The sequence below is a fragment of the Amycolatopsis sp. NPDC051373 genome (genome assembly GCF_040689465.1).
Lineage (GTDB): Bacteria > Actinomycetota > Actinomycetes > Mycobacteriales > Pseudonocardiaceae > Amycolatopsis.
Window position 1 is genome coordinate 1 of sequence record NZ_JBFBAE010000027.1, and the last position, 115343, is coordinate 115343.

A 115343-nucleotide genomic window follows, 5' to 3' on the forward strand; every position below is an offset into this window, starting at 1 on the left:
GTCCGCCGCGGGACCGGCCGATGGCATGATCATCTGGCTCGCTGTGTTCGCCGCACGAGCCTGCTTCCCCCCGTGTGGCACGCGGTCATGCGGCGAGCGCCGGCAGCGTGCTGATGCGCACGAACGATGCTGGAGTCGACCGAAACCTCCCGGTCGAGTTCGTCGATCGCCTCGGCGATCACGCGGACCGTCGCCACCAGCGTGGACAGGGTGCCGGTGCGCGACCACCGCCAGAACCTGTTGTAGACCGTCTTCCATGGCCCGTACCGTTCCGGCAGGTCACGCCACGCGACACCGGTCTTGGCCTTGAACAGCATCCCGTTGATCACCCGACGGTCATCCACCCGCGGACGCCCCTTCGCCCCCGACACCGGCAGCAACGGCTCGACTACCTGCCACTGCTCATCGGTCAACTCATGCCTGCGCACCACGATCGAAGATCAAAGCAGACCACCACACCCGCTTTGAGGACAGGCCCTAGGGCGCCTGCGGCATCGAGCAGAAGTTGGCGGGGCGTTCGGTGATGGCCGACGGTGGCTACCAAGGCAATCCCGAGGTGATCATGCCCTACCGCAAACCTCGTGACCGCAGCGATCTGGCGGACTGGCAGGAAGACCTCAATGCCGACCATCGCAAGATCCGGGCCCGTGTCGAGCACGCGCTGGCGCGGATGAAGTGCTGGAAGATCCTGCGCGACTATCGCCGCGCAGCCAGCACGCTGAACGACACGGTCTCCGGCATCGCGCACCTGCACAACATCCTCCTCGCAGACTGATCCGCAACACCAGTCCCACCAACCACAAGAGCAGTTACGAGACATCCCTTAGCAGCCGAGCATCAGCTCAAGCGCGCCATTTTCGCGACTTCACCTCGCGCGCACGCCCGAAAACGGGAACGTCCCGCCACCCGAGATCGTCACCGATCCGGTGAACACGTCGCCGTCGACCGTGCCCACCACGCCGATATCGAACCGCGCCGGATCGGTAACCACGGCGGTGAACTCCAGGCGATGGTCGGCGACATTGCCCGACACGATGGGGACCGTCACGCCCAGCTGAGTGTCCACGATGGACCCAGCCACGCCGTCGGCCACGGTTTCGAGGTTCAGTACCAGCTCCTTGCTCCCCGCCGGGTGCGTGAAGGTGATGTGCCACGTCCCGTCGACGCCGGTTTCGCCACTGAACGGCAACGCGCCGGCCACGACCGCCTCCGCGACGACCGCCGGCGCCACACGCTCGCCCAGCACCGGCTGCCCCGGCTTCACCTCGACCCCCGCGGAGTTCAGGAACCCCGCCCATCATCCGGTAGTAGCCGACGAGGAACAGCACCTCGAGGATCGTCGCCTCATCAAACATCGACGCGAGCGCCGCCCATGTTTCGTCCGAGACGAATGCCGCGGCGCACAACTCGTCGGCCGCCCGCAGCACCGCGTCGTCCTCCGGCGACCACGACGCGGCCGGGTCCGACAATGCGTTGATCTCGTCCGCCGTCGCGCCGGCGCCGAGCGCGGGGGGCACATGGTTCGCCCACTCGTACGGCGCTTCACACCGCAGCGCGACCCGCAAGATCGCCAATTCCCTGACACGCGGGTGCAGCTTGCCTTGAGACAGCAGGTGTTCGCCGAGACCCGACGAAGCCTTCATCAACGACGGGTTCCGCGCGAGCACCCGGATCACCTCGTCGGCACCGAGTTTCGCGAGCTTCTGCTCCTCCGGCGCCATTTCCTCCAACGGAAGCGGCGCGATCCGGGGATGGGTCGCATGAGGCATGACAGGTTCCTCCCAAAGTCACCGATGCTGCTCGATCCCGTCGAGCGCCTTCCGCGCGTCCTCGGCGCTGAGCATCGGGTGTGAATAGAGGTCGATCAGGGCGCGTGCGAGCAGCACGTCGCCCTCAGGGCTGAACACGTCGACGCCCATCGCGCGCGACACGTGCTCGTGCAGCACCGTGATCGACAGCGCCATCGCGGTGCTCACCGCCGCTCTCACTTCGGGCGCGACGTCCGGCGCGTCCGGCCGCGTCCGATCGACGTCGGCGAGCCACTGCGCCCCCAGCCGCACCATCTCGTCGAACAACGGCGCGGCGCCGCCGTCCACCAACGCCCGCGCGAGGTACCCCTGGTACGGCCCGACGGCGATTCGCGCGGCCGCCACGTGATTGCCGCCGACACCCGCGAGCGCCTGGTCGTTGAGGCGGTGGATCAGCTTCACCAGGTGCGCGTCGCACGCCTCGCGCAGCGCCTGCTTGGACCCGAAGTGGTGCCGCACCAGGCCCGACGACACTCCCGCCGCCTCCGCGATGCCACGGATCGTGGTGCCCTCGAACCTTCGCTCGCCGAACAGTTGCATCGCCGCGTCGCGGATCCGGGCGCGCGCCGTCAGGTCGTCGGGTTCAGCCACGGCATCCTCCTCACTATACAAGCGTACAGCTGACTATACGCGCGTGTAGTCGGAGCGGATGATCGAACGGTGCGAGACTGCGCACATGGCTGAGACAGCACCAGGCCGGTCGGGCCGCCTCGCGCGCTGGTCGCGTTCCACGGCTACCCCGACACGTTCGCCGAGCTCTCCGGCGGCAAACCCGCCCGGCACCTCGAGGCTCAGCCGCTGACCACCGACGGCCTGGGCACGCCCGACGAGCTCCTGTGGCCCCCGCCGTACGGCGCGGCCGTGGTCACCAACGACGAATTCTTCGAGCACCGCATGTTCGCCGGCGCACGCCGCCCTTCGACCTGATGCAGCGGCGGGTCGCTGCGGGGGAGGTCGCGCTCGGTGCGGGCCTCGTCGTCGGCCTGCTGCGCGGCTGCCGCGCCGCCGGCGTGGAGCTGGCCCGCGGCTGCCGCGTACGACGGCTGATCCGGACCGACGGGCGGATTACCGGCGTCGAAGCCGAACGGGACGGCACCCCGTGGCGGCTGCACGCGCGCCGCGTCGTGCTCGCGACCGGCGGGTTCGAGCACGACCCCGACCTGCGGTCACAGCTGCTCGCCGGCCCGCTCAGCCACCCCGTCACCCCGCCCGTCCAGCACGGCGACGGCCTTCGCCTGGCCGCCGACGCCGGCGCGCAGTTGTCCCGCACCGGCGAATACTGGTCCTGGCCCGCGTTCCAGGCACCCGACCGGCGCTGGCCCGACGACGCCGGCACCCCGCAGGCCCAGCTCGTGATGGCCGAGCGCTACCTGCCACACGTGATCTGGGTGAACGCCGCCGGCCGGCGATTCGTCAACGAGGCCAGCCACAACTGTGCCGTCTCCTTCGCCGGGCTCGACGCCAACACCCACCGCCCGCGCAACCTCCCCGCGTGGGCGATCGGCGACGCGCAGTTCCGCGCCCGCTACCCCGTCGGAGGCGCGCCGCCCCACCAGCCGTTGCCGGATTGGCTTCCTGGCGCCGACAGCCTCGACAAGCTCGCCGCCCTGGTCGGCATCGACGCCGCTGCGCTGCAGCACACCGTCACCCGCTTCAACGCCGCCGTCGACGCCGGCCGCGACGACGACTTCCACCGCGGCGAAACGGCCTACGAACGCGCCTTCGGCGACGCCACCGCGCCACACCCCAACCTCGGCACGATTTCCGAACCGCCGTTCTTCGCGCTCCTCGTGCACGCGAGCGCCGTCGGCACCAAGGGCGGCGCCCGGACCGACCACCGCGCCCGCGTGCTCGACTGGACCGGTCAGCCCATTCCCGGGCTGTACGCGGCAGGCAACGACGCCGCGGCCGTTTCGGGCCGGGCACCATCGACGGCGGCATCACCATCGCGTCCGCACTGACCTGGGGTTGGATCGCGGGGTCCGACGCGCCGTGACCGTCAGGCCGTCGGTCGCCCCGCGCCCGCGTAGTCGTCGCCTGGTTTGCGGTACGGGTGCACCTGCACGGCCTGGCCCGTCTGCGGGGCGTCGATCATCTGCTGGTTGCCGATGTAGAGGCCGACGTGGTGGATCTTCGTGGTGGGTTCACCGTAGAAGATCAGGTCGCCCAGCTGGGGTTCACTCACGTGGGCGACGCTGTGGAACTGCGTGTCCGCCGTGCGCATGAGCTTCACGCCCGCGCTGCCGTACGCGGCCGTCGTCAGGCCGGAGCAGTCGAAGCCCGGATCGGGGTCGCCGCTGCCGTTGCCGCCCCACACGTAGGGGAGACCGATCTGGTCGATCGCGAAGTCGACCGCGCTCAGCACCGCGGGGTTCGGCGCCTGGCTACTCTGCCCGACGGTGCCGTACACGTTCACCGTCGCCAGGATCCGATGCAGCGAAACGGGCGCGCCCTGGAGCGACGAAACGGCGTTCCACCAGTCCGTCGCCAAATCGCGGCCACCCGCGCACAGCGCGCGACCCGCCGTGAGGGCGGCGTCGTCGACGTTCTGCGGATCGGGCTTGCCGCCCGACTCGCTGCGCTGCCACTTCGACCACACCGCCGGCGCCAGCTGCATCGGCCCGGACGCGTTGGCCGTCGACACGACGCGGCCGTAGAAGTCGCGGACCTCGACGGTGCCCAGCGGCTTGGCCAGCACGCCGTCGGTGCCGACGCGGTCGCCCTGCGCGCGCCCGTGGTCGCTCGCGACCTTGCCGATGGCCGCGAGCGTCACCCACGACAGGTGGCACGCGGGTTGTTCCTTGGTGAGTGTGACGGTCGCCTGCGCGTACCCCGTCATCGCCCGCAGCGGGATGTCCAGCCACTGGCTCGTCTTCGACGCCCACGCGTCGAACTCACTGGGCTGCGGCACGTTCGGCTGCGTCGTCGGCACCGCCGCACTCGACGCGGCCACCGACGGCACCGGCGCCTGGGCTGACGACGACGGCTCGGCGGCCGTGGTCGCGACCTGCTCCGACCCCGGCGCGAACTGCACGGCCACCACCAGCGCCGCGACAGCCACGACGACCGCCGCGACCACCACCGCCCGCCCTCGCCGCGGCTTCCGCCTCCCGACCTGGGGCTTCTCGCCGTCGCCACTCAGCGGCGACAGGTGCTCCGTCATCGCCGCGGAGAACGGCGGCAGCGGCTCGACCGGAGCGGAAAACTCGGGCCCGACCTGGCCGTCGCCCCTGATCGGCGACGTTTCCCAACCGGCGTTTTCGCCAGCGAACGGCGACGCGCCGGCGCTCTCGTCGCCATCCAGAGACGACGGTCTGGCGGAATCCGTGCTGTTGCCCTTCAGCGGCGACGCCGAGACGGTCTGGTCGTCGCCATCCAACGACACGTCAGCCTGGGCGTCGCCATCGAGTGGCGAAAGCGCGGTGTGGTCATCGAGCGGCGACACCGCAGTGCTCGCCGTGCCGTCGCCGCTGACCGGCGACAGCTCAGTGGTCTGGTCGTCGCCATTGATCGGCGACTCGGCGCCGGCCGAGTTGTCGCCTTCAACCGGCGAAGGCCCGCTGACCTGGCCGTCGCCTCTGATCGGCGACACCGCGTTCTCGCCGTCGCCACCCAGCGGCGACGACTGCGAACCGCCCGACGACCCCGCCATCACCGGCCCCCGGCAAGTCTCGACAGCACGAACTCCCGCAGCCCGTCGAGGTCGGTGTCGACCGCGACCTCGATCGGCCGTCCCGTCGGATCGATCGGCACCGCGCGGCGATCGACGAGCGTCATGCCGCGCGCCGGCCCCGCGGTCACGTCGATGTCCACCGGGTAGCTGTCCGTCTGGAGAATCCCGGGGCTGATCGCCTCCGCGACGGCCACCGCGTCGTGCATCACGATGCCGTCGAAGCCCAGGACCTGCCGGTAGTGGGCGAGGTAGTCGGGCGTCAGCCCTTCCAGCGTCTGGCCCAGCGGCCCCGACGCGGCGAGCTTCGCCAGCCACGCGCTGTCCACGGCGCAGCGGTGCGTGAGGTCGAGGGGGACCATCACGCACGGCACGTCGTCCTCGGCGATCACGCGGCGCGCGGCCTCCGGGTCGGCCCAGACGTTGAACTCGGCGACGGCCGTGCTGTTGCCGCGCGCGACACCGCCGCCCATCAGCACGATGCGCGAGATCTTCGACTTGACGCCGGGGTGTGCGGCGAGCAGCGCAGCGATGTTGGTGAGCGGTCCGATCGGCGCGATCGTCACCGGTTCGTCGGACGCTTCCAGCAGCGAGACCATCAGCCCCACGGCGTCCAGCGACTCCAACGGCCGCTTTGCCTCGGGCAGCGTCGCGGCGTGGCCCGAGAGCCCGTCATTGCCGTGGACGTGGCTCGAACCGCGTTTGTTCAGGTGCACCAACGGCCGCGAAGCCCCGGCGGCGACCGGCACGTCGGGGCGGTCGCACAGCTGGAGCAGGCGCCGCGCATTGGCGGTGGTGCTGGTCAGCGGAACGTTGCCGAAGACCGTGGTCACCCCCAGCAGCTCGACGTCGGCGGAAACCGCCGCCAGCGCGATCGCGAAAGCGTCGTCGACACCGGGGTCGGTGTCGATGATCAGCTTGCTCCCCATCCGTGCTCCCCTTGCCTGTGGCGGGCGTCCCCGCACAGGTTACGGTCAACGGCATGACGTCGATGTGGGGTGCGCCCGCGTTGTCCCGCGTGCGTGCCTGGCGGCGGGCCCGGCGCGACCCGCACCAGGCGAAGTTCCTGACACGCGACTCGCTGCGCTGGGTCTGGCGCAATCGGGCGTACACGCCGTGGTACCTCGTGCGGTACTTCCGCCTCCTCAAGTTCCGGCTCGCCAACCCGCACATCATCCTGCGCGGCATGGTGTTCCTCGGCAAGGACGTGGAGATCCACTGCCGCCCCGGCTACGGCCGGCTCGAGATCGGCCGCTGGGTCCACATCGGTGACGGAAACGCGATCCGCTGCCACGAGGGGTCCCTTCGCATCGGCGACAAGTCAGTGTTCGGGCGGCAGAACGTGATCAACTGCTACCTCGACATCGAGCTCGGCGCCGCCACCCTCGTCGCCGACTGGGTGTACATCTGCGACTTCGACCACGTGACGGCCGACATCCACGTGCCCATCAAGGACCAGGGCATCGTGAAGTCGCCGGTGCGCATCGGCCCGGACACGTGGCTCGGCACGAAGGTCAGTGTCCTCAAGGGAACACGCGTCGGCCGCGGCTGCGTGCTCGGCGCGCACGCCGTGGTCCGCGGCGACATCCCGGACTACTCCATCGCGGTGGGCTCGCCCGCGCGCGTGGTGCGCAACCGCCAAGACGACTACGCCGCCGCCGCCGCCCGCCGCGAAGCCGTTGCCGACATGGCGCGCAAGGCGAACAAGGCCCTGCAGAAGACGCTCGGCGAGGGCTGAAGTTTTGCCACTCAGCGGCGACGACCTGGTTGTCGCCGCTGAACGGCACTTTGCCCATCCAGCGGCGAACACCCGTCACTCCTCGAACGACATCTCCGGCGGTGGCCGGCGGAACCCACGCGTCAGCACGACCAGGTAGACGATCCCGATCCCCAGCCACACCAGGCCGAAGGTCAGGGCGAGCCCGTCCAGGTTCACCAGCAGCCACAGGTCCACCGCTGCGCCGATCACGGGAGCGACCAGCCACGTCAGCACGTTGCGCGAGGTCGTGTGCCGCGTGCGGATCCAGGTCGCGATCACGCTCACGTTGACCATCGTGAAGGCCGTGAACGCGCCGAAGTTGATGAACGACGTCGACGTGGTCACGTCCAGCGCCAGCGCGATCAGCCCGACGATGCCCGTCAGCCCGATCGCGAACGCCGGCGTGTTCAGCTTCGGCTGCAACCGGCCGAAGATCCGCGGCAGCACCCCGTCGCGGCCCATCGCGAACATCAGTCGCGACGCGCTGGCCTGCGCGGCGATGCCCGACGCGAACTGCGCCACCACCAGCCCCGCCAGGAAGAACGCCCCGAACAGCGAGCCACCGATGTGGCGCGCGATCTCGAACGCGGCCGACGACTCGTCGTCGAACAAGAAACCCGGGTGCACGAGCTGGGTGACGTACGCGAGCACGATGAACACGCCGCCGCCGATGAGGGCCGTCAGCAGGATCGCGCGCGGGATCGTCCGCTTGGGCTCCACGGCTTCCTCGGTCAACGTCGTCACGGCGTCGAAGCCCAGGAACGAGTAGGTCGCCACCGCGGCGCCGCCCGAGATCGTGCCGAACGTGCTGCCCGGGTGGAAGAACGGGTCACCGCTTGCCACTGAGTGACCATCGGCGAGCACCTGCTTGAGCGAAAGGATGATGAAGAACACGATCACCAGCACCTGGAAGGCCATGAGGACGAAGTTGGCCTTCTCGGCGATCTTGATGCCCAGCACGTTCAGGAACGTCGTCAGCACGATGAACGCGATCAGCCACAGCCAGCTCGGCACTTCCGGGAACTGCGCCGACAGGTACGCGCCGCCGATCAGCCAGATCACCATCGGCAGGAAGAAGTAGTCGAGCAGCACCGCCCAGCCGACGAGGAAGCCGAGCCGGGAGTCGATGGCCTTGCGCACGTACGTGTAGGCGGAGCCGGCGACGGGGTGCGTCGCGGCCATCTTGCCGTAGCTCGCGGCCGTGAACAGCATCGCCACCAGCGCCACGATGTATGCCGATGGCACCGTGCCCGCGGTCGTCGTCGCCACGACGCCGAACGTGCCCAGCACGATCAGCGGCGCCATGTACGCGAGTCCGAAAAGGACGACGCCGGGCAGCCCGAGCCGTCGTTCGAGCTTGGCTCCAGGGGTCACCTTCGTGGTGCTCATCGGGCTCCTTCTCCTCGCGGACGCCACCGGTCCGGCTCGATGCGGCCCCCGTACAGGGGGAGTTCCAGCGGTTTGTCACCCGGTGTGAACTGGTCCCACATCCGGTTGACGCCGGCGGTCCCTTCGCGACGGACGCGGGCGACCTCGTCCAGGTCGACCGTGCTCGCGAGCACGCCGGACGCGGCGCCCGGCAGCTCGCCGAGCACGGTGCCCTCGGGGTCGACCAGGATGCTGTCTCCTACCCCGACGGGTCCGGCCGTATTCACGCTCGCCACGAAAACCTGGTTGGTGATCGCGTTGGCGCGCGCGAGCACGAGTTCTTGCGCCCGGTCGGGAGTGGTGGTCTGCACCGGGTTGAGTACGAGCTCCGCGCCGAGCCACGCAAGGTGGCGCGTGACCTCGGGGAACCAGGCGTCGTAGCAGATCGAGAAGCCGATTCGCCCTTCATCGGCGAGATCGGCGACCACGAAACGGTCACCGGGGTCATAAGGCTCATACGGCCGCCACGGGAACACCTTGCGGTAGCTGCCGGCCAGCTCGCCTTCGGGCGAGAAGACGAGGGCGGTGTTGAACAGCTCGCCGTGCTCGCCGCGTTCGCAGACGCTGCCCGGCGAAAGCCACACGTCGAGGTCGCCGGCCAGCTGGGCCAGGTCGCGGGTTCGCGGACCGTCGAGGGGCTGCGCGGCGGCGTTGAGCTGCTCGGTGCGTTCGTCAGCGGTCCCTTCGACCCCGCAGAGGTGCAGCTCGGGAAAGGCGACGAGGCGGGTTCCGGAGTACTCGGCCAGCACGGTCCCGACCTGGTCCGCGAACGCCGCGACGGAGTCGGTGTACGGCCGCAGTGGCAGTTGCGCCAGCGCGATCGGCAGGGGGCGGGGCATGCGCCGAAAAATAGTCCATCTTGCTCACTTAAACAATAGTGTTCACTTTGAGATGTTTTGTTGGGTATGGTCTCCGCATGGCTGCCGACCTGGGTTCGCCGGCGCTGACGGGCATCCGGCGCCTGTCCGCGCTCGAGACCGTGCGGGCCCGCATCGCCCTCGCGATCGAGCTGGGCCTGCTGGGCCCGGGGGAGCGGTTGCCGCCCAACGGCGAAATCGCGCGTGCGCTGGGTGTCGGCGACATCACCGTGCGCCGGGCGCTGGTGTCATTGTGCGAAGACGGCGTGCTGGTGCGCCGCCGCGGCCGCAACGGCGGCACGAGCGTCGCCCCCGACGCGCCGGCTGGCCGGGTCGGGGCGGTGAACGCGTACCGCGAGTCGGCGGACGAGGTCCACGACCTGATCGACCACCGGCTGGTGATCGAGGCAGGGCTCGTCCAGCTCGTCGCCACGCGGCGAACCGAAGAGGACGTCGAGCGGCTGCGCGACCTCGTCCGCCGCATGGACGACGCCGCCGGGTGGGCCGAGTTCCACGAGCTCGACGCCGAGTTCCACCTCGCCGTGGCCGCCTCGGGCGCGCCGGCGGCGGCGGTGAGGCACTACGAACTAGTGCTGCGGGAGCTGTACCGCTTCTACCTGCCGTACCGGATGTCGGCGCTGCGCGCGTCCAACCGGGAGCACGAGGTGATCGTCCGCGCGATCGCCACGCGCAATCCCGACGAGGCGGCGATCATGACCCGCGCTCACGTCGGGGATCTGCACCGGACGATGTTCGTCGGCCTGCCGGACGTGTCAGGTTCCTGACGCGCGACAGTCCACTACGGACTGATCTCGACCCATCGGTGACGCACATCAGCCGATCGGCTGATCCGGGTCTTCGCGCACGAGCCCGATGATCATCAACATGCCGAAGTTCCGTTTACTCGTCCCGGTTGTCGCGGCCGTCGCGATGGTCCCCCTGGTGCCGGCGCTCGCGTCCGCGCAGGGGCTGGATTGGAAACCCTGCGTGTCCATCGCGAAGGGCTGGGATGCCGACGACCAGCGCACCGAGTGCGCGATGGTGACCGTGCCGCTCGACTACTCCGACCCCAGCGGCCGCACGATCGACATCGCCGTCAGCCGAATCCGCGCGACGGGCACGCGCACAGGCGCGATCGTGTTCAACCCCGGCGGCCCCGGCCAGTCCGGGATGAAGATGCCGCTCACCATGTCGGAGAGCAAAGCGTCCGGCCTGCTGGAGCACCACGACCTCATCGGCTTCGACCCGCGCGGCGTCGACTACAGCGCGAGCCTCCAGTGCGAGGAGGACGACGCCCAGCCCGACCCGTCGTTGTCCGAAAAGGACCAGGCGCGGTTCCTCGCCGAACACAAGGCCGCGGCCAACGCGGCGTGCTTCGCGAAGGACCCCGCCCTCGTGAAGTCGTTCACCACGCCCAACGTCGCCCGCGACGTCGACCGCATCCGCGAAGCGCTGGGCGAACAGAAGATCGGTTACTACGGCGTCTCCTGGGGCACGGCCCTCGGCGCCGAGTACCGGACGCTCTTCGACAACCACGTCGACAAGATGCTGCTCGACTCCGTCATGCCGCCCGAGCTGAGCGTCACGACGATGGACGACGACCAGGCCGCCGCGGGCGAGAACACGTTCCGCGAATTCTCCGCGTGGGTCGCGCGCTACGACTCCGTCTACCACTTCGGCGGCATCGAACCCCAGGTCGAGAAGGCCTTGCTCGACCTGCGCGCCGAGCTCGCCGCGCACCCGCGCACCGGCCCCGACGGTTCGCCACTCAACGGCGAAACCGTCAACCAGTTCTTCGCCTACCCGCGCCGCCAGTGGGTGGAGGCCGCCGGCCAGCTCGCCGCCATCCGCGACGGCGGTGCTTCGACGGCACAGCCTGATGCCACAGCCTCGCCGAAAACCGGCTTCGGCTGGGACACCGAACGGACCGGTGGCAACTTCTTCCAGCAGAACGCCCTGCTCTGCAACGAATCACCCAGCCCCCGCGACTTCGACACGGTCTGGCAGCACCGCACCGACCGGATCAAGGCCAACCCGGTCGCCGGCTCGTTCGGCGTCTACGAGCAGATGTGCGTCGGCTGGCCTGTGCCCGCGACGCAGTGGCAGTTCAGCGCCGGCAAGAGCCCGCTGCAGTTCGTCGGCCACGCCTTCGAACCGGTCACGCCCATCGGCTGGGCCCTCGCCATGCAACGGCAAATCGGCGGCTCCCTCATGACCGTCGAAGACGACGCCCACGGCTCGCTATCGAGCCTGCCCTGCGCCGCCGCGGCCGTGACGTTCTTCGACACCGGCCAGACGACCACCCAGTCCTGCCCCGGCGCGCCGATCCCGGCTCCGAAGGCGTAGCCGCTGACAGGCGAAACCCACGTGACGCCGCGGATAACCTCACCTCGTGAGCGAGATCCTGCGGCGTCACGTGGCCGCGTTCAACGACCGCGACCTCACCACTCTGCTCGGGGGTTTCACCGACGACGCCGTCTGTATCACGGGCACGACGGTTGCCCGTGGCCGCGCCGAGCTGGCCGGCCTTTTCGAGAGCGCCATCACCCAGCTCCTGCCGACCCTGACCATCGACGAGATCCTGATCGACGGCGATCGCATGGCCGCCCAGCTGACCGAGCGACTCACCCACGGCGGAGAGGAGCACAGGTTCTCGATCGCCGGCTTCTACCGCCTTCGCAACGGCCGCATCGCTTCCGCCAAGATCTATCGCGAGGGCAGCGCAGAACTCGACTGAACCCCGTTGCCGTTCAGCGGCGAATGCTTCTGACCAGCGGAAACGTCACAGCAAGAAGTGGAACAGCGGGCTCCCCGGCTCCACCTGCTCGACCTGCAGCGGGCTCGCCTCCAGCCGCTTGAGCAGGCCGGGCAGCTCGGCCGGCCGCGGGATTTCGATGCCGATCAGCGCCGGCCCGAGCTCGCGGTTGTTGCGCTTCACGTACTCGAAGCGCGCGACGTCGTCCTCCGGTCCGAGGATCTCGTCGAGGAAGCGCCGCAGCGCGCCCGGCTCCTGGGGGAAGCTGACGAGGAAGTAGTGCTTCAGTCCTTCGTGCATCAGTGAGCGCTCGAGGATTTCGCTGTAGCGGCTGACGTCGTTGTTGCCGCCCGAGACGATGCACACCACCGTTTGCTCGGGTTCGACCAGGACCGTGGTCCCGAGTGCGGCCGACGCCAGCGCGCCCGCGGGCTCGGCGATCACGCCGTCGGCCTGGTACATGGCCAGCATCTCCGTGCACACGGCGCCCTCGGGCACGGAGGTGAGCTCGGCGCCGCTGTCGCGCACGAGCGGGTACGTCACGCCGCCGGCCTCACGGACCGCGGCGCCGTCCACGAACGAGTCCACCGCGTCGATCCGCACCGGCTTGCCGGCCTCCAGTGCCGCGGCCATGCACATAGCCCCGGCCGGCTCGACGCCGACGACGCGGATCTCCGGGTGCCGCTCGCGCACCCAGGTCGCGATGCCGGCCAGCAGGCCACCGCCGCCGACGGGCACCACGAGCACGTCCGGCACGAAGCCGAGCTGCTCGACGACCTCCAGCGCCACCGTTCCCTGGCCGGCGACGGTGCGAGGGTCGTCGAACGCCGGCACGAGCGTCGCGCCCGTGCGTTGAGCGTCGTCGTTGGCGGCGGCGAACGCGTCTTCGTACGTCTCGCCGACGACGATCACCTCGATGTGCGCACCGCCCAGCGTCGCGATGCGCTCGCGCTTCTGCCGCGGCGTGGTGCCTGGCACGTAAACGCGGCCGTTCGCCCCCAAACGGCGACATGCGTACGCCACACCCTGCGCGTGGTTGCCGGCGCTCGCACACACGACGCCGCGCGAGCGCGTGGCCTCGTCGAGCTGGACGATGAAGTTGTAGGCGCCGCGGATCTTGTACGAGCGGACCGTCTGCTGGTCCTCCCGCTTGAGCCACACCCGCGCGTCGACGCGGGACGAGAGCCGGGCGTTCGGCTCGAGCGGCGTCCGGGTGACCACACCCGTGAGCCGCTCGGCGGCCTGTTCCACCATCTGGGCACTGACGGTATCGATCCGTTGCACGATCGTTGAATCTACTTCCCGCTCACCGCGACGTCCGAGGCGGTGCGGGCGGCAGCTTGCGGTCAGCCGTCACCGGGTGTCGTGGGAACGGCCTGATTTGCGCAGTCATGAACGTTTCGGAGGAGCCTGACCGGCCGGTCTCGGTCGTGCTCGCTGCCGCCTTCTTCATCGGCCAGACCGCGGTGTTGCTGGCCATGGGCGCACTTTCGCCGGCGTCCGGTGGCATCGGATTGCTCGCTGTCCCTTGGTGTCTGGTGCTGGTGTATTCGGTGGTGCGGCTCTGGCTGGGCGGGCGCTGGGGCCGGATCACGCTCACTGTGCTCACTGTTGTCACGCTGGTGCCCGGCTACGCGGCGGTGAGCGCCCTGGTGGACGGCCACGCCCTGCCGACCATCGGTGTCCTCGATCTGATGGTCAGCGTGTTGTCGCTAGTGGGTCTCGTGCTCGCCTACCTGCCGGCGTCCAACACCTACATCCACCTCCGCAGCTCATGAACTCTTCGGTACCGCCGGGTACGGGACGAACGTGCTGGTGTTCTCGTCGACCGTCAGCGGCTTGCCGATCGCCGGGAACGCGCGCTGCGAGCAAGCTGGGCGTTCACAGACTTTGCAGCCCATCCCGATCGGCGTCGCCGCGGCGGGCTCGTCCAGGTCGAGGCCGGTGGAGTAGACGAGCCGTCCCGCGTGACGGAGTTCGCAGCCGAGGCCGACGGTGAACGTCTTGCCCGGGCTGCCGAAGCCGCCGATGTTGCGCGAGACCGTGCGCGCGACCCAGAAGTAGCGTTTGCCGTCGGGCAGGGCCGCGATCTGTGTCAGGATCTTGCCAGGCGAAGCGAACGCCTCGTAGATGTTCCACAACGGACACGCGCCGCCCACACGCGAGAAGTGGAACCCCGCGGCCGACTGGCGTTTCGACATGTTGCCCGCCCGGTCCACGCGCACGAACGAGAACGGGATGCCCCGCTGCTTCGGCCGCTGAAGCGTCGACAGCCGGTGGCACACCGTCTCGAAGCCGACGCCGAAGTGGTCGCACAGCCGCTCGATGTCGTAGCGGAACTTCTCCGCCGTGGTCAGAAAAGGGCCATACGGCAGGATCAGCGCTCCGGCGAAGTAGTTCGCCAGGCCCACGCGCGCGAGCGTCCGCGCGGTCGGCCCCGAGAACGCCCACGAGTCGGCCAGCTCGGTGATCAGATCGTCGTACTCCAGCAACGCGATCTGCGAAGCCATCCGGAACGCCTGTTGCCCCACGCGCAAGCTCGGTGCGAGCCGCAGCACGCGCGTCGCCGGCTCGTAGCGGTGCTGCTGACCTGCGGCTTCGTTCAGCCCTTCGCTCGTCACCTCCACGCCGTAGCGCTGCCAGAGGCGATCCTTCAGCGACGTCAGCGCCGAGCCTCGGCGCAACGGGATCTCCGCGGCCATGCGTTCGGCGCGCTCGTCGAGCTCCGCGACGTAGTTCTCCCGCTCGTAGAAGAAGTCGCGCACCTCTTCGTGCGGCAACGGCGCCGCGGCGCTGCCGTGCAGGCCGAGGCCGTTTTCCGTGGTCAGCGCGACCGTGCTCTCCACGGCGTTGCGGTAGCTGCGGTGCAGCTTCACCAGTGCCTGGGCGATCGAGGGCAGGTTGGAGGCCAGCTCGTTGAGCTCGCTCGTGGTCACCTCGACGCCGACGACCTCGTCGAGCAGCGCCTCCTTCACGTCCGCGACCAGGCGAGACGTGTCGTTGTTGGCGAAGAACTCCGTGTCGACGCCGAACGCCTGCGTGATCCGCAGCAGCACGGGCACCGTCAACGGCCGTGAGTTGTGCTCGATCTGATTCAGGTAGCTGGGTGAGATCTCGAGCACACGAGCGAGGTCGGCCTGGCTCATCGAACGGCTCTCACGGAGATGCCGTAGCCGCGCCCCGGCGAAAGTTTTGTCCATCGCTCCTCCGATCGGCCGGAAGGTTTCCGGCCCTGAACGATTACGTGAACGATCAAGGCCGTGGATTTTCACCCGACTTGCCAACCAGCGATTCGCAAGCTTTGCAAGATGCTACGCATCCTTCACATAAATTGGCAAATTGGAGCTATGGACCGCCTTTTCGTGCTCGTGTCAGGGTCGTAACCAGGCAAGGCGAGCAATCGCAAACTTCGCAACACGGGAGAGTCCGATGACCGAGCAGGCCAAGCAGCTCGACCAGGCGGCGGCCGAGCTGGCCGAGCAGTGGAAGACCGACCCCCGCTGGGCGGGCGTCCAGCGGACCTACTCCGCCGCCGATGTGGTGAAGCTGCGTGGCTCCGTCGTCGAAGAGCACACGCTCGCCCGTCGCGGTGCGGAGCGGCTGTGGGAGCTCCTGCACACCGAGGACTACGTCCACTCGCTGGGCGCCCTCACCGGCAACCAGGCCGTCCAGCAGGTCCGCGCGGGCCTCAAGGCGATCTACCTGTCCGGCTGGCAGGTTGCCGCCGACGCCAACCTGGCCGGCCAGACCTACCCGGACCAGAGCCTCTACCCGGCCAACTCGGTCCCGGCCGTCGTCCGCCGCATCAACAACGCGCTGGGCCGCGCCGACCAGATCAACTGGGCCGAGGGCAACACCGACATCGACTGGTTCGCGCCGATCGTCGCCGACGCCGAGGCCGGCTTCGGTGGCCCGCTGAACGCGTTCGAGCTGATGAAGGGCATGATCGCCGCCGGCGCCGCGGGCGTGCACTGGGAGGACCAGCTCGCGTCCGAGAAGAAGTGCGGCCACCTCGGCGGCAAGGTACTGATCCCGACCAAGCAGCACGAGCGCACCCTCAACGCCGCCCGCCTCGCCGCGGACGTGCTGAACGTGCCGACCCTCGTCGTCGCCCGCACCGACGCGCAGGCCGCGACGCTGCTGACCAGCGACGTCGACGAGCGTGACCAGAAGTACCTGACCGGCGGTCGCACGGCCGAGGGCTTCTACGAGGTCAACAACGGCATCGAGCCCTGCATCGACCGCGGCCTGGCCTACTCGCAGTACGCCGACCTGCTGTGGATGGAGACGTCCACTCCGGATCTCGAGATCGCCCGCAAGTACGCCGAGGCGATCAAGGCCGAGTTCCCGGACCAGATGCTGGCCTACAACTGCTCGCCGTCGTTCAACTGGAAGAAGCACCTCGACGACGACACCATCGCGCGGTTCCAGCGCGAGCTCGGCGCCATGGGCTACAAGTTCCAGTTCATCACGCTCGCCGGCTTCCACGCGCTGAACTACTCGATGTTCGACCTGGCCCACGGCTACGCCCGTGAAGGCATGACCGCCTACGTCGGGCTGCAGGAGCGCGAGTTCGCCTCCGAGGAGCGCGGCTACACCGCGACCAAGCACCAGCGCGAGGTCGGCACCGGTTTCTTCGACCTGGTGTCCACGGCCCTGAACCCGGAGAGCTCGACCACCGCGCTCAAGGGCTCGACCGAAGAAGACCAGTTCCACTGACCTACCCCCGCGGGCCGGCGATTCCGGTCGCCGGCCCGCCCCCCTTCTTTCCCTCGCGGAGGTACGAGATGGCCGACAAGCTGAACTACCGCATCGAAATCACCGGTCCCGCCGGTGACCGGTTCGCCGAGATCCTCACCCCGGCCGCGCTGGAGTTCGTGGCCAAGCTCGACAACGCCTTCGCCGGACGCCGCCGCGAGCTGCTCGACGAGCGCCGCCGCCGTCGCGAGCGCGTGCAGGCAGGGGAGGAGCAGCTGGACTTCCTGCCCGAGACGCGCCGCATCCGCGCCGACGACAGCTGGCGCATCGCGCCGCCGGCGCCCGGTCTCGAGGACCGCCGCGTGGAGATCACCGGCCCGACGGACCGCAAGATGACCGTCAACGCCCTGAACTCCGGCGCGAAGGTCTGGCTCGCCGACTTCGAGGACGCGACTTCGCCGACGTGGCACAACATCGTCGACGGCCAGCTGAACCTGTTCGACGCCATCCGCCGCAACATCGACTTCACCACCGAGTCAGGCAAGCACTACACGATCGGCGACGACCCGGCGACGATCGTCGCCCGCCCGCGCGGCTGGCACCTGGTGGAGAAGCACATCCGCATCGACGGTCGCCCGCTGTCGGCGAGCCTGGTCGACTTCGGGCTGTACTTCTTCCACAACGTGCGCCAGCTGATCGCGCGCGGCAGCGGCCCGTACTTCTACCTGCCGAAGCTCGAGAACCACCTCGAGGCGCGCCTGTGGAACGACGTTTTCCTGTTCGCGCAGCAGGAGCTTGGTATCCCGCGGGGCACCGTCCGCGCGACCGTGCTGATCGAGACGATCACGGCTGCGTTCGAGATGGACGAGATCCTCTTCGAGCTGCGCGAGCACGCCGCCGGCCTGAACGCGGGGCGCTGGGACTACATCTTCAGTGTCATCAAGAACTTCTCCGAGCACGGCGCCGACTTCGTGCTGCCGGACCGCGCACAGGTCACGATGACGGTCCCCTTCATGCGTGCCTACACCGAACTGCTGGTCCGCACGTGCCACCGCCGTGGCGCGCACGCGATCGGCGGGATGGCGGCATTCATCCCGAGTAAGGATCCTGACGCCAACACGACCGCGTTCGCGAAGGTCCGCCAGGACAAGGAACGCGAGGCGGGCGACGGGTTCGACGGCTCGTGGGTCGCGCACCCCGGCCTGGTCCCGGTCTGTCGCGAGGTCTTCGACAGCGTGCTGGGCGGCTGGCCCAACCAGCTCGGCCGGCTGCGTGAGGACGTCGACGTCACCGCCGCCGACCTGCTCGACGTCGCCTCCGCCGGCGGCGAGGTGACCGAGGCCGGCGTTCGCGCCAATATCAACGTCGCCCTGCGCTACATCGACTCCTGGCTGCGCGGCACGGGAGCCGCGGCGATCCACAACCTCATGGAAGACGCCGCGACCGCCGAGATCGCGCGGTGCCAGGTCTGGCAGTGGATCCGCAACGGCACGAAGTTCGCGGACGGCACGGCGTTGACGCGCGGGCTCGCCGTGGAGTTCCTGGACGACGAGTTCGAGTCTGTCCGCGCCCGCCTGCCCGCCGGCCACCGCCTCGACGACGCCCGCGCCATCTTCACCGAGACCGCCTTGGGCGAGAAGCTCTCGGGCTTCCTCACGACGAGCGCCTACGCCCGCCACCTGTGCGACGCGCGGTGACCACGCTCCGGCCGCCCCTGACCTGACCGGGGACGGCCGGTTTCCCGCACCGCTTTGGGACGGTGCGGCGAGACGGGTCCGGTGGCGGAGGCTCCCCGCCACCGGACCCGGGTTTTCGTCTGTTGCCGTCCAGTGGCTAGGCGCTGGTGGGCGGCGCTTTTTGGTCTGTCGGCCGGCCATGGCTCTGTTGCCGCTGATCGGCGACAGGCTCCGGAGCTGCCCTTTTCGACGTGCCGGCGGCGATCGCCGGGGGTCATCCATCGGCCGTGCGGTACAGCTACGGCTCGCCGTTGACTGGCGATTTGTCGACGAACGCGTCGATCGCCGTTCAGCGGCGACGACCTGGCCGGCCGCTCATCGGCGACTCCAAGGCCGCGGGATCAGCGCCGCGCGGCCAACAGCGTCGCCGCGGCTGCGCGAGCCGTGCCGGCCTCGCCGGGGTCACCCTTGATCGCGGCGAGCACCGTGGCCCCCTCCATGAGGGAGAAAAGCTGGTCGGCGAGGTCGTCGTCGGCGACGAGCCGCCGCAGGTACGCGCGCACTTCGTCCTTGTGGTTGTGGATGGCCGTGGCCACGCCGGGCGCGAGCGTCCCGAACTCGCCGAACGAGTTCACGAACGCGCAGCCCCGGAAGTCGGGCTCGCTGAACCAGTTGTGCAGCCAGTCGAAGACGGCCAGCGGGTCGTCGCCCCGCGCGGCGACGAACTCGCGCAGCGACCGGCGCCAGCGTTCGTCGCGCGTGTTCAGGTAGGCGGCCACGAGGTCGTCCTTTGACGGGAACACCTGGTAGAGCCGCTTGAGCGAGACGCCGGAGCGGCTGCGCACGGCGTCCATGCCCACGGACTGCACGCCCTGGGCGTAGAACAGGTCTTCGGCTGCCTCGAGTAGCCGTTCGGTGGCTTCCGCGGTGTTCACGTCATGTCCCTCTGGTGTGGAGAATCAACGTTCTCTATGCTAGCCGAACCAGGGAGAACGCGCGTTCTCCCGCGATCCGCGCAGGAGCCCGCCATGACACCGCGCCCGCCGTTCCCGCCGTTCGACGAGAACACCGCCCGCCAGAAAGTCCAGGCCGCCGAGGACGCCTGGAACACGCGCGACCCCGAGAAGGTCTCCCTCGCCTATACCGAGGACTCCGTGTGGCGAAACCGCGACCAGTACGTCGTCGGCCGTGCGGAGATCGTCAAGTTCCTGACACAGAAGTGGGAGCGCGAGCTCGACTACGCGCTGCGCAAGGAACTGTGGGGCTTCCGCGGCAACCGCATCGGCGTGCGGTTCCAGTACGAGTCGCACAACGCCGAGGGCCAGTGGTTCCGCAGCTACGGCAACGAGCTCTGGGAGTTCAGCGACGAAGGCCTCATGCGTCGCCGCGAGGCGAGCATCAACGACCGCCCGATCGCGGAAAGCGAACGCTGGATTTTCGGCAAGCGCCCGGAAGCCGAGCACGGCAAGGAGTTCCCCATCTTCTGATCCTCGGCCGTGAGCGAACGCGCGTGATTTCGCGCTGAAGTGCAGCCAGGATCCAGTTATGAGCCTGGGATTCAGCGGAGAAGTCACGGAGTTCTACCACCGCTACCGCCGCGGTTACCCGACGGCGGTGTTCGATGCGATCGCCGCCGAGTTCGCCCTGGCCGGGGACGACGTGGTCCTCGACCTCGGGTGTGGCACGGGACAGCTCGCCGTGCCGATGGCCGCGCGGGTCCGCGCGGTCGCGGGCATGGACCCCTCGTCCGACATGCTTTCGCGCGCCCGCCGCGCCGCGGCCGACGCCGGCGTGACCAACGCGTCGTGGCTCCTGGGTGGCGACACCGACGTCACCGCGCTGAATTCCCTGCTCGACGGGCTCGGCGCCGTCACCATCGGGCAGGCGTTGCACTGGATGGACTACGCGACGCTGTTCGCCGCTGTGAAGCCGATGCTCCGGCCGGGCGGCGGCATCGCGGTGGTCACCAACGGTTCACCGCTGTGGCTCCAGGACAGCGACTGGTCGCGAGCACTGCTCGGCGTGCTGTCCGACTGGTTCGGCCGGCCCCTCACCGCGTCCTGCGGAACGGACGACGCCAGCCAGGACCGCTACCGCGCCGCGCTGGTCGGCGCCGGCTACGACGTCGGCCTCCGCACCATCGACTACACCGGCGACCTCACCGCGGACGAGATCATCGGCGGCGTCTACTCGGCCATGGGCGAGGACGAGTTGCCGCCCAGCGGCGAACGGCCGGCCTTCGAGAACCGCATCCGTTCGGCGATCGAGCCCCACGCGCCGTTCCGTGAACCGGTTCGCGTGACGATCCTGACCGGTCGCGTGGCCTGAGTTTCGTCGCCACTGAGTGGCAACAAGAGGTCGGCGGCAGGGTTTGGCTGTTCAGGCGCTGGTTTCGGCCGGACTTCCGAGCTCGGTCAACTCGGTGGTGACGGCGTCGAGGTGGAGAGGGCGAAGGTCGTTGACGTCCATCCCGACGTTCAACTGCCGGCCCCGCTTGCGCCACGCGCTGTGGACGTGACCGTGCAGCAGCCACAGTCCCTCGTCGGGCAGGCGGTACTGCGACCCGCGGTCCTCGCCGATGTGGTCACCTTCGTACGGGAAATGGCTGAGCAACACGTTTGTCCCGGCGATCCGGCGCCGGGCAAACGCTTGCACCGTGGCGAAGTGCTCCAGCCATGCGCGTTGGTGCCGATACGCCTGGCGCAGCCCGGGCCACGGCTCGTCGTGGTTGCCGGTGATGAGGTGGATCTCGCCGTTCAGCTGCCGGAGCGTGTCGGCGAACCGTGCCAGCCGGCCCATGCCGACGTCACCCAGGTGCCACACCTGGTCGCCCGGCCGGACGGCGGCGTTCCACCGCTCGACCACGAACGCGTCGTGCTCGGGCGGCGTCTCGAAGCCGCGCAGGCCGGCCACGAGCTGGTGGTCGAAGTGGGTGTCGGCGGTGAACCAGACGTCCATGATCGGGCTTCTCCTCGTTGTCGACGTCGGCCCATCGCCGGGGAGGCGACGCAGGCATACCTTGCGCCCTGAACCTCCCCTTGCGCCAGGGATTTTCGCCATTCGGCGGCGCTCGTCACTGTCCGTTGTGGATAATGGGATGAAGGTCCCCTTCACCCCTTCCCCAGGAGCCGCATCACGGTCGCGTCCGACACCTGGGTGAAGTCGGCGTACCAGCGGCCCACGGCGCTGAATCGCCTCGGCGCGGCGACGGCGATGAACTGGTCCACCTCGCCCTCGAACTCGGCGATGGCGTCCGGCGCGCACACCGGCACGGCCAGCACCACGCGCCGCGCGTCGCGGAGGTCGCGGACGGCGGCCATCGCGGTCACTCCGGTTGCCAGTCCGTCGTCGATCACGAGCACGTCGTGGCCGGCCACCGCGACTTCCGGGCGCCCGTCGCGATAGGCCGCCAAACGGCGACGCGCCTCGGCCCGCTCGCGCGCACACGCCGGCTCCATCGCTTTCGGCGTGAGCCCGAACGCGCGCAACGCCGGCATCGAGTAGTAAGGCGGCCCCTCCGCAGTCACCGCGCCGACGCCGAACTCTCGCCGCCCAGGCGCCCCGATCTTCCGAGCGACCACGACGTCCAGCGGAGCCCCGAGTGCCTGGGCGACCTCGGCCGCCACCGGCACGCCCCCGCGCGGCAACCCGAGCACGACGGGCTCGACCCACGGCTGCCTGGCCAGGATCCGCCCGAGTTGCCGCCCGGCGTCGATTCGATCGAAGAACAACGTCCTCACCACCGTCGCGCCACCAGCCACGACACGATGCTCGCGGCACGCGGATTGTTGAACAACCCATTGGCCGAAAAACGGCAAAAGCCTGCCGCCCAGCGCATCCCGACGACAGCCGGCACGAGCCCGGCCGCGTGGTCGACGAACGGCAACATCATGCGTTCCAGATTCCCGCGACGAAGCCGGACGAACCGGTCACTCGCCGCGTTCAGGCCGGCCTACCTACTGCTTCCCCTATTGTTTCGCGCGCGGCGCCGGACGGATGCTTCGAACACCCCACCGAAATATCCAGGGAGCCGTCATGACCAGCAGATCCAGAGCCGTCGTCGCTGCCTTGCTCGCCGTTTTCGCCCTTGCTCTCACCGCAGCGCCGGCGGTTTCGGCGCCCGCTCAGGCGCACGCCGCCTGTGTCCGGCCCTGCCACTTCTGACGGCGGGCCCGTTCAGAGTTCGAACGCGTTGCCCGTCGCGATCTTCGGGCGTCCCAGCTCGATCGGCTCTCCCATGCGTGCGCGCCGGTAGACCTCCGCCGTCGCCTCGGCGATGCGTCCCCAGTCGAAGTCCGCCGCGAGGCGTGACTGGGCCGTTCGTGCGCGCCGGGTCGCGGCGGCGGCGTCGCTCAGGACAGTCGTGACCGCCGTGGCCAGACCCGCGACGTCGCCCGGTTCGAACGCCAGGCCCGTTTCCCCGTCGACGACCACCTCGCCGAGGCCGCCCGCCGTCGACGCGACGAGCGGTGCCTTCGCGGCCGCGGCCTCCAGGGCGACGATCCCGAACGGTTCGTACCGGCTCGGCAGCACCACGGCGTCGGCCGCGGCCAGCAGCGCGCGCAGGTCACGGTCGGGCAGGTGGCCGACGAAGTCCACCGCGCGGCGAATCCGCAGCTTGCGCGCCTGGGAGACCAGCTCGTCGTGGTGTCGCCCCTTACCGGCGACGACCACCCGCGTGCCCGGGAACTGGCGACGGATGCGAGGGAGCGCGGCCAGCAGGTCCTGCACGCCCTTTTCCCACTCCAGCCGGCCGAAGAACAGCAGGAACGGTGCGCCGTCGGGGCTGTGCCGTTCGCGCATCTTCGCCACCTCGGCGGCCGAGACGCGCCAGCTGCGTTCTTCGATGCCGTTGTGGATCACGGTGACGTCGGCGGCCTCGATCTCGAACAGGTGCGCCACTTCCTTGCGCATTGCCTGCGAGCAGGTGATCACGGCGTCGGCTCGGTTGGCCAGCCACCACTCGACGGAATGCACCTGCTGGTTGAGCGGGTGCGAAAGCCAGCCCGAGTGCCGGCCCGCTTCGGTCGCGTGGACGGTGCCGACGAGCGGTACGCGCGCGGCCTCGGCGATGGCGATCGCCGGGTGCGTCACGAGCCAGTCGTGCGCGTGGACGACGTTGGGCTGCCACGTGCGCAGCAGGTCCTGCGCGGCGCGGATCATGGCGTGGCCCATGGCGAGCGTCCAGGCGACGAGGTCGCGTTCGAACGTCAAGTGCATCGGGTCCTCGGCCACGCGGATCAGGCGCACGCCCTCGACGTCGCGGTCGCTGCGCGGGTGCGTGGAGGCGTCGGTGCCGGCCTGGTGGCGGCAGAGAACCACCACGTCGTGGCCCTGCTGGGCGAGGTGCCGGGCCAGCGCGTGCACGTGCCGGGCGAGCCCGCCGATGACCACGGGCGGGTACTCCCACGACAGCATCAGCACGCGCATGGGCAGAGGTTACTCGCCAGTCGCTTCCGCCGGGCGGCCCGGCTGTCGCCGCCTTCGATCTCTGTCACCATCGAAGGTGATGACTTCCAGCCAGCCCGAGTGGCAGCGCGCGGACCCGCCCCTGACGACGCCGTGGACCGACCTCGTCAGCCCCTCCGACGTGCTCCCCGAGTACCCCAGACCGCAGCTGAAGCGGCCGCGGTGGCTGAACCTCAACGGCGTCTGGGACTACGCGGGGTGGCCGTCGTCGCCCGGGGAACCGCGGCCTGTCGGCTACGGCGAGCGCATCTTGGTCCCCTTCGCACCGGAATCGGCACTCTCCGGAATCAACCGGCGCGACGAGGTCCTGTGGTATCGGCGGCTGTTCGAGGTCCCGGAGGACTGGCGCGGCGATCGCGTGCTGCTGCACTTCGGCGCGGTCGACCAGACGGCGAAGGTCTGGGTGAACAACCAGCTCGTGGTCACCCACGAGGGTGGCTACGCCGCGTTCAAGGCGGACGTCACCGATGCGTTGCGTGCGTCCGGGCCGCAGGAGCTGACCGTTCGCGCCGAGGATCGCACCGACATCTCGCCGTTCCCGCTCGGCAAGCAGCGCAACGCACTGGGCGGCATCTGCTACACGTCGACGTCCGGGATCTGGCAGACGGTGTGGCTCGAGCCGGTGCCCGTTGAGCGCGTTGAGAACCTGGAGATCACTCCGGACCTGGCGGGCTTCGCGGTATTTCCCCAGGTCAATGGTGGTATTCAAGTCGAGCTGAGCGTTTCGCCACCCAGCGGCGACGAGATCGTCAGCGTTCGTGGGGCCGCCGGCACGAGGTTGCGGGCGGACGTCCCGGAGCCCCACTGGTGGACTCCCGATGATCCGTATCTCTACGACCTCACCGTGCGGCTGCTCGACCACCACGGCGACGTGCTCGACGAGGTCACCAGCTACGGCGGACTGCGCACCGTTGAGCTCGTCCCCGACTCCGCCGGACGCCCTCACGTCGCCCTCAACGGCCGGATCACCTTCCTCCACGGCCCGCTCGACCAGGGCTATTGGCCCGACGGCGGCTACACCGCGCCCACCGACGACGCCCTGCGTTTCGACCTCGAGAAGACGAAAGAGCTCGGCTTCAACTTCGTCCGCAAGCACGTGAAGATCGAGCCCGCGCGCTGGTATCACTGGACCGACCGGCTGGGGCTGCTCGTCTGGCAGGACATGCCGTCGCTGGTGGTGTCGTTCGACGGGCCGCCCGGGCCGGCGCCGGACCCGGTGCCCGAGGGCAAGGACCGCTTCGAGGCCGAGCTGCGGGAAATGGTGCGGCAGCTGCGGAACGTGCCGTCGATCGTCGCGTGGGTGCCGTTCAACGAGGGCTGGGGCGAGTTCGACACGGCGCGGATCGCCGAGCTCGTGAAGGAGCTCGACCCGACTCGCCTCGTCGTGGCCAACAGCGGCGTCAACTGCTGCTTCTCCCGCACAGACACCGGCGCCGGCCACGTCTACGACGACCACACGTACGTCGGGCCCGGCGAGCCGCGCGTGCAGGACCACCGCGCGCTCGTTGACGGCGAGTACGGCGGCCTCGGGCTCGTCCTCGACGACCACCGCTGGCCCGGCCCGCCCAACGCGTACGAGATGACCGCTGACGCCGATCACCTCACCCGCCGTTATACGGAGCTCAGCACCCGGCTGGAGTCCCTGGTCGGCGAACTGGGCCTCTCAGGGGCGATCTACACCCAGACCACGGACGTCGAAAACGAGGTCAACGGCCTCCTCACCTACGACCGCCGCGTGACCAAACTGGACGCGGACGTCGCGGCGGCCCGCAACCGCGCGGTCATCGCCCGCGGCTCGTCCCCGGCCGTCGAAGCCGTCCAGGAGCCACAAAACCCCAGTTAGAGACGTTTCGCCACTGAACGGCGACAAGAAAAGGGCGGGAGCTCCAAGGAGTCCCCGCCCTTCGCCGGCCGTGAAAATCAGGCAGGCAGCACTGCCTCGATCGCCTTCACCACGGTCTCGTCCTCGGGCTCGGTCCGCGGACGGAACCGGCCCACGACCTCACCGTCGGAGTTGATCAGGAACTTCTCGAAGTTCCACTGCACGTCGCCGGCGTCACCCTCGGCGTCGGCGGTCTGGGTGAGCGTGGAGTACAGCGGGTGACGGTCGTCGCCGTTCACCTCGAGCTTCTCGAACAGCGGGAAGGTGACGCCGTAGGTGGTGGAGCAGAACGTCTGGATCTCGTCGGCCGTCCCGGGCTCCTGGCCGGCGAACTGGTTGCACGGGAACCCGACGACGGAGAAACCCTTGTCGCCGTAGCGTTCCTGCAGCTTCTCCAGGCCGGTGTACTGCGGGGTCAGGCCGCACTTCGAGGCGACGTTGACCACCAGCAGCGCCTTGCCGCCGAGCGCGCCCAGGGTGGTGTCCTCACCCGAGAGCGTCTTCAGCGGGATGTCGCGAATGCTCATTCCTCGGTGTCCCTTTCACTTGTGTGGCAGCAGCTGTCGTGCGTCCAGCTGTCCGAACGGTCCATCGGCGCGGCGGTACTCCGCCGCGAGCTCCTGCGCGCGAGCGCGGTCGCCGGTGCGCAGCAGCCCGGCGAGCTCGTCGAAACGCGAGGTGTGCACATGGGCGCGCCGGCGCGCGTAGTCCGCGGCGGAGTCCTTGGTGACCATGAACGCCCAGTCGCTCGACAACGCCAGCATCGCCTCCGCGACGGCCTGGTCGGCCACGGTGTCGTGAGCGGTTCCCCCGTGCTCCCCGAAATGCCCGGAAACGAGGTCCAGCAAGCGTTTCTGCAACGCTGTGTTGTCCTGCACCATGTCGGCCACCTGCTCGCCGTCCCACACGCGCCAGTCCTTGCCCGAACCCCACGACGACGCGGGCAGGTCGATCGGCGCCCCCACGTGGCCGGCCTCCAGCGCGCCCTTCAGTGTCGTCACGCGAACGCCCGCCTCCGGCAGCGCGCGCAGAACCCCCTCGAGCCACGCGGGACCCTCGTGCCACCAGTGCCCGAACAGTTCCGTGTCATACGCCGCCACCACGAGAGACTCACGCCCGTGCTGCGCCCGCAGCGAACGCAGCCGCGCGACGACCGTGTCGACGAAGTCCTTCACGTGCGTACCGAGTACGTCTGCGGCGAGCGCGGGGTCGTACGGCGCCTTCTCGTGCGGCGGCACCTGCTTCCCGGTGACGCGCGACGCCTTCAACCCCACTTCATGCGCCCACGTGTGGAAGTCGCGGTACGCCGCGTGCCCGGGGTAGCCGGCTTTCGGCGACCAGACGCGGTAGGTCACCTCGAGGTCACGCCCGAAACACACCACGTCCGAGGAGCCGACCGTCCGCGCCGCCGACGTGTCGCCGTGCAGCGACGGTCCGTCGACCAGGAACCGCTGCACGCCCGCGGCCGCGTAACCACGCTCCATCCCGGGCTCGTAGCCGCATTCCGGCGCCCAGATGCCCTCCGGCCGCCGCCCGACGCGCAGCTGCGTGTCGGCCAGGCCTTCGCGCAGGGCGAACGCGCGAACGTCCTCGTCCAGCAACGGCTGGAACGGGTGCGCGAGCGGTCCCCCCAGCAGTTCGATCGTGTCACTGTCCACAAGTGACCGCAGGATCGGCGAGAACCCGTGGCGCCAGCGCGTCTCCAGCTCCTCTGTCGCGCGCACGGCCGTCTTGTGCTCCGCCGCGGCCAGGTCGCGCAGCAGCGGGTCGCCGCCCCACAGCGTCGACGCGTGCTGCGCGCGCAGCTGCCAGTGGCCGAGCCAGTCGTGGCACGCTCGGATCGCGTACGGGTCGTCGAGCTGCGCCGCGAGCACGGGTGTCATGCCGAGCGTCAGGACGTCGCGTCGCCCCTCAGCGGCGAAACGCTGCAGAAGGTCGACGACCGGCAGGTACGAATGTGCCCACGCCTGGTAGAGCCACTCCTCGCCGACGGGCCAGCTGCCGTGGTGCGGCAACCAGGGGAGATGGCTGTGCAGGACGAGGCAAAAAGTGCCTTCCGAGGCGGGCGGAGTCACGGGCGCACCGCCACCGCGACCAGATCGAGGCTCGCGTCCAGGTCGTCACCGCGGACGGAGAAGTCCTCCGCCCCGACCGCCGCGACGTCGGCGAGCAACCCCGCCGGCCACACGGCCTGCCCGGGCAACGAGCCCATCACCACCTCGAGCTGCGCGTCGATGATCGAGCCGCCGTACGCGCGTTCGAGCTCCCGCAGGCGTGCCCCGTGATGCAACCCGTGTAGCGATTGGACGACGAACCCGGCCGCACGCAGCAGACCGTCCAATTCGGACGGTGCGAGCTCCCGTGTGTGGTACGGGTTCAGCGGTGTGTCGGAACCCGGCGTGAACGTGAGCCGGTTCGGGGTCGTGACCAGCAGTTTCCCGCCCGGCCGCAGCACGCGGAAACACTCGGCGAGGAACCCGTCCTGGTCCCACAGGTGCTCGATCACCTGGAAGTTCGCGACTACCTCCACGGATTCGCCACTCAACGGCAAAAACGCGAGGTTCGCCCGCGCCACCGCAACATCCGGGTAGCGACGGGCGACGTGCTCCGTGGTGGGCACGTCATAGTCCAGCGCCAGCACGCGCCGCGCCGTTTTCGCGATCAGCCCCGCGCCGTAACCCTCGCCGCAGCCCGCCTCCAGCACCGTCGCGCCGGCGCAGTGGGGGAGCAGGGCGACGTAGGCGGCTTCGTGGCGACGGAACCAGTAATTCTCCTCGGGGATGCCGGGGACGGTCCGTTCGCCGGTGAGGTGCAGTGCCTCGGCCCGGGTGGCTGCGTTGGTCACCTGCGCGACCCTAGCGCGTGTCACGTTCCCGACCGCCGTCTCGTTCCAGCCCCATGCAACGGACCCTCACGCGTGTACTGCTGGTGCTGCTCGGCGTCGTCACGGCGGCGACGGGAGTGTGGCCACTCCTGTCGCCCCTGGGCTTCTACCAGGACTTTCCCGGCTTCCGCCACGGCTGGGTCAGCATGGACGGAGCGTTCGACGAACACCTCATCCGCGACTTCGGCGCCCTCAACCTCGCGCTGGCGGCGACGCTGATCGGCGCTGCCGTGATCGGCACCACAGCCGTCGCGCGGCTGGCGGCCGTGGCGGCGCTGCTGTTCGCCGTGCCGCACTTCGTCTATCACCTCGGGCACGTCGGCCACTTCGCGACCGTCGACCAAGTAATGATCCTGTCAACGCTCGCGCTGGGCGTGCTGGTGCCGCTTGTCGTGCTGTTCGTGCCGGGACGAAAGCCGGTCAGGTCGGCGACACCGTGATGCTCAGCGCGCCCGGGCCGACGTGCGCGCCGATCACCGTGCTCGCGTCGCCGACCACGACGTCCGTGATCCCGGGAATCCGGTCCCTCAGGCGCCGCACGACCTCGGTCTCGTCCGAGCCGAAGCGAGTCACGGCGACGTCCACGCGCTGGTCGCCCGCGGCCTTCACCGCGAGGTCGACGAGCCGGTTCATCGCGCGCTTCGTGCCGGGAACGCGGGCCAGCGGCGAGACCTCACCGTTACGCACGGTGAGCAACGGCTTGATCGAGAACGCCGTACCCACCAGCGACTGGGCGGCTCCGACGCGTCCGGTGCGCCGGAGGTACTCGAGCGTGTCCACGTAGATCAGCTCGGTCGCGGCGCGCACGCGGCGCTCGGCGGCTTCGAGCACGCGCGCGAGCTGACCCCCGGCGCCGGCGACGCGCGCGGCCGACACCGCTGCGTAACCGAGGCTCATGCTGGCCGTTCCACTGTCGATGATGTGCACGGGGATCCGGACCTGTTGCGCCGCCTCGCGGGCCGCCTGAACGGTCTCCGAAAGGCGACCGGAGATGTGCAGGCTGACGATGGCGGACGCGCCGCGGGCGGCGGCGTCCTGGTACGTCCAGAAGAACGCACCCGGGTCGGGCGGCGAAGTGGTGACGCTGTGGCCGGACTTCATGGCGGAGATGAGCTCGTTGCGGTCGAACCGGTGTTCGTCGTCCGTCTGATCCCCGACGTGCAGCTGGACCTGCACCACGCCGATGCCCCAACGGGCGGCGAGTTTGTCGGGCAGGCACGAGGTCGAGTCCGTGACTACGGCGATGTGCGCGGGCATGGTGCGGGAGGTTAACCCCTGTCGGCCTACTGCCAGTAGCCCACCGTTGGTCCGATCGGGCGAGCGGTGTGCTGGACGGGTTAACCGGCGGACTACCGGGACGATGGTCTCAAAAGATTGCTCATCCAGGTGAATGCCGTCACCTCGGCGGGTCTCCCCGCCTGAATGGCCCTAATCTACCGGCCAGTAGAGCACTGTCCCGCGGCCGAGAGCCGGCCCCAACCGGGAGGTCGAAGAAGACCCATGACGAATATCGTTGTCCTGGTCAAGCAGGTACCGGACACCTACTCGGAGCGGAAGCTCTCCGGTGCCGACAACACGCTTGACCGCGAATCCGCAGACGCCGTGCTCGACGAGATCAACGAGAAGGCCGTCGAAGAGGCGCTGAAGATCAAGGAGGCGGGCGAGGGCGAGGTCACCGTGATCTCCGTCGGCCCCGACCGCGCCACCGACGCCATCCGCAAGGCGCTGTCCATGGGCGCCGACAAGGCCATCCACGTCTCCGACGAGGCGCTGCACGGCTCCGACGCCATCGCCACCGCCAAGGTGCTGGCCGCCGCGATCGGCAAGGTCGAGGGCTACGACCTGGTCATCGCCGGCAACGAGGCGTCCGACGGCCGCGGCGCCGCCGTGCCGGCGATCGTCGCCGAGCTGCTCGGCCTGCCGCAGCTGACCTACGTGCGCCAGCTGACCGTCGAGGGCTCCAGCGTGAAGGCCGACCGCGAGACCGAGGACGGCATCACCCACCTCGAGGCGAACCTGCCCGCGCTCGTGAGCGTCGGCGAGAAGATCAACGAGCCGCGCTACCCGTCGTTCAAGGGCATCATGGCCGCGAAGAAGAAGCCGGTCGAGACGTTCACCGTCGCCGACCTCGGCATCGACGCGGGCGAGGTCGGTCTCGCCAACGCGTGGTCCACCGTGCTCGAGTCGTCCCCGAAGCCGCCGCGCACCGCGGGCGAGAAGGTGGAGGACGAGGGCGACGGCGGCACCAAGGTCGCCGAGTACCTGGTCGCGCAGAAGCTCATCTGAGACACGGTTTCGAGGAGGATCACGAAAAATGGCTGAAGTACTCGTCCTCGTCGACCACGTCGACGGTGATGTCAAGAAGGTCACGCTCGAGCTGCTGACCGCCGCCCGCGCGCTGGGTGAGCCCTCGGCCGTCGTCGTGGGCCCCACGGGCACCGCGGCCAAGGCCAAGGAAGCGCTCGCCGGCCACGGTGCCGCGAAGGTCTACGTCGCCGAGGGCGACGACGCCACGAGCTACCTGGTGACCCCGAAGGTCGACGTGCTGACGAAGCTCGCGGAGCAGGCTTCGCCGGCCGCCGTGCTCGTCGCCGCCAGCGCCGAGGGCAAGGAGGTGGCCGCGCGCGTCGCAGTGCGGCTGGGCTCCGGTCTGCTCTACGACGCGGTGGGCGTGAACGCCGACGGTTCGGTGGACCAGTCCATCTTCGGTGGCGCGTTCTCCGTGAAGTCCAAGGCTGCCAAGGGCGCGCCGGTGATCTCGGTGCGTCCGGGTGCCGTCGAGGCCGAGGCCGCCGACGGTGCTGCCGCCGAGGAGATCGTCGAGATCCCGGCGCAGGACGCGGCGAAGTCCGCGAAGATCACCGGCATCGAGCCGATCGTCGGTGGCGACCGTCCGGAGCTCACCGAGGCGTCGATCGTCGTCTCGGGTGGCCGTGGTGTCGGTTCGGCGGAGAAGTTCGACGTCGTCGAGAAGCTGGCCGACTCGCTCGGCGCGGCCGTCGGCGCGTCGCGTGCGGCCGTCGACTCCGGCTATTACCCGGCGCAGTTCCAGGTGGGTCAGACCGGCAAGACGGTGTCGTCGCAGCTGTACATCGCGCTCGGCATCTCCGGCGCGATCCAGCACCGCGCCGGCATGCAGACGTCGAAGACGATCATCGCCGTCAACAAGGACGCCGAGGCTCCCATCTTCGAGATCGCCGACTTCGGCATCGTGGGCGACCTGTTCAATGTCGCGCCGCAGCTGACGGAGGCCGTCGACAAGCGCAAGGGCTGATGTTTCCCGCTCCGAAGGCCGCTGGGCGATGTACCGCTCAGCGGCCTTCGGCGTTTGTCGGACCCTGAGAAAAGCCTGAGAACCTGCAATTAACTCAACGTGCACTAATCGGTCATCGATTGGCACTCTCCGCGGTTTCCAGGTCGCAGGTACACAGTGTTCATGACGTCGTCTCAGCTCCTCGTCAGCACTGATCAGGCGGGTGTCGAGCTCCCGGCCGATGCGCCGAGGTACTCCCTGCTCGTGGCCCACGCGAACGAAGAAGTGCTCGCCGCGCAGAAGCTGCGGCACCAGGTTTTCGCCGAGGAGATGGGGGCCCACCTCAATTCCCTGAAGCCCGGTCTCGACGTCGACTACTTCGACGAGTTCTGCGACCACCTCGTGGTGCGCGACGACAAGACCGGCGACATCGTCGGCTGCTACCGCATGCTTCCGCCAGAGCGCGCCTCCCAGGCCGGCAGCCTGTACTCTGACAGTGAATTCGACCTGACGGCCCTCTCCGGCCTGCGCTCGACGCTCGTGGAGACCGGCCGCTCCTGCGTGCACCCGGACCACCGCAGCGGCGCCGTCGTGAGCCTGGTGTGGGCGGGGATCGCGCGGTACATGCTGCTTTCCGGCCACCGCTACCTCGCCGGCTGCGCGTCCGTGCCGCTGAGCGACGGCGGCAGCTACGCCGCGGGCGTCTGGGATGTGTTGCGCGCCAAGCACTACGCCGAGGAGTCGCGCCGCGTTTCGCCGCTGCACCCGTGGGATTCCGACTCCGTCGCCCGTCCCGACCGCGCCGTGCTGCCGCCGCTGATCAAGGGCTACGTGCGGCTCGGCGCCGAGGTCTGCGGCCCGCCGGCGCTCGACGAGGACTTCGGCGTCGCCGACTTCTTCGTCCTGCTCGACTTGCACAAGATCGACGAGCGCTACCTCAAGTTCTTCCTCGGAGTGCAGGTATGAGCCACGCCTGGATGCCGACGTCCCCCTGCGGCGACGGCTGCCTCACCGAAGGTGCCGCCACGGTCTCGTTCCCGCGTCGCGTGCTGCGCTTCGCGTCGGCCATCGGGGTGGTCCTGGCGGCCCTGCTGACGGCGCCGCTGCTGCTCGTGCTGCGCGGCCGGGGCCGGGAACGCCTGGTCCGGACCATTTTCCGCTCGGTGCTGCGCGCGTTCGGCGTGAAGCTGGTCGTCCGGGGCGGCGCCGACTTCCTCGCCGCCCCCGCCGGCCGTGGCGCGCTGGTGGTGAACAACCACATCTCGTGGCTGGACATCGTCGCCATCAACGCCCTGCGCCCCATGCGCGCCCTCGCGAAGGTCGAGATCGGCTCTTGGCCCGTCCTCGGCACCCTCGTCCGCCGCGGCGGCAGCATCTTCCTGGACCGCGAACGACTCCGCACGCTGCCCCACACCATGACCGAGCTCGCCGACGCTCTGCGCTCCGGCTCGCTCGTCAACGTCACCCCTGAAGGCACCACGTGGTGCGGCCTCGCCTCCGGCCGCTTCACCACGGCCACCTTCCAGGCCGCCATCGACGGTGGCGTGCCCGTCCGCCCCATCGCCCTGCGCTACCGCCTCGCCGACGGCCGCGAGACCAGCATGCCCGCGTTCATCGGACCGGAGTCCCTCATCGCCTCCCTGCGGCGAGTGGCCTCCCTGCGCGGCCTGGTCCTCGAAGCGCACGTCTGCCCGGAGATCGCCCCCGGTCGTGCGGAGGACCGTCGCTCGCTGGCCGCCCTCGCGGAGGCCTCGGTGCACTCGGCGCTGGGGACGGTCCGGATCCCGGCCCAGGGTCGCCGGCGGGTTTCCTCGGCTCCCGCCGCTGTCTTCGCTGGCAAGCCTTCGGCCCAGCCCGCGAAGGCGCACCCAGTTCACTGATTTCCTAGCTTGAACTGCAGGACGCGGGTGTCGCCGCTGAACGGCGACGCCCGCGAACCTGTTGTTGCCCTGAACGGCGACACCCGCGAACGTGTCGTTGCCACTGAACGGCGACGCCCGCGAACTGCCGTCGCCACCGAATGGCAACGACTGCGAACTGCTGTCGCCACTCAGCGGCGACGTTCGCCAACAGCTGTCACCAGTCGACGGCGATGTCCGCGAATCGGTTGTCGCCGCTGACCGGCGATATCCGTGAACCGCCGTGGCCACTCATCGGCAATGCCACAAACTGCTCTGGGCCCGACGCCCCCGGGCGCAGCGCTTCGCCCTCGACAGACAAGACTCGGCACGACATTGCAAGTCGGCGTCCACACCCGTTGCCACTCAGAGGCAAAACTCTCTGACCAGCCAATCTTCCCACGGCCACGGCCCGACGATCGACAGCACCACACGATCGGGCCGACCTTGTCCCGCCCAAAATTCGACGGGGCCGGCCGAGAAAGGCCGAACCCGTCGAACCGTCACGACACGACGATCGTGATCTTCCCTCCCGGATGCCCCTTCTGGCTCTCCTGCTGCGCAGCCGCGGCCTCCTCCAACGGGTAGCTCCTCCCCTGCGCGATCTGCAGCCCGCGTTCCACGAACTCGAGGATCTCCGCCAGCACCTCGGGAGTCGCGTCGTCCGCGGTGCCAGCCGAGAACGGCAGCCCCAGCTCGAACGCCGCCCCGTCCGCGATGGTCACCACCCGCTCCTTCGACCCGAGCAACTCGACGGAATCCGGCAGCACGCCATGACCCGACGCGTCGAGCACCGCGTCCACCGGCCGGTCCGCCGCCGCGCGGACGCGCTCGGGCCAGCCGTCGCCGTAGAGGACGGGGATGGCGCCCAGTGACTTCACGTCGTCGAAGCTGCGTTGCCCCGCCGTGCCGATCACGGTGGCACCGAGCGCGACGGCCGCCTGCGTCGCGAAGCGCCCGACGGTGCCACTCGCACCGTGGATCAGCAGCAGGTCACCGGCCTTCACGGCCAGCAAACGCAACACCCGTAGCGCCGTTTCGCCGGCCACGGGCAACGCCACGGCGTCGTCCCACGACAGGCTCGCCGGCTTGTGCGCAACCGTCGTCGCCAGCGCGTACTCGGCGTATGAGCCGGTCACGGCCCAGCCGAAGATCTCGTCGCCGACAGCGAAGGCCGCGCCGTCGCCCACCGCGTCCACGACGCCGGCCAGCTCGGCGCCCGGGATCTGCGGGCCCTTCGGTGCCGCGGCCTCGGACATGGCGCCGCTGCGAATCTTCCAGTCGATGGGGTTCACACCCGCGCGCCGCACGGCGACACGGACCTGTCCGGGGCCGGGTTCGGGCAGCGGGACGTCGCTGAGCTGCAGTACGTCCGGGCCGCCGTACGCGGCGAAGGTGATGGCTCGCATGGTTCCTCGTACTCTCCTTCGATTCAGGACGGTCGTTCGTCCTGCTTCGAGTCAACTGTCCCGCGTCGCGATCCGAACCGCTCGGACGAGCAGCGTTCACTATCCGGAAGAGCAGGACCGGTCCCTTCGTATACGCCTACCGTGGACACATGGACGCCTCCTGGACGAACCCGGCCCACGTGCTCGACGTCGCCGTGCGCGGCATCTCCGCGCCGCGGCCCGAGATGCTGCCGCGCTTCTCGCAGGAGCTCGGCGCCGTGCTGCCGCACCGCGCGGCCGCGATGCAGACGGGCGACTGCCCGCGCAGCCCGTTCAAGGTCACCGGCGACACGTCCATCACCGGCGCCGTGACCAGCGCGGAACTGGACCACCTCGCCGAGCGGGCCATCCCGGGCGAGGCCGTGGTCCTGGACGGTGTGCTCGCCGGCACCGAACGTCGCCTGATCCTGCTCACCTCTCGCCCCGCCATCGGCAACGGCGCGGTGATCGCCCTGGTGCCTTCCGACGCCGAGCCGTCCGTCGCGGTATTGGGACTCGCGGCCCGCCTCTGGCACCTGACCAGCACCGACGCCGGTCAACGCGCCGTCGACCCCGGTCCCGACGTTCTCGCCAGCAACCTCGCCGCCGCGGCCGCGCGCGCCCAGACCGTCACCGACCTGGGCCAGACGCACGCAGCCACGCTCGTCGCACTCCTGGCCGTCCTGCGCTCGGGCCGGCTCGGCGACGCCGCCGCGCGCCAGACGGCGACCGACTTGGCCGCACGCGCGCTCCTCGAACTGCGAGCTGTGGCAGACCGTGACCAGGCGCTGTCCGCGGAGTCCGCTCGCGCCGCGTTCGGCGTGCTCGCCGACCAGCTTTCGCCGGTGGTCGGCCACGCCGACGTCGCCGTCGACCTCGTGGCCCCCACCGACGACCGCCAGCTGCGGCAGGACATCGCCCACACGGCGCGCACCGTCACACGTGGCCTCGTCATCGCCGCCCTCGACCGCCCGGGCACGACCCGCATCCGCGCTTCCTGGCGCCTCGACGGCGCCGCCCTCCGCATCACCGTCCGCGACGACGCCCCCGACATCCCCGACGTCGTCCTCGACCCCGGCTTGACCGAACGCATAACGCCCCTCGGCGGCAGCTGGGAGGTCGACGCCGTCCCCGGCTGGGGCGCGACGATCACCGCCGCGCTCCCGCTGGACACCGTCGAAACGCCCGAGCTGCGCCCGCTCGACAGGCTCAACGCGCGGGAGGTCGAAGTCCTGTCGGGCATTTCGCAGGGGCTGCGCAACCGTCAGATCGCCGCGCAGCTGCAGCTCAGCGAGCACACTGTGAAGTTCCACGTGCGCAACCTCCTCGAGAAGCTCGAGGTCAGCTCCCGCGGCGAGGCCGCCGCGCTCGCTCGTGACCTGAGGCTCGATCCGGTAGCGGTGCACCGGACCGCGTGAAATCGACTTGACCTCCACACGGCTGGAGGTTGCAGTCTGGCGATCATGAGCCGGATCCTCGACGCCCAGCCCCAGCCCCGAAGAAGCGTGCTGTGGAGCCGCGAGCACCGGCTCACGACGATCGGCTTGTTGCTCGTGGTCACGTTGGTGGCCTTCGAAAGCATGGGCGTCGCCACGGCCATGCCCACGCTCGTCGCCGAGCTGCACGGCCTCACGCTGTACTCGTGGCCGTTCACGACGTTCCTGATCGCCAGCGTCGTCGCGACCGTGCTGTCCGGCCGCATGGGCGACCGCCGCGGCCCGGCGCCCGCACTCCTGGCCGGGCCGGCGCTGTTCGCCGCGGGCCTGGTGGTGGCCGGCACCGCGAGGTCCATGCCGGTGCTCTTGGCCGGCCGCGCCCTCCAGGGTCTCGGGTCGGGATTCCTACTGGTCGCGGTGTCCCTGCTCATCGCGCTGACGTTCACCGACCGCGAACGCCCCGTCATCTACGCCGCGAACGCCGCCGCGTGGGTTCTGCCCGCGGTGATCGGCCCTTCGGTCGCCGGCCTGATCACCGTCAGCATCGGGTGGCGCTGGGTGTTCCTCGGCCTGGTGCCGCTGGTCGCGATCGGTGTCGCGCTGCTGGTCGTCGTCGTCCGCGGCTTGCCCGACCACGTCCCGGCCGCGGAGGCCCGCCGCGCCGGCGTCGTCCCGGCGGTTGTCGCCGCGCTCGGGGTCGCCGCCTTGACGTGGGCGGGTCAGCACCCGTCGCCTCTCGCCCTCGGCTATGGCGCCATCGGCCTCGTGGCTCTCGGTTTGGCACTTCGCAAGCTGCTCCCCACGGGCACTCTGACGTTCCGCCCCGGCCTGCCCACCGTCGTCGCCTCCCGCGCCCTGCTTTCCGGCGCCTACGCCGGGATGGAGGCCTACCTGCCCCTCACGATGAGCGCCGTCCACGGCTACGGCCCCGCCCTGGCCGGCCTGCCGTTGACGATCACCGCCCTCGGCTGGTCGGCCGCCTCCGGACTGCAGGGAAGGTTCCTCGACTGGTCCCGCGAGGCGACGCTCCGCATCGGCTTCGCCCTGGTCGCCGTGGCTTTGGTGGGTTTCGGCTTCGTCGCGCAGCCCTGGTGCCCGGCGTGGCTGGCCTTCGTGATCTGCGCCGTCGGCGGCGCGGGCATGGGCGTCGCCATGCCCGCGATCTCCGTCCTCCTGCTCCGCTACTCCCCGGAAGGCGAACGCGGCTTCAACACCTCCGCCATGCAACTGGCGGACTGGGTCGGCTCGGCTCTGCTCATCGGCCTCGGTGGCGTCCTGCTGGCCGTCGTAGCCTCGGCCGTCCACCCGTCTCCGGCAATGGCGATCCTGGTCGCCGCCCTCGTTCTGCTCGCTTTGCTGGGGGTTCGTGTGACCAGCCGATGGCCGCAGAAGGTGTGACAGGCCACTTTCGCGCCCAGGGTGGACTTCGTCACGGGCTGAAGCGGACTACCCTGATGTGGCGATGACCTATCTCGACCATGCGGCGACCACCCCGATGCTGCCCGAAGCCGTAGCGGCGATGACTGAGGCTTTGTCCACCGTGGGCAACGCCTCCGCGCTGCACTCTTCGGGACGCCGTGCACGCCGCGTCGTGGAGGAATCCCGCGAGATCATCGCCGAAGCCCTGGGCGCCCGGCCTTCCGAGGTGATCTTCACCGGCGGCGGCACGGAGAGTGACAACCTCGCTGTCAAGGGCATCTACTGGGCTCGCCAGAGCGCTGACCCCGGTCGCCGCCGCATCCTGTGCAGCGTCGTGGAGCACCACGCCGTCCTCGACACCGTCGAATGGCTCGAGTCCCAGTGCGGCGCCGAAATAACCTGGCTTGAGGTCGACGACCAGGGCCGCGTCTCGCCGGCCACCTTGCGCGCCGCTATCGAGTCGTCGCCGGAGACCGTCGCGCTCGCAACGGTGATGTGGGCCAACAACGAGGTCGGCAGCATCAACCCGATCGCCGAGCTCGCCGCCATTTGCGCCGAGCACGACATCCCGCTGCACACCGACGCCGTTCAGGCCGTCGGCGCCGTCCCGGTCGACTTCGCCGCCAGCGGCGCCTCCGCCCTCACCTTGACGGGCCACAAGCTCGGTGGCCCATACGGCGTAGGCGCTCTCCTCCTCGGCCGCGACACCGAGTGCACCCCGGTTCTCCACGGTGGCGGCCAGGAACGCAGTGTTCGCTCCGGGACCCTCGATGTCCCGGCCATCGTCAGCTTCGCCACCGCGGTTCGCGTGGCAGCGGAGAGCCGCGCCGAATACGCGGCGCGCGTCGAGAAGCTCCGTGACGAACTCATCGCGGCCGTCCAGCGCGAGATCCCCGACGCGATCCTCAACGGCGGACGCGGCGAGTGCCTGCCGGGCCACGCCCACTTCACCTTCCCCGGCTGTGCCGGCGACAGCCTGCTGATGCTGCTGGACGCCAAGGGAATCGAATGCTCCACCGGCTCGGCCTGCACCGCGGGTGTCGCCCAGCCGAGCCACGTGTTGCTGGCGATGGGCGCTGACGCCGCGGCCGCCCGCGGCTCGCTGCGCTTTTCGCTGGGCCACACGTCGACACTGGATGACGTGACCGCGCTCGCGCGGGAGATCGGCGGGGTCGTCGCCCGGGCGCGGCAGGCGGGACTCGTCGGCATGCGCAAGCAGACCCAGAAGCAAGAGGTGTAAGCGATGCGGGTACTGGCTGCAATGAGCGGAGGAGTCGACTCGGCCGTCGCCGCGGCGCGGGCGGTTGACGCCGGTCACGATGTCGTCGGCGTGCACCTGGCGCTGTCCGCGAAACCAGGCACGCTGCGGACGGGTTCGCGCGGCTGCTGCACCATCGAGGACTCGCACGACGCCCGCCGCGCAGCCGACATCCTCGGGATTCCCTTCTACATCTGGGATTTCGCCGAGCGCTTCACCGAAGAGGTCGTCGAGACGTTCGTCGGCGAGTACGCGGCCGGCCGAACTCCCAACCCGTGCGTGACTTGCAACGAGAAGATCAAGTTCGAGGCGTTGCTGGACAAGGCAATGGCGCTCGGCTTCGATGCCGTGGCCACCGGCCACTATGCGCGCCTCGCGACGGTTGATGGCGAGCTCGAGCTTCGCCGGAGCGCCGACGAGGGCAAGGACCAGTCATACGTGCTGGCTTCCCTTACGCCCGAACAGCTCAGTCACGCGATGTTCCCGCTGGGCGACTCCTGGAAGTCGGACGTCCGCGCCGAGGCGGAGCAGCGTGGCCTTTCAGTGGCTCACAAGCCGGACAGCCACGACATCTGCTTCATCCCCGACGGTGACACCAAGCAGTTCCTCGAGAACCGGCTGGGGCAGCGACCGGGGCAGCTGGTCGATGCGGAGACGGGAGCCGTTCTCGGACAGCACACGGGCGTGCACGGGTTCACCGTCGGCCAGCGCAAGGGCCTCGGCATCGACGCGCCGGCCACTGACGGGCGACCCCGGTACGTGCTTTCGCTCGAGCCTATTTCGGGCACGGTGAAGGTCGGGTCGTCGACCGGCCTTGGCGTTGACGTGATCGAGGCCGACCGGGCGATCTGGCCGAGTGGTCGCGCGCTCGACGGTCCGACCGAATGCGTCGTGCAGGTTCGTGCGCACGGTGGCATCGCCGAAGCCGTGGCCGAGGCCGACGGCGAACGCGTCAGCGTCCAGCTACGCGAGTCGCTTCGGGGAGTTGCTCCGGGGCAGGTCGTGGTCTTGTACCGGCCGGACGCCGGTGCCGGCGATCTCGTCCTCGGCAGCGCGAAGATTTCCAGTACGCGCTGACCTCGTCGCTTAGGCTCCCTTGCGCGTCTCCACAGGGTGCTCGACTTGGCGGTCCGGTTCATGCAGCGGCGGCGGGACGCTCTCGACCTTTTGGCCGGTCGGCGTCGTGATGACGAGCTTTCCGTCGTCGAGGACCTGATATTTCCAATCGGCGCGATTCTTGAGGCGCCTGTGGCGGATGCAGTAGCTCAGCGTTCCGTCAGCGTCGGTTGCCGACCCGGCCTTCGTCGGTGTCGGTTCGGTCAGGCAGTTGTGCGCGGGGCGCGGGCAACCGGGCTGACGGCACTCGCGGTCCCGGACCCGCACGAACTCCTCGACGTCGAGGCTCGGCCGGTAACGGAACTTGCCGACTTCGATCACCTGCCCGGTGAGCGGGTCGGTGATGATCCGCCGCAGGGTCGTGTCGGGACCGGTCGCGATATGCCGGGCGACCTCCGCCGGAACGTGGCCGTGCCCGGCGAGCTCAGCTGGGTCGTCGTTAAGCCCCAGGTAGGTCTGGAGGTCGACGTACAGGTAGACCTCGGCCTGTTCGGCGACGCCACCCTTGTCTGTCAGCAGGAGGTCGAGCGCGACGTCCGCGCGCAGCTGGTCGAGCGTCCGCTTCTCGTCGCTTGTCTTGAGAGCCCGGGCGATTTTGTCGATACGGAGATAAGCGGCAGTAGCCTTCTCCGTGGGTGCGTTGTCGATGGAGAGCTGCGAGATGCCCTCGCACTGGTGGTGCAGGACGGTCCGGCGTTCAGCGCGCCGTTGCGTGACGCGGTTCGCCGCTCCTTCGGGGTCGGTCTTCATCGCGGCGTATGCGGTGGCTTTGCGGATCTGCGTGGGGTTCTTGTCGGACAGGCGGTCTTCGAGCAGGGTGTCGACGATCCGGGCGTGGTGATCGGACAGCCACACGGTGCCCTCGGTGACCTTCATGGCGCGATACAGGTCGACGAACCCGCTGTCCATCAGACGAAAGGTCCGAGGGAGTCGGTTCGTCAGGGCCTCGGCCGCGGAAACCATGGCGCCGGCCCGGTTGTCTGTGAGGTGCAAAGTCAACGCCACTTCAGAGGCCAGTTCTCGGGCGTCCGATCTTCGTGTGCGCAGTCCGGCGAGACAGTGGAGTTGAAGCGCTTGAAGTCGGGCGATCTGGTGACCCGCGTCCTTGGCCACCTGCATGAGCTGCCCTGTCTGCAAGCGCTCGAAAATCTCGAGATTTGCTTGCATGGCTCGGAGAAGGAAGTCGAGGTCGGCGGTTTCGGGGGTGTTGTTGGAATCGCCGGCGGCTGCGTTCGCCGACTTCGATTTGGTCATGGCGGCGACGATACGCATCGGCTGGTGCGTGGTCATCAAAACGGCACGAACGGGCCGTTCGCGCACTTTTCTTGGCGTCACAGGGAATTCGTGGCAACGTGCAGTTGTCGGGTGCTGCGGCGGCCAGGGCAACCTGTGCTGAATGGACAGCAGGAGGAAGGGGTCAGAGGTGCAGCTTGAAACCGGTGTGGCTGGCCGCGAAACCGAGTCGTTCGTAGAACCGATGCGCTGCGGTCCGGGAGGTGTCGGAGGTGAGTTGCACCAAGGCGCATCCGCGCCGGCGGGCCTCGTCGATCGCCCATTGGATGAGGTCTGCACCGAGCCCGGCGCCTCGATGGTCGCTCCGAACCCGCACCGCTTCTATCTGCCCGCGCAGGGCGCCCTGACGCGCGAGGCCGGGGATGATCGTCAGTTGCAGCGTCGCCACGGGTTCGTCGTTCGACGTTGCCACGACCAGAAGCTGATGCGGGTCGGCGTCGATGGCTTCGAACGCGCGAAGGTAGGGCTCGAGGTCGTCGGCTGAGTCCCTGGTCGCGCCGAGTTGGTCGTCGACGAGCATGCGCACGATGGCCTCGACGTCATCGCGGCGGGCTTTTCTCACAGTGATACCGGGCATGGTGATCAGTATTCCAGCGTGGCCGTTGTGGTTTGAGCTGTCGCCGCTGGTGGCCGATCAGTTCGTCCGGTAGTGGCGAACTCCGTCGATCTGCTGGACCGTCAGCTTGTTCTGCGACACCAGGAGGTCGAGGTGGGCACCCGTTTCGAGGACGGCGAGCATCTGGTTGAACGCGTCCATTTCGGGCAGTTTGCGGCCACGGCGGGTCCAGCCCAGCCTGCTGGCGGTCTCGAACGCGGTGCTGGCTCCGGCGTCGACCTGGGCGGCCATCTTCTCGAGGCGCTGTCGGTGGTGTTCGAGCAGCTCGTCGATGCGTTTGTGCACGCTGTCCGCTACCGGGCCGTGCGCCGGCAGCATGCGCTGATCGGGCAGGGCGCGGACCAGGCGTAGTGAGTCGAGGTAGTCGTTGAGCGGCAACGCGGCCGGCACCGGCTGGAAGCCGATCGACGGCGTGATGTGGGGGAGGACGTGGTCGCCTGAGAACAACAGGCCTGCGGCATCGTCGAGGAAGACGACGTGGCCGGTGGTGTGGCCAGGGGTGTGTACCACTTCGAGCTCGCGGTTCGGCAGGACCCGGCGGCGGCCAGGAGTGAGCCACTCGTCCGGGTCCTCCCACAGGTCGAGGTCGGTGCGGCGGGGGACGTCGGCGAACATTCGCCCCAGAGCGGCGATGACTTCGTCGGCGCCGGAGTGGCGGAGGAGCTCGATCTGGGCGTGCATCGGGAGCTGGTCCGGGTCGGCGGTGACCTTCAGTGAAGGTTCCTCCAACTGGCCCAAGGAGATCTTGTTGCCGAATTCGCGCCGAAGGGCGACGGCTTGGGTGTAGTGGTCGCGGTGCACGTGAGTGACGAGGAACTCACGCACATCACCGAGTTCGGCGCCGATGCCCTTCAGCGCCTCGGCCAGGAGCTGGCGCGCTTCGGTGAGGGCCCAGCCGGAGTCGACGAGGGCGAGGGTCGTGCCGTCGGTGACGGCGTAGACGTTCACCGCGCGGAGGGCGTCGTTCGGCAACGGCAACGGGATCCGGTAGACGCCGGCGGCCACTTCGTAGACCCCGGGTTCTGTCCAGTTCCGGTTGCTGTCTTCGGGCAACGGCTCCACGGCGACCTCCGTCCAGGCAGGACTCCGACGTCCCGGCCTTTCGCCTCACATTGGGCCGTCACTGGCGTGGTGTCCACCTGGGCGGCCTGAGACAACGGTCACGTGCTCAGGAGGTCTGGCGGGTGAGGGCGGTGTCGATCGTGAGCGTCGTGGCGACGACCATGCTGGCCAGGGGTTCGGGCAGTTGGTGCGGGATTTCGACGAGGTAGGTGTCGCCGGCGACCGGCGAGGGCCCGGATGGCGGGCGGCTGACGCGGGCGACGTCGGTGTCGGCGTGGTTCTTGATGGTTACGTCCCACGCTTGCCGGCCGGAAGCGGCGACGCGGCCCACTGTGCGGCCGTCGACGACGAAGGTGAAGCGGGTCTCGCCCGGGGTGCGGGTGGGGACGATTTCGCCGATCGGGGTTTCGTCGGCGCGGGTGACGACGAAGCGCGTGCGCAGGTCCTTGGCCGGTCTCGCCACTTTCAGCACGGTGCTGTGGTTGGCGTCGCGGACTTCGAACTTGTGGTTGACGTACTGGTCGTACTTCGGCAACAGGCGCGCGGCCTTGTGCAGGAAGCCTTGGCTGACGTCGGCCACGCCGCCGACGCGAGTGCCGTCGCGGTCGAAGACGCTGAACTCCTCGGTGGTCTCGACGACCTCGGCGCGGCGGCTGACGATGAGGACAGCTTCGGTGAACAGGGTCCCGCCGAAGGAGCGGCCCGGGTAGCGGCGTTCAGGGATGCGCGGCTCGTCGTCCCACCGGCGCGGCCGGGTGGGACTCACCTCGTCGGGATGCCGGCCCGGCGGTGGTGGCGAGGAGCTCGTCATGGCCATCCAGAGTATCGCTGTCTCCGCGAATTCGGTGCTGGCAAAGGGATATGCGGCGAATGTCCGGCTCACTCGGGTGACCCCGGCGAGGGCGGTGGGAGGCATGCGGGTGGGTTCAGCGAGAATTCGCCCGTGACTGAACGAGCTTGGCCCGACGGCGCGGCCACCGCGATCGGCTCGATGCCCGGGGCGGACCCGGCCGAGGCGGCCGCCGTCGTGTTCGGCGAGCTGCCCGACTTCCCGCACCTGCCCGAGTTGCCGGGGCGTGGGGTGGGGGCCGACATCCTCGGTCGAACCGCGGCGCTGCTCGTGGACCTGGCCGTCGAGGTGGTGCCGAGCGGGTACCGCGTCGCGGGGAGGCCCGGGCACGATCACCGGCGGGGGCGCGACCTCCTGCAATGGGACCTCGACGCCGTGCAGGAAGCGCGTGAAAAAGCCGGCGTCGTGCCGCCGGTGTTCAAGACACAGGTGGCCGGGCCGTGGACGCTCGGTGCCGGCATCGAGCTGCCGCGCGGGCATCGGGTGCTCACCGACCGCGGTGCGTTGCGGGACTTCACCTCCTCGCTGCTGGACGGGCTCGCCCAGCACGTCGCCGAGCTGAAGGCGCGCATCGGGGCGCCGATCGTCGTGCAGATCGACGAGCCGTCGTTGCCGGCGGTGCTTGCCGGGAGCCTGTCGACGCCGTCGGGCTACGGCAACGTGGCAGCAGTCCCCGAGCCGGAAGCGCGGGAGCTCCTGTCGACCATGATCGAGGGCGTGCGGGCGATCACGGACCAGCCCGTCGTCGTGCACTGTTGCGCGCCGAAGCCGCCGCTCGCGCTGCTCAGGGCCGCCGGCGCGGACGCCATCGCGTTCGACGTCACGCTGCTCGGCAAGGCGTCGGCGGAGATGCTGGACGCGATCGGCGAAACGTGGGACAGCGGCACGTCGCTGTTCCTCGGCCTCGTCCCGGCGACGAACCCCGGTACGCGCCCGACGCTGAAGGACGTCGCCGACCCCGCGTTCAGGCTCGTGGACCGCCTCGGCTTCAACCGGTCGATCTTGGCCGAACGCGCCGTCCCGACGCCGACCTGCGGCATGGCCGGCGCGACGAACGAGTGGATGCGCCGCGCGCTCGCCCTCACCCGCGAACTCGGCAAGGCCTTCGTGGAGCCGCCCGAAGCGTGGTGAGCGCGCGGTAGCGTGTCGGTCAACGATCGACAACGGGGGATGTTCCATGGGCCTGTTCCGCCGCCGCGCTGCCCGCGCCGACACCGACGCCAAAGCCGCGCCGCCCGACCCGCGCACGCCGTGGCCGGCCCAGCTCGTGCCGTCCGACGCCGAGGCGGCCGCGGCGAAGTTCTGGGAAGGCTGGTTCGAGCTCCTCCCCGTGGTCAACGCGGCCTTGGGCGACCGCGAACCGCACCGCGTCGAGCACGACCTCTGCTTGCTGGTCGAGGCCCTGCACCCGCGGCTGCACTTCTCGCTCGAACGCGGCCGTCAGGCCATCTACGCCCTCGTGGTCACCGGCCAGGAGGACCCGGAGCTGCGGCCGTTCACCGACGCCTGGAAGGCCGCCGCCCCGCCGGACGACGCCATCTGGGAGCACCACGACTCCGTGCCGCCGGTCCCTGACCCGACCGAGGTCACGGTGAACCTCGGCGACCACCGCATCTCGCTGGCCGACGTGCGTGTCGTCGCGCAGGTGGACGAGGACGTGGTCGATGTGGCCGTCTACCACCCCGCGCTGGCCGACCTCGAGCCGGCTGCGCGCACCACCATGACCTTCCTCCCTCTGGACGCCACCCTCGGTGAGCGCGTCGCCGCCGAACGGCTACGCCGCGTCGAGACAGCGGAGACAGAACCGGCGGGCACGATCAGCCTCCTGGAGCTCCGTGACCTGGTCCTGGGTCTGAACGGGCGAGAGGACGAAACTGTCGGCACCTCCGGCTAGGGTTACCACCCGTGAGCAGCGACCTTCCCCACGACCAGTTGGCCGCCCCCGCCGAACCGGCAGTGGCGGCCCAGGACGTCACCGACGTGCCCGCCGACGTGCGCGAACGCCACGGCGCCCTCGCCGAGGACGTCCGCGGGCATCAGTTCCGCTACTACGTGCTGGACTCGCCCATCGTCTCCGACGGGCAGTTCGACGCGCTCCTCGGCGAGCTGCAGGCGCTCGAGGACGAGTACCCGGCGCTGGTCACGCCGGATTCGCCGACGCAGAACGTCGGCGGCACGTTCTCCACCGGGTTCACCGCGTACGACCACCTCGAACGCATGCTGAGCCTGGACAACGTCTTCGACACCGACGAGTTCCTCACCTGGGTGGAGCGCGTCGAGAAGGAAATCGGCTCCACGGAGTACCTGGCCGAGCTGAAGATCGACGGCCTGGCCATCAACCTCCTCTACGAGGACGGCAAGCTCACGCGCGGCCTGACCCGCGGCGACGGCCGCACGGGCGAAGACGTCACGCTCAACATCCGCACGCTGGAGCAGGTCCCCGACGAGCTGACCGGCACCGACGAGTTCCCCGTGCCGAAGCTCATCGAGGTGCGCGGCGAGGTCTTCTTCCGCGTCGAGGACTTTCTGGAGCTCAACGCGAAGATGGTCGAAGCGGGCAAGCCGCCGTACGCGAACCCGCGCAACACAGCCGCGGGGTCGTTGCGGCAGAAGGACCCGCGCATCACCAAGGAACGCCGGCTGCGGCTGATCTGCCACGGCCTGGGCAAGCGCGAGGGCTTCGAGCCGGTCACACAGTCGCACGCGTACGACGCGCTCGTGGCGTGGGGACTGCCGGTTTCGCCGCACACTCGCGTGCTGCACACGGCGAAGGAGCTCACCGACCACATCGCGTATTGGGGCGAGCACCGGCACGACGCCGAGCACGAGATCGACGGCGTCGTGATCAAGGTCGACCAGGTCGCGCTGCAACGCCGGCTGGGCACCACTTCGCGTGCGCCGCGCTGGGCGATCGCCTACAAGTACGCGCCGGAAGAGGCGATCACGACGTTGCTCGACATCCAGGTGGGCGTCGGGCGCACGGGGCGCGTCACGCCGTTCGCCGTCACGGAGCCGGTGAAGGTCGCAGGTTCGACGGTGGCGCGCGCGACGCTGCACAACGCGGAAGAGGTCAAGCGCAAGGGCGTGCTGATCGGCGACCGCATCGTGATCCGCAAGGCGGGCGACGTCATCCCCGAGGTGATGGGACCGGTCGTCGACGCGCGCACGGGCGACGAGCGCGAGTTCGTCATGCCCACGCACTGCCCGGAATGCGGCACGGAACTCGCCTACCAGAAGGAAGGCGACAAGGACATCCGCTGCCCGAACACCCGTTTCTGCCCCGCGCAGCTGCGGGAACGGCTGTTCCACCTGGCCGGTCGCGGCGCATTCGACATCGAGGTGCTCGGGTACGAGGCGGCTGTCGCGCTGCTCGACGCGCGTGTGGTCGCCGACGAGGGCGACGTGTTCGACCTCAGCGAGGACGCGCTGTCCGAGGTGGAGTTGTTTCGCACCAACGCAGGGGACCTCTCGGCCAACGCGCGCAAGCTCCTGGCGAACCTCGACGTGGCGAAGGACCGTCCCCTGTGGAAGGTGATCGTCGCGCTGTCGATCCGCCACGTCGGACCCACGGCGGCGCAGGCGCTGGCGCGCGAGTTCGGCTCGATCGAGCGCGTCGAGGAGGCGAGCGAGGAGGAGCTCGCCGACGTCGACGGCGTCGGGCCGACCATCGCACACGCCGTGCAGGAGTGGTTCGAGGTCGACTGGCACCGGGAGATCGTCGAAAAATGGCGACGCGCCGGCGTGCGGATGGAAGAGGAACGCGACGACTCGATCCCGCGTCACCTCGAGGGGCTGTCGATCGTGGTCACGGGCTCGCTCGACGGGTTCTCCCGCGACGAGGCCAAGGAGGCCATCATGGCCCGCGGCGGGAAGGCGGCTGGGTCGGTGTCGAAGAAGACGGCGTTCGTCGTGGCGGGCGAGGCGCCGGGGTCGAAGTACGAGAAGGCCGTGCAGCTCAAGGTGCCGGTGCTGGACGAGGGCGGCTTCCGCGTGCTGCTGGAGCGGGGTCCGGACGCGGCCGCCGAGGTGGCGCTGGATACCGGCACCGCTGTGCCGGACGAGGAGCCCTCCGATGGGTGACGTCGAGATCAGGGTGCCGCGGGCCGAGGAGCTCGCGGCGGTGGGGGAGCTGACGGTCGAGGCGTACCGCCTGGACGGCCTGCTCTCCGACGAGGTCGGGTACGAGAACGAGCTGCGCGACGTCGCGCACCGGGCGGAGCACGCCGAGCTGCTGGTGGCTGTCGATGGCGACGCGGTTCTCGGGACGGTCGCGGTGGTGCGACCGGGCACGTCGTACGCGGAGATCTCGCGTGAGGGTGAGCTGGAGTTCCGGATGCTGGCCGTCGCCGGTTCCGCGCGTGGGCGTGGGATCGGCGAGGCGCTCACGCGGGCGGTGCTGGAACGGGCGCGGGAGCTGGGGTTGGGGAAGGTCGTGTTGAGCAGTCTCGATCGGATGCGGACGGCTCATCGGCTGTACGAGCGCATAGGGTTTCGGCGGTTGCCGGAGCGGGATTGGAAGCCGTTTCCGAACATCAGCTTGATCGCGTATGAGTACGATTTGTAGACTGTTTCGGCTGGTCAGGGTCTTTTGCCGCTGAGGGGCGACGGTTTGGGCCAGGCGCGAATCGGGTGCCCGGACGGACGTGGGCAGGGTTTGATTGCCGGCCTGATTGTGGCGGCGGATCTCATGGGCCCGCGGGGTGCTGCGGTGCTCGGCAGCGGACCCGCGTCGGCGACGGCTGGGCGAGCGGCCGGAGCGCCGGGAGGCCGTAGCCCGCCAGCTTAGATTGTCGTCGCACATCGGCAACGCCACGGATCGGTGTCGCCGATCCGTGGCGGCGACGGCTGGGCGGGCGAGCGGCCCGAGCGCCATGAGGCCGTGGTTTGCCGGCTTGGAGTGTTGCCGCCCGTCGGCAACACCACGGATCGGTGTCGCCGACGGGCGGGCGTGCTCGCGCGTGGATTGGTCGGCGCTTCTCGGCTGAGGTGTCATTGCCCGTCAGCGAAGACCCCGTCGAACGGTCCGAAGAGTCGCCCTGAGGGGACCGTGGCTCGCCGACGCAAGGCATCGCCGTTCTGTGGCGAATCCCAGCTCAGCGCCCGAGACGGGACCCGTCAGCCGTCCAGGACGACGGCGACGATGCCGGCGAAGTGCGCCAGGCGAGCGACCTCCGCGGCGCGGAAGTTGGGGCCTCCGGGCCGGGCCACGAGAAGAGCCTTGCCCGGCTTGCCCAGTGGCGTCGCCGCGAGCTCCGTGCCCAACTCCTTCCACGTCTCCGGGATCCAGTCCTCTTCGCCGTCGAGAACGGTAGCGCGCTCCAGCGGCAGCCAGGGCAGGTCCGTGAACGGGTTCTCCGGCGCCGCGCTCGACGAAGCCAGCCGCCGCGTGCCCGATTCCCGGTGTTCCACGACGACGGCCCAACCGGCGCGGATGATTTTCGGCACACCTTCGGCAAGCAGGTCGAGCCCGGTCTTCGGCTGGGCCGCGATCTCCTCGACCAGCTCCAGCTCGCGGTGGGTGTCCAGAATCCCGGCGTACGGCCGGACGGCGTCGACCTCGACGCCTTCGATGCTCTCGGCCGCGGTGATGAGGGCGTCCGGCAGCCGGCCGGACGGGAGCTCGACCACGAGGTCGTCGATGGCGACCCCGCCGCCGCGCTCCACGACGTCGACGCTGAGGATGTCGGCGCCGACGGTGCCGAGCGCCGTCGCGACAGCGCCGAGGGTGCCGGGGGAGTCCGGAAGCTGGACCCGCAGCAGGAACGACACCACACGCCCCTCTCGCCTCAGGCGTTCCGCCTTGTCGCGGAACGCGGTAACCGGGCGCCGATTGTGACAGACCGGGTAGTGCTTGGGGACCGCTGTCCGGCGAACGGGACACCCCGGGTCGCAGCAGGTCCGGCCATAACCCGGTCGAGCCGTCCGGCGCCGCCACCATAGACTTGCAGCTTCCGACCGCACCCGCACAGCACACCCCGGGAGTCACCCGCGTGCCCAACATTTCCCGAGACGAGGTCGCGCACCTCGCCAAGCTGGCCAGGCTGGCCGTCACCGATGACGAGCTGGACGTCTTCGCGGGCCAGCTCGACCAGATCCTGGACTCGGTGGCGAAGGTGAGTCAGGTCGCCGCGGCAGACGTCCCGCCGACCTCGCACTCCGTGCCGCTGACGAACGTCTTCCGCGAGGACGAGATCCGCCCCTGCCTGACGCAGCAGCAGGCACTGGCCGGCGCGCCGGCCGCCGAGGAGGGCCGGTTCCGGGTGCCGCGGATTCTGGGAGAAGAACAGTGAGCGAACTCGTCAAGCTGACCGCCGCCGAGCTGGCGGCGAAGATCCATGCGCGAGAGGTCTCCGCGGTCGAGGTCACCCAGGCGCACCTGGACCGGATCGCCGAGGTCGACGCCCACGTCCACGCGTTCCTGCACGTCGACACGGAAGGCGCGCTCGGCGCGGCCAAGTCTGTCGACGAGAAGCTGGCCGCGGGGGAGCAGCCCGCGTCGTCGCTGGCGGGCGTGCCGCTGGCGCTGAAGGACGTGCTGACCACCGAGGGCATCCCCACCACGTGCGGTTCGCGCACGCTTGAGGGGTGGATCCCTCCGTACGACGCGACGGTTACGCGCAGGCTGCGCGAAGCCGGCGTCGTCATCCTCGGCAAGACGAACATGGACGAGTTCGCCATGGGTTCGTCCACGGAGAACTCCGCCTTCGGCCCCACGCACAACCCCTGGGACCACGCCCGCATTCCGGGCGGTTCGGGCGGTGGCTCGTCGGCGTCGATCGCGGCATTCGAGGCCGCGCTGGCCATCGGCACGGACACGGGCGGCTCGATCCGCCAGCCGGGCGCCGTCACGGGCACGGTCGGCGTGAAGCCGACGTATGGCGGGGTTTCGCGCTACGGCCTCGTCGCCTTCTCGTCGTCGCTCGACCAGGCCGGCCCGTGCGCGCGCACGGTGCTCGACGCCGCGTTGCTGCACGAGCTCATCGCCGGCTACGACCCGATGGACTCGACGTCGATCGACGCACCGGTCCCGCCGGTCGTCGCCGCGGCGCGCGAAGGGGCCACTGGCGACCTCGAGGGCGTGCGCGTCGGCGTGGTGAAGGAGTTCGCCGGCGACGGGTACCAGGCCGGCGTGCTGCGGTCGTTCCACGCCGCCGTCGAGCAGCTGCGCGCGCTGGGCGCCGAAGTGGTCGAGGTCTCGTGCCCGCACTTCGTCTACGCGCTGCCCGCGTACTACCTGATCGCGCCGAGCGAGGCGTCGTCGAACCTCGCGCGGTTCGACGCGATGCGCTACGGCCTGCGCGTGGCCGACGACGGCACGCACAGCGCCGAAGAAGTCATGTCGCTGACGCGCGAAAAGGGCTTCGGCGCCGAGGTGAAGCGCCGCATCATGCTGGGCACGTACGCGCTTTCGTCGGGCTACTACGACGCCTACTACGGCTCGGCCCAGAAGGTGCGCACGCTCATCACGCAGGACTTCACCTCCGCGTTCGAGCAGGTGGACGTGCTCGTGTCGCCGACCACGCCGACCACGGCGTTCAAGATCGGCGAACGCGTGGACGACCCGATGGCGATGTACCTCGCCGACCTCTGCACCATCCCGTCGAACCTCGCGGGCAACGCCGCCATGAGCGTCCCGAGTGGACTGTCCGACGAGGACGGCCTGCCGGTCGGCCTGCAGATCATGGCCCCGGCGCTCGCCGACGACCGGCTCTACCGCGTCGGCGCCGCCTACGAGGCCGCACGCGACGCCGCCGCCGGCGGGTCGCTCGTGCACCAGGTCCCGGAGCTGGGAGGAACGAAGTGACTGCCGTGGCCGAGTTGATGGACTACGCCGAGGTCATCGAGCGCTTCGACCCGGTGCTCGGGCTCGAGGTCCACGTCGAGCTCAACACGAAGACGAAGATGTTCTGCGGCTGCGCCAACGAGTTCGGCGGCGAGCCGAACACGAAGACGTGCCCCACGTGCCTGGGCCTGCCCGGCGCGCTGCCCGTGGTGAACGGCAAGGCCGTGGAGGGCGCGATCCGCATCGGGCTGGCGCTCAACTGCGAGATCGCCGAGTGGTGCCGCTTCGCGCGGAAGAACTACTTCTACCCGGACCAGCCGAAGAACTTCCAGACCTCGCAGTACGACGAGCCGATCGCCTTCAACGGCTACCTCGACGTCACGCTCGACGACGGCGAGGTCGTGCGCGTGGAGATCGAGCGCGCGCACATGGAGGAGGACACCGGCAAGTCGCTGCACATGGGCGGCGCGACCGGCCGGATCCACGGCGCGGACTATTCGCTGCTGGACTACAACCGCGCGGGCGTGCCGCTGATCGAGATCGTCACGAAGCCGATCGAGGGCACCGGCGAGAGGGCGCCGGAGGTGGCGCGCGCGTACGTCTCGGCGCTGCGTGACCTGCTGCGGGCGCTCGACGTGTCCGACGTCCGCATGGACCAGGGGTCCCTTCGCTGCGACGCGAACGTGTCGCTGATGGACAAGGACGCCACCGAGTTCGGCACACGCACAGAGACGAAGAACGTCAACTCGCTGCGCAGCGTCGAGCGCGCCGTGCGGTACGAGATGACGCGCCAGGCGGCGATTCTCGCGGGCGGCGGCTCGATCAAGCAGGAGACGCGGCACTTCCAGGAGGCCGACGGCACCACGTCCGGCGGGCGCACCAAGGAGACCGCGGAGGACTACCGGTACTTCCCGGAGCCCGACCTGGTCCCGATCGCGCCCGCGCGCGACTGGGTCGAGGAGCTGCGCAAGACGCTGCCGGAGATGCCGGCCGAGCGGCGAAAGCGGATCCAGACCGAGTGGAACCTGTCGGACGAAGCGTTGCGCGACCTGCTGAACGTCGGCGCCGTCGACCTCGTTGCGGCCACGGTCGAGGCCGGCGCGAAGCCGGACGAAGCCCGCGGCTGGTGGGTCAACACGCTGGCGCAGGAGGCGAACACGCGCGAGGTCGAGCTCGCCGAGCTGGCGATCACGCCGGTGCAGGTGGCCGAGGTGATCGCGCTCGTGTCCTCGGGTGAGCTGACGAACAAGCTCGCCAAGGAGGTCGTGCAGGGCGTGCTCGCCGGCGAGGGTTCGCCGCGCGAGGTGGTGGACAAGCGCGGGCTGAAGGTCGTTTCCGACGACTCCGCGCTGATCGCCGCCGTGGACGAGGCGCTGGCCTCACAACCGGACGTCGCGGAGAAGATCCGCGGCGGCAAGGTCGCCGCGGTGGGCGCGATTGTCGGCGCGGTCATGAAGGCCACCAAGGGCCAGGCCGACGCCAAGCGCGTGCGCGAGCTCATCATCGAGCGCGTCGGTTCCTGAGTGGCGTTCTCCGTCAAACGCGTTACGTGGCGTGAGTGGCTCGGTCTGGGGGCCGGGCTGCTCGCGCTCGTGGCGGTGTTTCTTCCCTGGACGGTCCTCACCGCCGACACGGCGACGGCCGACGTTCGTGATGCCTTCAACTCCCTGCCCCACGATGACGTCGTGCGCTCGGCCTGGCACTCGGACTTCTTCTCGTGGTTCCCGCCGCTGGTGCTGGTGCTGGTCGGCCTCGTGGTGGTGTTCTTCGGACAGGTCAGGAAGGTCCGGGTCAGCGGCCTGCCGCACCTGTGGCTCGTCGCGGGCCTCGCCGCGCTGCTGCTCATGGTCATCGGCTGGACGACGCTGGACTGGGTCTTCGACAGCGACCAGCGGGCGTTCCTGGAAACCGCCGGCGTGATGATCAACCCGGGGGTTGGCCGGTACGTCGCGCTGCTCGCCGTGCTGGTGTCGATCGCCGCGTCGATCCTGGACATCCGGGCAGCGCGGACGGAAAGCCGGGCCCCACGGTCTCGCCGCTGAGGGGCGAAACCGCCGTTGCCTCAACGGCGACGGTCGCTTCGCCTCCGAGGGGCAACGCGATTCGCGTCTCAATGGCGATTGCCGGCTCGCCTAGGAACGGCAGCCGGGATTGGCCGCTGAATGGCGACTGCTGCCGTTTCGCCGTGAGCGGCAACATGATTCGCCGCTGAACGGCGACCGCCGGCTCGCCTGGGAACGGCGACCGGGATTTGCCACTGAGCGGCGACTGCTGCTGCTTCGCCTGGGAACGGCAACGCGATTCGCCACCGAGCGGCGACTGCCGCTTCACCAGGGAATGGCGGCCGGATTGGCCGCTGAGTGGCGACTGCCGCGTGGCCTGGGACCTGCAACTGGATTCGCCGCTGAACGGCGACAGTCGACTCGACTCGGAACGGCGACCGCAATTCACCGCCCAGTGGCGACCGCTGCGGCGCCGAGGTGCGGCGACCAATCGCCGCCGAACGGCGAACGGCTTCGCGCTATCGAGAGGTGGCTGGAGTCCGGGCGTTCGTCGGCGGATGGCGACGCGCTCGGGCCGGGTAGCTGAGGCAACGAGCCGGGGCGAAGACCACCTGGAACCGCCCGTCGCCGCTCAACGGCGACACCCACAAACCCCCCAGGCCAGGCCGAAGCCGGACCTCAGTCCTTCCCCGGACCGACTTCGGTTTGGACGAGCGTGATGAGGACGACGCGGTCGTCGCTCGAGACGGGTTTGCCGCCGTCCTTGTTGGTGGTGCCGGCGACCGCCAGCTGGGGGCTGATCATGCTCATGGCGGCGAGGCGGCCATACGTCGTGGGGGGCTTACCCTTGCCGTCGAGGCTGACGCTGGGTTTGCCGGTCACAGCGCCGTCCGGGTTGACCGGCAAGTTCTGCAGGCCGACTGACGACGCGATGCTCAGGAGGCCGTCCAGGTCGGAGAAGTCGGCACAGCCTCGGACGCCCGGCTTGTCCGGCCAGGTCCACGCGGGCGTCGACAGGGCCTGGCCCGCCTGGACGCGGTACAGCGCGTCGGGGCCGGCGGTCTGGTCGGTTGCCCATACGCGCTTGCCGTCGGGGGAGGTGCAGAGGCCGCCCGGGGCGTGGAGGCCCGAGGCGTACACGGCGGAGCCCGCGGTCGGGTTGCCGGCGGCCGGGCTGCCCGATGTGTCGATGCGCAGCACCTTGCCCGCCAGCGACTTCGGGTCGGCCGCAGACGCGGGGTTGCCCGCGTCGCCCGTCGCGACGAGCAGGGCGCCGCGGCCGTCGCCGACGAGGGCGCCGCGGTTGCCGGTCGTGCCCTTCGGGATGCCCGTGAGCACCGGCTTCGGCGGCTGGCCCTTCGCGAAGCGCACGACGCGGTTGTCGGTCGCCGTGGTGATGTACGCGAACACCAGCTGGTCCTCGACGTAGCTCGGCGACAGCGCAAGCGAGGTCAGGCCGCCGTCACCGGTCGCGACGACGTCAAGCTGCTCGAACGGCGTCGCGTCGTGGCCGGCTGTGGCGAGAACCACGCGGCCCGATTTCCGTTCACCGGCGAGAGCCGCCGGAGTCGAGCCGTCGCCCGGGAGGCCGGCGACGGCCGCGACCGTGTCCAGGCACGTGGCGATCACGGCCTTGTCGAAGTCCTTGCACCCCTGCGGCGGCGGGATCGGCGTGGGCGACTGCTGCTGACCGCCCTGGCCCACGCCGCCTTGGCCGTCGCCGGACGGGTCGTTCGGGTCCTGCACCTGCGGCGGCGACTCGGGGCTGGGCACCGGGGCGGCGCTGAACGTCTGGCCGGCCGCGGTGTCGTCGAACCGCGCGCAGCCCGACAGCAGGAGTCCGCCAGAGGCGAGAAGGGCCAGCGGCGCCGACCACCGGTACCGGGTACGCATGATGCTCCAGCCTAGGTGCCCCCGCGTGAGCGCGGAGTAAGTGGCTAACGTGGCGATCATGACGCTGACTGTGCTGGTCCCCGACGACGAGGGCGTCGAGGCGCTCTCGGAGCTCCCGATGGTGCAGGCCGTGCGCTACCAGTGGGGCGACCCCGTGCCGCCGGAAGCCGCGAAGGCCGAGGTTCTCATCCCCGGCCGTCACCCGGCAGGCGACGAGCTGTGGCGCGAGCTGCCGAACCTGAAGCTCGTGCAGCTGCTCTCGGCCGGCGCCGAGGACTGGGTCGGCAAGCTCCCCGACGGCGTCCTGCTCTCCACCTGCCGGGGCGCCCACGGCGGCAGCACGGCCGAATGGGTCGTCGCTGTCTTGCTGTCGATGTACCGGAAGCTGGACGTTTTCGCCGACGCCCACCGCGAACGCCACTGGGAACGCCGCTCGGCCGAAACGCTGCAGGGCCAGCACGCACTCATCGTCGGCGCCGGAGACCTCGGGCGGCAGCTGCGGCGCCGGCTCGAACCGTTCGACGTCCGCTGCACGATGGTCGGCATGTCGGCGCGCGACGGGGTCCACGGCGTCGCCGAGCTGCCCGAGCTGTTGCCGCACCACGACATCGTGGTGCTGATGGTCCCCCTCACGTCGCGCACGCGGGGGATGGTCGACGCCGAGTTCCTCGCGGCGATGCCCGACGGCGCCGTCCTCGTCAACGCCGCGAGGGGACCGGTCGTGCGCACCGACGCGCTCCTCGCCGAGCTCACCGCCGGCCGCCTGCGCGCGGCGCTCGACGTGACGGACCCCGAGCCGCTGCCGGCCGACCACCCGCTGTGGCATGCGCCGGGTCTGCTGCTCACACCGCACGTCGGCGGGGCCGTCGCCGGTGTGCGGCGACGCTCGTACGCCGTCGCCACGGCCGAGATCGCGCGTTACGCGGGCGGCGAGCTGCCCGACAACATCGTGCACGGCGAATACTGAGGCGAAGGGCCCCTTGACCTCGGCGCGCTCGCTCGCGGCCGGGGTCGGGATCCCCTACCCTTCGCGCGTGACCAGTCAAGGGGACGACTACCAGAGCGGCCTGCTGTCCGGGGTCGGGGACACGACGAACGACAACGACGACGAGGTACGCCAGGGCGGCCTGGGCCTCGGCCTGCTGATCCTGCGCCTGGGGCTCGCCGCGATCGTGGGGGCGCACGGCCTGCAACACTTGTTCGGTGCGTTCGGGGGACCCGGCATCACGGGGTTCGCGCACCTGCTCGAGACATTCGGCTTCCACAAGCAGACCACGCTGCTTTCGTGGGTCACCGGCATCGTCGAGGTCGGCGGCAGCGCGCTGCTGCTCGTGGGCCTCTTCACGCCGCTCGCGGCCGCCGGGATCCTGGGCGTCGCCGCCAGCGCCGTCTTCGCGAAGTTCCACGGCGGCTTCTTCGAGGGCGACGGTCGCGGCTGGGAGTTCGAACTCCTCGTCGGCGTGGTGGCCCTCGCCCTGATTTTCACCGGCGCCGGCCGGATCTCGCTGGAGCGGAACACGCCGTGGCGCAAGCGGCCGTTGCCCCTGGGTGTCGTCTCGCTGCTGTTGGCCGCGGCGGCTTCGGTGGTGGTCATCGTTTTGACACGCTGACCTGGGGTTTGCCACGGGGTGGCGAAAGCAGTTCCGCCGCCCGGCGGACGGAGTGATCCGGAGCTCTCGCCGGGCCGCTGACCAGCACGAAGACCGCCGTCGCCAATCAGCGGCAACGAACGAAAAGGGCCGTCCACCCCCTCGGGGGATGGACGGCCCGTCTCATTCAACCGTCAAGCTCACTTGTTCGGGTCCCGCACAGCGCCGGTGTCCGCGGAGGTGGCCATCCGCGCGTACGCACGCAGCGCCGCCGTGATCGGGCGCTGACGCTCCTTCGGCTGCCACGGCCGCTCCGCCGTCTCCATCTTCGACCGGCGCTCCGCCAGGGTCTCGGCGTCGACCAGCAGCTCGAGGCGGCGTTCGTGGACGTCCAGCAGGATGCGGTCGCCGTTCTCGACCAGGCCGATCAGGCCGCCCGCCGCTGCCTCCGGCGAGATGTGGCCGACGGAGATGCCCGACGAGCCGCCCGAGAAGCGCCCATCCGTGATCAGCGCGCACTTCTTGCCCAGGCCCGAGCCCTTGAGGAACGCGGTCGGGTGCAGCATCTCCTGCATGCCCGGCCCGCCGGCAGGACCCTCGTAGCGGATGACCAGCACGTCACCCGGCTGGATCTCCTTGTTGAGGATCGCCGACACGGCCTCTTCCTGGCTCTCGAGCACCCGCGCCGGGCCCTCGAAGTGCCACAGGTCCTCGTCGATGCCGGCGGCTTTGATCACGGCGCCGTTCTCGGCGAGGTTGCCGCGCAGGATCGCGAGGCCGCCGTCCTTCGTGTACGCGTGCTCGACGTCACGAATGCAGCCGCCGGCGGCGTCGGTGTCGAGCGACGACCAGCGGTTCTCCGTCGAGAATGCCTTGGTGGTGCGCACGCCGCCCGGCGCCGCGTGGAAGAGCTCCAGCGCCTTCTCCGACGGCGACGCCGCGCGGATGTCCCACTCGTTCAGCCAGGAGTCGATGTCGGGGGAATGGACCGAGTGGACGCCGGTGTTCAGCAGGCCACCGCGGTAGAGCTCGCCCAGGATGGCGGGGATTCCGCCGGCGCGGTGGACGTCTTCCATGTGGTAGTCGGAGTTCGGGGCCACCTTCGACAGACACGGCACGCGGCGGCCGATGTCGTCGATGTCGCTGATCGTGAAGTCGACTTCGCCTTCCTGCGCGGCGGCGAGGATGTGCAGCACGGTGTTGGTCGAGCCGCCCATGGCCATGTCGAGGGCCATCGCGTTCTCGAAGGCCGCGCGGGTGGCGATCGAGCGCGGCAGCGCTGACGCGTCGTCCTCGCCGTACCAGCGCTTGCACAGGTCGATGACCGTGCGCCCGGCGCCGGAGAACAGCTCGCGGCGCGCAGCGTGCGTGGCCAGCGTGGAGCCGTTGCCCGGCAGCGACAGGCCCAGCGCCTCGGTGAGGCAGTTCATGGAGTTCGCGGTGAACATGCCGGAGCAGGAACCGCAGGTCGGGCACGCCGAACGCTCGACGATCGACAGCCCGTCCTCGTCGACCTCGCTGCTCGCCGACGCGGCGATCGCGGTGATCAGGTCGGTGGGTGCCTGCGCGACGCCGCCGACGACGACGGCCTTGCCGGCTTCCATCGGCCCGCCGGAGACGAACACGGTGGGGATGTTGAGGCGCATGGCGGCGTTGAGCATGCCGGGGGTGATTTTGTCGCAGTTGGAGATGCAGACGAGGGCGTCGGCTTGGTGCGCGTTGACCATGTACTCCACGGAGTCCGCGATGATTTCGCGTGAGGGCAGCGAATAGAGCATGCCCGAGTGGCCCATCGCGATGCCGTCGTCGACGGCGATGGTGTGGAATTCGCGTGCGATGCCGCCGGCTTCCTTCACGGCGTCGGCGACGATGTCTCCGAGGTCCTTGAGGTGCACGTGGCCCGGCACGAATTGGGTGTAGGAGTTGGCGATGGCGACGATCGGCTTGCCGAAGTCGCTGTCGGTCATCCCGGTCGCGCGCCAGAGCGAGCGCGCGCCCGCCGCGTTGCGGCCGTGGGTGGTGGTCCGGGAACGGAGGTGCGGCACGGCATTCTCCCAGGTCAGAAGGCTGGTCCAGGCGGAGTCACGAGACCGCTCCGCAAACTGGTCCTACCAATTCTACTCACTGGGCTCGGCCGGGGAACCGCCGGTCTCGGCGGACGTGGCCTCGGGGGCCTGCTCCGGAGCCTTCTCGGCCGGCTTCGCGGCGGCCTTTTCAGCGGCCGGCTTCAGCTCTTCGTCACTCAGCACACCCGAGGGGTCCTTGATCTTCCCCTCGCTCACGAGCGCGAGCACCGGAAGGTGGCGCGTCCTCACCGTGGGCAACGTGACCTGCGTGTCGTCGCCCAGCACGGCACGCACGCGAGCCCTGCCGGTGATGGCGAGTCCCTTCAATGCCGACCACGGGAGGTCGCGCTTGCCGAGCACCGTCCGCACCGCCAGGCCCTCGCGCGTCGCGACGGTGCGCGTGCGCACGACGAAGACGAACAGTGCGATCGGGAAGATGTACAGCCATTGCAGCCCGTTGATCTCCCCGAGTGCGATCGGTGTCACACACACGGTCAGGAGCGCGATCGCCATGTACGCCGTGTTGGGGATCTTGAACACGGCCTTCCGGCCTTCGTCCGCGCGCTGGTCCTGCTCTTTTTCGGCCACCAATGAATGGTGCACCGCGTCTCCGGCGTGCTTGCGCCCGGGTCGCGGGGTCCCCCCGAAGAGCAGTACTGGCGGTCCAGCATGCGGAACCGCCGTCCCGCAGAGTTGACACTCGCGCGGACGCCGGTCTAACGTCAGCGCCGTGACAACGCAGACCGGCCTCGTACTTCCTCAGCGCGTCGACGCTTAGGAAGAGTCCGCTGCGTCGACGCGCGACCCTCGTGCGACCTTACGGTCGGCGGGGGTTTTTTGTTGCGTAGAACCGGTTTCCGACCGGCTGTACGGCTCCAGACAACCCGAACGAGTGACACCGAGAACCCACGAGGCAGAACCGATGACCAGTGCCACGTCGCGCAGCGACGCGAAGCCCGGGCCGACCGCGCCCGGTGTCCCCGGAGCACGTCCGAAGCCGGCGCCGCCGGCGGGAACCCCGGTAAGGGTCACGGGCGCGCAGTCGCTCGTCCGCTCGCTCGAGGCCGTCGGCGCCGAAGTCGTCTTCGGCATTCCCGGGGGCACCATCCTCCCGGCGTACGACCCGCTGCTCGACTCCACGAAGGTCCGCCACGTCCTCGTCCGCCACGAGCAGGGCGCCGGGCACGCCGCCACCGGTTACGCCCAGGCGACGGGCAAGGTCGGCGTCTGCATGGCGACCTCGGGCCCGGGCGCCACGAACCTCGTGACCCCGCTGGCCGACGCCAACATGGACTCCGTGCCCGTCGTCGCCATCACGGGGCAGCAGTCGCGCGCGCTGATCGGCACCGACGCGTTCCAGGAAGCCGACATCTGCGGCATCACGATGCCGATCACCAAGCACAACTTCCTTGTCACCGACCCGGCGGAGATCCCGCGGACCATCGCCGAGGCGTTCCACCTGGCGCTCACGGGCCGACCCGGCCCGGTGCTGGTGGACATCCCCAAGGACGTGCTGCAGGAGATGACCTCGTTCTCCTGGCCGCCCGAGATGCGCCTGCCGGGATACCGCCCGACGCTGCGCCCGCACGGCAAGCAGGTGCGCGAAGCCGCGAAGCTCATCGCGAACGCTCGCAGGCCCGTTCTCTACGTCGGCGGCGGCGTGATCAAGGCCGAGGCCTCGCAGCAGCTGCTGGAGCTGGCCGAGCTGACCGGCATCCCGGTCGCCACCACGCTGATGGCGCGCGGCGCGTTCCCCGACTCGCACCCCCAGCACGTCGGCATGCCCGGCATGCACGGCACCGTCGCCGCGGTCGCGTCGATGCAGCGGTCCGACCTGCTGATCGCGCTCGGCGCTCGTTTCGACGACCGCGTCACCGGCGCGACGTCGTCGTTCGCGCCCGACGCGAAGGTGATCCACGCCGACATCGACCCGGCCGAGATCTCCAAGAACCGCAAGGCCGACGTGCCGATCGTCGGTGACTGCAACGAGATCATCGGCGAGCTGATCGCCGCCGTGAAGGCCGAGTTCGACCACGGGCACAAGCCGGACCTCACCGACTGGTGGACGCAGGTCGACTCCTGGCGCGACACCTACCCGGCCGGCTACGAGTGGCCCGACGACGGTTCGCTGTCGCCGCAGTACGTCATCGAGCGCATCGGTGAGCTCGCCGGTCCCGACGCGGTCTTCACCGCCGGCGTCGGCCAGCACCAGATGTGGGCCGCGCAGTTCGTGAAGTACGAGAAGCCGCGTACGTGGATCAACTCCGGCGGCCTCGGCACCATGGGCTTCGCCGTCCCGGCGGCCATGGGCGCGCAGTTCGGCCTGCCCGACACGCAGGTGTGGGCGATCGACGGCGACGGCTGCTTCCAGATGACCAACCAGGAGCTCGCCACGTGCGCCATCGAGGGCGCACCGATCAAGGTCGCCGTCATCAACAACGGCAACCTCGGCATGATCCGTCAGTGGCAGAACCTCTTCTACTCGGAGCGGTACTCCAACAGCGACCTCGGTACCCACAAGCACCGCATCCCCGACTTCACGCTGCTGGCCGAGGCACTCGGCTGCGCCGGGCTGCGCTGTGAGACCAAGGAGGACGTCGACGCGACGATCCGCCGCGCCATGGAGATCAACGACCGCCCCGTCGTGATCGATTTCGTCGTGGGGAAGGATGCCCAGGTGTGGCCGATGGTGGCCGCGGGCACCGGCAACGACGAGATCATGGCCGTCCGCGGCATCCGGCCGCTGTTCGACGACGACGAGGTTTCGCAGGAAGCCGCCGAGACCCTCGAAGCCGCCGAAGCTGCCGCGGAAGGAGAAAACCGATGACCGTCCACACGTTGAGCGTGCTGGTCGAGAACAAGCCCGGCGTGCTCGCCCGGGTGTCCGGCCTGTTCTCCCGCCGCGGTTTCAACATCGAGTCCCTCGCCGTGGGCCCTACGGAAAACCCCGAGGTGTCCCGCATGACGATCGTGGTCGCCGTTGAAGAGCTACCGCTCGAACAGGTGACCAAACAGCTCAACAAGCTGGTCAACGTGATCAAGATCGTTGAGCTGGAACAGTCCAGCGCGGTGCAGCGTGAACTGCTGCTCGTGAAGGTCCGGGCCGACGCGACCGTGCGCAGCCAGGTCCTCGAGACCGTCCAGCTCTTCCGTGCCAAGGTGGTGGACGTGTCCCCGGAGGCGCTCACCGTCGAGGCGACCGGGACATCGGACAAGATCGGCGCACTTTTGCGCATGCTCGAGCCGTACGGCATCCGTGAGCTCGTGCAGTCCGGCATGGTCGCGGTGGGTCGCGGGGCCCGCTCGATCACCGCCACCTCGCCCCGCTGATTCTTGAGAAGTCGATTCTTCAGCAGTAACCCGAAAGGAAGCAGTACCCCCATGGCAGTGGAAATCTTCTACGACGACGACGCGGACCTTTCGATCATCCAGGGTCGCAAGGTCGCCGTGATCGGCTACGGCAGCCAGGGCCACGCCCACTCGCTGAGCCTGCGTGACTCCGGTGTCGACGTCCGCATCGGCCTGCCGGAGGGGTCGAAGTCGCGGGCGAAGGCCGAGGAGCAGGGTCTGCGCGTGCTGAACGTCGCCGAGGCGGCGGCCGAGGCCGACCTGATCATGATCCTCGCGCCGGACACGAAGCAGCGCTTCATCTACTCCGAGGACATCGCGCCGAACCTCAAGGACGGCGACGCGATCTTCTTCGGCCACGGCTTCAACATCCGCTATGACCTGATCAAGCCGCCGGGCAACGTCGACGTCGCCATGGTCGCCCCGAAGGGCCCGGGTCACCTCGTGCGCCGCCAGTTCGTGGACGGCAAGGGCGTGCCCTGCCTGATCGCGGTGGAGCAGGACGCGACCGGTGGCGCCCAGGCGCTGGCCCTGTCGTACGCGGCCGCCATCGGCGGTGCGCGCGCGGGCGTCATCAAGACGACGTTCACCGAGGAGACCGAGACCGACCTCTTCGGCGAGCAGGCCGTGCTCTGCGGTGGCGCGTCGGCGCTGGTGCAGACGGGCTTCGAGGTGCTGACCGAGGCCGGTTACGCCCCGGAGATCGCCTACTTCGAGGTACTGCACGAGCTCAAGCTGATCGTCGACCTCATGTACGAGGGCGGCATCGCCCGTCAGCGTTACTCGATCTCCGACACGGCCGAGTACGGCGACCTCACCCGCGGCCCGCGCGTGATCTCGCCTGCGGTGAAGCAGGAGATGCAGAAGATCCTGGGCGAGATCCAGGACGGCACCTTCGCGCGCGAATGGGTCGCCGAGGACGAGGCCGGGCGCCCGAACTTCATCAAGCTCGAGGAGCAGGGCAACCAGCACCCGATCGAGGAGACCGGCAAGAAGCTGCGTGCCCTCATGTCGTGGGTCGACCGGCCGATCACCGAGACCGCCTGATCTTCTTGTGATGGCTTGATCGTTCGAAAAGGCCCCCTCACCCGCAGGTGAGGGGGCCTTTTCGGTGGTTTCGCCGTTCAGTGGCGAGACCTGTCGCGGTGGGTCGATACGCTGGTGCCATGAGTGATCAGCCCGTCGACGACAAGGCGCACATCCGGCACGAGCTGGACCTCACCGACGCCCCTTGGATCAGGGCCGAGCCCGAAGGCGTCACGCTCGAGGACTGCGTGGAGTACGCCTTCGTGCCGCACACCGACGGCGTCACGTACGTCGCGATGCGCCAGTCGTCCAAACCGGACGGCGTGGTGCTCGTGTTCACGCCGTCGGAGTGGGACGCGTTCGTGAAGGGCGTCCGTGACGGCGAGTTCGACTTGCCCGAGGACCTCGAGGCCTAGGCGATTACGCGGTCGACCAGCTCTTGGAGCCGGCCGGCCGCGGCCGCGAGCGCCGGGTGGTCGCCGTAATCGCGCGACTCGACGATCTCCCCGTCGCGCACGCGCAGCGCGAAGATGTTGTTGACGCGGAACGGCGTGATTCCGGCGAGTTGCCCCTCGTAGGCGAATTCGCCGATCAGCACCTCGGGGTCGGTGCTCTGGTAGGTGACGAGGTCGGTGGCCTGCATGCGGACGCCGATCTCGCCGGCCAGCGCGAAGTGCGTGCGCAGGTCTTCGCGGGATTTCAGCACGGGTGAGCCCGGCAGGAACGGGTGGCGGACGTCGGTCTGCTCGGCGTAGAGGTCGGGCAGCTCCGACCAGCGCTGGTCGGAAACGCCGTAGCAGAGCCGTTGGAACACACCCAGCGGACTCTTGCGGTCGGCGAGCTGTGCCGGCCGCGGCTGGACAGGGTCGGGTTCGTGGGGCGGGACCTGGTCGTACGCCTCGGCGAGCCCGGCCGCCGCGCCCTGGACGGCCGCCATCCGCAGGTAGTCGTGGTAGTCGCGGCTGTGGACGATCAGCCCGTCGCGCACCCGCAGCATCTGGATGTTCTCGGTTTCGGTCTTTTCGCCGCTGAGCGACGATTCCACCGTGTACCGGAACTCGGCGACGATCACCTCGGGGTCCGTCGTCTCGTGGACGACGACGTCGCTCGTCGACAGCCGCAGCGTCGCCCCCAGGCCGCCCACAAACCGCTCGTGCACCGCTTTTCGCCCCTCGATTCGACCGGGGATGGGGATCGCGGTGGGGTGCTCGACGACGGTGTCCTCCGCGTAGAGCTGGGAAAGCTCGTCGAACCGGCCCGCGGTGATGCCCTCGGAAAGCCGCTCGAAGACTTCTCGGGGTGTGGTCATGGTTGTCCTCCCAGTGGATGAAACGGAGTCCATAGTCCGTCTCGCTCGGTCGACGATACGGACTGCGAACTCCGCTTGTCTACCGAGCTTTCGCCAGCAGGTCGCGCGCGGCGGGGCTGTCGCACGCTTCGGCCCAGCCTTCGGGTGTGGAGTTCCAGAGGCCGTCGCGCGCGTCGAGATCGGCGCCGGCCCGGACGAGGACCTCGATGACGTCGAGCCGGTTGTTCTGCGCGGCGAGGTGCAGGGCGGTGATCCCGACGCCGTGCTTCGGGCCGCCGAACGTCCCGACACGGTTCACGTCCGCGCCCAGCTCCAGCAACGTCCGTACGGCGGCGATTTTGCCCTGCGCGGCGGCCCAGGTGAGGGCGGTGCCGCGGTAGACGTCGGCATCGAGGTCCGCGCCGCGCTCGGCGAGGGTGCGCAGGGCGTCGGTGCGATCGTTGCGCGCTGCCCAGCTGAGGGCTTCGTCGCGGATCTCCCGGGGATCGTCGCTGAGGCGCCACAACGGAAAACCACTGTGGGGCCGGTAGAACTCACGGTGCGCACCCGCCGCCGGCGCGAGTGTCCCGTTCGGACGGACGAGCTCGTCCATCAGCTCGGCGTCCCCGATACCCGCTGCGACGCGGAGATTGCGAGGGGACCGGTCGCGCGTCGCCAGTTTTTCGGCCACAGTCCGGTTTCCCCAGAACAACGCGACGACAAGAGGCGTCCCGCCGTCGCCGCGCGCCGACACATCCGGTGGTGCGCCGGCGTCGAGGAGCAGATCGGCGAGCAGGGGCAGATCGCTGTACGCGGCCTGGTGCAGCGGGGTCCAGCCGTGGGCGTTGCCCCGCGCGGGATCGGCGCCGCGTTCGAGCAGGACGCGCGTGAGCCGTTCGTCGCAGGTGGCGCCGGCCATGCCGAGGAGGTCGTTGCCGTTGGTGCCGCGCGCGTGGACGAGCTCGGGGAACTCGTCGACCACTGCCGCGAGCCCGTCGACGTCTCTCGCCTCCAGGAGTCGAAACGCCCGCGCGAACGGCTCGCCACTGTCCGACAACGCCGCGACGTGCTGGCGCAACCCGCGCCACGACCCGAACCCGTGCTCCTTGGCGACGACCGTCCGCGCGCCCTCGCGCGTCAACGGCTGGTCGTGGCGCTCGAACGCCTCGCGGGCTCCGGAGGTCCCGTCCTCGGCGGACGCGAACAGTCCGAGGGCGCGCTCGCTGTAGTACTCGGTGTCGGCGTGGTAGGCGTGCTGCAGATTCGGCCCGCCCTCGGCGACTCGCCGGACGTACGCCTGCAACTTCGGCCAACTCGGAAACCCGTGCCCGCGCGCGACGCGGAACTGCGCCTCGGACAGCTTGATCGACTCCGCGCGCGCCAGCTCTTTCGCGCGCTTGCGCAGCTGGGCGAGATCGGGTTTTGCGGGCAACGCGGCCATGGGGGAGTCCTTCCTTCCCTCGGTTCGCCCGTGGTCCGCCGGCACCGGGCAGGGAAGAAGGCGCACGCACCGCACTTCACTTCGGGGGTGGGCTCAGCCCTTTCCGCGGACGGGACGCGGCCCTCACCGCGCCTCGCCACTGTACCGCCCGCTCGCCCCGGTTTCGCCCCTCAACGGCAACGCCGGCCGTCGTCTTCGGGCCAGGGGCGGGAAGGGATGAAGGTCCCCTTCATGCATGGCTGGGTCACTGTGGGTGCAGAACTGCGGGTGAAGGTCCCCTTCGCGCGCAGTCGGTCCGAGATCGCGCCGCTGGCGGGATGAAGGTCCCCTTCGCGCGTCGGCGACTACCGATGGGTGACGGCGAGCGGGTGAAGGGACCCTTCACCCATTGCTGGGGCAGCGGTGAGGCCGTTGAAGCGATGAAGGGTCCGTTGATCCCGCCCTCGACTGCGGTGGGTGTTCGGCACGGCGTGAAGGTTCCCTTCATCCGGCCGAGAGTGCGTGAAGGGGACCTTTACGCACTGGTGCGCAGGATCGCCGTGCGTACGAAGGGATGAAGGTCCCCTTCATCCACGACTGGGCAACTGTAGGTGCCGAACCGCGGTGAAGGTCCCCTTGATCCGCGGTCGGCCGGGATCGCGCCGCAGAAGGGATGACCGTCCCCGTCACCCCCAGCCCTGCCCGCACCACAGACCCCCCGAACGAATGAACATCCTCATCACCCGCCCGAGCACCACGACGTTATAAATCCCTTTCACCCCAATCGCCCCAACCTCACCACGCCACCTCATCCCACCAAGTGGAACGCACAAAACACCCCGCCCGCCGCACCCCGGCCGCCATCATCCCAGCACCGTTTTCCTTGCCGCAAACCCAATCCCCGCCCCCGCGACCCACCCCGACCGCCGACCACCCTGACCGGCCCCGCGACCGAGTTTTCGCCGGATTACGAGCGAGTTAACAACGCGGGCAGCACCGGGGCCCCCAACCGGGCTAAACTCCCGCCCATCCGGGCACAACGGCGTGCGCCGTAGGAGAGCGTCCTCGATTTCGTGACCAGATAGTGGGAGCCGCATCGTGACCAAGCCCAGCAAACCCGTCGTCCTCATCGCGGAGAAGCTCGCGCCTTCCGTGCTGAGTGTGTTCGGTGACGAGGTAGAGGTCCGGCATGTGGACGGCACGGACCGTCCCGCGCTGCTCGAGGCGGTGAAGAGCGCCGACGCGCTCCTGGTGCGATCCGCAACGAAGGTCGACGCAGAGGTGCTCGGCGCGACCACGCAGCTCAAGGTCGTGGCCCGCGCCGGTGTCGGGCTGGACAACGTAGAGGTGCCCGCCGCCACCGAGCGTGGCGTGCTGGTGGTCAACGCCCCGACGTCGAACATCGTGTCCGCCGCCGAGCACGCCGTGGCGCTGCTGCTGGCCGTCGCCCGTCGCGTGCCGGCCGCCGACCAGAGCCTGCGCGGTGGCGAGTGGAAGCGCAGCTCGTTCTCGGGCGTCGAGCTCAACGGCAAGACCATCGGTGTCGTCGGCCTCGGCAAGATCGGCCAGCTGTTCAGCCAGCGCCTCGCGGCGTTCGGCACGAAGCTGATCGCGTACGACCCCTACGTCTCGGCCGCCCGCGCCGCGCAGCTCGGCATCGAGCTCGTGCCGCTCGACGAGCTGCTGGAGCGCGCCGACGCGATCTCCATCCACCTGCCGAAGACGCCGGAGACCAAGGGCCTCATCGACGCCGAGGCGCTCAAGAAGACCAAGCCGGGCGTGATCATCGTCAACGCCGCGCGCGGTGGCCTGATCGTCGAGGAGGCGCTGGCCGACTCGATCCGCAGTGGCCACGTCGGCGGCGCGGGCATCGACGTGTTCGTCACCGAGCCCACCACCGCCAGCCCGCTGTTCGAGCTGCCCAACGTGGTCGTCACCCCGCACCTGGGCGCGTCCACCTCGGAGGCGCAGGACCGCGCGGGCACCGACGTCGCCCGTTCCGTGCTGCTGGCGCTGCGCGGCGACTTCGTGCCGGACGCGGTGAACGTCTCGGGCGGCGGCGCCGTCGGCGAGCACGTGCGGCCGTACCTGTCGCTCACGCAGAAGCTGGGCACGGTACTCACGGCGCTGAGCCCGAAGGCGCCGACGTCGGTGACCGTCGAGGTCAAGGGCGAGCTGTCCAGCGAGGACACGTCGGTGCTGCAGCTCGCGGCGCTGCGCGGGGTGTTCGCCGCCGTCGTCGACGACCAGGTCACCTTCGTCAACGCGCCGCGGCTCGCCGAGGAGCTGGGCGTGCAGGTGGATCTCGTCACCGAGACCGAAAGCCCGAAGTTCCGCAGCCTCGTCACCGTGCGTGCGGTGCACGCGGACGGCGCCGTGCTCACGGTCTCCGGTTCGGTGACCGGCAAGGACGAGGTCGAGAAGATCGTCGAGGTCAACGGCCGCCATTTCGACCTGCGCGCCGAGGGCAACGTGCTGCTGCTGGACTACCCGGACCGCCCGGGCGTGATGGGCCGCGTCGGCACGCTGCTCGGCGAGGCCGGCATCAACATCGAAGCCGCGCAGATCAGCCAGACCACCGACGGCTCCGACGCCGTGATGCTGCTGCGCGTCGACCGCCACGTGGACAGCAACGTCCTCGAGCCGATCGGCGCCACCGTGGGTGCGCACACGATCCGCGCGGTGGACTTCAACTAGCTCCGCCCGTTTTCCGAAAGCCCCTTTCCCCGTCCGAGTGGCGGGGGAAGGGGCTTTCTGCGTGGAGTCCACCCAGACGGGCAACATTCGCATAACGGAGCATTTTCGCCACGAAAGTAGGTGTATCGGGCAGCTAGGTTCTGTGCCGCGAGGCAGAACCACGCGCCGTGAGAGCACGGTGCGGCGCCGGTGCTCACCTGTCGGGGGTGGTGATCGGGGAGCACCAGGCAGGTTCGCGATCCAGGCCTCGAGTAAAGGGGTTGGGTACTCATGAGCAGATCCCGGTTGCCCGGGTGGGCTGCGCGTTCGACGGCGGCCGTGTCCGCGGTGGTCCTGGCCGCAGCCGTCTCCGCCGCGTCGGGCGCGTCGGCGCAGGGTGCGCCGCTCGCCGACCCGGTCGCGCCGGCCAAGGTCGCCGCCGCGGGGTTGCAGGGCAAGATCTCGCCGCGGCTCGACGCCGCGCGGGGCAAGATCACCGCGTTCGTGGAGCTGGCGAAGAAGCCGGCTGTCGACGCGTTCAATGCAGAGCAGGGCAAGGGCGCCGGCAAGGAGAAGGCCAAGCAGGCCGCGCGCGCCGCGAAGGCGGACGTCGCCGCCGCGGTGAACTCCGTCGTCGGTCAGCTCAAGAAGGCCGACGCGGGCACGCAACTCGTCACGCAGACGTCGAACGCCGTCGCGGGCGCCGTGGTGACCGCCGACGCGGCGAAGATCCGTGAGCTCGCGAAGCGTCCCGACGTCGTTTCGGTGCGCACGGTCGTGCCGAAGACCAAGAACAACGCCAGCGCCGAGCAGCTCACGAACACGCTGGCCAGCTGGCAGCAGACCGGCAAGTTCGGTGACGGCATCCGCGTCGGCGTGATCGACGACGGCATCGACTACACCCACGCCGACTTCGGCGGCCCCGGCACGCCGGCGGCCTACCAGGCGGTGGACCGGACCAAGCCGTCACCGCTGTTCCCGAGCGCCAAGGTCGTGGGTGGCACGGACCTCGTCGGCGACGACTACGACGCCGAGGGCAAGACCGGCTCGCCCACGCCGAAGCCGGACCCCAACCCCATCGCGTGCGGCGAGCACGGCACGCACGTGGCCGGCACCATCGCGGGATTCGGTGTGAACGCCGACGGCACCACGTTCACCGGCAACTACAAGAAGCTGAACAAGAAGCAGCTCGACGCCATGCGCATCGGCCCGGGCACCGCGCCCAAGGCGTTGCTCTACGCGCTCAAGGTGTTCGGCTGCACCGGTTCGACGAACGTCACGTCGCAGGCGCTCGACTGGGCGCTCGACCCCGACGGCGACGGTGACTTCACCGACCACCTCGACATCGTCAACCTGTCGCTGGGCAGCGACTTCGGCGCGCCGGACGACCCCGACTCGCTGTTCGTGCGCAAGCTCGCCCAGAACGGCGTCCTGCCGGTCCTCGCGGCGGGCAACGGCGGCGACCTCAACGACGTCGCGGGCTCGCCGGGCAACACGCCCGAGGCGCTCACCGTCGCCAGCAGCCGCGACGCCGGCGAGCTGAAGGACGCCCTCGAGGTCACCGCTCCGATCAAGGGCCAGCAGCCGGGCCAGTACAGCCAGGACTACACCGGCTACGACACGCTCGACCTCACCGCGCCCGTCGTGCCGATCTCGGCCGCCAACAACGCGGGCTGCAACGCCTTCTCCGCGGAGGACAAGGCCAAGGTCGCGGGCAAGATCGCGTGGCTGGAGTGGGACGACAACGACGCCACACGCGCCTGTGGTTCCGCGGCGCGCGCCAACAACGCGCAGGCCGCCGGGGCCAAGGGCGTGCTGCTGTCGTCCACTTTGGAACACCCCGCCGCCGGCATCGCGGGCAACGCGGGCGTGCCGATGTTCCAGCTCACCGGCAACGCCACCACGGCCGTGCGTCCGGGCCTGACCGCCGGCACGCTGACGGTGCGCTTCTTCGGCGCCGGCCGGGCGAGCCTGCAGACCACGGACAAGACCATCGTGGACACCCCGAGCTCGTTCACCTCGCGTGGTGGCCGTGGGCCGTCGGTGAAGCCGGACGTCACGGCGCCCGGTGACACGATCACGTCGGCGTTCCGAGGCAGCGGCAACGGCCGGCTCTCCATCTCGGGCACGTCGATGGCCACCCCGCACACCGCGGGCATCACCGCGCTGGTCCGCCAGACGCACCCCGACTGGAACGTCGAGGAGGTCAAGGCCGACGTCGTGGGCTCGGCCGTGCACGACATCACCGACGGCGCGGGCCACACCTACGCGCCGCAGCGCGTGGGCACCGGCCGCATCGACGCCAAGGCCGCGCTGGACAACCAGGTCCTGGCCTACGTGCAGGACGACCCGGGTGCCGTTAGCCTCACCTTCGGCACCGTCGAGGCGGCGGGACCGGTCACGCTCTCGAAGACGATCAAGGTCGTCAACAAGGGCACCACGCCGGTCGAGTACTCGGTGGCGTACGAGGCCGTGAACTCGCTGCCCGGCGTGCAGTACACAGTGGACAAGAGCTCGGTGAAGCTCAACCCGCGCGGGATCGCGACGGTGAAGGTGACGCTGAAGATCACCGACCCGAAGGCGCTGCGCAAGGTCATGGACCCGACCATGGAGCCCGCGCAGGCCGGGCTCGCCCGCCAGTTCGTCGCCGACGCCTCGGGCCGCGTCGCGTTCAGCCCGAAGAACGGCGCCACGGTGCCGCTGCGGGTGGCCGTGTACTCGGCGCCGAAACCGGTCTCGGCCATCACGACGCCGGCCGGCGTGCGCTTCGGCGGGAGCCAGAACCAGGCCGTGCTGAACCTCGGCGGCAAGGGCATCGACCAGGGCACCGGCGCGCAGCGCTACCGCTCGCTGGTCAGCGTGCTGGAGCTGCAGGCCGAATCGGCGCAGCTGCCGGAGTGTGATGCGGGCGTCTCGTCCGACTGCACGCTCAACGGCACCGCGAAGGGCGGCGACCTGCGCTACATCGGCGCGGCGTCGACGGCCCCGCTCGCCAAGGCACAGGGCGAACCGGAGAACGCCATGCTCGCGTTCGGACTCACCACCTGGGGCGACTTCGCGAACCTGGGCAGCAACACGATCCCGTTCGTCGACTTCGACACGACCGGCGACGGCCAGCCGGACTTCGAGACCTTCGTGACGAAGGCGACAGGCACCGACGTGCTCCTGGCCGCCACGGTGTCGTTGACGCAGGCGGGCAACCCGACGGTGGACGTGCAGGCCGTCAACGGTCAGCTCGGCGACGTGGACACCAATGTGTTCGACACCAACGTGATCGTGCTGCCGGTCAGCATCGCCGCGCTGGGCATCGACCCGAACGAGGCGTCGCACCGGATCAGCTACACCGTCGGCACGGCGGGGTACTACGTCGCGCCGGGCAGCACCGACGGGCTGATCGACTTCGTCGGCACGCCGCTCTCGTTCGACGCGCTGGCGCCGGCGTTCTCGGTGCAGGGTGGCGGTGACGCGGCCCTCGGCTACGTCGCCAAGCCCGGCACTCAGCTGGTGGTCAACCGCAACGCGGCTGCCGTCGCCGGTGACAAGCCGAAGGGCCTGCTGGCGATCGAGCACCACAACGCGGCCGGCTCGCGCGCGGGTGTCGTGCGGATCGAGTCGGCGGTGACGCGGCCGTGAGATAAGGCCCCGTCACCCGGCCAGACAGGGTGACGGGGTCCTCCGATCGGGGAAGGCCTGTCTCGCTGGTCACGTTCCCCGAATAGCGGCGATAGGGGCTTTCCGGGTCGTTGTGACCCGGGAGGCCCCTTTGCCTTTCACCCGTTCAGGTGTCTCACCCTGCGGGAGGATGCGGCATAAGGGTGGTGCGGCTACGGCGTCTTGTCTACGGCCGGTAACCTTCCGCTGCTGGCGTTTTCTTGCGGATGGGCCATCGGTGCGTTCGGTGGCCTGGTCTACGGAGGTGTGTGGATGCGGCTCGCGGTGATCCCAGGTGACGGGATCGGGCCCGAGGTGGTCTCCGAGGCGCTCAAGGTGCTCGGTGAAGTAGCACCGACGGCGGAGATCACGAACTACGACCTCGGTGCCGCGAGGTGGCACTCGACCGGGGAGTTGCTCCCCGAGTCGGTGCTCGGCGAGCTGCGTCAGCACGACGCGATCCTGCTCGGCGCGGTCGGCGACCCGACGGTGCCCAGCGGCATCCTCGAGCGCGGGCTGCTGCTGCGCCTGCGCTTCGAGCTCGACCACCACGTGAACCTGCGCCCGGCGCGCCTGTACCCGGGCGTGCGCGGCCCGCTGGCCGATGCCGGCGAGGTCGACATGGTCGTGGTGCGTGAAGGCACCGAAGGCCCGTACACCAACAACGGTGGCCTGCTGCGCAAGGACACCGAGCACGAGGTCGCCACGGAGGTCAGCGTCAACACGGCGTTCGGCGTCCGCCGCGTCGTCGCCGACGCGTTCAACCGCGCCGAAGAGCGGCCGCGCAAGCACCTCACGCTCGTGCACAAGACCAACGTGCTCGAGTACGCCGGGTCGCTGTGGTCGCGGATCGTCGAGGAGGTCTCGCTGGAGCACCCCAACGTCACGGTCGCGTACTCCCACGTCGACGCCGCCACGATCCACCTGGTCACGGACCCGTCGCGCTTCGACGTGATCGTCACCGACAACCTCTTCGGCGACATCATCACCGACCTGGCGGCCGCCGTCACCGGTGGCATCGGCCTCGCGGCCAGCGGCAACCTCGACATCACGCGCCGCAACCCGAGCATGTTCGAGCCGGTCCACGGCAGCGCCCCCGACATCGCCGGCCAGGGTCTTGCCGACCCGACGGCCGCCGTGCTCTCCGTGTCGCTGCTGCTCGACCACCTGGGCCACAAGGAGGCCGCGCGCCGCATTGAGGCGTCCGTGGCCTTCGATCTGGCGACACGCGACCAGGCGTCGCCCGGCACCACCCAGGCAATCGGCGACCGGCTGGCCGCGCTCGTCTCGTCGAACGTGCGCAACGTCAGCTGACGTTCTTGTAGGAACCCCCGCCGCGGAAGCCGGTCGAAATCCGGCGCTGACCCGCAACGGTAGGCCCGCGGTCTGTGTTCTTCGCAGACCGCGGGCGAGCCCGACACCGGCGGTGGTTTTCGCACCACCCTCGTCCCTCCCGTCGCGGTCTACGGGAGACGACGCCCTCTCGTCTCTTTGGCGTGGCTGCCGTCTTCGTTGTGTGGACCCTTGAGTAGATCGGGTCCTGCCGGTGCCACCTCCGAAGTTCTCGTCGTCTGACCGCCCGGACTCTTGACTGTCTTGTCGTGCGGCTTCCGACGGGTCGCTTCCGGTGTCGCCGGCCAACGGCGAATCCTCGCGCAGCGACTCCGGCCTTGCCGACTCGGCTGCGGCCGGCCCGTCACCGGCGTTGCCGTTCAATGGCGAACCCAAGCCGGGCGACGGATCCGCTGACGTTTCGCCGCCGCCCCGATCCGGTTCGGGCGGGTCTGATCCGCTGGTCGCGGCCCGGGCTCGTCGCTCGCGCCGTTGTCGAAAAGCGGTGAACCCAGGCGTGGCGACACATCGGCTGACGTCTCCGCGCCGGCCGGATCCGGTTCGGGCGGGTCTGATCCGCTGACCGGAGGCCCGGACCTGTCGCCCGGGCAGTTGCCGAAAAGCGGCGAACCCTCCCACGGCTTGCTGGACCGCATGACCGCCACGGACCGGCAGTGTGCACGGCCGCGCTCGAGCAGGTCGGCCTGGCGGAGTTCGCCGACCGCGGCGTCCTGACGCTCTCGGGCGGCGAACGGCAACGCGTGCTCATCGCGCGCGCCCTCGCGCAGGAGCCGCGGATCCTCGTGCTGGACGAGCCCACCAACCACCTCGACATCCGCCACCAGCTCGAGATTCTCGCCCTCGTGCGGCGAAGCGGCCCGACCGTGCTGGCCGCACTCCACGACCTCAACCTCGCCGCTGCGAGGTGCGACACCGTGCACGTCCTCGACGGCGGCCGCCTGGTCGCGAGCGGAACGCCCGCGCAGGAGCTGACCCCTGATCTGCTGGCCGAGGTGTTCGGCGTGCGCGCCCACGTGGTGACGCACCCGGCGACCGGCCGACCCCAGCTGTTGTTCGACCGACTCGAGTCCGAGGAGGAAAGTCATGCGTAAGACGGTCGCGGTGGTCCTGGTGGCCGCGCTCTCCGTGACGGGCTGTGGCGCCCAGGTGTCCGAAGGGGAGAGTGGTGTCGCGCCTGCGGGCTATCCCGTGACGGTGACCAACTGCGGTCAGCCGCTCACCGTCAGAAAGCCACCGTCGCGTGTGGTCACCAACGATATCGGCATCACCGAGCTGATGTTCGCCCTCGGCCTCGACGGCCGGATTGCCGGCTACGTCGTCGACAAAGGACAGTCGGGTGGCGTCGCGTCTTCGCCGTGGAAAGCCGATTTCACGAAGGTGCCCAAGCTCGCCGAGAAGATCAACCGCGAAGTCGTGCAGGGCGCCGGCGCCGACCTGGTGTTCGCGGGCTGGAACTACGGCTTCTCCGAGAGCACCGGCTTCACCCCCGACACGCTCACGCAGCTCGGCATCCAGAGCTACCAGCTGACGGAAGCCTGCCGCAACGGCGTCGGCAAGCAGCGCGGCATCATGCCTCCGCTCGACGCGCTGTACACGGACCTGCGCAATCTCGGCAAGATCTTCGGCGTGAGCGATCGCGCGGAGAAGCTGGTGAAGCAGTACAGCGACCAGGTCGCGGCCGTCACGAAGGCCGTCGCCACTCAGGGGCAACGGCCCAAAGTGTTCCTCTACGACGACGGCCGCGATCAGCCGTTCACGACCGCCCGCAACGCCGGCCCCGACGAGATCATCACCAAGGCAGGCGGCACCAACATCTTCTCCGACGTCGTCGACAGCTGGACCACCGTCAGCTGGGAGGCCGTGGTCCAGCGCGCGCCCGACGTCATCCTCATCAACGACTACGGCGGCGAGGTCGGCACCGTCGCCGACAAGGAGAACTTCCTCCGGTCGCAGCCTGGCCTGCGTGACATCCCGGCCGTCAAGCAGGGCCGCGTCTTCGCCTTGCCCTACGCAGCTCTCGTGGAGGGCCCACGCAACGCTTCGGCCGTGCAAGCGTTCGGCGCGTACCTGCCTGGTCTGCTCCGTTGATCAGCTCCCAGGAAGTGGGAAGCTCCGCCCGGGACTTGGGCGCTGGGCGGAGCTGTGGCATCATGCAAACCATGACCGCCATCTCGATCATTATCGCCGAGCGCGCCGGATAGACGCTCCACAAGAGCTTCCGGCGCGCAACCTCTCGCACCCATGCGGGAGGTTTTTTTGTTGCCAGAAACAGGTTCTGCCCCGCCACAAGGAGACACCGTGACCCGCACGGAGCCCGCCGAAACGCCCCTCGGTGACGCCTTTCACCTCTACGACACCACCTTGCGCGACGGCGCCCAGCGCGAAGGCATCACGTACTCCGTCACCGACAAGCTCGCCGTGGCCCGGCTGCTCGACGAACTCGGCGTGGGCTTCATCGAGGGTGGCTGGCCGGGCGCATTGCCGAAAGACACGGAGTTCTTCGCGCGGGCGGCGAAGGGCGAGCTGGCGCTGAAGCACGCCGCGCTCGTCGCCTTCGGATCCACGCGCAAGGCGGGCACCCGCGCGTCCGAGGATCCGCAGGTCCGCGCGCTGTTGGACTCCGAAGCGCCCGTGGTCACCTTGGTGGCGAAATCCGACCTCCGGCACATCGAACGCGCGCTGCGTGTCGACGTCGACGAGGCGTGCGCCATGGTCCGCGACACCGTCGCGTTCCTGACCGGCGAGGGCCGTCGCGTGTTCCTCGACGCCGAGCACTTCTTCGACGGGTACGCCTTCTCACCCGACACCGCGCTGCGAGTACTCGACGCCGGCGCCAATGCCGGCGCGGACGTCCTCGTGCTCTGCGACACCAACGGCGGCCAGCTGCCGCTCGGCCTCGCGGAGACCGTGCGTGAGGTCAAGGACAAAACCGGGTTTCGCTTGGGAATCCATTGCCAGGACGACACTTCCTGCGCCGTGGCGAACTCCGTCGCCGCTGTGCAGGCCGGCGCGACGCACGTCCAGTGCACCGCGAACGGTTACGGGGAGCGGGCCGGCAACGCCGACCTGTTCGCCGTGACGGGAAACCTCGTGACCAAGCTCGGAATGGAGGTCCTCCCGATCGGAGGAGCCGCCGAGCTCACCCGCGTCTCCCATGCGCTTGCCGAAATCGCGAACCTCGCACCCGACACCCACCAGGCTTATGTCGGGTCGTCGGCCTTTGCCCACAAGGCGGGGCTGCACGCGAGCGCGATCAAGGTGGATCCGTTGCTGTACAACCACATCGATCCATCTTCAGTCGGCAACGGCATGCGGGTACTGGTCACGGAGATGGCCGGCAGGGCCAGCCTCGAGCTCAAGGGACGTGAACTCGGGGTGGACCTTGCCGGCCGGCCCGAAGCGCTGACGAACGCGGTGCGCAAGGTGAAGGACCTCGAAGCGGAGGGCTGGTCGTTCGAGGCCGCCGACGCGTCGCTGGAGTTGTTGCTGCGCCGCGAAGTCGAGGACGTGTCCGGTGAGGAGCCGGTGACGCCGCCGTTCCACCTGGAGTCCTACCGCGTCGTCCTCGACCACCGGTCCGACGGCGAGGTCGTCTCGGAGGCGACGGTGAAGGTCCATGTGAACGGGCAACGCGTCATCGCGACGGCGGAGGGCAACGGGCCCGTGCACGCGATGGACGCCGCCCTGCGGGAAGCGCTCAGCCCCCACCTGTCCTGGTTGGACGCCGTGGAGCTGTCCGACTACAAGGTGCGCATCCTGTCGTCCAACCCGGGCACCCACGCGGTGACCCGTGTCCTGCTCGAATCCAGCGACGGTGAGCGGGAATGGACCACTGTCGGTGTGCACGGGAACATCGTGGAGGCGAGCTGGATGGCGATGTGCGACGCGCTCGTCCACAAGAGCCTCACGGCTCGCGTCTGAGGATCGGCGGCTCCTTTCTGCGGGGTTCGTCGGTGGGCTGCGTCGATGGCTGTTCGGTCAGGTTGACCCATGGCCGGCGTGGTCGTCGAGGGTTTCCGGTCAGAAAGCGGGCGAACGGACCTCTCGTGCACCTCGCGGCGATCGATCCGCAGGTCGTGGGCGACGCGAGGGGTCCATTCGCTCGGAGACGGCGCGAGGGGACCGTTCGCGCCGCCGGGGGCGAGCGTCTCGGCGGCGGCGTACGTAGACTGGCCGAGTGCGTCTAGCCCGTATTGCTCATCCCAGTGGTGGTGTCGCGTTCGCTTCGATCGAGGGCGAGGGCGACGACGCCCAAGTCTTGGAGATCGCCGAGCACCCGTTCGGCCAGCCGAACTTCACCGGCAAGCGGTGGCCGCTCGCCGACGTCCGCCTGCTCGCGCCGATCCTGCCGTCGAAGGTCATCGCCGTCGGCCGGAACTACGCGAAACACGCGGCCGAGTTCGGCAACGAGGTGCCGGCGGCGCCGATGCTGTTCATCAAGCCGTCGACCACGGTCATCGGCCCGAACGTGCCGATCCGCCGCCCGCGTGACGTCGGTCGCATCGACTTCGAGGGCGAGCTGGCGATCGTCATCGGCCAGCCGGTGAAGAACGTGTCGGCCGACCGAGCGGCGAGCGCGATCCTCGGCTACACGGTGGCCAACGACGTGAGCGCCCGCGAACTCCAGAAGTCCGACGGCCAGTGGGGCCGCGCGAAGGGCTTCGACACGTTCTGCCCGCTCGGCCCGTGGATCGAGACGTCGATCGATCCGGCGGACCTGGCCCTGCGCAGCGAAGTCAACGGCGACGTCAAGCAGGACGGCCGCACGTCCGACCTCGTGCACAAGGTGCCGGAGCTGGTCGAGTTCATCTCGGGCGTCATGACGTTGCTGCCCGGCGACATCATCCTGACCGGCACCCCCGAGGGCGTCGGCCCGATCGTCGACGGCGAGTCGGTCTCGATCACCATCGAAGGCATCGGCACCCTGACCAACCCGGTCCAGGACATCTGACTTCGGTTCCACCCGAGGCCCACCGGCCGTTCGCCTCAGAATGGCGACGGCCGGTGGGCCTCCGTATTTCCCGGGTGGTGACTGAGGTCACCGGCTCGTGTTCGGTTCGATTTTCGCCGTTTGGTGGCGATGTTGCCTTGGCCGTCGCCGTGAGGCTGGGACGGTTGCCGCTGAGTGGCGAACGGCTGGATCGGCAGGTTGGCTGCGGGTTTTCCTGCTGCTGGCCACGGCAACGGCGGGTGTCGCCACTCAGCGGCGACGCTCGGCAATCGAGCCCTGCGGCCCGGTCTGGCGTGGTGTTGCCACTGAACGGCGACGTCTTGCCCGACGGGGGAACTGGTCGCCCAGCTGGAAGTCGCCGGGCCGCGAAGGGTCGCGGTGAGGTCGGGTGGGTGTTGCCGCTCAGCGGCGACAGCTTGCCCAGTGGAAAAGGCGGTCGCTGAGCTCGGAGTCGCCCGGTGATTTAGCCTCGCGCCGCGGCCGGATGGGTGTTGCCGCTCGGTGGCGACACCCTGATCAGCTGGCTGCCGAGATGGGAGTTGTCTGCTGACCAAGCCTCGCGGCGCGGTCGGGGTTGGGGTTGCGTTTCAGCGGCGACGGCTTGGCTGGCAGGACCGCGGTGGTTGGAACTGGGAGTCGCTGGGTGGCAGAGCTTTGCGGTGGGGTCGGGGTTGGGCGTTGCCGCTCAGCGGCGACACCCTGGGCCCGGCGATGGGAACTCGTCGCTGAGCTGGGAATCGGCCGGTGTCCGAGGTTCGCGGCGCCGTCGGGTGGGCGTTACAGTTCCGTGGCGGCATTTGGTCGGCGACGAGCGGGCTGTTCGCTCGGAGTTGATCGGCGTTCGCGTCGCGATGCGCGGTGTGGTTGGGCGTTGCCGCTTGGTGGCGACTCCGTGGTTGGCGATGGGAAGCGTCGCCGAGTTTGTTGTCGGCTTCGCGATTGAGCCCTGCGGCACTGTCGGGCCAGCGGTTGCCGCGCAGTGGAGAGGGCTCTGCTGGCGAAGGCAAGCAAGGGGGCTGGATTGGTGTCGCCGTTCGGTGGCGACACGGAAGTTGGCATCGGCGGGGGTACACCTCGGCGTTGCGTGGCGATGTCGTGCGGAGTGGATCGGTTTAGCCGTTGTGTGATGGCGCAGCGATCTGCAGTGGGGTGTCGCGGGGCCAGCGGGGGTATGGACTGGAGTGCCGCCGCGCTCGTGATGCGCGGCGGCACTCGGGGTTGCGGTTGTGGGCTGTCAGGGGTCAGGCGTTGCGTCGCTCGCACCAGCCGGTTGGGCGCGGACTTGTTGCGTGGCTTGGTGGACGCCGCGAGGTGGGGGTGACCTTCGAACCCGACGGGCTATTTCTTCCCGGCGGGTTCCATCGCGCGGCGGGCGAAGGCCGGGGCGTGCTCGGGGCGGAAACCCAGGCCCAGTAGGCGCGCGGGGATGTAAGCGAGTTTGGGGAAGCGCGCGAAGAGGGCGATGAGCTGGGGAGGCGGGCCGTCGCGGCGACCGGACATGACGGGGCGCATCACGGCGCGGTGGAGGAGCCGTTGCAGGGTTTGGACGGCGATCGTCGGGAGTAGGCGGCGGGTGCGGACCTTCGCGAGGTCGTCACCCGAGGTGGGGCCGCGGAGGAGGGGGTCGGCCAGGAGGGTCGCGGCGGCGACTGCGTCCTGGACGGCGAGGTTGATGCCGACGCCGCCGACGGGCGACATCGCGTGGGCCGCGTCGCCGATGCAGAGGAGGCCGTCGGCGTGCCAGCGGTGCAGGCGGTTGAGGCGGACGTCGAGGAACTTGATGTCGTCCATCGTCTCCAGTTCGTCGACGCGGTCGGCGAACTCGGGGCAGACCTCGACGACGTTGCGGCGGAAGGCCTCGATGCCGGCCGCGCGCAGGTCTTCGCCCTTCGGTGCGAGGTAGGCGATTTGGTAGTAGCCGTTGCGGGGCAGCGGCACCGCGAACCGCCGGTGGTTCATGCGCGGCATGAGCATTGAGCCGACTTCGTCGTCGTGGCGGGAAAGGCGGAACCACCAGACGTCGAAGGGGCAGTCGAACTCCCGCGGCTCCAGGCCGGCCGAGCGGCGCGCGAGCGACCAGCGCCCGTCGGCGGCGATGACGAGGTCGGACTCGAGTTCGCCTTCGGTGCCGTCGGCAGTGCGGTAGCGCACGCCCGTCACGCGGCCGCGCGAGCGGAGCAGGCCGGTCATCTCCGTCTCGAGTCGGAGGGTGAACGTCGGTTCCTTCTGAGCCGATTCGGCGAGCAGGTTGAGCAGGTCCCACTGCGGGACCATCGCGATGTAGGGGTGTGGAACGTTCAACAGCGAGAGATCGGCGAGCTTCATGAGGCCGCCGTCCTGAGTGGGGAAGCCGGCTTCCTTTAACTTGCTGTGCGGGATCGCGTGGAACTTCTCGCCGAGGCCGAGCTCGTCGAGCAGGGTGAGGGTGGACGGGTGGACCGTGTCGCCGCGGAAGTCGCGCAGGAAATCGGCGTGCTTCTCCAGCACGGTCACCTCGACGCCCGCCCTCGCCAGGATCAGGCCGGCGACCATGCCCGCAGGTCCGCCGCCGACGACGACGCAACGCGTGTGCTCGGTCATCTGACTCATCTCCCTCTTTTCATCACCCGTTGAATAACCTCAGGATGCACCCGAGGTGGGTCTCACGTCAAGTGGTCGGTGTGTCACGATGCTGACTGTCCACTGAGGACACACGCGTGTGGGGAGGTTGTTCTTTCGCGCGCGGTTCGTGGCAAGGTGGCCGCTTGAACCGTTTCACTGGCATCGCACGAATCGGTTCACTCACCCGGTTGGCCGGATTCCTGTGTCCGTAACCGGATCAACGCTTTCCACGCACTGGGAGTAGACGTGGTGCGCCGGATCAGTGGAGCGGCAATCACCTTTTTGGCCGCGTTGCGAACGCGGCGAGTGCCCTAGCCTCACTGGGTGGATTTCGCCGTGGCACCCCCGACCCCTTCGCGAACCGCCCCTCCGGCACCTGTCGGATCCGAACCTTGGGCGCCTCCGGAACTGCGTCTGGTCTGCCTCGACATCGATGACACGTTGATCGACTGCACCGCCGCGATCCGCGTCAGCCTCCACGCGCTCACCGGCCGCAGTGATCTCTGGCCGTTGTGGGACTTGATCACCGAGGAGCACGTGGCGCTGGTCGTCGCCGGGAAACTCGGGTACGACGTGATGCACCACCGACGCACCGAGTGCTTCCTCGCTGAGCTCGGCATCTCCGCGGATTCGGCGCAGGTGACCGCGTTCGAGGCGCGCCGGCGCGACATCCTCGCCACGTCGTGGCAACTGTTCGACGACGTCCTGCCCTGCCTCGAGTGGCTGCGCGCGGCAGGCCTGCTGCTCGCGGCCGTGACCAACGCCTCGGGTGCGCACCAGCGCCGCAAGATCGCGGACCTCGGGCTGGCGCCGTTCTTCGACCACGTGGCCATCGCCGGCGAGATCGGCGTCGCCAAGCCCGACCCTGTGATGTTCCACTCGGTGTGCCTGGGCCTGGGCTGTGACCCGGCGCAGACCGTGCACGTCGGCGACAAACTCGACACCGACGCCATCGGCGCTCACGACGCCGGCCTCGGCGCCGTCTGGCTCGACCGCGATGGGACCGGTCGCACCGGCGAACGCGCACCCGCCGGTGTACACACGGTCACAACCCTCGACGAGTTGCCTGAGCTGCTGGTTTCCGAGTACGCGACCGTCGGCGTCCCCGTCCAGCGCGCGGCGGGGACCCCCGCTGCGCAGCTGCGCGGCAGCGTGCTCTAGTATTTCCCTCCGTGCGGTGCTGAACCGGCCGAGCCGGGAAAGTGCCTCACTGGGGTATGGTGTAATTGGCAGCACGACTGGTTCTGGTCCAGTTAGTCTAGGTTCGAGTCCTGGTACCCCAGCTGCGGAGAGTGACCCCCCTGTGGAGCGAGAAATCGCCTCTGGTAAGTTCTCTCCAGCAAGAAAAATAGAATAGCTCCCCGGAAACGGGGAAAGATCCTAAGCCCCCGTCGTCTAGCGGCCTAGGACGCCGGCCTCTCACGCCGGTAGCGTGGGTTCGAATCCCATCGGGGGTACAGCTACTCGCCACCCAGGTTCCGCAGTTGCGGACCTGGGTTTTTGGCATTTCTGGGGTTAGTTGATTCCGGGGGCTGAGTGGGGGCCGCTGGTCTGTGTTGGTGGGTGTCTACACGGGACAGTTTGTGGCGGTGGGGGGTGGGGGGCTCGGGTCTTTGGGTCCGGAGGGGCTGTCGGGGGCCGGGGCAGCGGGGGCGGGGCAGCGGGGGTGTTGCTCATGTGTCGGTTGTTCGTGCGCGGGTCGGGTTACGCATGCCGGGCAGGGACCGCCGGACCTTGTTCTCGGTAGGGACGCGGCTGCTGGCTCGGGGAGCGGGGGCCGAAGCATCAGGCTCTTGATGTGGGGGAGTGGCGGGCATTGGGGCCGCCGTTGTTTTTGGTGAGGGGAACTGGTTGGTTTTCGCCAGAGCCAGAGCCAGAGCCAGAGCCAGAGCCAGAGCCAGAGCCAGAGCCAGAGCCAGAGCCAGAGCCAGAGCCAGAGCCAGAGCCAGAGCCAGAGCCACAGCCGGCAACTGTGGCTGCTCGGCTGGAGGGAGAGCCGGTCGGTTGAGGGTGGGTTTCCTTCGCTGGTCGACCGGAGGGGCGCGAGTGCAGCCGGAGCGCGGGGTTGGTTGGGGGCCGGTCGCTGGGGCTGGGGGCGATCTGGCGCCTGTGGTGCGTGGTGGGTGGCGAGGGCTCCTGCTCGGCGCGGCGACGAGTTCGCGAGTGAGCGACCTTCACGGCAGCGATGGTGGCGGACCGGTTCTTGCTATGCGGGGCTGGTGGACGTTGCGCGTGGGCGGGCGGGTGCGGACTCGAAGGGGCGGTGTTGCCTGTCCAACGTCGAAAGTGGCATTGCGGCTGTCTTGTGTGAGCAGCGTGGCCGCGGAGTCGATCGATGCTTTGGGACGGCGAGGGTCGGGTGCTGCTGCGGGTGAGAGGTGTTGGGCGCTGCCGGCGCCTTCGGGCGGAAGCCTGCCGGTAGGGCCAGCCGACACTGAGTGTCAGGGCGTAGGGCAGGGATTCGGGATGGTGGTGTCGCCGGTGAGCGGCGCGGGTGCCTTGGGCGCGATGCGGGCCGTGGGTCGGTTGACGCCGTGTCGGCGTGTGGGGCGGGACTCGGGATAGGTGGTGTCGCCGGTGAGTGGCATGGGTGTCTTGCGTGCGATGCGGGCCGGTGGACGTGTGGGGCGGGGAGTCGGGGCGGGTGGGTGTCGCTGGTGAGTGGTGTGGGTGACTTGGGTGCGAAGTCGATTGGTGGGCCGGTTCATGCTGTGTGTCGGTGCGTGGGGCGCAGAGCCGGGATGGGCGTTGCTTCCGGTGGTTGGCGTGGATGACCTGCACGCGAGGCGTGCCGGTGGGGCCGGTCGAAGCTGGGTGCGGGAGGGGCCCGGGGAGGCGGCGCTGCCGGGGTGCCGGTGGTTCGGGTGCTCTGGGCGGGAAGCGGGCAGGAGCGGCTGACGCTGTGCGGTGACGTGTGGGAGATGGCTTCTTGGAGGCGTGTCGCGGGGAGCGGTGAGGGTGTTGGGGATTTCTTGTACGCGAAGCGGGCCGATGGAGCAGGTCGGTGATGTGCCGTGGGCGAGGTGGTTTTCGGCGCGGTGGTGTTGCCGGTGAGTGGCGATGAGGTCGCCCGGGCTGTTGCGCGACGTCAGCTGGGCGGGGACGGTCGATGCTGTCGACGGCAGGGGAGGGGCGCTGCTGCCAGGCGTTGGTGATGGTTGGCCGGTCGGGTGTCTGGGCGCGAAGCCGGCGGGGAGAGAACGGCCGACGCTGCGCGGCTGCGAGGAAAGAGCTTTGAGGCTGCAGTCCTGCCGGTGAATGGTGATGGGCGTGAAGGGCTGTGGAGATCGTTTTGCTGGTGGTTGGCGGATGGCGTTGGACGAGCCTTCGGGTAATGGCGATGCCTCGCTCAGTGGAACTGATTGGCGTATCGAACCATTGCGAGGGAAGTCGATTTGGATCGGTTGATATGACGGCCCGAGAGAGAACTGGATCGGGGTGGGTATTGAGTGCGGGGTGATTGTGGTGACGGGCGAGCCCGAGTCGGATCACTGTTGCGGGACTGAGAGACGCGTTTAAGGAATGTGCCGGGGACCGGATGGATGGGGTCGCGGTGGGCGAGGATTCATCGCGGAGGTAGGGAAGTCGACAGGTTGGTGAGGTCTGGGGCTTCACCGGCGGGGCTCTGGGTTGGACCCGTAACGCCGCGCTGTGCAGGCCGATGTGAGGCTGGGCGGGGCCGACGCCGGCGGTGAGGCGCGGGCAGTTCGTGGCTGTGATGCCGTGCGGCAGGCCGAAGTCACCCATGGTCGGGCCGATGCTGGCGGCAAGGCGGATCGATCCCGTCCGGGGTCGCGATGGCGTGCGGTAGGCCGTCGTCGGGCAAGGCGGGGCCGATGTCAGTGGTGAGAGGGAGTCCGGTCCGGGGCTGCGTTGCTGTGCGGCAGGCCGCTGTCGGGCAAGGCGGGGCCGATGTCAGTGGTGAGAGGGAGTCCGGTCCGGGGCTGGATTGCTGTGCGGCAGGCCGCTGTCAGGCAAGGGCGGGGCCGACGTCAGTGGTGCGAGGGAGTCTCGCCTGGGTCGCGATTGCGCGCGGTAGGCCGATGTCAGTCAGCGTGGGATCGACGTCAGTGATGAGAGGGAGCCCGGCGCGGGCTGCGATGGTGCGCGGTAGGCCGATGTCGGGCAAGGCCGGACCGACGGCTTTGGCGAGAGGGAGGCCCGACCGGGGCCGCGTTGCTGTGCGGCAGGCTGAAGTCAGCCATGGCGGGGCCGACGCCGACGGCGAGACGGGAGTTCCGTCCAGGACCGCGTTGTCGGGAACTGGAGTGACTTCAGGTCAGTTCGGTGACTGGGTCCGTTGCCGGACAGACGGTTCCGGCCGAAACCACCGGCGGGCAAAGACCCCGGACATGCGGCAGGGCCCCGTCCCGGGAGTGGGAGGGGCCCTGCCGTGAAGTGCACGTCCTGACGTAAACGCCGGGGTGGTGTTACTTCTTCTTCGCAGCGCTGGTGCGCTTGGCGGCCGGCTTGGCAGCGGCCTTCTTCGCGGCAGGCTTGGCGGCGGTCTTCGTCGCGGCGGCCTTGGTCGCCGTGGCCTTGGCGGCGGGCTTCGCGGCGGCGGCCTTGGTGGTCGCGGCCTTCGCGCGCGTGGCGGCCGGCTTGGCGGCGGCGGTCTTCGTGGCGGCGGCGGGCTTCGCGGCCGTCGCGCGGGTGCGGGTGGTGGAGCGCGTCGCTGCGGGGCGGGTGGCCGTGGAGCGCGAGGCGGTCGCACGCGTCGTCGTGGTGGCGCGCGACGCGGTCGCCGTGGTGGTGCGCTTGACGGCGGTGGCCTTCGGCAGCTTCTTCGTGCCGGAGATGACGTCCTTGAACGTCGTGCCCGCACGGAAGGCCGGCACGTTGGTCTTCTTCACCCGCACCGTCTCACCCGTGCGCGGGTTACGCGCGGTCCGGGCGGCACGGGCACGCTTCTCGAACACACCGAACCCGGTGATGTTCACCTTCTCGCCCTTGTTGACCGTCCGGATGATGATGTCGACGAGACCGTCGACGGCCTCCGAAGCAACCTTTTTGTCGCCCAGACGCTCCGACAGCGCCTCGATCAGCTGGGCCTTGTTGGCCATTCCAGTCCTCCAAGAAGAACTCTTCGTCCACGGCCACGTCGGCCGACTTAGCGCACACGGTATTACCAACGCAGCACAAATTCCAAACGGCACGCGGAATTTTCCCTTGCCCGGGGAGTGGTTCCGCCTCCCGAGGGACCCTTCCGGGGCCGGGGGAGGTGCCGTTTGGTGTGGGCGAAGCAGCCTCTCGCGGGGGCACGGATTCCCTTTTCGAGCAGGGAATCCGTGCCCCCGGACGGGGCTAGGAGGCCGTGATCGGGGTGGTCACGGGCTTCCAGGAGGGCCGGGTCGATTCGAACTCGGTGATCTCTTCGGCGTGGCGCAGGGTGAGGCCGATGTCGTCGAGCCCTTCGAGCAGGCGCCAGCGCACGTAGTCGTCGATCTGGAACGGGGCGGTGAAGTCCTTGGCCCGCACGGTCTTGGTCTCGAGGTCGACCGTGACCTCCGTGCCGGGCTCGTTCTCGAGCAGCTTCCACAGCAGTTCGACGTCCGACTGCTCGCACTGGGCGGCGACGAGGCCGCCCTTGCCGGAGTTGCCGCGGAAGATGTCGCCGAAGCGGGAGGCGATCACGGCGCGGAAGCCGTAGTCCATGAGCGCCCACACGGCGTGCTCGCGGGAGGAGCCGGTGCCGAAGTCGGGCCCGGCGACCAGGACGCTGCCGCCGTCGAAGGGCTCCTGGTTGAGGATGAAGTCGTCCTGGGTGCGCCAGGCGGCGAACAGGCCGTCCTCGAAGCCGGTGCGGGTCACACGCTTGAGGTAGACGGCCGGGATGATCTGGTCAGTGTCCACGTTGGACCTGCGCAGCGGCACCCCGACGCCGGTGTGCTGGGTGAACGGTTCCATGGTGGGAGCTCCTGTCTCGGGAAGGGTCAGACGGTGGCCAGGTCGGCCGGGGACGAGAGCGTCCCCCGCACGGCCGTGGCGGCGGCCACGAGCGGCGACACCAGGTGCGTGCGCCCGCCCTTGCCCTGCCGGCCCTCGAAGTTGCGGTTGGAAGTCGACGCGCTGCGCTCGCCGGGGGCGAGCTGGTCCGGGTTCATGCCCAAGCACATCGAGCAGCCCGCCTGCCGCCACTCGGCGCCGGCCTCGGTGAAGACCTTGTCCAGGCCCTCGTCGATGGCCGCCTGGCGCACGCGCATCGACCCGGGGACCACGAGCATCCGCACGGACTCGGCCACCTTGCGCCCGCGCAGCACCTCGGCGGCCGCGCGCAGGTCCTCGATGCGGCCGTTGGTGCACGAACCGAGGAAGACGGTGTCCACCGCGATCTCGCGCAGCGGCGTGCCCGGAGTCAGGTCCATATAGGACAGGGCCTTCTCGGCCGAGGCGCGCTCGTTCTCGTCGGGGATCGTGGCCGGGTCGGGCACCGAGGCGCCCAGCGGCAGGCCCTGACCCGGGTTGGTGCCCCAGGTCACGAACGGGGTGAGCTCGTCGGCGTCGAGATGCACCTCGGCGTCGAACTCGGCGCCCTCGTCGGTGCGCAGCTCGCGCCACGCGGCCACGGCGGCGTCCCAGTCGGCGCCCTGCGGCGCGTGCGCACGGCCCTTCAGGTAGTCGAACGTCGTCTCGTCCGGCGCGATCATGCCGGCGCGCGCGCCCGCCTCGATCGACATGTTGCACACCGTCATGCGTGCTTCCATCGACAGCGCCTCGATGGCCTTGCCGCGGTACTCGAGCACGTAACCCTGCCCGCCGCCGGTGCCGATCTTGGCGATGACGGCGAGGATGATGTCCTTCGCCGTGACGCCCGGCTGCAGGTCGCCGTCGACGGTGATCGCCATCGTCTTGAACTTGCGCAGCGGCAGCGTCTGGGTGGCGAGCACGTGCTCGACCTCCGAAGTGCCGATGCCGAAGGCCATCGCGCCGAACGCGCCGTGGGTGGAGGTGTGACTGTCGCCGCACACCACGGTCGTGCCGGGCTGCGTGAGCCCCAGCTGCGGGCCGATGACGTGCACGATGCCCTGCTCGGCGTCACCCATCGGGTGCAGCCGGACACCGAACTCCTTGCAGTTGCGGCGAAGGGTGTCGACCTGCGTGCGCGACACCGGGTCCGCGATCGGGAGGTCGATGTCGACGGTGGGGACGTTGTGGTCCTCGGTCGCGATGGTGAGGTCGGGGCGGCGCACCGGCCGCCCGGCCAGCCGGAGGCCGTCGAACGCCTGCGGGCTCGTGACTTCGTGCACCAAGTGGAGGTCGATGTAGAGCAGGTCCGGTTCGGCACCTTCGCCTCGGCGCACGAGGTGGCTGTCCCACACCTTCTCCGCCAGCGTGCGAGCCTTGCCGGTCGGGCTGGTCATCTCCGGCTCCTTCCAAGGGGTTGGCCGGGAGCAAGGAACTCGGGCGACGTCCTCAGGCGGGGCGAGCCACGTCACGTGCGCAGCTCGAGTTCGTTTTTCCCAGATTCTGGACTTCCCAAACTTCGGGAAGTTAGTATCGCGTCGTGGGACAGCATAGCGGTATCGGAGTACTGGACAAAGCCGTGGCGGTGCTGCAGGCCGTCGCCGAAGACCCCTGTGGGCTGGCGGAACTCTGCACACGCACAGGACTACCGAGGGCGACGGCGCACCGTCTCGCCGTCGGTCTCGAAGTGCATCGGTTGCTGCGCCGGGGACCGGACGGCCGCTGGCGCCCGGGCACCGCGCTCGCCGAGCTGGCGGGCGGCTCGACCGACCCGTTGCTCGACGCCGCGAGCTCGGTGCTGCCGAAGCTGCGCGACATCACGGGCGAAAGCGTGCAGCTGTACCGGAGGGACGGCGTGCAGCGCGTGTGCGTCTCGACGGCCGAGCCGCCCAGTGGCCTGCGCGACACCGTGCCGATCGGCTCGCGCCTGCCGATGACGGCCGGCTCGGGCGCGAAGGTCCTCGCAGCGTGGGCGGATCCGCACACGCAGCGCACCATCCTCGCCGAAGCCGTGTACGGCGAGCGCACTTTGCTGGAAGTGCGCCGCCGAGGCTGGGCGCAGAGCGTCGCCGAACGAGAACCCGGCGTGGCGAGCGTCTCGGCGCCCGTGCGGGATTCGTCGGGCACGGTCGTCGCGGCGGTGTCGGTTTCCGGTCCCATCGAACGCATCGGCCGCAAACCGGGCGCGCGCTGGGCCGCCGATCTGCTCGCCGCGGCGGACGCGCTTCAGGAACGGCTTTGACGCTCCACTCCCGCTGACTCCCACCACTCTCCACCTCAGGCCGCCTCTCCTCCGGGGGAGGCGGCCTTCTTTTTCGGGTGGGCGCCGAACGGCCGTTCACCAAACGGCTGTTCGGCGCCCGAACCTGTGCCGATCATCTGAGCCGGCTGAGAATCCGGCCGCCGCCTTCACGAGCGCACGACACCCGTCGATGGCACCCTGTCCCCACTTCGCGGCCCGACCGGCCGCGACCCTCCCAGGTGGACGGAACCCCCATGACCGAACTCACCGACCTGATCATCGCCGCCCGACGCGGCGGCGGCGCCGCGGACCCGGCGGCCGCGCTGCTGCGGCTGCAGCGGGAGGTCGCCGCGTCCGCCGCCGAGGTACTCGGCTGGTTGCCTGGCGCCGGCGTCGACGAGCACGTGCTCCACGCCGAGCCGACCCTGACGTTGCTGCGGGTCGAGATCGGGCCCCGGACGGAGTACCCGGCGCACGACCACCTCATCCCGGCGTGCATCGCCGTGCTCGAGGGCCGGGAGACCAACACCTTCTACCGCGCGGACGGCTCGGCTCTGACGCGCGTCGGGGAGACCGACACGGCGGCGGGCTCTGTGCTGCCGATGGACGAGCGCGTGATCCATTCTGTGGCCAACCGGACCGCCGACCGGTCCGTGGCGTTGCACGTGTACTTGGGGGACCTCTTCCAGCTGTCGCGGACGATCTGGGACCCGGCCACCGGCTCGCCCGGGCCCTACAGCGACGAGCGGTACTTCGCGCTCGCCCGGACCACGGCGCCCGCCTGACAGTCCTGAGTAGACATATCATCTTGCCCCTGAACTGCTGATCCATGACGGCGCCCCGGCCGGCGCGGCTGGTCCGCGCTTTCGGCCGGAGCGCTTTTTTCTGTACTCGCGGACCCTGTCGGGGGTCTCGTGTTCCGTGCCGAGGGGCCTTTCCCTCGCTGAGTGAGCCGGGTGCTTCAGGTCAATTGCGGGCATCCGGTGCGGGCCCGATATCTCTCCCTGACACGGCTTCGGGTGGCCGAACAGTCGTTCACCGCGGGGCCACCCGCTCGGCCGAGTGCGGCCTGCCCTTGCGTCACGCGGAACGCTGATCCGGGGCCTTCGCCGGTCACACGCTTGGCCGAGTCTTCACGCGACCGGACCCGTGCCGGGCGTCCGGGGTGCGCACCCGTTGCCGCTCTTGGGGGTTCTGCTTTGTCGGGTTTCGTGGCCGGCTCCGGTCCGCCGGTCGACTCCTTTGCCGCCCAACGGGCGTCGCCGCCGCGGGGCCGCCGAACCCCGCCGCGGCAGGGGTTCCGACCCTCCCCGGGGACGCCCTGCCCGCCCCTCCGGGTCGCCGCGCATCGGATTTCCGACGATCGTCGGGCCGTCGTTCGTCAGTCCGCAAAGGACACTCCCGTGCCCGGGGCAAGATCGCCTTCCGCCACTGGAGAAGCACGTGGCCGCAGTGGTGGCTGGATCAAAACCGCTGGTAGAGCCCCACTCTGCGCGAACAATCGAACACAAGAGCGAATAAGGTGTCGGTTATTGTGACCGTTCCTGAGCCCTTCGAAAGGGCGGACCGCAGACACGCCAACGGAAAAACCAAGGGTCCCGTTTGGACTTCTCCGCCTTATGGGTAATACTATTGAAGAGTTCGGCCGACGTGGCCGTGGACGAAGAGTTCTTCTTGGAGGACTGGAATGGCCAACAAGGCCCAGCTGATCGAGGCGCTGTCGGAGCGTCTGGGCGACAAAAAGGTTGCTTCGGAGGCCGTCGACGGTCTCGTCGACATCATCATCCGGACGGTCAACAAGGGCGAGAAGGTGAACATCACCGGGTTCGGTGTGTTCGAGAAGCGTGCCCGTGCCGCCCGGACCGCGCGTAACCCGCGCACGGGTGAGACGGTGCGGGTGAAGAAGACCAACGTGCCGGCCTTCCGTGCGGGCACGACGTTCAAGGACGTCATCTCCGGCACGAAGAAGCTGCCGAAGGCCACCGCCGTCAAGCGCACCACCACCGCCACGGCTGCCACCGCCTCCCGCGCGACCACCACGCGCGCGACCGCGGCGACCGGCACACGTGCGGCTGCCTCGCGCACCGCGGCGACCCGCCCGGCCACCACGCGCTCCACCACGACGCGTACCCGCGCCACCGCTGCGAAGCCGGCCGCTGCGACGAAGACCGCCGCTGCCAAGCCCGCCGCGACGCGCGCGAAGGCTGCCACCACCACCAAGGCTGCCGCTGCGAAGCCGGCCGCCAAGGCCACGGCGACCAAGGCCGCTGCCGCGAAGCCGGCCGCTGCCAAGCCTGCTGCGAAGAAGGCCGCTGCGAAGCCGGCCGCCAAGCGCACCAGCGCTGCGAAGAAGAAGTAACACCATCCCGGCGTTGACGCCGGGACGTGCACTTCACGGCAGGGCCCCCTCCCATCTCGGGAGGGGGCCCTGCCGCATGTGTGGGGTGGTTCTGGTCGAGTCGGATGCGGTGTTGGACATCGGGTCTGACTGGCTTGGGGATGCTGGGGCTCGCAGGAAACGGTGCGCATGGTTCGGTCGCCGGGTTTTGGCCGGCGGTGCCGGTGCGCATGGTCTGGCCTGCAGGATCACGGCACTGCACGGGAATGACGAGACCTGCGCACTGCTGGCTCGCGCGGCACAGAACGGCGGACGAGAACACGCTGCTGCATAAGCCGAGAGCCCGCTACGAACAACGCGGCCCGACGCTCTGGTGTAACGGGTTGGGCGCGGTCCAGCCATTGGGTCTGTCCCGCGTACTCCCGCAGGACGGCTCCCGCGAGCCTCGCAATGCCGGGACAAGCAATCGCCAGGCAGTGCATACCCGCGATAGATCACTGCCTCACTCACTTACCGCCTGACCGAGGCACGGTGGAATGCGGGACGCGCAATCAACTCCCGGCTTCCTATCGGCGGAATCGCCCGCCCAGCTCAGGGTGCGGTCTTGGCCTCGGGCCGGCACCTCGGCCACGCGGCGGATGTCAGGATGCGAACGTGGCCGGAGAAATGAGGGCGCTATCGCGCGTTCCTCGCGCTCTTGATCGGCAGGACGCCTGAGGCCCGACGCGCCGGAAATGGTGTGCTACCTGCGTGTTCGTGCTCTTCGGCCCACGCGAGGGTGCGAACGGCGTGGTCGCGCCGCGGGTTTCGCCGTCGTCTTCTCGTGTCTGTCGGGAGAGCGGCTTCGCCGGAACGACGCGGGAGGGCTGTGGTCCGGTGAGCTGGAAATGGTGCGCTGCGTGCATGGTCGGCTCGCGGGCCGCGCGAGGTTGCGTGCGGCGTGGCGGAGGGGTGGGGTGCCGCAGCCGTCCTCTCGTATTTGTCGGGGGGAGAGGTTGTGCCGGAACGGCTGGGATGGGTGCGGTGCGCTGGGAATAGTGCGCCGCCTGCTTGTTCGCGCGCTCGATCCGCGCTTGGTTTGTGGTCGGCGGGGTGTCGCCGCGGACTTCCCGCATCCCTCTGACGTGGCTGCGGTCCTGTGCCGGAACGGCTGGGATGGGTGCGGTGCGCTGGGAATGGCGTGCAGTCCACAGGCTCGTGCGCTCGGCCCGCGGGGGGTTGTGGGCGGCGGGGTGCTGCTGCGGACTCCCCTTGTCTCTCTGGGGTGGCTGCGGTCCTGTGCTGGAACGGCCGCGATGGGTGCGGTGCGTATGCGCCGGGAATGGAGCGTCGCCTGCATGCTCGTGCGCTCGATGGGCGCGTGGTTTGTGGTCGGCGGGGTGTTGCCGCGGGCTTCCGTGTCCCTCTCAAGCGGCTGCGGTCCTGTGCCGGAATGACAGAGGGATGGGTGCGGTGCAGTGCGCTGGGAATGGAGCGCTACCTGCTTGTTCGCGCGCTCGGCTCGCGTCAGGTCGGGTGCTGCGCGGCGGAGCGGCGGGGTGCTGCCGCGGGCGTCCTTTGTCTGTCGGGAGTGGCTGCGATCCCCGTCGAGATGACCGGGGTGGGCGTGGTGCGACGCGCTGGAAAGGTGCGCTACCTGCATGTTCGCGCTCTCGGTCCAGGCGAGGTTGGGTAAGGCGTGATGGGGCAGCGAGACTCGGGCGGTCCTCGATCATCTCTCCGGAGATCGGCCGTGGCGCTGAACCGGCATGGCTGGAGCGGTCGGGCTCGCGGCTTGCGTGACGCCGGTGTTAGGTCTGCCGGGTGGAGATAGTGGTGCGGTGCCCTCGGCCGCAGGAGGGCTGCTGCGGCCCTGCGAAGTGGCGCGCAGCTCGGTGTTCTTCCCGGGGCTGAGCTTGGAGCGCGGCTGGGAGTGCCGGAGAGGCAGGGCGGGCCGCGCGGACCTTGCCGCACGTTGTCGTGTGCCTGCGGTGTGCGGGAGCAGTGCGGCGGAACCGCCGTTCGAGGCCTGCGATTGCCCGGATTCCGCGGGGAAGGAAGCGGGAGCGGCTGGGCCGTCGAGTGGATCGGCTGCGGGGCAACGCATCCGAGGCCTGCCGGCGGATATGGCCTGGAGCTGCGAGTTCACTCCGCAATGCGGAGCGAGGAAGGCTCAGCCGAGACCCCTGCCGTACCAGGGAGTCGTGGCCTGGGAGCGTCGCTGGGGCGCCGAAGGCCACAGCGCGGCCGAGGGCTCTGCGGAGGCGAGACGGACAGTCCGTGGCGAGCCTGAGCGCCCCTGCCGGCGGTCCCACGACGCAAGGCGGGATGAAATTTCACTCCCACCCCGAGCGCTTGATCCGCCGTTCGGGCGGACTTGTGTACCCATCGCCGGCCACCCCGGGCGGGAATAGCCATCTCTATAGAATCCCCGCCAAGCCGCCCCGCGAATAGCGACCCGCCCACTTTTCGAGCCCATTCGAACACCGCCATTCCCCGAAACGCGGAAGGCCTCCCCGCGGCCGACAACAGCCGGCGGGGAGGCCCGAACAGAAGAACTGCGTCAGTGTCGCGAAGGGGCGGGTGCGGGCAACGGCGTCGGGTAGTAGTCCGCGCCGGCCAGGCGCGGGCCGACGTCGCCCGACGGGGGGAGGAAGGAAAGGACCCAGAGGGAGCCTTTCTTGCTGGGCACGACGCCCCCGCGGGCGGCGGCGAGCTCGGTGCCGTCGCGGTCGGCCAGGGCGCTGATCAGGTCCGGGATCACGCCGCCCTGGCTGGCGATCAAAGGGGTGCCCCCGCCGCCGGCGATGGCGAGGAGGCGGGCGATCCCGAGGACCGGGTCGGGCCAGTAGCCCTCTTCCGAGAGGAGGTTCTCGTGGCGCACGTCGACGCCCAGGTCCTCCGCGACGCCTCGCACGGTCTGCACGCAGCGCAGGCGCGGGGCCGAAAAAACCCGGTCCGGGCCGAAACAAGGCAACAGCTTGCGCAGGGCTTCGGCTTGGCGCTGGCCGGCGTCGGACAGGGGGCGCAAGTCGTCGTCGCCGGTCCAGTCGTCGCGTTTGCCCGCCTTGGCGTGGCGGACGAGCAGCACGGTGATCAGCGACACCGGCAGCGCGCAGAACTCGCGCAGCACGCGCACGTCCGCGTCGCGCGTGAGGAGGCGTTCGGCCGCGACCACGTCGAGCCAGCGCAGCTCGTCGACCTCGTCGTTGGCCAGGAAAGTCCCCGACACGGCTTCACCGCTGAAGTAGTCGACGGTCTTCTTCAGCACGCCACCGCCGCTGCGGGCGGGCACGTCGTACGCGCTCTGCGCGACGTGGCGCCCCAGCACCACGCGGTAGCCGGTTTCCTCCCACACCTCCCGCACGGCGGTGGCGGCGAGGGTCTCGCCAGGATCGGCCTTGCCCTTCGGCAACGACCAGTCGTCGTAACGAGGCCGGTGCACCAGGGCGACTTCGAACCCGTCACCGGCGCGGCGCCACAGCACCGCGCCGGCTGCGCGGACATCCACGCTCATCCGGCGGCCCCGTGCAGCTTCGCGAGCTCCACCTGGTGGTCGCGTACCTGCGAACCGGCGCCCGGGGAGGGCTGCCACTCGCCGCTGGCCGTGAGGACCCAGCACCGCGTGGTCGGGTCGAGCGCCGAATCGAGCACGGCGTCGAGCTGCTGCGTGAGCTTCGTGTCCTTCACGCGCACCAGCGCTTCGATACGACGGTCGAGGTTGCGGTGCATCATGTCGGCGCTGCCGATCCAGTGCGTACCGCCCGCGCGGAAGTGGAACACCCGCGAGTGCTCCAGGAACCGGCCCAGGATCGAGCGGACGCGGATGTTCTCCGACAGCCCCTCGACACCCGGCTTCAGCGCGCAGATCCCGCGCACCACTACATCGACGGGCACCCCGGCCTGCGAAGCGTGGTACAGCGCGTCGATCACCTGCTCGTCGACGAGCGAGTTGCACTTGATCCGGATCCCGGCGTCCTGCCCGGCGCGCGCGAGCTCGATCTCCTCGCCGATCGCGCGCACGATGCCGCGGCGGATTCCGTGGGGCGACGTGAGGATCGTGCGGTAGGTGTCCTGCCGCGAGTAGCCCGTGAGCACGTTGAACAGGTCGGTCACGTCGGCGCCGATGCTCGGATCGGCGGTGAGCAGGCCGATGTCCTCGTACAGGCGCGCGGTCTTCGGGTTGTAGTTGCCGGTGCCGATGTGGCAGTAGCGCCGGATGGTCGAGCCTTCCTGGCGCACGATCATCGACACCTTGCAGTGGGTCTTGAGCCCGACGAGGCCGTAGACCACGTGCACGCCCGCGCGCTCCAGCGTGCGCGCCCACGTGATGTTGGCCTGCTCGTCGAAGCGCGCCTTGATCTCGACCAGCGCCACGACCTGCTTGCCGGCCTCGGCGGCATCGATCAGCGCGTCGACGATCGGGGAGTCGCCCGACGTGCGGTAGAGCGTCTGCTTGATCGCCAGCACCTTCGAGTCGGCCGCGGCCTGTTCGATGAAGCGTTGCACGCTCGTGGAGAACGAGTCGTACGGGTGGTGCACCAGCACGTCGCCCTCGCGCAGCGTCGCGAACACGCTCTTGGGCGTCTCGCGCTCGCCGAACGCCGGGTGCGTCGCCGGCACGAACGGCCGGTCCTTGAGCTCCTTGCGGTCCACACCGGACAGCTGGTGCAGACAGGTCAGGTCGAGCAGGCCCGGCACCTCGACGACGTCGGCCGGGTCCACCTCGAGCTCGCGCAGCAACAGCTCGAGCATGTGCTCGCTCATGTCCTCCGCGACCTCGAGCCGCACGGGCGGGCCGAAGCGCCGCTGCGCGAGCTCGCGTTCTAGGGCCTGCAGGAGGTCCTCGTCGCGGTCTTCCTCGACCTCGAAGTCGGCGTTGCGGGTGACGCGGAACACGTGGTGCTCCGTCACCTCCATGCCGGTGAACAGCTCGCCCAGGTGCGCGGCGATCAGCTCCTCCAGTGGCAGGAACGTGGCCGTGCGGCTGGTGCGTTCCGGCTCCACGCGCATGAGGCGCGGCACGTTGCTCGGCACCTTCACCCGGGCGAAGCGCTCCGTTCCGCCCTGCGGGTCGCGCACCGTCACCGCGAGGTTGAGCGACAGGCCCGAGATGTACGGGAACGGGTGCGCCGGGTCGACCGCCAGCGGTGTGAGCACCGGGAAGATCTGCTCCGAGAAGTAGCTCGACAGGCGCAGCTGGTCGGCGCCGGCGAGGTCCGCCCAGCCGACGAGCTGGATGTCCTGCTTCGCGAGCTCCGGGCGCAGGTGGTTCTCGAACGCGCCGATGTGGCGCTCCACCAGGTCCTGGTTGCGCTTGGCGATGTAGTCCAGCTGCTCGCGCGGCGTGAGCCCGTCGGCGCTGCGCACGGACAGGCCGGTGTCGTCGCGGCGCTTCAGCCCGGCCACGCGGACCATGTAGAACTCGTCCAAATTGGACGCGAAGATGGCGAGGAACTTCGCCCGCTCCAGCAGGGGCTGCGACTCGTCCTCGGCGAGTGCGAGCACTCGCGCGTTGAAGTCGAGCCAGGACAGCTCGCGGTTGAAGTACCGGTCGTCGGGCAGCGTCTCAACGGCGGTCGGCGCGGCCAAGGTGACGGCGGGAGGAGCCGAGGGCACGCCGCGGAAGTCGTCGCCCGAGGCGTCGACCGCGGCCGTGGTGCGCCGGGCCGCGGGCCGGGCGGTCTCGGGGGCGGCCACGGCCGTGGCCGCGGTGGTCTTGCGGGCGCGCGAGGTTTTCACCGGTGTGGTTTTCGGTTCGCTCTTGGCGGTCTTGGCCTTGCCGGCGGCGTTGGTGCCCGCCTTGGCCGCGGTCGCGCGAGCAGCCGTCGTCACCGCGTCGGCGGAAGCGACGCTCTTGCTCGGAGGCGTCTTCTTCGCTGCGCTGGTGTGTCGTGCGGGGCTTCCAGGCGCCTCAGCTTTCGCCGCGCTGGCCCTGCGCCGCCGGGCGGGCTGTCCGTTCCGGGCGGATGTGCTGGCGTCGTCTGTGCTCACGACGCCCATTGTTCACTACGAAGCAGCAGTTTGCGCAGACCGCGGTGAAGGTCAAATGAACACCTTCAGCCCAATGGGACGGATTCGTCGGGCAGCAGTGCCGCCGTGCGTTTGCCGACGCCGAGCGCGCGCACGAGCTCGAGATCGTCCGAAGTGTCCACGTCGCTGCGCAACGACACCACCGCCCCGGCCAGCGGGACGGCTCCGGAATCGGCGTGCCGCTGGGCGGAACCGCCGCCGAACCGCGGGTCGAGCGGTGCGCCGGGAGCCGACAGCAGCAGCGTGGTGCCGGTGCCCTGGTGGTCGGCGACGAACGCGCGCCGCCCGGCTGCTTCGGCCAGCGCGTCGGCGAAATCGCCCGCGCGCAGGGCCGGCAGGTCGGCCTGCAGGGCGCCGACGATTCCGCGTGGCTCGTCGTCGCGCAGCAGAGCCGCACCGTGACGGAGTGCTTCGTTGAGGCCGCCGTCGCCCGGTTCGGTCACCAGCTCGACGCCGAGACCGGCCAGTTCGGACACCGCCGCCGGGTCCGAGGCGACCACGAGCACGCGCCGCACGCCGGCCACCGAGGTGACCGCGGCCAGCGTGTCGTAGGCCAGCGCCAGCACCAGCTCGGCGTGCTCCGGCTCGGCGACCGCGCCACGCAGGCGCGACTTGCCCACGCGGGGGTGTTTCAACGGCACGACCAGGTCCACGTCCACCTGTCCATCTTTACCCGAAAGCTCCGCGGTGCGTGGTGAGCACACCCTCCCTGGACTGCGTGAACCCCGGCGCGGCAGGATCTGCCCGAGTGGATCGTTCGGAGGAGGAGACTTGGCACGGCGTGAGAAGGGCGGCTTCTGGGTGGGGTTGGCCGCGTTCGTGTTCTACCCACTGACCCGCATCGGGAAGCGGTCGTACCTTGGCGCGGAGAAGATTCCGCGCCAAGGCCCGGCGGTGCTCGTGCTGAACCACATCTCCCACTTCGACCCGGTGGTGGATGCCGTGTTCGTGCACCGCCAGAAGCGCGTGCCGCGGTTCTTCCTCAAGGACAGCCTGCTCAAGGTCCCGGTCCTCGGGAAGATCGCGACCGCGTCGGGCCAGATCCCGGTGTCGCGCAACTCCAGCGCGGCGGGCGACAGCCTCCGGGCCGCGCACGAGGCGCTGGCCGAGGGCAAGATCGTCGTGATCTACCCCGAGGGCACGATCACGAAGGATCCGGCCGGCTGGCCCAAGGAGTCGTTCACCGGTGTCGCGCGGCTGGCGCTGCAGAACGACGCGCCCGTGATCCCGATCGCACGCTGGGGTACCAACCAGATCTACAACGGCTACACGAAGAAGTTCACGCCGTTCCCGCGCAAGACCGTGACGCACCTGATCGGCGACCCGCTGGACCTGTCGGCCTACGCGAACGCCAACCCCCGCAGCGCCTCCACGCTGCGTGAGGTGACCAAGCTGATGATGGACGAGGTCACCCGGCTGCTCGCCGAGATCCGCCACGAGGAGCCGCCCGTGAAGAAGCCGGAGGACGGCGCCTGATGGCCGCCTTCGCCACCGACGTCCAGCGGGTGACGGTGCTGGGCGCCGGCTCGTGGGGCACGGCGTTCGCCAAGGTCCTCGGCGACGCCGGCCGCGACGTGACGATGTGGGCGCGGCGCGAGTCGATCGCCGCGGAGATCTCCGCGCACCACACCAACGAGTCCTACCTGCCCGGCACGCGGCTGCCCGACCGCATCACGGCGACGGCCGACCCGGCCGCGGCGCTAGACGGCGCCCAGGCCGTGGTGCTCGGCGTGCCGAGCCAGAGCCTGCGCGCGAACCTCACCGCGTGGCAGCCGCTGCTGCCGCCCGAGGCGATCCTCGTGAGCCTGGCCAAGGGCGTGGAGCTGGGCACGCTCAAGCGGATGAGCGAGGTGATCGCCGAGCTGGCGAAGGTCGACGCGGGCGAGATCGTGGTCGTCTCCGGGCCGAACCTGGCGCGCGAGATCGCCGCCGCGCAGCCGGCCGCCGCCGTGCTGGCGTGCGCCGACCACGAGCGCGCCATGGCAATCCAGCGGGCGAGCTCGAACCAGTACTTCCGCCCCTACACCAACACCGACGTCGTCGGTGTCGAGCTGGGCGGCGCGTGCAAGAACGTGATCGCGCTCAGCTGCGGCATGGCCGCGGGGATGGGCTTCGGCGCCAACACGATGGCGACGCTGATCACGCGCGGGCTCGCGGAGATGGCGCGCCTGGGCGCGAAGCTCGGCGCCGACCCGCTGACGTTCGCGGGTCTCGCCGGCCTCGGTGACCTCGTGGCGACGTGCTCGTCGCCGCTGTCGCGCAACCGCACGTTCGGTGAACGCCTCGGTCGTGGCGACACGCTGGAGCAGGCGCAGGCCGCCACCGGCGGGCAGGTCGCCGAGGGCGTCACGTCGTGCTCGTCGATCCGCGAGCTGGCGCGCAGCCTGGGCGTGGACATGCCGATCACCGACGCGATGCACCGCGTGTGCCACGAGGGCGTGGACCCGCGTCGGGCCGGCGCGGAGCTGCTGGGGCGCTCGCAGAAGCACGAGTGGAGCTGACCTCCCAGGGGCTGGGAAGCGGTTGACCGCCGGGGCCGGCGCTGGTTCGCTGTCGGCGTGACGATGTGCCTGATGACTGCGCGGCCGGGGTCCTGTGACCTCCGCCCGGTCATGCCGTCGTGTCGCTGTTGTCGGTGAACCCAGCCCCGGCCCAGCTTCTCCCCCCTTTTCTCCTGCGAGGAACGACCATGTTCGCCGTCCCGGACAACACCCTGCTGCGTCCCGAGAACCCCGCCCTGCGCCACCCCGTGCGCGTCGCCCTTCAGGTGGCCGCCGACCGCGACCGCTGGGCGAGCCTCCTGCGCTACGACCCCGACGAGCGCTTCTCCGCCCTCGTGGAACGCGGCGACGGCCAGGAGGTCTGGCTGCTGAGCTGGCTGCCCGGCCAGCACACCGACCTGCACGACCACGAGTTCTCGACCGGCGCGTTCACGGTCGTCTCGGGGCGGCTGACCGAGGCCGTCGCGCGCCGCTCGCCCGACAGCCGCGCGGTCACCGAGCTGCACGCGCTGGCCGTCGGGCAGTCGCGCGTGTTCGGACCCGGGTATGTGCACGAGATGCGCAACGACGGGCCGGACCCGGCGATCAGCGTGCACGTCTACCGCGACGGGCCGCGCGCGATGCGGCCGTACCACCTGGATCCGCTCGGTGGTCCGGTCCGGGACTGACGGCTCAGCGGTCCAGGTCGCCACGCAGGCGGAACTCCTGCTCGACGCGTTCTCGCGAGGCGCCGGTGGCGAGCAGGACCTGAAGCAGGACGCGGGCTTTGCGGGGGTCGAGCCAGCCGGCCATCGTCGCGCCGAGGCGGATCAGGCTCGACTCGGAGCCGTGGAAACCGTAGGTGCCGCGGAACGTGGTGCCCGCGCCGGTGCGTGAGGCGACGACGATCGGCACCTTCGCATCGGCGATCACGTCGGCGGTCCCGCGCGAAACGTGGCCGACGCCGCTGGCCGCCACGACCACCCCGTCGGCGCCGCCGTCGAGGACGAGCTTGAGCAGTTCGCCGGAATCCGCGATGCCCGCTTCCAGCAACGGAACCAGCCCCGAGAAGTCGGCGCTTTCCACCGGAACTGCTGACGGACGTCCGCCGGCCGGGTGGAAGTAGTGCACGTTGCGTTCCGCGACGAGCCCGAGCGGTCCCGCCGGGTTCGAGGAAAACGCTTCGAGGTGGCTCGCGTGTGCCTTGCGCACCCAGCGCGCCGAGTGCACGTCGTCGTTGAACGCGACCAGCGCACCGCGCCCGCGGCTGCGGGGTTCGGCCGCGACGGTCAGCGCCGCCAGGAGGTTCGCGGGACCGTCCGCGCTGGGCAGGCTCGGGTTGCGCATCGCGCCGGTGACGACCACCGGCACGTCGTGGGGCCAGGTCAGCTCGAAGAAGTACGCCGTCTCCTCGAGGGTGTCCGTGCCCTGCACCACGACGAGTCCCGCCGCGCCCGCCGCCACCTGCTCCAGAGCCCATCGGCGCGTCCGCAGCAGCGTCTCGTAGTCCATCGAGGCGCTGGAGATACCGGCGAGTGTGGCCGCCGCGACGTCCATCGGCAGGTCGGCGCCGAGGTCGCCGAGCAGGTCCTCGGCGGTCAGCCGCGGCACCACCCCGTCTTCGATCGAGCGGCCGGGGGCCATGGAAATGGTGCCGCCCAGCGCGGCGACGGCGACGAGAGCACGAGTCATGCCCGCACTCTAGGAAACCTTCGCCGCCTGCAGGGTGTAGCTCGCCGCGAGGCGACGCGGGTTCTCGCGCAGCCGCCATTCGCCGCCGCCGACTTGGTGCATTTCGTGCGGCAGCGCGTTCCACGGCACGGTGTCGTGTTCGGTGAACGCGGTGAGCGTGAGGCCGTTGTCGAGCAGCGCCGTGATGATTTCGCCCAGCGAATGGTTCCACGAGTGCGTGGTGCTGTTCACGATGGGACCGTCGGACTCGACGTAGGTGGTTTCCTCGGCGAACACGAGCGGTTCGGTGTGTTCGAAATACTGGTACTTCGGCCAGCCGTGCTCGGCTTCGTCGTCGAGGGTCCACAACATCGGGTGGCCCTCGCGCAGGAACAACCGCCCGCCCGGCTTCAGCAGCCGCGCCACGACCGTGGCCCACTGGGCGATGCGCGGCAACCAGCACAGCGCACCGATCCCGGTGTAGACGAGGTCGAACGCAACTTCGCCGAACACGTCGACGGCGTCGTAGGTGTTGGCCTCGTGGTAGTCGATCTCCGCGCCGACGCTGTCCATGAGCTTGCGCGCTTCCGCCAGCGAGCCGGGGGAGAGATCGAGGCCGGACATCCGCGCGCCCAGGCGGGACAAGGAAAGCGTGTCCGTGCCGATGTGGCACTGCAGGTGAACGCCGCGCAGGCCGGAAACGTCACCGAGGCGCGGGAGGTCGAACCGCACGACGTCGCTGAGGTAGCCGGGGTCCGTGCGGAAGCGTTCGAAGCCGTAGTACTCGGACTTCGCGTGCACGGCCGCGCGCTCGTCCCAGTTGACGCGGTTGAGGTCGAACGACTCGGTCACTTCACTGCCTTTTCGGCCTTGCTGCGGAGTACGCAGAATTCGTTGCCTTCCGGGTCGTGGAGCACGGCCCAGCCGGTGCCGTCGGCGTTGCGCTGGTCGTCGAACATCGTCGCGCCGGCCACGAGCAGTCGTTCGACCTCGGCGTCGCGCGGGCCTTCGGGCGTGAGGCACAGGTGGATGCGGTTCTTCACGGTCTTGGTCTCAGGCACGCGGATGAACAGCAGCGTGCCGCCGTGGTCGAGCTCGATGCCGACCTCCGGGTCGCCCGGCTCGTCCTCCTCGGCGACGGGCCGGCCGAGGACGCCGCTCCAGAACTGGGCCAGCGCATACGGATCGGCGCAGTCGAAGGTGGTGTTCTCGACGATGGACGGCATCGGTCTCCCCTGCTCGGTCGCGGTGATCGCAGTCTGCCCGAAAAGACCGTTCTCACGCGAGGCGGTTTCGCCGAGCTCAGCCGGGGAAGCCGACGACCGGCGCGGGGGTGCCGCCGTACGTGCTGCGCGCGAGGACGATCGCGCCCGGCGCCGGCACGAGGCGCAGGTCCGACAGCGAGCGCGAGCCGTCCATCCGCACCACCCGGCTGGTCGGCGCGCTGCCGTCGAAGCTCTGCACGAGGAGGGTCAGGTCGCGGCCGGTGTCCTGGCACGCGCGCAGGTACGTGTGCCGGGTGGTGGCGTCGGCCGAGCGCACGGGGCAGGCGCCGAGGTCGATCGGGTGCGTGGCGCCGGTGCCGGGACCGAGGGCCTCGGCGGACGTCTTTTCCTGCTCGATCACGGGAATCGGTCCCACGTCCATCCGCACCCACCGCGACGCGTCCGGCTGGGCCAGGAGCCGGCCGGTCTCGGTGTCGAACAGGCCGTTCAAGACGGAGCCGGGGGCGGCGGCGCGGCCGACGAGCCGCAGCCACACGACGGCGCCGTCGGTGGTGGTGGCGGGGGAGATGTCGAGCCGTTCGCCGTCGGGACCGGTGGTCTCGACCACATGGCGCCAGCGTTCGCGCCCGGTCACCTCGTCGAGCGCGACGAGTCCCGCGGAACGCCCGCACTCCAGGGCGGCGAGCACCACCGTCCGGGCTTGCGCGGGCAAGGTGTACGGGTTCACGCACCCGGCCGGCGCGGACCAGTGCCAGAGTTCGGCGCCGGTCTGGATGTCGTAGCCGGCGTACGCGTCGTCGCGGACGGTCAAGGTCTTGGTGCCCACCAGGATCTCCCCGGTCTCGACCAGAACCGACGGCACCACGCGGTCGAAGCGCGCGGTGCCGGTGTCGGCGTCGAGGACGACCACCAGGTCATTGCTGCTGTCGGTTTTCGACGCGAAAGCGGCCACGACCGTGCGCCGGTCGGCGGACGCGAGCAGCGCGTGGACCCTCGCGCCGGGCCGGGCGTAGGACCAGTCGCGGCTGCCGTCGAGCCCGTCGAGCGCCGTCACCGAACCGTCGGCGGCCGCGACGACGACTCCGTGCCCCGCGGCCACCATCGCGCTCACGTCGGCCGGCGGCTGCCAGGACCACTGCCGGCCGCCGGGCTTTTCGGCCACCGGTTCGGGGGTCAGATCCGGCACGCCGCGGATCGTGCTCGCGGTGGCGGCTCGGTCCGCGGCGAACGGCGCCGCCACTCCCACGGCCGGCACGACGACGGCCACCAGCAAGCCGAGCGGACGGATTCGCCACGTCGTGGAGTCGAGCAACCCGACCGCCACCCCCACCGCGCCCACGGCGAGCACCGGGGTGTCCAGGCCGGGCACACCGCCCTGCACGTCGAGCACCAGCCGCACCACGGCGGCCACGGCGGTGGCGATCCCGAGAACCGCCGCCGCGACCCGCACCTTGCGCGACCGCGCCAGCCCCAGCACCGCGGAGACGACCGCCCCGGCGACGAACCACAGCAGCCCCACGCCGCTCGCTCTCGTCGCGCCTCCCGACAAGAACGGCGCGACCACCACGCACACCACACCGGCAACCGTCGTCAACCGCAGCACGCTCAGTACGACGCAGTTCGCCGGTTCGCGTTTCACCGCCACCGTGAACATCCGGTGACAACGACATCACGTCGGCGCTGGTCGGAAAGCCACCGAGTGCACTGTGGACACTCGGGTCAGGCGAGCGTGAGGCCGGGAGAGCGGTGGACGCGCCGCCGGGCGTCGACGATCAGCACGTCGCAGCCGGGTTGTCCGGCGACCCAGGTGATGCCGTCGGCGCCGAGGGCGAACGCGGCGGTGGCCAGCGCGTCGGCGTGCGTGAGGTCTTCGGCGACGACGGTGACGCTCAGCAGCTCGGTGGCGGGCAGGCCGGTGCGGCCGTCGAGCACGTGGGCGCCGCGTTCGTACGCGGCCGAGGTGGCGACGGCGCCGTCGCGGGAGGCGACCACGGCGCAGACCGCTTCGGGCTGTTCGGGATGGCGGATGCCGACGCGCCACGGCCGTCCGGGCTCCGGCTCGCCCGCGGTGACGACATCGCCGCCGGCGTTGAGGCAGAACCGGCGTGCGCCGGCCGCGTGGAGGCGATCGGCCGCACGCTGCACCGCCCAGCCTTTGACGACGGCGCACGGGTCCAGGCCACGGCCCGGCAGCCGGGCGGAGAAGGCGCCGCCGGAGAGGCCTTCGTAGTACGCGCAGAGGCCGAGGACCTCGTCGAGGTCCGCGCTGAGTTCGGTGGTTTCGCCGCGGTCGTAGCGGCACACTTCGCTGCCGGAGCGAAACGGGCTGAAGCGGGCGTCGACCTCGCGCAGCCACTGGAACGCGTCGGCGATGGCGCCGGTGAAGTCTCCTTCGTCGCGCAGGTCGAGCGACACGGGCAGGCCCATCACCTGCTCGACGTGCGTGGCCATCACGAGCCCTTCGCGTCGAGCGCCGCCTGCAGCGACTTGATGTACGACTCGCTGGTCTGCGTCGCGCCCGAGACGGTGTCGATGTTCGCGCTCTGCGCCTGCAGGGCTTCCTCGCGCAGCAGCGGGATCGCGTCGACACCGCGGCCGCTGTCCGGCTGCTGCACGAGGGTGACGTCGGTGATCCGGCTGACGGAGAAGGACACCTGCACCTGCACGGTGCCGAACTCGGTCGACTCGGCGCTGCCCTGAGTGGTCAGGGCGCCGGAACCGGCCGAAGTGGACGGTGCGGTGGTGGTTGTCGGAGCAGAGCCGTTCGTGGTGGTGCTGCTCGTCGCCGGCATCGGGTCGAACCGCCAGACGGCCACGAACCCGGCGATCGACAGCGCGACCACGAAAATCGTCTTCTTCATCGGAAGCTCCTCACGCGGCCAGGCTGAAGCGTTCGGCGTGGACCTGGGTGCCGGGCACGCGCAGCTCCCGCAGGCTGCGCAGCACGGCCGACGTCATCCCGGGCGGACCGCAGACGAACACGTCGCGGTCGCCGAGGTCCGGCACCAACGCGTGAAGTGCGACGGGACCCAGCACGGGGCCGTGGGGGCCGTGCAGATCCGACGGTCCACTGAGGACGTGCACGACCGCGCCGCGGGGCCGTGGTCAGCGCGTGCAGCTCGGGCAGAAGCACGGCGTCGGCCGATGTCCGCACGCGGTAGAGCAGCACGACGTGGCCGCGCACGTCTTCGAGCAACGCGCGGATCGGCGTGATGTCGACGCCGCCGGCGACCAGCAGCGCGTCGGGCCGTTGCTGGTGGATGGCAGTAAAGGCGCCGTACGGGCCTTCGGCGAACACACGCGTGCCGACGCGCAGCGACCGCAGGCTCGCGCTGGAGCTGCCGACCGCTTTGGCGGTGAGCCGCAGCGTGCGGCCGTCGGGCGCGGCCGAGAGGGAGAACGGGTTGGCCTGCCACCAGCGGTCCCGCGTGAGGAATCGCCACAGGAAGAACTGCCCCGCGCGAGCCGGCAGTCGGTCGAGGTCGCGGCCGGTCATGTAGACGGACACGGTGTCGGGCGACTCGGGCACCACGGCGACCACCCGCAACCGGTGCCGCAGGTTGCGTCGCAACGGCGGGAGCACACGCCCGGCCAGCACGGCCAGACCCGCGCCCAGCCACAGCGTCCACCAGTACGCACGGGCAGCCGGGTGGCTCGCGAACGACTGCCCGACGGCGATCTGGTGCGTGAAGGCCAGCACCACCGCGGCGTAGGTGTAGAGGTGCACGAAGTGCCACGTCTCGTAGGCCATCCGCTTGCGCGCGAAGCGGGCGGAAGCCGCGCCGACCACCAGGATGAGCATGAACGCGACGATCGCGCGCAGGATCCCCTCAGTTGTGTTGGCCAGCTGCACCAGCTCGTCGGCCGCGTTCGTGCCCTCGATGGCGGAGTAGCCGACGACCACCAGCACCACGTGCGCGACCAGCAGCCACAGCAGGCTGAAGCCCGTCCAGCGGTGCCATGACGTGAGCCGGTCCATGCCGAGCCGGCGGTCGAGCCACGGCAGGCGTGCGACGAGCAGCAGCTGCACAGCCATGGCCTGCGCCGCGTAGATGCCGGCGAGGCGCCCGGCGCTGATCAGCGGGTCGTCCGACAGGTCGCCGACGGCGAAGAACACCGTGGCGAGCACCACGTTGGCCGCCAGGAACACGAAGATCCACGCCTTGGCGACCACACGGGGCGCCACCGCCGGGCGGGGCGGAACGGCGATCGGGGTCAGGAAACTCACGGGGAATCCCTTCGGCTCGGGTGTTACGAACGCCAGCGTCGCCGCGGAACCTGTGGCGGATCTGGGCGGAACCTGTCGACTGGCTGTCGGCCGCGCGCTCCGCTCGCGCGCCCGCGCGGTGGTCACGGAGGATGGTGGAGTGGACAACCCGAACCCGGTGCGGCTGCTCGTCGTCGACGACGAACCGCACATCGCCGATCTCGTCGCGACCGTCGCCCGCTACGAGGGCTGGCAGGCCGTGACCGCGGGCTCGGGCGCGGCGGCGCTCAGCCGCGCGGCGGAGTTCGGGCCCGACATCGTGGTGCTCGACCTGATGCTGCCCGACCTCGACGGCTTCACCGTGCTCGACCGCCTGCGCGAACACGGCAACGCCGTGCCCGTGGTCTTCCCGACGGCGAAAGACGCGACGGCCGACCGCATCGCCGGCCTGACCCGAGGTGGCGACGACTACCTCGTGAAGCCGTTCTCCGTCGAGGAGTTGATGGCGCGGCTGCGGGCGGTGCTTCGCCGGAGCGCGGCCGTGCCGCCCGCGCCGCGCACCGCAGTGTTGCGCGTGGCGGACCTGACGCTCGACGAGGACACACGCGAGGTCCGTCGCGGAGATCGGCTCGCGGAACTGACGCCGACCGAGTACGAGCTCCTGCGATACCTCATGCGCCGCTCGCCGGCTGTGCTCACGAAGGCGCAGATCCTCGACCACGTGTGGGAGTACGACTTCGGCGGCCGGTCCAATGTCGTCGAGCTGGTGATCTCGCACCTGCGCCGCAAGCTCGACGACGGTGCCGAACCGCTGATCCACACCGTGCGCGGCGTCGGCTACGTCGTGCGGGCGGGGCGGTGAACCGGCTGCGGCGCTGGGTTCGCCGCTGGTACGCCGCGTGGCGCGCGTCGCGGCTCGGCACGCGGCTGGCGTTCGGGCTCGGCGCGCTGGCGCTGGTGGTGTTCGCGATCGTGGGGACGGTCACTGTCGGGTTCATGCACGGCTACCTCGGCCGTCGCCTCGACGAGCAGCTCAAGACGAGCCAGGTCGCGCAGGTGCCGGGGCTGCGCAGCTCACACGGCAACCCGGAAGTCGTCTACTCGTGGTTCTCGGCGGTGTTCGAGGTCGACCGTGGAGAGGCGACGCTGCAGCCCGGGAGCAACCTGCCGACCGACATCACGCCGCTCGCCGACGTCGCGTCCGACGCCACGCGTGGAGACGTGTTCCGCACGGTGTACCTCCACGGCGACGGGCCCTATCGCGTAGGCGCGTGCCCGGTCGCGACGGATTCCGCCGGCAGCGGAACGGTGTTGCTGAGCGCGGCGCCGCAGGCGGATCTGGACAGCACGGTGCGGCAGCTGGTTCTGGTCGAGGTGATCGCGTTCCTCATCGCGCTGGCGATCCTCGTCGTGGTGGGACGGCTCGTGCTGCGCCGCGGTCTGCAGCCGTTGTCGGACATGGCGGGCACGGCGCACGACATCGCGTCGCACGACCTCGCGGGGACGGCGAACCTGCCGGTGCGCGCGACGGGCGAAGGCGGAGGTGGCGGAGCTGCGCACGGCGTTCAACGTGATGCTCACGCACATCGAGGCTTCGCTCGCCGCGCGGACGGCCGCCAACGAGCGCCTTCGCCGTTTCGTGGCCGACGCGTCGCACGAGCTGCGTACGCCGCTCACGTCGATCCGGGGCTACGCGGACCTTTTCCGGTACGCGGCGGCGAACGAGCCCGAGGAACGCGAGGCGCACCTGGCGAAGATCCGCGAGGAGACGGCGCGGATGAGCGTGCTCGTCGACGATCTGCTGCTGCTCGCGCGCCTCGACGCCCACGACGCGGAGCCGCCGGTGCGGCCCGAACGGGTGGACGTTGTCCCGATTGCCGAGGCCGCGGCGGACGCGTTCCGGGTGGGCCGGCCGGCGCATCCGCTCGCGGTGGCGCCGGGTTCGTCCGCGCCGGTTTTCGTCGACGCGGATCCGGTGCGGCTGCGGCAGATCTTCGACAACCTGCTGGCGAACGCGGCAGTGCACACACCTTCGGGGACGCGGGTGGAGGTGTCGATCGGTGTCGCGGATTCTCACGCGGTGATCCGGGTGGCGGACGCCGGGCCGGGGATCGCGCCGGAGGATCAGCAGCGGATCTTCGACCGGTTCTTCCGCGTCGACAACTCGCGCACGCGGTCGGCGGGTGGCACCGGTCTGGGCCTGTCCGTGGTGCACTCGCTGGTGGTGGAACACGGTGGCACGGTCGAGGTAACGAGCCGGCCGGGCCAGACCGTGTTCACCGTGCGGCTGCCTCTGGCTGGGTGACGCGTCCGGTCACGTGCCCGGGCACGCTCCAGCCGGCGGGCAGGTCGGCGGAGGGTTCTGGCTCGCCGAAGACGGTCTTGACCGGGAGGACGCCGGCCCAGGCGCTGTTTTCGGTGACGTCTTCCGGCTCGTCGTCGGGGCCTTCGGCGCGCAGCTTCACCGAGGCTTCGGCGAGGTCGAGCGCGAGGACGGAGACGGCGGCGAACTCCTTCGCGTTGACGCCGCGCGCGTGGTCCCACGAGCCGGGGGAGAGGTGGTCGGTGAGCACGCGCAGGGCGTGGAGTTTCTCGTCCTGGTCGGTGATGAGACGCGCGCGGCCGAGGACGACGGCGCTGCGGTAGTTCATGGAGTGGTTGTTGACCGAGCGGGCGTAGACGATGCCGTCGAGCAGCGTGACGGTGACGCAGACGTCCACGTCCAGCGCGGCGGTGCGCAGACTGGCCGCGCCCGTGGAACCATGCAGGTAGAGCGTGTCGCCGTCGCGGCCGTAGCCGGTGGGCAGCACGAGCGGCGCGCCGTCGCGGACGAGGCCGAGGTGGCAGATCAGGGCCTCGTCGAGCACGGCGTGCAGCGTCGCACGGTCGGTGGCCCCGCGGTTCTTTTTGCGGCCGAGGGTCGTGCGGGGGGTCGGCGAGAGGCTCGTCATGTGCGCAGTGTCGCGCAGGTGAGTGGACGTGTTGAATGGCCACTTCTTCTACACTTGGGAAGTCCACTTTCCTTTTTCGGTTCGGGAGGTTCCGTGTCGTACGCCGACACCGCGCTGCCGGTGAGCCTCGATCGCGAGGCGAGCACGCCGCTGGCCGTGCAGCTGGCCGACGCGCTGCGCGAGGCCGCCGCGAGCGGGCACCTGCGCGGCGGCGACCGGCTGCCGTCCACGCGCGCGCTGTCCGAGCGGCTCGGGGTTTCGCGCACGGTGACCTCGGCCGCGTACGAGCAGCTGCACGCCGAAGGCTGGATCGCCGGGCGCCACGGCTCCGGCACATACGTGACGACACCGCCGACGCGCGCGGCCGCATCGGTGTCCCCGGCGGGACCGCTCGCGCCGGAACCCGAGACGGCGCCCGTGCTGGATTTGACGCCGGGCACGCCGTGGGCGGCCGGTCTGGACCGCGCGGCCTGGCGCCGCGCGTGGCGGGCGGCGGCCGACCCGGAGCCGTTGGTCCGCGCCCACCGCGCCGGCCTGCCCGAGTACCGCGCGGCCGTTTCGGAACACCTGTTGCGGCACCGCGGTCTGGCCGCCGGCTCGGTCTTGGCGACGGGCGGGACCACGGCCGCCGTCGTGGAGCTCGCCGCCGCGGTGCTGCGGCGCGGCGCGGTGGTGGCGTTCGAAGAGCCGGGTTACCAGCGGGCCGTGCAGGCGTTCCGGTCCGCCGGGCTGACGGTGGTGGGCGTGCCCGTCGACGAGGAGGGCCTCCGCCCCGACGCGATCCCCGCCGGCGCGCGGGCGGTGTACTGCTCTCCCGCGCACCAGTACCCGATGGGCAGCCGCATGAGCGCGGCGCGCCGCGTGGAGCTCGTGGAACGCGCCCGCGCCGACGGCATGCTCGTCATCGAGGACGACTACGACGGCGAGCTGCGCTTCGACGTCGCCCCGCTGCCCATGCTGGCCGCCCTCGCGCCCGACGTCGTCGTCCACCTGGGGACCACGAGCAAGATCCTCACCCCCACGCTCGGCGCCGGCTGGCTCGTCGCGCCCGCCTCGGTCACCGAGGCCGTGCTCGCCTACCGCGACCTCACCGGCACGCGCCCCTCCCCGGCCGGCCAGCGCGTACTGGTGGAGCTCGCCCGCCACGGCGACCTGGGCCGCCACCTGCGCAAACTCCGCCGCGAACTCGCCGAACGCCGCTCTCTGCTGTCGGCCGCGCTCACCTCCGCCGCCATCCCCATCCTCGGCGACGACGCCGGTGCCCACCTCGTGGTCCCCTTCGCATCCGCCGCGCAGGAAGCCCGCTGCTTGACCGAGGCCGAACGCCACGGCATCCGCCTGGACGGCCTGGCGCGCCACTTCGCCGGGACGCCGACCGTGCACGGGGTGGCGCTCGGGTACGCGGGCAGTTCGCGGGAGGCGTTGGTGAGTGCGCTGCCGGCTTTGGTGGATTTGCTTCGCTGACCGACCGAGGTACTGCGCCTTCCGCGGCGGCCGCCGCACCGCGCGACCGATCCAGTGGCACCTGAGTCGTCGCTCTCGCTGCCGTGGGGCGCGCTCGCGCGGCGCTCATGCCGGCGCGGCCACCGGCGGGTTTGCTTGGCTGACGACAAGGGTGGCGCTGCTTCACCTGCGGCGGTGAGTTGGCGTGCTGCGCGAGCGGTCCAGCGACACCGCACTCGTTGCTGTCGGTGCTGGGGGCTTTTATCGCGAGGCTCCCGTGCCGGCGTCGCCGGCGGGCTTGCTTGGCTGACTGGCAGGTGCGGGGTGTTTCGCTTGCGGTGGCGAGGTGGCGTGCGGCGCGAGTGGCCCAGTGGCACCTCAGTCGTCGCTGTCGGCGCTGCGGGCCTTTCTCGCGAGGGGCTCGCCGGCGCCGGCCGCGGATTCGCCTCGCTGACTGGCAGGCGCGGGGTGTTTCGCTTGCGGTGGCGAGGTGGCGTGCGGCGCGAGTGGTCCAGCGACACCTCACTCGTCACTGTCGGTGCTGGGGGCTTTTATCGCGAGGCGCTCGTGTCGGCGTCGGCGGCGGGTTTGCCTCGCTGACTGGCAGGTGCGGGGTGTTTCGCTTGCGGTGGCGAGGTGGCGTGCGGCGCGAGTGGTCCAGCCACACCTCACTCGTCACTGTCGGCGCTGCGGGCCTTTCTCGCGAGGCTCCCGTGCCGGCGTCGCCGGCGGGCTTGCTTGGCTGACGGCAAGGGTGGCGCTGCTTCGCCTGCGGCGTTGGGTGGCGTGCGGCGCGAGTGGTCCAGTGGCACCTCAGCCGTCACGCCCGCTGCCGCGGGGCGCGTTCGCGAGGTTCTCGTGCCGGCGCCGCCTCCAGCCGCGGGTTTGCTCGCCGACCGCAAAGGTGGCGCTGCTTTGCCGCTGGCGGTGAGCGGCGTGCAGCGCGAGTGGTCGTTTGGCGCCGTAATCGCTCGGCCGCGGCGTCGAAGAACCACTCGCCCCCGCCGATACGGGGCGCTCCTCGTCGCGGCGCGTTTGCCACGGTGCGGCCGACCCCGGCCGCACCGGGTGGCCGAGTGCTCGGCTGCGGTCGGGGCCCGCGGACTCGAGAGAGTGACCGGTGTGCAGCGCGACCGGTCCACTCGGGCAACCGGCGGGAGGCGTCCGTCACGGTCCGACTGCGCCTGCACCCGGAGGCACCCCAACGTCGAACAAGCACCTGATCATGCCCAACCCGCACCCCACCACCCCCGCCGGCGGACGGGCCGGGGGACCGTCGCAACGCCGGGTGCGCGCCGTTGGGCGTGGTCACCCGGTACGGTGAGCGACCATGAGTGCTGAGAAGATCCGCGTGGCGGTCGTGTTCGGCGGTCGCAGCAGCGAGCACACCATCTCGTGCCTGTCGGCGGGCAGCGTGATCGCGAACCTGGATCCGGAGCGCTACGAGGTGCTTCCCGTGGGCATCACCCCGCAGGGTGGCTGGGTGCTCGGCACCGGCGACCCGAAGGAGCTGAGCATCCAGGGCCGCGAGCTGCCGACCGTGGAGTCCGGCCGCGCACTCGTGCTGGCGGGTGACGCGACCAGCCGCGAGCTGCGCACCGTCGACCCCGGGCAGGCGACCGAGGTGCTCGGCACCGTCGACGTGGTCTTCCCCGTGCTGCACGGCGCGTTCGGCGAGGACGGCACCATCCAGGGCCTGCTCGAGATGGCCGACATCCCCTACGTCGGCCCGGGCGTGCTGGCCAGCGCCGCCGCCATGGACAAGGAGTACGCGAAGAAGCTGCTCGCCGCGGAAGGGCTGCCGGTGGGCACGTACGCGGCGCTCCGCCGTGGACAGTCCACTTTGGCCCAGGGCGACCGGGAACGCTTGGGGCTGCCCGTTTTCGTGAAGCCCTCGCGCGCGGGCTCGTCCGTCGGGATCTCGCGCGTCACCGACTGGTCCGATGTGGATGCCGCCATCGAACTGGCCCGCCGCACCGACCCGAAGGTGCTCGTGGAAGCTGCTGTGGCCGGGCGTGAGGTCGAGTGCGGCGTGCTGGAGTTCCCCGACGGCCGCGTGGAAGCCTCGCTGCCGGCGGAGATCCGCGTGCTCGCCGAGGGCGAGGACGCCTGGTACGACTTCGAGACCAAGTACCTCGGCGAAGACGCCGAGCTGGACATCCCGGCCAAGCTCGACGACGCCCTCACCGACCGCCTCCGCGCCATGGCCGTCGAGGCGTTCCGCGCGCTCGACTGCCAGGGCCTTGCCCGCGTCGACTTCTTCGTCACCGAAGCCGGCGACCTCGTGATCAACGAGGTCAACACCATGCCCGGCTTCACCACGAAGTCCGCCTACCCGAAGATGTGGGAGGTCACGGGCGTCGACTACAGCACGCTCCTGTCGACCCTCATCGACACCGCCATCGCCCGCGGCACCGGCCTCCGCTGACGCCACACAGGGTCACCCACTCGGGTGACCCTGTGTGGTCACGTGATCAGGGGATCGACTTACCCAGCGCGAGCAACGCCGCCGGCGTCAGGAACGTGTAGAGCGACGTGACGGTCAGGATCCCGCCGAGCACCTTGCCGGGCAGCTTGCCGTAGGTCGTGGCCGCCACCGCGAGGAACGCGACCAGCCACACCACGAGGATCGAGTGCAGCATCCAGC

94 protein-coding genes, 2 tRNA genes, 5 pseudogenes and 1 riboswitch (1 of these 102 running past the window's edge) are annotated in these 115343 nt (G+C 70.0%); of the genes and pseudogenes, 55 read left to right on the top strand and 46 right to left on the bottom strand.

From position 1 onward, the window contains the following. Positions 1-29: 29 nt before the first annotated feature. A complete protein-coding gene (locus AB0383_RS37995) occupies positions 30-434 on the bottom strand; it encodes an IS5 family transposase (RefSeq protein WP_366189914.1) in 405 nt (134 codons plus the stop codon). A gap of 56 nt (positions 435-490) precedes the next feature. On the opposite strand from AB0383_RS37995, the pseudogene AB0383_RS38000 reads away from it, so the two are divergent. Continuing rightward, a pseudogene (locus AB0383_RS38000) lies at positions 491-775 on the top strand (transposase family protein); the annotation flags it as partial. A 90-nt stretch (positions 776-865) separates the two neighbouring features. On the opposite strand, the gene AB0383_RS38005 reads toward AB0383_RS38000, so the two are convergent. The 3 genes and pseudogenes from AB0383_RS38005 to AB0383_RS38015 form a co-directional block, all read right to left on the bottom strand. Further along, positions 866-1264, bottom strand: coding sequence for a hypothetical protein (locus tag AB0383_RS38005; RefSeq protein ID WP_366189918.1), 399 nt, complete (start codon positions 1262-1264; stop codon positions 866-868). A 205-nt stretch (positions 1265-1469) separates the two neighbouring features. After that, a pseudogene (locus tag AB0383_RS38010) lies at positions 1470-1769 on the bottom strand (carboxymuconolactone decarboxylase family protein); the annotation flags it as partial. A gap of 18 nt (positions 1770-1787) precedes the next feature. Further along, the gene (locus AB0383_RS38015) at positions 1788-2399 is read right to left on the bottom strand and encodes a helix-turn-helix domain-containing protein (protein ID WP_366189856.1); all 612 of its coding nucleotides are present in this window, start codon (positions 2397-2399) and stop codon (positions 1788-1790) included. 89 nt (positions 2400-2488) lie between these two features. On the opposite strand from AB0383_RS38015, the gene AB0383_RS38020 reads away from it, so the two are divergent. Further along, positions 2489-3769, top strand: a complete 1281-nt coding sequence (locus AB0383_RS38020; RefSeq protein WP_366189915.1) for an FAD-dependent oxidoreductase — start codon at positions 2489-2491, stop codon at positions 3767-3769. 38 nt (positions 3770-3807) lie between these two features. Here AB0383_RS38020 and AB0383_RS38025 read toward each other — a convergent pair whose 3' ends face one another. Together AB0383_RS38025 and AB0383_RS38030 are read right to left on the bottom strand one after the other, a co-directional pair. Then, complete coding sequence (locus AB0383_RS38025; RefSeq protein ID WP_366189916.1) at positions 3808-4971, bottom strand: C40 family peptidase; 1164 nt, start codon at positions 4969-4971, stop codon at positions 3808-3810. A 488-nt stretch (positions 4972-5459) separates the two neighbouring features. Next, positions 5460-6407 carry a nucleoside hydrolase gene (locus AB0383_RS38030; protein WP_366189857.1) on the bottom strand — a complete coding sequence of 316 codons (948 nt, stop codon included), beginning with the start codon at positions 6405-6407 and terminating at the stop codon, positions 5460-5462. A 53-nt stretch (positions 6408-6460) separates the two neighbouring features. Between AB0383_RS38030 and AB0383_RS38035 the strand changes: the two genes are divergently transcribed. Continuing rightward, entirely contained in the window at positions 6461-7216 is a 756-nt protein-coding gene (locus AB0383_RS38035) for an acyltransferase (RefSeq protein WP_366189858.1), read from the top strand. Positions 7217-7291: 75 nt separating this feature from the next. Here AB0383_RS38035 and AB0383_RS38040 read toward each other — a convergent pair whose 3' ends face one another. Both AB0383_RS38040 and AB0383_RS38045 read right to left on the bottom strand, forming a co-directional pair. Further along, positions 7292-8626 carry an APC family permease gene (locus AB0383_RS38040; RefSeq protein ID WP_366189859.1) on the bottom strand — a complete coding sequence of 445 codons (1335 nt, stop codon included), beginning with the start codon at positions 8624-8626 and terminating at the stop codon, positions 7292-7294. Beyond that, positions 8623-9504, bottom strand: a complete 882-nt coding sequence (locus AB0383_RS38045; protein WP_364185234.1) for a carbon-nitrogen hydrolase family protein — start codon at positions 9502-9504, stop codon at positions 8623-8625. The genes AB0383_RS38040 and AB0383_RS38045 overlap by 4 nt, the downstream gene beginning before the upstream one ends. 77 nt (positions 9505-9581) lie before the next feature. Here AB0383_RS38045 and AB0383_RS38050 point away from each other — a divergent pair, with 77 nt between their 5' ends. From AB0383_RS38050 to AB0383_RS38060, 3 genes are all read left to right on the top strand, one after another. Next, a complete protein-coding gene (locus tag AB0383_RS38050) occupies positions 9582-10307 on the top strand; it encodes an FCD domain-containing protein (RefSeq protein WP_364185232.1) in 726 nt (241 codons plus the stop codon). Positions 10308-10407: 100 nt separating this feature from the next. Continuing rightward, positions 10408-11868: an alpha/beta fold hydrolase gene (locus AB0383_RS38055; RefSeq protein ID WP_364185230.1), complete on the top strand. Its 1461-nt coding sequence runs from the start codon at positions 10408-10410 to the stop codon at positions 11866-11868. 46 nt (positions 11869-11914) lie between these two features. Next, positions 11915-12259 (top strand): nuclear transport factor 2 family protein, encoded by a 345-nt coding sequence (locus tag AB0383_RS38060; protein WP_364185228.1) that lies wholly within the window; start codon positions 11915-11917, stop codon positions 12257-12259. A gap of 45 nt (positions 12260-12304) precedes the next feature. Here the strand turns inward: AB0383_RS38060 and ilvA are convergent, their stop codons facing one another. Continuing rightward, positions 12305-13561 (bottom strand): threonine ammonia-lyase IlvA, encoded by a 1257-nt coding sequence (ilvA, locus tag AB0383_RS38065; protein WP_354880368.1) that lies wholly within the window; start codon positions 13559-13561, stop codon positions 12305-12307. A 107-nt stretch (positions 13562-13668) separates the two neighbouring features. Between ilvA and AB0383_RS38070 the strand changes: the two genes are divergently transcribed. Beyond that, positions 13669-14055, top strand: a complete 387-nt coding sequence (locus AB0383_RS38070; RefSeq protein WP_366189860.1) for a hypothetical protein — start codon at positions 13669-13671, stop codon at positions 14053-14055. On the opposite strand, the gene AB0383_RS38075 is transcribed toward AB0383_RS38070, so the two are convergent. Continuing rightward, complete coding sequence (locus AB0383_RS38075; protein WP_354880371.1) at positions 14050-15477, bottom strand: short-chain fatty acyl-CoA regulator family protein; 1428 nt, start codon at positions 15475-15477, stop codon at positions 14050-14052. The genes AB0383_RS38070 and AB0383_RS38075 overlap by 6 nt on opposite strands. 229 nt (positions 15478-15706) lie before the next feature. On the opposite strand from AB0383_RS38075, the gene aceA reads away from it, so the two are divergent. Then, on the top strand, positions 15707-16996 hold the full coding sequence (aceA, locus tag AB0383_RS38080) for an isocitrate lyase (protein WP_366189861.1): 1290 nt from the start codon (positions 15707-15709) through the stop codon (positions 16994-16996). A 68-nt stretch (positions 16997-17064) separates the two neighbouring features. Further along, entirely contained in the window at positions 17065-18672 is a 1608-nt protein-coding gene (aceB, locus tag AB0383_RS38085; RefSeq protein ID WP_366189862.1) for a malate synthase A, read from the top strand. 380 nt (positions 18673-19052) lie between these two features. Here aceB and AB0383_RS38090 read toward each other — a convergent pair whose 3' ends face one another. Next, positions 19053-19586 carry a TetR/AcrR family transcriptional regulator gene (locus AB0383_RS38090; protein ID WP_366189863.1) on the bottom strand — a complete coding sequence of 178 codons (534 nt, stop codon included), beginning with the start codon at positions 19584-19586 and terminating at the stop codon, positions 19053-19055. Positions 19587-19679: 93 nt separating this feature from the next. On the opposite strand from AB0383_RS38090, the gene AB0383_RS38095 reads away from it, so the two are divergent. Next, on the top strand, positions 19680-20138 hold the full coding sequence (locus AB0383_RS38095; protein WP_285969729.1) for a nuclear transport factor 2 family protein: 459 nt from the start codon (positions 19680-19682) through the stop codon (positions 20136-20138). Positions 20139-20196: 58 nt separating this feature from the next. Then, on the top strand, positions 20197-20979 hold the full coding sequence (locus AB0383_RS38100) for a class I SAM-dependent methyltransferase (protein WP_364185216.1): 783 nt from the start codon (positions 20197-20199) through the stop codon (positions 20977-20979). Positions 20980-21030: 51 nt separating this feature from the next. Here the strand turns inward: AB0383_RS38100 and AB0383_RS38105 are convergent, their stop codons facing one another. The 4 genes from AB0383_RS38105 to AB0383_RS38120 all read right to left on the bottom strand — a co-directional run bounded on the left by AB0383_RS38105 (position 21031) and on the right by AB0383_RS38120 (position 24081). Next, positions 21031-21609, bottom strand: coding sequence for a metallophosphoesterase family protein (locus AB0383_RS38105; RefSeq protein ID WP_366189864.1), 579 nt, complete (start codon positions 21607-21609; stop codon positions 21031-21033). Positions 21610-21761: 152 nt separating this feature from the next. After that, entirely contained in the window at positions 21762-22391 is a 630-nt protein-coding gene (locus AB0383_RS38110) for a phosphoribosyltransferase family protein (RefSeq protein WP_366189917.1), read from the bottom strand. Continuing rightward, a complete protein-coding gene (locus AB0383_RS38115; protein WP_366189865.1) occupies positions 22388-22543 on the bottom strand; it encodes a hypothetical protein in 156 nt (51 codons plus the stop codon). Before AB0383_RS38115 ends, AB0383_RS38110 begins: the two co-directional genes overlap by 4 nt. 284 nt (positions 22544-22827) lie before the next feature. Beyond that, positions 22828-24081, bottom strand: coding sequence for a glycosyltransferase family 4 protein (locus tag AB0383_RS38120; RefSeq protein ID WP_366189866.1), 1254 nt, complete (start codon positions 24079-24081; stop codon positions 22828-22830). Positions 24082-24160: 79 nt separating this feature from the next. Between AB0383_RS38120 and AB0383_RS38125 the strand changes: the two genes are divergently transcribed. Then, positions 24161-25963, top strand: a complete 1803-nt coding sequence (locus tag AB0383_RS38125; RefSeq protein ID WP_366189867.1) for a sugar-binding domain-containing protein — start codon at positions 24161-24163, stop codon at positions 25961-25963. A 77-nt stretch (positions 25964-26040) separates the two neighbouring features. On the opposite strand, the gene AB0383_RS38130 is transcribed toward AB0383_RS38125, so the two are convergent. The 3 genes from AB0383_RS38130 to AB0383_RS38140 are packed head-to-tail and all read right to left on the bottom strand — an operon-like array spanning position 26041 to position 28847. Then, positions 26041-26529, bottom strand: a complete 489-nt coding sequence (locus AB0383_RS38130) for a glutathione peroxidase (RefSeq protein ID WP_364185205.1) — start codon at positions 26527-26529, stop codon at positions 26041-26043. A 15-nt stretch (positions 26530-26544) separates the two neighbouring features. Then, a complete protein-coding gene (locus AB0383_RS38135) occupies positions 26545-28077 on the bottom strand; it encodes a glycoside hydrolase family 57 protein (protein WP_364185203.1) in 1533 nt (510 codons plus the stop codon). Then, positions 28074-28847, bottom strand: a complete 774-nt coding sequence (locus AB0383_RS38140) for a class I SAM-dependent methyltransferase (protein WP_364185201.1) — start codon at positions 28845-28847, stop codon at positions 28074-28076. Before AB0383_RS38140 ends, AB0383_RS38135 begins: the two co-directional genes overlap by 4 nt. 53 nt (positions 28848-28900) lie before the next feature. On the opposite strand from AB0383_RS38140, the gene AB0383_RS38145 reads away from it, so the two are divergent. Then, a complete protein-coding gene (locus tag AB0383_RS38145) occupies positions 28901-29326 on the top strand; it encodes a hypothetical protein (protein ID WP_364185199.1) in 426 nt (141 codons plus the stop codon). Here AB0383_RS38145 and AB0383_RS38150 read toward each other — a convergent pair. Beyond that, on the bottom strand, positions 29307-30143 hold the full coding sequence (locus AB0383_RS38150; RefSeq protein WP_366189868.1) for a DegV family protein: 837 nt from the start codon (positions 30141-30143) through the stop codon (positions 29307-29309). The two genes, AB0383_RS38145 and AB0383_RS38150, sit on opposite strands and share 20 nt — an antisense overlap. 243 nt (positions 30144-30386) lie before the next feature. Between AB0383_RS38150 and AB0383_RS38155 the strand changes: the two genes are divergently transcribed. From AB0383_RS38155 to AB0383_RS38170, 4 genes are all read left to right on the top strand, one after another. Further along, positions 30387-31172 carry an electron transfer flavoprotein subunit beta/FixA family protein gene (locus AB0383_RS38155; RefSeq protein WP_364185195.1) on the top strand — a complete coding sequence of 262 codons (786 nt, stop codon included), beginning with the start codon at positions 30387-30389 and terminating at the stop codon, positions 31170-31172. A 28-nt stretch (positions 31173-31200) separates the two neighbouring features. Further along, a complete protein-coding gene (locus tag AB0383_RS38160) occupies positions 31201-32160 on the top strand; it encodes an electron transfer flavoprotein subunit alpha/FixB family protein (protein WP_366189869.1) in 960 nt (319 codons plus the stop codon). A gap of 162 nt (positions 32161-32322) precedes the next feature. Next, complete coding sequence (locus tag AB0383_RS38165) at positions 32323-33105, top strand: GNAT family N-acyltransferase (protein ID WP_366189870.1); 783 nt, start codon at positions 32323-32325, stop codon at positions 33103-33105. Next, positions 33102-34019, top strand: a complete 918-nt coding sequence (locus tag AB0383_RS38170) for a lysophospholipid acyltransferase family protein (protein WP_364185190.1) — start codon at positions 33102-33104, stop codon at positions 34017-34019. Before AB0383_RS38165 ends, AB0383_RS38170 begins: the two co-directional genes overlap by 4 nt. Positions 34020-34540: 521 nt before the next feature. Here AB0383_RS38170 and AB0383_RS38175 read toward each other — a convergent pair. Further along, positions 34541-35446, bottom strand: a complete 906-nt coding sequence (locus AB0383_RS38175) for an NADP-dependent oxidoreductase (protein WP_366189871.1) — start codon at positions 35444-35446, stop codon at positions 34541-34543. 149 nt (positions 35447-35595) lie between these two features. Here AB0383_RS38175 and AB0383_RS38180 point away from each other — a divergent pair, with 149 nt between their 5' ends. The 4 genes from AB0383_RS38180 to mnmA all read left to right on the top strand — a co-directional run bounded on the left by AB0383_RS38180 (position 35596) and on the right by mnmA (position 40654). Next, positions 35596-36882 (top strand): LuxR C-terminal-related transcriptional regulator, encoded by a 1287-nt coding sequence (locus tag AB0383_RS38180; protein ID WP_366189872.1) that lies wholly within the window; start codon positions 35596-35598, stop codon positions 36880-36882. A 45-nt stretch (positions 36883-36927) separates the two neighbouring features. After that, a complete protein-coding gene (locus AB0383_RS38185; RefSeq protein ID WP_366189873.1) occupies positions 36928-38298 on the top strand; it encodes an MFS transporter in 1371 nt (456 codons plus the stop codon). 64 nt (positions 38299-38362) lie between these two features. Next, positions 38363-39559 carry a cysteine desulfurase family protein gene (locus AB0383_RS38190; protein WP_366189874.1) on the top strand — a complete coding sequence of 399 codons (1197 nt, stop codon included), beginning with the start codon at positions 38363-38365 and terminating at the stop codon, positions 39557-39559. Positions 39560-39562: 3 nt separating this feature from the next. Next, positions 39563-40654 carry a tRNA 2-thiouridine(34) synthase MnmA gene (gene mnmA / locus AB0383_RS38195; protein WP_364185180.1) on the top strand — a complete coding sequence of 364 codons (1092 nt, stop codon included), beginning with the start codon at positions 39563-39565 and terminating at the stop codon, positions 40652-40654. A gap of 9 nt (positions 40655-40663) precedes the next feature. Here mnmA and AB0383_RS38200 read toward each other — a convergent pair whose 3' ends face one another. From AB0383_RS38200 to AB0383_RS38215, 4 genes are all read right to left on the bottom strand, one after another. After that, positions 40664-41947 (bottom strand): DUF222 domain-containing protein, encoded by a 1284-nt coding sequence (locus AB0383_RS38200; RefSeq protein WP_364185178.1) that lies wholly within the window; start codon positions 41945-41947, stop codon positions 40664-40666. A gap of 163 nt (positions 41948-42110) precedes the next feature. Beyond that, positions 42111-42563 (bottom strand): GNAT family N-acetyltransferase, encoded by a 453-nt coding sequence (locus AB0383_RS38205; RefSeq protein ID WP_364185176.1) that lies wholly within the window; start codon positions 42561-42563, stop codon positions 42111-42113. Between the two features lie 57 nt (positions 42564-42620). Continuing rightward, positions 42621-43664: an MBL fold metallo-hydrolase gene (locus AB0383_RS38210; protein WP_364185174.1), complete on the bottom strand. Its 1044-nt coding sequence runs from the start codon at positions 43662-43664 to the stop codon at positions 42621-42623. Between the two features lie 106 nt (positions 43665-43770). Further along, positions 43771-44475: a scramblase gene (locus tag AB0383_RS38215; RefSeq protein ID WP_364185172.1), complete on the bottom strand. Its 705-nt coding sequence runs from the start codon at positions 44473-44475 to the stop codon at positions 43771-43773. A 132-nt stretch (positions 44476-44607) separates the two neighbouring features. Here AB0383_RS38215 and AB0383_RS38220 point away from each other — a divergent pair, with 132 nt between their 5' ends. From AB0383_RS38220 to AB0383_RS38235, 4 genes are read left to right on the top strand one after another with little or no spacing between them, the layout of a single operon-like run. Further along, positions 44608-45645 carry a methionine synthase gene (locus AB0383_RS38220; RefSeq protein ID WP_366189875.1) on the top strand — a complete coding sequence of 346 codons (1038 nt, stop codon included), beginning with the start codon at positions 44608-44610 and terminating at the stop codon, positions 45643-45645. Between the two features lie 46 nt (positions 45646-45691). Continuing rightward, entirely contained in the window at positions 45692-46408 is a 717-nt protein-coding gene (locus AB0383_RS38225; RefSeq protein ID WP_366189876.1) for a hypothetical protein, read from the top strand. An 11-nt stretch (positions 46409-46419) separates the two neighbouring features. Next, positions 46420-48594 carry an NAD-dependent DNA ligase LigA gene (gene ligA / locus AB0383_RS38230; RefSeq protein WP_366189877.1) on the top strand — a complete coding sequence of 725 codons (2175 nt, stop codon included), beginning with the start codon at positions 46420-46422 and terminating at the stop codon, positions 48592-48594. Then, entirely contained in the window at positions 48587-49078 is a 492-nt protein-coding gene (locus AB0383_RS38235) for a GNAT family N-acetyltransferase (RefSeq protein ID WP_364185164.1), read from the top strand. Before ligA ends, AB0383_RS38235 begins: the two co-directional genes overlap by 8 nt. Before the next feature lie 551 nt (positions 49079-49629). Here AB0383_RS38235 and AB0383_RS38240 read toward each other — a convergent pair. Next, complete coding sequence (locus AB0383_RS38240) at positions 49630-50283, bottom strand: amino acid-binding protein (protein ID WP_220237598.1); 654 nt, start codon at positions 50281-50283, stop codon at positions 49630-49632. 221 nt (positions 50284-50504) lie between these two features. Here AB0383_RS38240 and gatC point away from each other — a divergent pair, with 221 nt between their 5' ends. From gatC to AB0383_RS38260, 4 genes are read left to right on the top strand one after another with little or no spacing between them, the layout of a single operon-like run. After that, positions 50505-50804, top strand: a complete 300-nt coding sequence (gene gatC, locus AB0383_RS38245; RefSeq protein ID WP_220237599.1) for an Asp-tRNA(Asn)/Glu-tRNA(Gln) amidotransferase subunit GatC — start codon at positions 50505-50507, stop codon at positions 50802-50804. After that, the gene (gene gatA, locus AB0383_RS38250) at positions 50801-52318 is read left to right on the top strand and encodes an Asp-tRNA(Asn)/Glu-tRNA(Gln) amidotransferase subunit GatA (protein ID WP_366189878.1); all 1518 of its coding nucleotides are present in this window, start codon (positions 50801-50803) and stop codon (positions 52316-52318) included. The genes gatC and gatA overlap by 4 nt, the downstream gene beginning before the upstream one ends. After that, positions 52315-53820: an Asp-tRNA(Asn)/Glu-tRNA(Gln) amidotransferase subunit GatB gene (gene gatB / locus AB0383_RS38255; protein WP_364185160.1), complete on the top strand. Its 1506-nt coding sequence runs from the start codon at positions 52315-52317 to the stop codon at positions 53818-53820. The genes gatA and gatB overlap by 4 nt, the downstream gene beginning before the upstream one ends. Next, entirely contained in the window at positions 53821-54339 is a 519-nt protein-coding gene (locus AB0383_RS38260) for a hypothetical protein (RefSeq protein WP_364185158.1), read from the top strand. 639 nt (positions 54340-54978) lie between these two features. Here AB0383_RS38260 and AB0383_RS38265 read toward each other — a convergent pair. Then, positions 54979-56193 (bottom strand): PQQ-dependent sugar dehydrogenase, encoded by a 1215-nt coding sequence (locus tag AB0383_RS38265; RefSeq protein WP_364185156.1) that lies wholly within the window; start codon positions 56191-56193, stop codon positions 54979-54981. Between the two features lie 58 nt (positions 56194-56251). On the opposite strand from AB0383_RS38265, the gene AB0383_RS38270 reads away from it, so the two are divergent. Both AB0383_RS38270 and AB0383_RS38275 read left to right on the top strand, forming a co-directional pair. After that, positions 56252-57160, top strand: a complete 909-nt coding sequence (locus tag AB0383_RS38270; RefSeq protein ID WP_366189879.1) for a 2-hydroxyacid dehydrogenase — start codon at positions 56252-56254, stop codon at positions 57158-57160. A gap of 67 nt (positions 57161-57227) precedes the next feature. Beyond that, complete coding sequence (locus tag AB0383_RS38275; protein WP_364185152.1) at positions 57228-57803, top strand: DoxX family protein; 576 nt, start codon at positions 57228-57230, stop codon at positions 57801-57803. Positions 57804-57982: 179 nt separating this feature from the next. Here AB0383_RS38275 and ilvD read toward each other — a convergent pair whose 3' ends face one another. After that, complete coding sequence (ilvD, locus tag AB0383_RS38280) at positions 57983-59827, bottom strand: dihydroxy-acid dehydratase (RefSeq protein ID WP_364185150.1); 1845 nt, start codon at positions 59825-59827, stop codon at positions 57983-57985. A gap of 72 nt (positions 59828-59899) precedes the next feature. Further along, the gene (locus AB0383_RS38285) at positions 59900-60436 is read right to left on the bottom strand and encodes a PH domain-containing protein (protein WP_366189880.1); all 537 of its coding nucleotides are present in this window, start codon (positions 60434-60436) and stop codon (positions 59900-59902) included. 334 nt (positions 60437-60770) lie between these two features. Here AB0383_RS38285 and AB0383_RS38290 point away from each other — a divergent pair, with 334 nt between their 5' ends. From AB0383_RS38290 to AB0383_RS38305, 4 genes are all read left to right on the top strand, one after another. Beyond that, positions 60771-62675, top strand: a complete 1905-nt coding sequence (locus tag AB0383_RS38290) for an acetolactate synthase large subunit (protein WP_366189881.1) — start codon at positions 60771-60773, stop codon at positions 62673-62675. Further along, complete coding sequence (ilvN, locus tag AB0383_RS38295; RefSeq protein WP_220237608.1) at positions 62672-63178, top strand: acetolactate synthase small subunit; 507 nt, start codon at positions 62672-62674, stop codon at positions 63176-63178. The genes AB0383_RS38290 and ilvN overlap by 4 nt, the downstream gene beginning before the upstream one ends. A gap of 51 nt (positions 63179-63229) precedes the next feature. Next, on the top strand, positions 63230-64243 hold the full coding sequence (gene ilvC, locus AB0383_RS38300; RefSeq protein WP_220237609.1) for a ketol-acid reductoisomerase: 1014 nt from the start codon (positions 63230-63232) through the stop codon (positions 64241-64243). 119 nt (positions 64244-64362) lie between these two features. Next, positions 64363-64638, top strand: a complete 276-nt coding sequence (locus tag AB0383_RS38305; RefSeq protein WP_220237610.1) for a DUF397 domain-containing protein — start codon at positions 64363-64365, stop codon at positions 64636-64638. Here AB0383_RS38305 and AB0383_RS38310 read toward each other — a convergent pair. Both AB0383_RS38310 and AB0383_RS38315 read right to left on the bottom strand, forming a co-directional pair. After that, the gene (locus AB0383_RS38310) at positions 64635-65531 is read right to left on the bottom strand and encodes a nuclear transport factor 2 family protein (protein WP_366189882.1); all 897 of its coding nucleotides are present in this window, start codon (positions 65529-65531) and stop codon (positions 64635-64637) included. The genes AB0383_RS38305 and AB0383_RS38310 overlap by 4 nt on opposite strands. 79 nt (positions 65532-65610) lie before the next feature. Beyond that, positions 65611-66951 (bottom strand): ankyrin repeat domain-containing protein, encoded by a 1341-nt coding sequence (locus AB0383_RS38315; protein WP_366189883.1) that lies wholly within the window; start codon positions 66949-66951, stop codon positions 65611-65613. 1077 nt (positions 66952-68028) lie between these two features. Between AB0383_RS38315 and serA the strand changes: the two genes are divergently transcribed. The 7 genes and pseudogenes from serA to AB0383_RS38350 all read left to right on the top strand — a co-directional run bounded on the left by serA (position 68029) and on the right by AB0383_RS38350 (position 79561). Continuing rightward, a complete protein-coding gene (gene serA, locus AB0383_RS38320) occupies positions 68029-69627 on the top strand; it encodes a phosphoglycerate dehydrogenase (protein ID WP_364185137.1) in 1599 nt (532 codons plus the stop codon). Positions 69628-69897: 270 nt separating this feature from the next. Beyond that, on the top strand, positions 69898-73239 hold the full coding sequence (locus AB0383_RS38325) for a S8 family serine peptidase (RefSeq protein ID WP_364185135.1): 3342 nt from the start codon (positions 69898-69900) through the stop codon (positions 73237-73239). Positions 73240-73530: 291 nt separating this feature from the next. Then, complete coding sequence (locus AB0383_RS38330; protein ID WP_364185133.1) at positions 73531-74571, top strand: 3-isopropylmalate dehydrogenase; 1041 nt, start codon at positions 73531-73533, stop codon at positions 74569-74571. After that, positions 74544-74701, top strand: a riboswitch (cobalamin riboswitch). It overlaps the preceding gene by 28 nt. Before the next feature lie 604 nt (positions 74702-75305). After that, positions 75306-75701, top strand: a pseudogene (locus tag AB0383_RS38335) (ABC transporter ATP-binding protein); the annotation flags it as partial. Then, on the top strand, positions 75694-76698 hold the full coding sequence (locus AB0383_RS38340) for an ABC transporter substrate-binding protein (RefSeq protein WP_366189884.1): 1005 nt from the start codon (positions 75694-75696) through the stop codon (positions 76696-76698). The pseudogene AB0383_RS38335 and the gene AB0383_RS38340, both read left to right, overlap by 8 nt. 210 nt (positions 76699-76908) lie before the next feature. Next, positions 76909-78531, top strand: coding sequence for a citramalate synthase (gene cimA, locus AB0383_RS38345; RefSeq protein WP_364185127.1), 1623 nt, complete (start codon positions 76909-76911; stop codon positions 78529-78531). 256 nt (positions 78532-78787) lie between these two features. Beyond that, positions 78788-79561, top strand: coding sequence for a fumarylacetoacetate hydrolase family protein (locus AB0383_RS38350; protein ID WP_364185125.1), 774 nt, complete (start codon positions 78788-78790; stop codon positions 79559-79561). 1338 nt (positions 79562-80899) lie between these two features. On the opposite strand, the gene AB0383_RS38355 is transcribed toward AB0383_RS38350, so the two are convergent. Beyond that, on the bottom strand, positions 80900-82141 hold the full coding sequence (locus tag AB0383_RS38355; protein WP_366189885.1) for an FAD-dependent oxidoreductase: 1242 nt from the start codon (positions 82139-82141) through the stop codon (positions 80900-80902). A 345-nt stretch (positions 82142-82486) separates the two neighbouring features. Between AB0383_RS38355 and AB0383_RS38360 the strand changes: the two genes are divergently transcribed. From AB0383_RS38360 to AB0383_RS38370, 3 genes are all read left to right on the top strand, one after another. Further along, positions 82487-83323 (top strand): HAD family hydrolase, encoded by an 837-nt coding sequence (locus tag AB0383_RS38360; protein ID WP_364185121.1) that lies wholly within the window; start codon positions 82487-82489, stop codon positions 83321-83323. 50 nt (positions 83324-83373) lie between these two features. Then, a tRNA-Gln gene (locus AB0383_RS38365) sits at positions 83374-83445 on the top strand. A 101-nt stretch (positions 83446-83546) separates the two neighbouring features. Next, positions 83547-83619, top strand: a tRNA-Glu gene (locus tag AB0383_RS38370). Positions 83620-86592: 2973 nt separating this feature from the next. On the opposite strand, the gene AB0383_RS38375 is transcribed toward AB0383_RS38370, so the two are convergent. The 3 genes from AB0383_RS38375 to leuC all read right to left on the bottom strand — a co-directional run bounded on the left by AB0383_RS38375 (position 86593) and on the right by leuC (position 89523). Next, positions 86593-87225 carry an HU family DNA-binding protein gene (locus tag AB0383_RS38375; protein WP_366189886.1) on the bottom strand — a complete coding sequence of 211 codons (633 nt, stop codon included), beginning with the start codon at positions 87223-87225 and terminating at the stop codon, positions 86593-86595. 241 nt (positions 87226-87466) lie between these two features. Then, entirely contained in the window at positions 87467-88069 is a 603-nt protein-coding gene (leuD, locus tag AB0383_RS38380) for a 3-isopropylmalate dehydratase small subunit (RefSeq protein WP_364190696.1), read from the bottom strand. Between the two features lie 26 nt (positions 88070-88095). Beyond that, positions 88096-89523 carry a 3-isopropylmalate dehydratase large subunit gene (leuC, locus tag AB0383_RS38385; RefSeq protein ID WP_364190693.1) on the bottom strand — a complete coding sequence of 476 codons (1428 nt, stop codon included), beginning with the start codon at positions 89521-89523 and terminating at the stop codon, positions 88096-88098. 143 nt (positions 89524-89666) lie between these two features. On the opposite strand from leuC, the gene AB0383_RS38390 reads away from it, so the two are divergent. The 3 genes from AB0383_RS38390 to AB0383_RS38400 all read left to right on the top strand — a co-directional run bounded on the left by AB0383_RS38390 (position 89667) and on the right by AB0383_RS38400 (position 92727). After that, positions 89667-90368: an IclR family transcriptional regulator gene (locus AB0383_RS38390; protein ID WP_364190690.1), complete on the top strand. Its 702-nt coding sequence runs from the start codon at positions 89667-89669 to the stop codon at positions 90366-90368. A 254-nt stretch (positions 90369-90622) separates the two neighbouring features. After that, positions 90623-91153, top strand: a complete 531-nt coding sequence (locus AB0383_RS38395; protein WP_364190687.1) for a hypothetical protein — start codon at positions 90623-90625, stop codon at positions 91151-91153. A 902-nt stretch (positions 91154-92055) separates the two neighbouring features. Next, complete coding sequence (locus tag AB0383_RS38400) at positions 92056-92727, top strand: HU family DNA-binding protein (RefSeq protein WP_366189887.1); 672 nt, start codon at positions 92056-92058, stop codon at positions 92725-92727. 2521 nt (positions 92728-95248) lie between these two features. On the opposite strand, the gene AB0383_RS38405 is transcribed toward AB0383_RS38400, so the two are convergent. Genes AB0383_RS38405 through cofC form a run of 3 tightly spaced genes read right to left on the bottom strand, consistent with a single transcriptional unit; the run spans position 95249 to position 99377 of the window. Next, on the bottom strand, positions 95249-96202 hold the full coding sequence (locus AB0383_RS38405) for an NUDIX hydrolase (RefSeq protein ID WP_364188708.1): 954 nt from the start codon (positions 96200-96202) through the stop codon (positions 95249-95251). Beyond that, complete coding sequence (locus tag AB0383_RS38410; protein WP_364188706.1) at positions 96199-98688, bottom strand: RNA degradosome polyphosphate kinase; 2490 nt, start codon at positions 98686-98688, stop codon at positions 96199-96201. Before AB0383_RS38410 ends, AB0383_RS38405 begins: the two co-directional genes overlap by 4 nt. Positions 98689-98744: 56 nt before the next feature. Continuing rightward, on the bottom strand, positions 98745-99377 hold the full coding sequence (cofC, locus tag AB0383_RS38415; RefSeq protein WP_364188703.1) for a 2-phospho-L-lactate guanylyltransferase: 633 nt from the start codon (positions 99375-99377) through the stop codon (positions 98745-98747). Between the two features lie 112 nt (positions 99378-99489). Between cofC and AB0383_RS38420 the strand changes: the two genes are divergently transcribed. The 3 genes from AB0383_RS38420 (at position 99490) to AB0383_RS38430 (ending at position 101887) form a co-directional block, all read left to right on the top strand. After that, a complete protein-coding gene (locus AB0383_RS38420) occupies positions 99490-100194 on the top strand; it encodes a lysophospholipid acyltransferase family protein (protein WP_364188701.1) in 705 nt (234 codons plus the stop codon). After that, positions 100194-101219 carry an NAD(P)H-dependent glycerol-3-phosphate dehydrogenase gene (locus AB0383_RS38425; protein ID WP_364188699.1) on the top strand — a complete coding sequence of 342 codons (1026 nt, stop codon included), beginning with the start codon at positions 100194-100196 and terminating at the stop codon, positions 101217-101219. Before AB0383_RS38420 ends, AB0383_RS38425 begins: the two co-directional genes overlap by 1 nt. 188 nt (positions 101220-101407) lie before the next feature. Further along, on the top strand, positions 101408-101887 hold the full coding sequence (locus tag AB0383_RS38430) for a cysteine dioxygenase family protein (protein ID WP_364188696.1): 480 nt from the start codon (positions 101408-101410) through the stop codon (positions 101885-101887). A 4-nt stretch (positions 101888-101891) separates the two neighbouring features. Here AB0383_RS38430 and AB0383_RS38435 read toward each other — a convergent pair whose 3' ends face one another. The 7 genes and pseudogenes from AB0383_RS38435 to AB0383_RS38465 all read right to left on the bottom strand — a co-directional run bounded on the left by AB0383_RS38435 (position 101892) and on the right by AB0383_RS38465 (position 108323). After that, positions 101892-102890 (bottom strand): asparaginase, encoded by a 999-nt coding sequence (locus tag AB0383_RS38435; RefSeq protein ID WP_364188693.1) that lies wholly within the window; start codon positions 102888-102890, stop codon positions 101892-101894. 9 nt (positions 102891-102899) lie between these two features. Beyond that, the gene (locus AB0383_RS38440; protein WP_366189888.1) at positions 102900-103721 is read right to left on the bottom strand and encodes a class I SAM-dependent methyltransferase; all 822 of its coding nucleotides are present in this window, start codon (positions 103719-103721) and stop codon (positions 102900-102902) included. Further along, a complete protein-coding gene (locus tag AB0383_RS38445) occupies positions 103718-104095 on the bottom strand; it encodes a VOC family protein (RefSeq protein WP_364188687.1) in 378 nt (125 codons plus the stop codon). The genes AB0383_RS38440 and AB0383_RS38445 overlap by 4 nt, the downstream gene beginning before the upstream one ends. Before the next feature lie 76 nt (positions 104096-104171). Beyond that, on the bottom strand, positions 104172-105734 hold the full coding sequence (locus AB0383_RS38450; RefSeq protein WP_366189889.1) for a PQQ-binding-like beta-propeller repeat protein: 1563 nt from the start codon (positions 105732-105734) through the stop codon (positions 104172-104174). An 80-nt stretch (positions 105735-105814) separates the two neighbouring features. Further along, the gene (locus AB0383_RS38455; protein WP_366189890.1) at positions 105815-106546 is read right to left on the bottom strand and encodes an FAD:protein FMN transferase; all 732 of its coding nucleotides are present in this window, start codon (positions 106544-106546) and stop codon (positions 105815-105817) included. Beyond that, entirely contained in the window at positions 106546-106956 is a 411-nt protein-coding gene (locus tag AB0383_RS38460; RefSeq protein ID WP_366189891.1) for an FMN-binding protein, read from the bottom strand. Before AB0383_RS38460 ends, AB0383_RS38455 begins: the two co-directional genes overlap by 1 nt. 10 nt (positions 106957-106966) lie before the next feature. Continuing rightward, positions 106967-108323, bottom strand: a pseudogene (locus tag AB0383_RS38465) (ferredoxin reductase family protein). Positions 108324-108462: 139 nt separating this feature from the next. On the opposite strand from AB0383_RS38465, the gene AB0383_RS38470 reads away from it, so the two are divergent. Together AB0383_RS38470 and AB0383_RS38475 are read left to right on the top strand one after the other, a co-directional pair. Then, positions 108463-109164: a response regulator transcription factor gene (locus tag AB0383_RS38470; RefSeq protein ID WP_366189892.1), complete on the top strand. Its 702-nt coding sequence runs from the start codon at positions 108463-108465 to the stop codon at positions 109162-109164. Positions 109165-109169: 5 nt separating this feature from the next. Next, positions 109170-110607, top strand: a pseudogene (locus AB0383_RS38475) (HAMP domain-containing sensor histidine kinase). Here AB0383_RS38475 and AB0383_RS38480 read toward each other — a convergent pair. After that, a complete protein-coding gene (locus AB0383_RS38480; protein ID WP_366189893.1) occupies positions 110579-111253 on the bottom strand; it encodes a pyridoxamine 5'-phosphate oxidase family protein in 675 nt (224 codons plus the stop codon). The pseudogene AB0383_RS38475 and the gene AB0383_RS38480 sit on opposite strands and share 29 nt — an antisense overlap. A gap of 93 nt (positions 111254-111346) precedes the next feature. Here AB0383_RS38480 and AB0383_RS38485 point away from each other — a divergent pair, with 93 nt between their 5' ends. Together AB0383_RS38485 and AB0383_RS38490 are read left to right on the top strand one after the other, a co-directional pair. Then, positions 111347-112717: a PLP-dependent aminotransferase family protein gene (locus tag AB0383_RS38485; RefSeq protein WP_366189894.1), complete on the top strand. Its 1371-nt coding sequence runs from the start codon at positions 111347-111349 to the stop codon at positions 112715-112717. A 1309-nt stretch (positions 112718-114026) separates the two neighbouring features. Beyond that, on the top strand, positions 114027-115124 hold the full coding sequence (locus AB0383_RS38490) for a D-alanine--D-alanine ligase family protein (RefSeq protein WP_366189895.1): 1098 nt from the start codon (positions 114027-114029) through the stop codon (positions 115122-115124). A 46-nt stretch (positions 115125-115170) separates the two neighbouring features. Here AB0383_RS38490 and AB0383_RS38495 read toward each other — a convergent pair whose 3' ends face one another. Then, positions 115171-115343, bottom strand: partial view of a hypothetical protein gene (locus AB0383_RS38495; protein ID WP_366189896.1) — the 3' portion only. 352 nt of this gene lie beyond the right edge of the window; only the last 173 of its 525 coding nucleotides appear in the window; its start codon lies off the right edge, out of view — the gene reads right to left on this strand; it ends in the stop codon at positions 115171-115173.

Excerpts from the sequence above, each read along its gene's own strand:
- AB0383_RS38025 (WP_366189916.1), bottom strand. The coding sequence starts at position 4,971 with ATGACGGAGCACCTGTCGCCGCTGAGTGGCGACGGCGAGAAGCCCCAG.
- AB0383_RS38030 (WP_366189857.1), bottom strand. The coding sequence starts at position 6,407 with ATGGGGAGCAAGCTGATCATCGACACCGACCCCGGTGTCGACGACGCT.
- AB0383_RS38035 (WP_366189858.1), top strand. The coding sequence starts at position 6,461 with ATGACGTCGATGTGGGGTGCGCCCGCGTTGTCCCGCGTGCGTGCCTGG.
- AB0383_RS38040 (WP_366189859.1), bottom strand. The coding sequence starts at position 8,626 with ATGAGCACCACGAAGGTGACCCCTGGAGCCAAGCTCGAACGACGGCTC.
- AB0383_RS38045 (WP_364185234.1), bottom strand. The coding sequence starts at position 9,504 with ATGCCCCGCCCCCTGCCGATCGCGCTGGCGCAACTGCCACTGCGGCCG.
- AB0383_RS38050 (WP_364185232.1), top strand. The coding sequence starts at position 9,582 with ATGGCTGCCGACCTGGGTTCGCCGGCGCTGACGGGCATCCGGCGCCTG.
- AB0383_RS38055 (WP_364185230.1), top strand. The coding sequence starts at position 10,408 with ATGCCGAAGTTCCGTTTACTCGTCCCGGTTGTCGCGGCCGTCGCGATG.
- AB0383_RS38070 (WP_366189860.1), top strand. The coding sequence starts at position 13,669 with ATGAACGTTTCGGAGGAGCCTGACCGGCCGGTCTCGGTCGTGCTCGCT.
- AB0383_RS38075 (WP_354880371.1), bottom strand. The coding sequence starts at position 15,477 with ATGGACAAAACTTTCGCCGGGGCGCGGCTACGGCATCTCCGTGAGAGC.
- aceA (WP_366189861.1), top strand. The coding sequence starts at position 15,707 with ATGACCGAGCAGGCCAAGCAGCTCGACCAGGCGGCGGCCGAGCTGGCC.
- aceB (WP_366189862.1), top strand. The coding sequence starts at position 17,065 with ATGGCCGACAAGCTGAACTACCGCATCGAAATCACCGGTCCCGCCGGT.
- AB0383_RS38095 (WP_285969729.1), top strand. The coding sequence starts at position 19,680 with ATGACACCGCGCCCGCCGTTCCCGCCGTTCGACGAGAACACCGCCCGC.
- AB0383_RS38100 (WP_364185216.1), top strand. The coding sequence starts at position 20,197 with ATGAGCCTGGGATTCAGCGGAGAAGTCACGGAGTTCTACCACCGCTAC.
- AB0383_RS38105 (WP_366189864.1), bottom strand. The coding sequence starts at position 21,609 with ATGGACGTCTGGTTCACCGCCGACACCCACTTCGACCACCAGCTCGTG.
- AB0383_RS38115 (WP_366189865.1), bottom strand. The coding sequence starts at position 22,543 with ATGATGTTGCCGTTCGTCGACCACGCGGCCGGGCTCGTGCCGGCTGTC.
- AB0383_RS38120 (WP_366189866.1), bottom strand. The coding sequence starts at position 24,081 with ATGCGCGTGCTGATGCTGTCGTGGGAGTACCCGCCCGTGGTCATCGGC.
- AB0383_RS38125 (WP_366189867.1), top strand. The coding sequence starts at position 24,161 with ATGACTTCCAGCCAGCCCGAGTGGCAGCGCGCGGACCCGCCCCTGACG.
- AB0383_RS38130 (WP_364185205.1), bottom strand. The coding sequence starts at position 26,529 with ATGAGCATTCGCGACATCCCGCTGAAGACGCTCTCGGGTGAGGACACC.
- AB0383_RS38145 (WP_364185199.1), top strand. The coding sequence starts at position 28,901 with ATGCAACGGACCCTCACGCGTGTACTGCTGGTGCTGCTCGGCGTCGTC.
- AB0383_RS38150 (WP_366189868.1), bottom strand. The coding sequence starts at position 30,143 with ATGCCCGCGCACATCGCCGTAGTCACGGACTCGACCTCGTGCCTGCCC.
- AB0383_RS38155 (WP_364185195.1), top strand. The coding sequence starts at position 30,387 with ATGACGAATATCGTTGTCCTGGTCAAGCAGGTACCGGACACCTACTCG.
- AB0383_RS38160 (WP_366189869.1), top strand. The coding sequence starts at position 31,201 with ATGGCTGAAGTACTCGTCCTCGTCGACCACGTCGACGGTGATGTCAAG.
- AB0383_RS38165 (WP_366189870.1), top strand. The coding sequence starts at position 32,323 with ATGACGTCGTCTCAGCTCCTCGTCAGCACTGATCAGGCGGGTGTCGAG.
- AB0383_RS38170 (WP_364185190.1), top strand. The coding sequence starts at position 33,102 with ATGAGCCACGCCTGGATGCCGACGTCCCCCTGCGGCGACGGCTGCCTC.
- AB0383_RS38175 (WP_366189871.1), bottom strand. The coding sequence starts at position 35,446 with ATGCGAGCCATCACCTTCGCCGCGTACGGCGGCCCGGACGTACTGCAG.
- AB0383_RS38180 (WP_366189872.1), top strand. The coding sequence starts at position 35,596 with ATGGACGCCTCCTGGACGAACCCGGCCCACGTGCTCGACGTCGCCGTG.
- AB0383_RS38185 (WP_366189873.1), top strand. The coding sequence starts at position 36,928 with ATGAGCCGGATCCTCGACGCCCAGCCCCAGCCCCGAAGAAGCGTGCTG.
- AB0383_RS38190 (WP_366189874.1), top strand. The coding sequence starts at position 38,363 with ATGACCTATCTCGACCATGCGGCGACCACCCCGATGCTGCCCGAAGCC.
- mnmA (WP_364185180.1), top strand. The coding sequence starts at position 39,563 with ATGCGGGTACTGGCTGCAATGAGCGGAGGAGTCGACTCGGCCGTCGCC.
- AB0383_RS38200 (WP_364185178.1), bottom strand. The coding sequence starts at position 41,947 with ATGACCAAATCGAAGTCGGCGAACGCAGCCGCCGGCGATTCCAACAAC.
- AB0383_RS38205 (WP_364185176.1), bottom strand. The coding sequence starts at position 42,563 with ATGCCCGGTATCACTGTGAGAAAAGCCCGCCGCGATGACGTCGAGGCC.
- AB0383_RS38215 (WP_364185172.1), bottom strand. The coding sequence starts at position 44,475 with ATGACGAGCTCCTCGCCACCACCGCCGGGCCGGCATCCCGACGAGGTG.
- AB0383_RS38225 (WP_366189876.1), top strand. The coding sequence starts at position 45,692 with ATGGGCCTGTTCCGCCGCCGCGCTGCCCGCGCCGACACCGACGCCAAA.
- AB0383_RS38235 (WP_364185164.1), top strand. The coding sequence starts at position 48,587 with ATGGGTGACGTCGAGATCAGGGTGCCGCGGGCCGAGGAGCTCGCGGCG.
- AB0383_RS38265 (WP_364185156.1), bottom strand. The coding sequence starts at position 56,193 with ATGCGTACCCGGTACCGGTGGTCGGCGCCGCTGGCCCTTCTCGCCTCT.
- AB0383_RS38270 (WP_366189879.1), top strand. The coding sequence starts at position 56,252 with ATGACGCTGACTGTGCTGGTCCCCGACGACGAGGGCGTCGAGGCGCTC.
- AB0383_RS38290 (WP_366189881.1), top strand. The coding sequence starts at position 60,771 with ATGACCAGTGCCACGTCGCGCAGCGACGCGAAGCCCGGGCCGACCGCG.
- ilvN (WP_220237608.1), top strand. The coding sequence starts at position 62,672 with ATGACCGTCCACACGTTGAGCGTGCTGGTCGAGAACAAGCCCGGCGTG.
- ilvC (WP_220237609.1), top strand. The coding sequence starts at position 63,230 with ATGGCAGTGGAAATCTTCTACGACGACGACGCGGACCTTTCGATCATC.
- AB0383_RS38305 (WP_220237610.1), top strand. The coding sequence starts at position 64,363 with ATGAGTGATCAGCCCGTCGACGACAAGGCGCACATCCGGCACGAGCTG.
- AB0383_RS38310 (WP_366189882.1), bottom strand. The coding sequence starts at position 65,531 with ATGACCACACCCCGAGAAGTCTTCGAGCGGCTTTCCGAGGGCATCACC.
- AB0383_RS38315 (WP_366189883.1), bottom strand. The coding sequence starts at position 66,951 with ATGGCCGCGTTGCCCGCAAAACCCGATCTCGCCCAGCTGCGCAAGCGC.
- AB0383_RS38325 (WP_364185135.1), top strand. The coding sequence starts at position 69,898 with ATGAGCAGATCCCGGTTGCCCGGGTGGGCTGCGCGTTCGACGGCGGCC.
- AB0383_RS38330 (WP_364185133.1), top strand. The coding sequence starts at position 73,531 with ATGCGGCTCGCGGTGATCCCAGGTGACGGGATCGGGCCCGAGGTGGTC.
- AB0383_RS38340 (WP_366189884.1), top strand. The coding sequence starts at position 75,694 with ATGCGTAAGACGGTCGCGGTGGTCCTGGTGGCCGCGCTCTCCGTGACG.
- AB0383_RS38355 (WP_366189885.1), bottom strand. The coding sequence starts at position 82,141 with ATGACCGAGCACACGCGTTGCGTCGTCGTCGGCGGCGGACCTGCGGGC.
- AB0383_RS38375 (WP_366189886.1), bottom strand. The coding sequence starts at position 87,225 with ATGGCCAACAAGGCCCAGCTGATCGAGGCGCTGTCGGAGCGTCTGGGC.
- leuD (WP_364190696.1), bottom strand. The coding sequence starts at position 88,069 with ATGGAACCGTTCACCCAGCACACCGGCGTCGGGGTGCCGCTGCGCAGG.
- leuC (WP_364190693.1), bottom strand. The coding sequence starts at position 89,523 with ATGACCAGCCCGACCGGCAAGGCTCGCACGCTGGCGGAGAAGGTGTGG.
- AB0383_RS38395 (WP_364190687.1), top strand. The coding sequence starts at position 90,623 with ATGACCGAACTCACCGACCTGATCATCGCCGCCCGACGCGGCGGCGGC.
- AB0383_RS38400 (WP_366189887.1), top strand. The coding sequence starts at position 92,056 with ATGGCCAACAAGGCCCAGCTGATCGAGGCGCTGTCGGAGCGTCTGGGC.
- AB0383_RS38405 (WP_364188708.1), bottom strand. The coding sequence starts at position 96,202 with ATGAGCGTGGATGTCCGCGCAGCCGGCGCGGTGCTGTGGCGCCGCGCC.
- AB0383_RS38410 (WP_364188706.1), bottom strand. The coding sequence starts at position 98,688 with ATGGGCGTCGTGAGCACAGACGACGCCAGCACATCCGCCCGGAACGGA.
- AB0383_RS38425 (WP_364188699.1), top strand. The coding sequence starts at position 100,194 with ATGGCCGCCTTCGCCACCGACGTCCAGCGGGTGACGGTGCTGGGCGCC.
- AB0383_RS38430 (WP_364188696.1), top strand. The coding sequence starts at position 101,408 with ATGTTCGCCGTCCCGGACAACACCCTGCTGCGTCCCGAGAACCCCGCC.
- AB0383_RS38435 (WP_364188693.1), bottom strand. The coding sequence starts at position 102,890 with ATGACTCGTGCTCTCGTCGCCGTCGCCGCGCTGGGCGGCACCATTTCC.
- AB0383_RS38445 (WP_364188687.1), bottom strand. The coding sequence starts at position 104,095 with ATGCCGTCCATCGTCGAGAACACCACCTTCGACTGCGCCGATCCGTAT.
- AB0383_RS38455 (WP_366189890.1), bottom strand. The coding sequence starts at position 106,546 with ATGGCCACGCACGTCGAGCAGGTGATGGGCCTGCCCGTGTCGCTCGAC.
- AB0383_RS38460 (WP_366189891.1), bottom strand. The coding sequence starts at position 106,956 with ATGAAGAAGACGATTTTCGTGGTCGCGCTGTCGATCGCCGGGTTCGTG.
- AB0383_RS38480 (WP_366189893.1), bottom strand. The coding sequence starts at position 111,253 with ATGACGAGCCTCTCGCCGACCCCCCGCACGACCCTCGGCCGCAAAAAG.
- AB0383_RS38490 (WP_366189895.1), top strand. The coding sequence starts at position 114,027 with ATGAGTGCTGAGAAGATCCGCGTGGCGGTCGTGTTCGGCGGTCGCAGC.